Source organism: Microbacterium sp. JZ70, from assembly GCF_053903225.1.
Genome location: NZ_CP096405.1, coordinates 2,047,589 through 2,158,927, shown reverse-complemented (window position 1 = coordinate 2,158,927; position 111,339 = coordinate 2,047,589). Strand labels below are relative to the sequence as shown.

Genomic DNA, 111,339 nt, shown 5'->3' with positions numbered 1-111,339 from the left:
CGGCGCCGTGGAGGCCCTCGGGCGCGGACAGGCGGATGCCGCTGGGCTGCTTGTCGACGATCGCTCCGAAGGCGCGCAGGGCGTCGAGGTGGAAGTCGATGGGGCGGTCGCCGATGCGGCAGCCGCCGAGGTCGGGGATGAACGCCTGTCCGAGGAGGTGCAGGAGCGGGCCGCAGAAGAGGATCGGGATGCGCGACGAGCCCGCGTGCGCGTCGATCTCCTCGAAGTTCGCCGACTTCGCGGCGCTCGGGTCGAGGATGAGCGAACCCGGCTCCTCGCCCTCGGAGACGGCCACGCCGTGCACCTCGAGAAGCGAGCGGACGACCTCGACGTCGCGGATGTCGGGCACGTCGCGCAGGGTGCTCGGGGTCTCACCGAGGAGGGACGCGACCATGGCCTTGGTGGCGAGGTTCTTCGCGCCTCGCACGTCGACCTGCCCGCGCAGCGGACGTCCGCCGCGGATCTCGATCACTTCGCCGCTGCGGGATGCCGAAGCGCCCGCGACCTTCGTGTCGCCCAGGAGTGTCATGTGCTGGTGGCCTCACTACCGTTCTGGCGGGTTGTCCGCCGTGCTGACGGGGCCCCGAGCCCCGGGCTCACGGAACGGGGATCGTCCGTGGCCGCCACGCCTCGCGGCGGGCCTCGAACTCCGCGATCTTGTCTTCGTTGCGGAGGGTGAGCCCGATGTCATCGAGCCCCTCGAGGAGCCGCCACCTAGTGTAATCGTCGATCTCGAACCCGGCCGTGAAGTCGCCGAGTACGGCGGTTCGCTCGACGAGGTCGACCGTCATCCGCACGCCGGGCTGCGCCTCGATGGCCGCCCAGAAGCGCTCGAGGTCGGCCTCCGAGATGATGCCCGTCAGCAGGCCCTGCTTGCCCGAGTTGCCGCGGAAGATGTCGGCGAAGCGCGGGCTCAGCACGACCTTGAACCCGAAGTCGCGCAGCGCCCAGACGGCGTGCTCGCGGCTCGATCCGGTGCCGAAGTCGGGCCCCGCCACGAGGATGGATGCGCCCTGGTAGGGCTCCTGGTTCAGGACGAACTCGGGGTCCTGGCGCCAGCCGTGGAAGAGCGCGTCGTCGAAGCCCGTCTTCGTCACGCGCTTGAGGAACACCGCGGGGATGATCTGATCGGTGTCGACGTTCGAGCGCTTCAGCGGAGCGGCGATCCCGGTGTGGGTGGTGAACTTCTCCATGACGGTCTCCTTACGCTCCCGCGCCCGACAGGGCCGGCTGGTCGGCGGATGCGAGGTCGGACGGGCTCGACAGCGTGCCGCGCACGGCCGTCGCCGCCGCGACGAGCGGCGACACGAGGTGCGTGCGCCCGCCCTTGCCCTGGCGCCCCTCGAAGTTGCGGTTCGAGGTGGACGCGCAGCGCTCGCCCGGCGCGAGCTGGTCGGGGTTCATGCCCAGGCACATCGAGCAGCCGGCGAAGCGCCACTCGCCGCCGAACTCCTTGACGATCCGGTCGATGCCCTCGGCCTCGGCCTGCAGCCGCACGCGCGCCGAGCCCGGCACGACCATGACGCGCACGCCGTCGGCCTTCTTGCGGCCCTCGATGATCGACGCGAAGGCGCGCAGGTCCTCGATGCGGCTGTTCGTGCACGAGCCCATGAAGACCGCGTCGACCGGGATCTCCTTGAGCGGGGTCCCCGGGACGAGGTCCATGTACTCGAGCGCGCGCTCGGCGGCTGCGCGCTCGTTCGGGTCCTCGAAGTCGTCGGCGGCCGGCACGACGTCGCTGAGCGAGACGCCCTGACCGGGGTTCGTGCCCCACGTGACGAACGGCTCGAGCTCGTTCGCGTCGATGAAGACCTCGGCGTCGAACACCGCGCCCTCGTCGGTGGGCAGCGTCTTCCAGTACGCGACCGCGTCGTCCCAGTCCTTGCCTCGGGGTGCGTGCGGGCGGCCCTCGAGGTAGGCGAACGTCGTCTCGTCCGGCGCGACCATGCCGGCGCGCGCCCCGGCCTCGATGGACATGTTGCAGATGGTCATGCGCCCCTCCATCGAGAGGGAGCGGATGGCGCTGCCGCGGTACTCGAGGACGTAGCCCTGGCCGCCGCCCGTGCCGATCTTCGCGATCACCGCGAGGATGATGTCCTTCGCCGTGACGCCCGGCTTCAGCTCGCCCTCGACCGTGATCGCCATCGTCTTGAAGGGCTTGAGCGGGAGGGTCTGCGTGGCCATCACGTGCTCGACCTCGCTCGTGCCGATGCCGAACGCCATCGCGCCGAACGCGCCGTGCGTCGACGTGTGGCTGTCGCCGCACACGACCGTGATGCCCGGCATCGTGAGCCCGAGCTGCGGGCCGACGACGTGCACGATGCCCTGCTCGGCGTCGCCCAGCGAGTGCAGGCGCACGCCGAACTCCTCGGCGTTGCGACGCAGCGTCTCGATCTGGGTGCGGCTCGTGAGGTCGGCGATCGGCTTGTCGATGTCGATCGTCGGGGTGTTGTGGTCCTCCGTGGCGATCGTCAGATCCAGCCGGCGGAGACCGCGTCCCTCGGCGCGCAGGCCGTCGAACGCCTGCGGGCTCGTCACCTCGTGGACGAGGTGGAGATCGATGTAGATGAGGTCGGGCTGGCCGTCCTCGCCCTTCACGACGAGGTGGTCATCCCAGACCTTCTCGGCCAGCGTGCGGGGGCGATCCGGAACCCGGATGTCGTTGGTGCTCATGCTCTTCCTGCTCCTAGCGGTCGTCGGTGTCGGCCTACGACGGACTCCGCGACGGGGAGAGGCCTAGAGCGTGATCCCGTCGCGGCGCATAAGGAGAAGTCGGGCGCACCGCACCCCTTCAGGATAGCAGGGTGCTCACCGACCCCTGTCGATCTGCGAGATCTGCACAGTGCGACGCGGCGCGCCGACCCGCCGTGTGGGCAGATCGACGCGCCGCGTCGTCAGAGTGCTCAGCCGGTCAGCGTCCGGGCTCCGTCACGGCCTTCTCGCGGCGCGCCTCGCGCGAGGACGAGATGAGGCTCGCGATGGTGGCCACGGCCATCGAGCCGACGATGACGCCGAGCGACATCCAGTTGTTGATCTCGGGCACCCAGTCGATGTGGTGGCCGCCGTTGATGAACGGCAGCTCGTTGACGTGCAGCGCGTGCAGGATGAGCTTGACGCCGATGAACGCGAGGATGAACGCGACGCCGTAGTGCAGGTACTTGAGCTTCTCGAGCAGGTCGCCGAGGAGGAAGTACAGCTGCCGCAGGCCCATGAGCGCGAAGATGTTCGCCGCGAAGACGAGGAACGGCTCCTGCGTGATGCCGTAGATCGCGGGGATCGAGTCGATCGCGAACATGAGGTCGGTCACGCCGATCGAGACGAACACGATGATCATCGGGGTGAGCATCTTCTTGCCGTTGACGACGGTGCGGAGCTTCGCGCCGTCGTACTCGTCACTGATGTCGACGAATCGGCGGAGCGTCCGGACGATGAAGCTCTCGGTCTGCTCGTCGGCCTCGTGCTTCTCCGGCAGCGCCTGGCGCACGGCGGTGAAGATGAGGAACGCGCCGAAGATGTAGAAGATCCAGCTGAGGTTCTCGATGAGGGCGGCGCCGAGCAGGATGAACGCGGCGCGCAGCACGAGCGCGATGATGATGCCCACCATCAGCACCTCCTGCTGGTAGCGGCGGGGCACCGAGAACTGCGTCATGATCAGCACGAAGACGAACAGGTTGTCGATCGACAGGCTGTACTCCGTCAGCCAGCCCGCGACGAACTCGCCCGCGTGCTGCGCGTCGCCGAGGAACCAGAGGGCGCCGGCGAAGATGAGCGCGAGAGTGACGTAGAACACGACCCACAGCGTCGACTCGCGCGTCGACGGGATGTGCGGCCGCTTGAGGATGATGAGGAGGTCGGCGATGAGGATGAGGGTCAGGATCACGAGGGATCCGACCTGGAACCAGACAGGGATGTCCAAGCTCAGGGCCTTTCGGAGGGGACGGCGGTATGCGAAAGTCTCTCCCCCGTGCTGCGCACGGTGCCTGACCGGGACCCCTCCGTCGAGGTCCGTGATGACGAGCAGGCGTTGACGGGATACTCCCCTTCGACCATCAGGATACCCAAGCGGCCAGTGCGGATGGTTGCATGTGAGACGAACGCGCTCTCGCCGGACACCTGATCGATGAGAGACGACGTATCCGCATCGGGAGGCGCGATGGACGACGCACAGCGCGACGCCGAGCTCGTCGCCGCCGCGAGGGCGGGCGACGAGGTCGCGTTCCGCGCGCTCTACCGTCGGCACGCCCGGCCGGTGTACTGGATCGCGCACCGCCTCGTCGGATCCGATGCCGACGCGGAGGACGTCACGCAGGAGACGTTCGTCACGGCGTGGCGGAAGATCGCGGGGCTCGAGCTCGTCGGCGAATCGCTGCTGCCGTGGCTCGCCGCGATCTGCCGCCTCCAGGCCGCGAACCGGATCCGCGCGCGAAGGCGCGCTGCCGCCGACGAGGTCGACGAGGCGCTTCCGAGCCTCGTGAGCGTCGAGCAGCAGGTGCTCGACGCACGGCTCGCCGAGCGCATCGTCGAGGAGGTCGGCACGCTGAGCCCCCTGGACCAGCGGATCTTCCGGCTGTGCGCGGTCGACGGGTACGCCTATGCCGCGGCCGCCGAGGAGCTCGGCGTCGGCCACGGGGTCGTCCGCAATCGTCTCTCCCGCATCCGCACGCGCCTGCGTGCCGTCGTCGGAGAGGAGTCGTGATGGACGAGAGGGAGTACGCCGTGCTGCCCGAGGTGCCTGCCGAGGTCATCGACCGCATCGAGGAGCGGGTGTTCGCGGCGATCGACGACGAGCGGCACCGCGATCGCGCGCTGCGTCCGGCACCGCGACGGCGTCGGATGTGGCCGGGGATCGTCTCGGGAGCCGCGGTGCTCGTCCTCGCGCTCGCGATCGCCCCGACCGCCGTGTCCTGGTTCGATCAGCCGCGCGGCTCGGAAGCCGCCTACGACGGCTCGGCGAGCTCGAGCGAGGGCGGCGAGTCCGCTCCCCTCCAGGGCGAGAGCGTCACCGCGCCGGTCGAGGGCGACGACGCCGCAGCCGACAGGGAGGTGATCCGCACGGGATCCGCCTCGGTCGAGGTCGACGACGTCGATGACGCGATCGACGACATCCGCGCTCTCGTCGAGCGGCACGGAGGGCACATCGAGGGGCTCCGCGTGACGGAGGCGACCGCGGAGGACGCCGCGCTCCCCGGGGCGAGCTGGGTCACGGTGCGCGTGCCGGCCGACGACCTCGACGCCGTCGTCGACGCGCTCGGCGATGTCGGCGAGGTCCACGACACGGAGCTCTCGGCGCAGGACGTCACGACGCAGGCGGTGGATCTGCGCGCGCGCATCGCGGCGGCGCAGGCGTCGGTCGAACGGCTCACCGAGCTCATGGCGCAGGCCGGGACGGTCTCGGAGCTGCTCGAGGCGGAGCAGTCGCTCTCGGAGCGCCAGGCGCAGCTCGAGTCCTACCAGCAGGAGCTCGCGCTCCTCGAGGGCCAGGTCGCGATGTCGAGCCTCACGATCACCCTCACCACGGAGCCCCCCGTGACGGCACCCGACCCGGCCGGCTTCCAGGACGGACTCGTGGCGGGCTGGAACGGCCTCGTGGCGGCCGTGAGCGGCGCAGTCGTCGCGCTCGGCTTCCTCCTCCCGTGGCTGGGGGCGGCCGCGATCGTCGCAGGAGCGTGCTGGCTCGTGGTCCGCCTGCGCAGGCGGCGGCGCGCACGCGGGGAGGCCGTTCCGGAAAACCGGCGCTGATCGGCCAGACACGCGCGGGCGACCGCAGGAGGGGGCCTCGATTTGCCCGCCCCTGTCTCTCCGTGTCATACTCTTCTGGTGCCCGGGAACGGGAAGAACACGAAGAACTGAACACAGACTACGGCCCCATCGTATAGCGGCCTAGTACGCCGCCCTCTCACGGCGGTAACGCGGGTTCGAATCCCGCTGGGGTCACCGTAGAGAAGAAGCCCGGATCCGAGGATCCGGGCTTCTTCGCGTTCCCGGTGGTTGACTGATCCTCATGCGCGTCACGAAGCACGAACATGCCGCCCTCCGCATCGAGAAGGACGGGGCGACGCTCGTCGTCGACCCGGGATCGTTCACCGCCGCCCTGCCGGACATCTCCGATCTGGCGGGCATCGTCATCACCCACGAGCATCCGGATCACTGGACCCCCGAGCACATCGCGGCGCTCCGCGCGCGCCATCCGTCGGCTCCCGTCTTCACGACGCGCGCCGTCGCCGCGCAGCTCGACGGCGACGCGGTCGTCGTCGCATCGGGAGACAGCGCGACCGCCGGCCCCTTCCGCCTCTCGTTCCACGGCGGTGTGCACAACGAGATCCACTCCTCGATCCCGCTCGTCGAGAACATCGGCGTCTTCGTCGACGACCTCCTCTACTACCCGGGGGACTCGTACGCGCTCCCCGGGCGCGAGGTGCCGCTGCTCGCCGCGCCGATCGGCGCGCCCTGGCTCAAGATCGGCGAGGCGATGGACTTCGTCCTCGCGGTCGCGCCGCGCGCCGCGTTCGGCACCCACGACGTGCCGCTGTCCGCGCAGGGCCTCGCGATGCACCGCGGGCGCCTGCGCTGGGCCACCGAGCAGGGCGGCGGCGTGTTCCACGACCTCGACGCGGGCGACGCGATCGACGTCGGCTGATCGGGGGCCGAGGGGCGGCCCGGGCAGAATGGCGTCATGCCCATCCTCAACAAGGACATGTCGGTCTGCATCTCGCTCTCGGGCCGGCCCTCGAACATCGGCACGCGGTTCCACAACTACCTCTACGAGGAGCTGGGCCTGAACTTCGTGTACAAGGCGTTCACGACCGACGACATCGAGGGCGCCATCCGCGGCGTGCGGGCCCTCGGCTTCCGCGGCTGCTCGGTGTCGATGCCGTTCAAGGAGGCTGTCATCCCGCTCGTCGACGAGATCGAGCCCTCGGCCGAGGCGATCGCCTCGGTGAACACGATCGTCAACGACGGCGGCCGCCTCATCGCCTCGAACACCGACTACGAGGCCGTCGCCGAGCTGCTCGCGGCGCATGACGTGGACCCCGCGCTGCCGGTGGTCGTGCGGGGTTCGGGTGGGATGGCCAAGGCCGTGGTCGCGGCCTTCCGGGGCGCGGGATTCGACCGCGTGACCGTGGTCGCGCGCAACCCGCAGGCCGGACCGGCCCTCGCCGACGCCTACGGGTACCGGTGGACGCCGACCGACCCCGAGCCGGGCGAGGGCGTGATCGTCAACGTGACGCCGCTCGGCATGGACGGCCCCGACGCCGACGCGCTGGCCTTCTCGCCCGCGCACGTGGAGGCCGCCGACGTCGTCTTCGACGTCGTCGCCTTCCCCTCGGAGACGCCGCTCGTGCGGGCGGGACGCGACGCCGGCAAGCGGCTCATCACGGGCGCCGAGGTCATCGCCCTGCAGGCCGCCCGTCAGTTCGCCCGGTACACGGGCGTCACGCCGACGCCCGATCAGGTGCGCCGGGCCTCCGAGTTCTCGCGCGCCGGCTGACCACGGCGGAGCGCCTTCCCCGCGACGCGCGGCCGGGGAGTACCGTGCTGTGCACGACAGGCCCGCGCGGGCGGGGCCCCTCGACAGGAAAAGGCGGGAACGACGATGTCCGACCAGGTCTACCTCTACATCGCGCTCGGCATCTACTTCGCGGGCATGCTCGCGATCGGCTTCTTCGCCGCCCGCCGCACGAAGGACCACGAGGACTACATGCTCGCGGGGCGCAACCTGCCGCCCTGGGTCGCCGCTCTCTCGGCGGGCGCGTCGGACATGTCGGGATGGCTCGTGATGGGACTCCCGGGCGCGATCTACGCGACCGGCCTCATCGAGGCCTGGATCGCGATCGGGCTCACGATCGGCGCCTACCTGAACTGGCTCATCGTCGCGCCGCGGCTGCGCGCGTACACCGAGGTCAGCAACAACTCGATCACCGTGCCGAGCTTCTTCGAGAATCGGCTGAAGGACCGGTCGCGGCTGCTCCGGATCGTCTCGGCCCTCATCATCCTCGTCTTCTTCACGCTCTACATCTCATCGGGGATGGTCGCCGGCGGCGTGTTCTTCGAGAGCTCGTTCGACGGCGACTACCTCGTGGGCATGCTCCTCGTCACGGGCGTCACGCTCGCCTACACCCTGTTCGGCGGGTTCCTCGGCGCTTCTCTCACCGACGTCGCCCAGGGCCTGCTCATGATGGTCGCGCTCATCCTCGTGCCGGTCGTCGCCATCGCGAACGTCGGCGGGCTGGGCGCCGTCGGCGAGGCGATCGCCTCGGCGTCGCCCGACGCCCTCTCGTTCACGGGCGGCGAGGCGCTGTCCGGTGCCACGGTGCTCGCGATCGTGTCGGCCCTCGCGTGGGGTCTGGGCTACTTCGGCCAGCCGCACATCATCGTGCGCTTCATGGCGCTGCCGACGCCGGCGGGGGCGAAGCCCGCCCGGCGCATCGGGATCGGCTGGATGGTGATCTCGATGGGCGGCGCGGTCATCGCGGGCCTCGCAGGCATCGCCTACTTCGACCAGCCCGGCGTCGAGGAGCTCGCGAACCCGGAGACGGTCGTGCTGCGGATGTCGCAGATCCTGCTGCACCCGCTCATCGCCGGCTTCGTGCTCGCCGCCGTCCTCGCGGCCATCATGAGCACGATCTCGAGCCAGCTCATCGTGTGCTCCTCGGCACTCGTCGAGGACCTCTACAAGGTCGTGCGCAAGGCTCCGCCGCGTGACCGCACGCTGGTGATCCTGGGGCGCTCGTGCGTCCTCGCCGTCGCGATCGTCGCGGCACTCCTCGCCATCAGCCCCAACGACACGATCCTCGGGCTCGTGGCGTTCGCCTGGGCCGGGTTCGGTGCGTCCTTCGGGCCGCTCATCCTCCTCAGCCTGTTCTGGAAGCGCCTCACGGCGTGGGGCGCCCTCGCCGGCATGGTCTCCGGCTCCGTCATCGTCTTCACATGGCCGCTGCTCGGCACCGGCGTGTACGAGCTGCTCCCGGGCTTCATCGGCGCCCTCATCATCGCCGTGCTCGTCAGCCTCGCGACGTACCGCGCGAACGCGGACATCGAGCGGGAGTTCACGGACACGGCCGCTCTGACCATCGCGCGGCCCGGGGCGCCCGCGTGAGCATCGGCATCCGCCGCTGGTGGCAGGGCCCGCTCGACGTCGAGGGCCTCGCGATCACGGCGGTCTCCGCGGCCGCGGATGGCGCGCGTGCTGTCGCGCGCGCCCGCGGACTGTCCGTCTCGGTGGACACGTCCTCCGAGCTCATCCGATCGGCGTTCGAGACGGTCGAGCACGCCCGCGTCGACGGCCGGAGCGTGTCGCCGTGGGCTGAGCTCTCGGGCTTCGTCACCTGCGCCGACGGATTCGCGCGTCTGCATGGCAACTACCCGCACCATGCCGACGCCATCCGCCGCGCGCTGGGGGTCGAGACGCGGCGCGACCTCGACGCGCGCGCTGCCGGCATGCCCGCGCAGGAGCTCGAGGACACGGTCGTCGCGGCGGGCGGCATCGCGGCCCGCGTGCGCACGGCCGATGAGTGGAAGGACCATCCGCACGGACGCGTGACGCATGACGCGGCCTGGAGCGAGGTCGTCCCGGACGGGGAGAGCCGCATCGGGCCATCCGACACCGCCCCGCTCGCGGGCGTGCGGGTCCTCGATCTCACCCGGGTGCTCGCGGGACCGACGTGCACGCAGCTCCTCGCCTGCCTCGGCGCCGACGTGCTGCGGGTGGATCCGCCCGGCCGACTGGAGATCCTCGAGCAGCACCTCCTGACCGGGATGGGCAAGCGCTCGATCGAGCTCGATCTCGCGAGCCGCGCCGCCGACGCGCGGGCTCTCGTCGCCGACGCCGACGTCGTCGTGCTGGGCTACCGCCCCGGTTCCCTCGACCGCTTCGGACTGACGCCGACCGCCCTCGCGGCCGATCACCCGGGCCTCATCGTCGCGACCCTCTCGGCGTGGGGCGAGGACGGCCCCTGGGGTGCCCGTGCGGGATTCGACTCGATCGTCCAGGCGGCGACGGGGATCGCAGACCTGTGCGCCGACGCCGACGGACGACCGGGCGCGCTGCCCGTGCAGGCGCTCGACTTCGCGACCGGATACGTGCTGGCCGCGCGCGTGCTCGAGCTCCTCGCCTCGGGGCGCGGCGGTCTCGTGCGGGCGAGCCTCCTCGGCGCGGCGCGGGCGCTCCTCGCGTCCGCGCCGCCGCCCGAGACCGACGACGAGGTGTCGATGGGGACGACGATGGTGAATGTCAGCTCCCCGCACGGCACGCTCTTCCTGCCCCCTCCCCCGGTCCTCCTCGACCGCCGCACGATCGAGCGCGACGTCGGCGGGTACGGCGCGGCCGCACCCGCCTGGCGCTGACATCCGGCTCAGCGCGCGCCGCGAGCCCTGCGCTCTCCCTCGGCGAGACGCGCGAGCGCGACCGCGCCGACGAGGAGGCCGAAGTCGCGCAGCGCCACGTCGAAGTAGCCGGGCAGGGTGAGCAGATTCACGATGATCCCGAGCAGCCACGCCGCCACGACCCACGCGCCCCAGCGCGGGAGGATCGCGACGAGCACGCCGGCGGCGATCTCGACGACCCCGACGACGCGCATGGCGAACACGTCGTCGCCGGGGAGGATCGCGTCGATCCAGGGCGCGAGGTAGATCGTCCAGTCGACGAGGAGATTCGCGAACTTGTCGAGCCCGAAGAGGATCGGCGCGGCGGTGAACACGGTGCGGAGCAGCAGGAACGCCTGGTGCGTCGGAGAGCGGAGATCGCCGACCCCGGTGAGCGTCTCTGCTCGGGAACTGCGGAGTGTCGACATGAGCGTCGTCCTTTCTATCGGAAGTTACTCCGCACGTTAGAACGGGGGTAGTCTTTCGTCAAGAGGGTTCTCCGAAAGAAGGCGGACGAGATGACCGATGCCGATTCCGAGGCCACCCGCCGGATCCGCGGGCTCGCCGATCCGCTCCGCCGCGCCATCTACGCGTTCCTCAGCCGCCAGCGCCACGCGGTCACGCGCGACGAGGCCGCGAGCGCGCTCGACATCCCGCATCACCAGGCGAAGTTCCACCTCGACCGCCTCGAGCAGGACGGCCTCGTGACAGTCGACTACGCCCGCCCGCCCGGGCGCACGGGCCCGGGAGCGGGGCGACCCGCCAAGCGGTACCGCCCTGCCGAGAGCGAGATCGCCGTCTCGGTGCCGCCGCGTGGCTACGACGTCGCGGGTGATCTGCTCGCCCGCGCGATCACGCGCAGCGCGGCCGACGGCATCCCGGTGGCGGAGGCGGTCGCCGACGTCGCGCGAGCCAGGGGCCGTGCGATCGCCGCGGCGCGGGGCGCCGAGCCGCCCGTCTCCGCGTCCGCCGCGCGGGAAGCGGCCGAGGACATCCTGCGCGGCGAGGGATACGAGCCCGAGCGCGAGGGGCCCACCACGGTGCTGCGGAACTGCCCGTTCCATCGACTCGCCCAGGATCACCGCGACCTGGTGTGCGGCATGAACTGCGCGCTCATCGACGGAGTGGGCGACGCGCTCGCGCCGCACTCGCCCGCGGTCGCCCTCGAGCCGGAGGACGGCCGCTGCTGCGTCACCCTCCGAGACGGGGCGTAGCGGCCGCGCTCAGTGCGACGAGGCGATGCGCTGCCGCGATCGTCGCCGGCCGATGCGAGATGAGAAGAACCGCGCGTTCACTCTGACGGGCCAGGAGCTCCATGATCGCCGCGTCGGCCTCGGCGTCGAGCGAGGCCGTCGCCTCGTCGAGGACGAGGACGCGAGGATCGCGCAGGAGCGCCCGAGCGATCGCGACACGCGCGCGCTGACCGCCGGAGAGACCGGCCCCGTGCTCGCCGACGTCGGTGTCGAGGCCGCGTGGAAGCCCCGACCGCGCGTCGAGGAGTCCCGCCGAACGCGCGGCCGCCGTGATCCGCTCCTCGGGCGCGTGAGGATCGCCGAGGACGATATTCGAGCGAATCGTTCCGCGCAGGAGCGGCGACCCCTGCGGGACCACGGCGATCCGCGCGCGAAGTGCATCGTCCGCGAGAGCACGCAGGTCCACGCCGTCGATCCGCACCGCTCCCCTGTCCGGATCCCACTGCCGCGAGGCAAGCGCCGCCGCCGTCGACTTGCCTGAGCCGGATGCTCCGGTCAACGCGACGATCTCGCCGGGCCGGACGTGAAGGTGGAGGTCCTGCAGGACCGGAGCTCCCGCACGATACGCAAAGCAGACACCGTCGAAGCACAGCCCTCTCGCGTCTCGGAGCCTCGGGGTCGGCGAGAGCTCGTCGGTCACCGCAGGCGGTTCCGCGAGCAGGGAGTCGATGCGCGCCGCTGCGGCGGTCAAGGTCCCCGCCCCGCGCAGGAGGTCAGCGATCTGCGCGGCCGGTGCGACGCCCGCCGCGGCGAGCGTGACCGCGAGCGGGATGTCCGCGCGTGGGATTCCCGTGTCCGCGACCACGACCAGCACCGCAGAGACAACGGCGATGGCGATGGCGAGGTCCGCGATCGCGCGCTCCGCCCCGACGCGAGACGCCTCGCGAACCTGCGTACGGGTGTGCCGGAGCGTCCGCTCCGCGAGACGATCGAGCTGACGCTCGAGTGCCGCGGCCCCTGCGAGTTCGCGAAGGCCTCGGAGCGTGTCGACGAGCTCGGCGCGCAGTGCACCCGCATCTGCGGCCAGAGCGGCACCATCCCGCCCAGCCCGCCGACGGGTCGCCATCGGCACGACGACGCCGATGAGGAGCGGCGGCGTCCAGGCCAGCAGGAGCAGAGGGCTCACCGTGATCGAGACGGCAACGGCCGTCGAGAGCACGAGGACGGCCCCGAGCGCCTGTGCGATCGTGTGCGCGAAGAGCCACTCGAGCGTCTCGATGTCCGCGACCACCGCGGTCGCGAGGTCGCCCGTGCGACGCGGACGGATGCGCGACGGCAGGGCGCGACGGAGCACCCCGAAGACGCGGGAGCGGAGCTCTCCGATCACCCGATACGCGAGATCGTGAGACACCCAGGATTCGCGCCAGGCCGCGGCCGCCGCCAGCACCGCCAGCAGCACGGCGATCACGGGGGCAGACGACGGCAGCGGCGAACCGACCGCCGCGAGCCCGGCCATGCGTGCGAGAAGGATCGCGATCCCGAGCACTGCCGCCTGACAGACGACGCTCCACAGGATCGCCTCGACGAATCGCCCTCGCCGAACAGCCACCACCGGGAGAAGGCGCAGCAGCGGCCTCATCGAAGCACTGCTCCGCGCGAGGTCGGCACGGGACCGCGGCCGCGGGCGGCGACGCGCCCGTCCTCGATGGCGACCCAGTGGTCTGCACGTGCTCCCGTGCTCGCCCGGTGGGTGATGACGACCACCGTGCGCCAACCCGCTGCCGCGGTCGCCACGGCGTCGACGATCCGCCGCTCCGACTCCGCGTCGAGCGCCGAGGTCGCCTCGTCGAGGATGAGCACGGGCGCCGGCGACAGGAGCGCACGCGCGATCGCCAGCCGCTGCCGCTGGCCGCCCGACAGCTGTCCGCCGTTCTCGGAGAGGACGGTGTCGTAGCCCTCCGGCAGTCCGGCGATCACGTCGTGCACATCGGCGACCCGCGCGGCCTGCTCCACCTCGGCGTCGGCGGCCGACGGCCGGCAGAGCCGCAGATTGTCCTGTACCGACCATGCGAAGAGCACGGGGTCCTGCGGCACGACGGCGACGCTCGCGCTGAGTGCGACGCGGTCGAAGTCCCGGATATCGACGCCGCCGATCCTGATGATGCCGGCATCGGGGTCGATGTCGCGCTCCACGAGCCGAGCGAGCGTGCTCTTGCCCGCGCCGGACGGGCCGATCACGGCCAGCGTCTCCGCCGCTTCGACGCGGAGACGGACATCGCGGACGCCGCGACCGGTAGCCGGATAGGTGAAGGACACGCCTTCGAACTCGAGGAGCCCGGTCGGCGCCGGCCGGGGCCGTCCCCCCATGCGGGGCGCTGTCGAGGAGGACCGCTGCAGCTCATCGAGGCCGTCGACCGCGCTCAGGCCCAGATACCCGGCGTGCCAGCACGCCCCGAGATCCTGGACAGGACGGAAGCACTCCCGCGCCAGCAGCAGGACCGCGACCGCGGCTGCGCCATCGCCGTCTCCGCCGGACACCGCCAGGGTCGCGAAGATCACGGCTGCCGCCGCTCCGAGGTGCATCGCGAGCGCGCTGACGGCCGTCTCGACCAGCGACAGTCGCAGCTGACCCATCGTGTCGCGCCTCAGCGCATCGCCCTCCGCCGAGAGCCGGTCCGCCGCGCGCGCCGTCGCGCCGAAGATCCTCAGGAGCGGGATGTGCTCGAGGCTCTCGACGAAGTCCGACGAAAGACGGGTGAACCGCTCCCAGCGCTCCCGTCCCGTGCGCAGCAGGCGGGCGTCCCATGCGCGCGGCGCGATAACCGCAACCGCCGCGGCGATGCCGAGAGCGACGCCCGCGGTCGGAGCACGTCCGACGGTCAGCGCCACGACCGTCGCCGGTACCACGAGCACGACGATCAGCTGAGGGAGGTAGCGCGTGAAGTAGGCCTCGAGTCCATCGACGCCGTCGATCGCGATCGCGGCGATCCGACCAGAGTCCCGGTCCGTCGCGGAGATCCCGACGGCGCGAGTGAGAAGACGCGCACGCAGTCTGACCCGGACCGAGGCGCCGAGCCGAGCTGCCGTCGTGTCCCTCACCCAGACCACGAGCGCGCGAGCCGCAGCGACCGCCCCGAGCACAGCGACCGAGCCCACCACGCCTGGCCCGCCCGACACGATCGCGGCCACGGCCGCGGCGATCGCCATCGCGAAGGCGATATGGAGCCCGGAGAGGAGAAGGCCGAGCGCGGCCACGCCCGCGATCGCACCCGAGACCGCGCCGGCGAGCTCGAGAAGCCGCCGATGGATCATCGGCTCAGAAGGCTTCGGGGTAGAGCTGCTCGGCGATCTCGCGCACGAGCGCGACGTTCCCGAGGGTGCCGGGGAAGACGCCGGCGCTCGACACCGCGATCAGGCGCCCCTCGGCGACCGCGGGCATGTCGGGGAAGGTCTCCGACAGGTATTCGCGTGTCGCAGCCTCGTGCTCATCGTCGAAGACGGAGAACACCAGGGCGTCGGGTGCCTCCGCGGCGAGCGCCTCCGGGGTGATGGCGGCGGCGAAGAAGTCGGAGAACGCCGACTGCTCGGGCGTGAAGACGCTCTGCGCACCCGCGCGCTGGAGGATGTCGTACTCGACGCCGGCACCGATGCCCTGAAGGGTCGTGCCGTCGACGAACACCTGGGCGACCCTCAGGCGGTCGACGTCGGCGACGGCCGCCGCGACCTCCTCGAGGTCGCGCTCGCTGCCTCGGATGAGTGCCGCGGCTTGCTCCTCGACGCCGAAGATCTTCCCGAGGTTCTCGAGATCGATCAGCAGGTCGGCGACCTCGCCGGTCATCCGCCGCTCAGGGCAGCCTCCCGCCGCGACATACACGTCGGCCCCCGCCTGCTCGAGTTGCTCGATGCTCGCGAAGCCCTGTTCGGCGGTGAACTCGTAGGTCGTCGGCGCGTAGACGAAGTCCGGCTGCACGGAGAGCAGGTCCTCCCGGCTCGGGGGCATCACGTCCCCGATCGCGGGAACGTCCGCGGCGAGATCCGCGATGTCCGCCGGAAGCGCCTGGGCTGCTGCCTGGGCCTGGCCGACGAGGCGATCGGCCAGACCGAGTCGAAGGAGCAGCTCGGTCTGGGCGGGGTGCATGCCCACCACCGCCTCCGGAGCCTGCTCGACGACCAGCTCCCGGCCGCAGTTCTCGATCCTCACCTCCCCGACGGCATCCTCGGGGGCCGCGTCGACCGCGACGGATGTCCCGCACCCGGCGAGGACGACGGTGCTGGCGACGAGAAGGGCATAAGCGGGGCGGAGTCTGACGGTCATGCGATGAGCGTGCTCTCTGGATCGGCGGGAAGGGAGGATGAGGCGTCCGCACGGGCGAGACGCCGGAAGGCGAAGACGGGAGCGGACGGCTCGCCGAGGACACGTGCCTCGACGCCGAAGACGGAGCGGATGACCGCCGGCTCGAGCACGTCGACCGGCGTTCCCGACGCGACAACCCGGCCCTGATCGAGCAGGACGACGCGGTCGCAGTACTGCGCCGCGAGGTTGAGGTCGTGCAGCGCGGCGAGAACCGTCTGACCGAGGTCGCGCGCGGTGCTCATGAGCTCGTGCTGGTGGGCGATATCGAGATGATTGCTCGGCTCGTCGAGAACGAGGACCGGGCTCTGCTGCGCGAGCGCGCGGGCGAGCATGACGCGCTGCCGCTGGCCGCCTGAGAGCGTGGCGACCATCCGATCGCGCAGACGCTCGGTCTCGGTCCTGCGCATCGCATCCTCTGCGATTTGCAGATCCGCGGCGCCGTCCCGTCCGAATGACGCGCGGTGTGGAGCACGACCGAGCAGGACGGTCTCCTCCACCGTGAGATCGAAGTCCGTCGCCGGGTCCTGCAGCATGACGGCCACCGCCCTCGCGGCCTCGCGACCGCGCAGAGCCCGCACATCGCGATCTCCGATGCGCACGCTTCCGCTCACGGGTCGCACGGCCCGGTAGAGCGTCCGCAGCAGCGACGACTTGCCGCTGCCGTTGGGGCCGAGGAGCCCCACGACCTCTCCCTCCTCGGCAGCGAACGATGCGGCGTGCACGACCTCCCGTCCCCCCAGGGCGACGGTGACGCGTTCGAAGACCACTCTCACCGCGCGAAGCCCGCTCGATCGGCGCCACCGCGGCGCATGAGCCAGAGGAAGAAGGGCGCCCCGACGAATGCGGTGAGGATCCCGAGCGGGATCTCGGTCGGCGCAGCGACGGTGCGTGCGAGCAGATCGGCGCCCATGAGGAACACGGCGCCCCCGAGGACCGTCACCGGAAGCGCCCTGCGGTGATCCGCGCCCACAGCGATCCGCACCAGATGGGGGACGACGAGGCCCACGAACCCGATGCCTCCGGCGACCGACACGACGACGCCCGTCAGCAGAGAGGCGATGAGGAGGAGGAGACCGCGGAGCCGCGCGACGTCCACGCCGAGCGCGGTCGCCGACTCGTCGCCGGTCATGAGCGCGTTGAGCGAGCGAGCGAGGAAGAACGACGCGAACACTGCGACGAGAAGCGCCAGCGCGGGGGCGGTGAGGCTGGACATCGTCGCCGCGGACACACTGCCGAGGAGGAAGAAGAGCACGCTGACGACGTTCTGTGCGTCTGTGGAGATGGTGAGGTAGCTCGTCACCGCGCTGAGCAGGGTGCCGAGCGCCACTCCGGCGAGGATCATGCGGGTAGGTGACAGCATGCCGTCTCTCCGGGCGAGCGCCCACACGCACACGCATGCGCCGAGCGCGCCGACGAAGGCCGCAGCGTTCATGGACACTCCCCCCAGCGCCGCCGAGCCCGTGACGATCACGAGCACCGCGCCCACGCTGGCTCCGGAGGACACGCCCAGGATGTACGGCTCCGCCAGCGGATTCCGCACGGTCACCTGCATGAGCGCCCCCGCGAGCGCGAGGCCGCCGCCGGCGAGCGCCGAGAGGAGCGCGCGCGGCAGTCGGAACTGCCACACCGCCTGGTCCTGCAACGGGGCGAGCGTGCCATCCGTCATCCACGGCATACCGGGCAGCACGTGGCCGAGGACGATCTTCGCGGCTTCTGCGACAGTCACCGGAACGGACCCGACGGAACCGGAGACGATGACCAGGGCGACGGCGGCAGCGCCGAGCGCGAGACAGAGGAGCGTCGTGCGGCGCGCGAGCCGTGCGCGCGCGCCAGCGTCATGCGGCGCGTACGCCGGAGTGCGCCTGCGGTCGGCGCCGAGCGTCATCATGGACGCTAACGTTAGTGATAATCATTCTCAATGCAAAATCGGCCCGAGCGCAGACCTCGGGCGGCCGCGCTCAGTGCGAGGAGGTGGAGTGCGCCTCGTCGAAGGTCGGACGGCGGCCGAACAGGCGCGCGATGAGGAGCACGACCCCCACGATGACGAGCCCCTCGAGGAAGCCGAACACCGCGGAGATCGCCGTGTCGACGACCCAGACCACCACGCCGCCGAGCGGCTCGAGCGCGTGCTCGACCGCATGGAGCGCATCCGCGAAGACGTGCAGGCCGACCTCGCCGAGGTTCACGATCACGAGGTGACCGCCGACCCACAGCATCGCGACCGTGCCGATCACGCTGATGACGCGGAACACCGCGGGCATGGACGTCACGATGCGGGCGCCCGTGAGCCGCACGCCGCCGACCGGGCTCTCGGCCATCCGCATCCCGATGTCGTCGATCTTCACGAGCAGCGCGACCGCCCCGTAGACGAGCAGCGTCATGAGCAGCGCGATCACGGCGAGCACCGCGAGGGTCTGCCAGAACCCCATTCCCGCATCGAGGCTCGCGAGCGAGATGAGCATGATCTCGGTCGAGAGGATGAGGTCGGTGCGGATCGCGCCCCACACGAGGCGCTTCTCATCGCGCGCGCCCTCGTCCGCATGGCCGTGCCCGAACCCGAACCACTCGAGCACCTTCTCGGCGCCCTCGAAGCAGAGGTACGAACCGCCCAGGATGAGCAGGAACGGGAGCACCCACGGCGCGAAGGTCGTGAGCAGCATCGCCACGGGGATGATGATGAGGAACTTGTTCGCGAGCGAGCCGAGCGCGATGCGGCCCACGACCGGCAGCTCGCGCGCGGGCGTGATGCCCTGCACGTACTGCGGAGTCACGGCGGCATCGTCGATGACCACGCCGGCGGCCTTCGACGAGGCCTTCACAGCGGCGGTCAGGATGTCGTCCACGACGGCGAGCAGGCCGACAGACATGTGTTCTCCCACGGGTCCGAGCACGAGACGGGCAACGCAACGCTACCCGACGGGGATGGCCCTCCCCGCCGGGCAGCGCCGCGTCACCGCTGCGCGACGCCGCGGAAGCCGCGCAGGCGCAGGCTGTTGCCGACGACGAACACGCTCGAGAAGGCCATCGCGGCGCCCGCGAGCATGGGGTTCAGCATGCCGAGCGCGGCGATCGGGATGGCCGCGACGTTGTACGCGAACGCCCAGAACAGGTTGGACTTGATCGTCGAGAGCGTGCGCCGGGAGAGGCGGATGGCGTCGACCGCGGCTCGCAGGTCGCCCCGGACGAGCGTAATGTCGGACGCCTCGATGGCCACGTCGGTCCCCGTGCCCATCGCGAGCCCGAGATCGGCCTGAGCGAGTGCGGGGGCGTCGTTCACGCCGTCGCCCACCATCGCGACGACGCGGCCCTCGCGCTGCAGTCGCGCGACGACCTCGACCTTGTCCTGCGGCAGGACCTCGGCGTGGACGACCTCGATGCCGACCTCGGCGGCGATCCGCTCGGCCACCGCGCGGTTGTCGCCGGTCAGAAGGACGGGGGTGAGACCCAGCTCCTTCAGCTCGGCGACCGCCTGGGCGCTGGTCGGCTTGACGGTGTCGGCGACGACGAGGAGTCCTCGTGCGCGTCCGTCCCATCCGACCGCGACGACGGTGCGGCCATCCGCCTCCTCGCGCCGCTGCGCGTCCGCGACGTCGGCGGAGAGGTGCAGAGCCCAGTCGGACAGGAGAGACGCCCGGCCGACCACGACGGCCGCGCCGTCGACGACCCCCTGGACGCCCCTTCCCTCGAGGTTCTGGAACCCCTCCACGACGGGCAGGGCGCCGAGCTCCGCCGTCGCCGCGCGTGCGATCGCCTGGGCGATCGGGTGCTCAGATGCGCTCTCGAGCGCGCCTGCGAGCCGCAGGACGTCGGCCCGCTCGACGCCCGGCTCGGTCACGACGTCGACGAGCGTCATGCGTCCGCTGGTCACCGTGCCCGTCTTGTCGAGCACGACCGTGTCGACCCGGCGCGTCGACTCGAGCACCTCGGGCCCCTTGATGAGGATGCCCATCTGCGCTCCGCGGCCGGTTCCGACGAGAAGCGCCGTCGGCGTGGCGAGTCCCAGCGCGCACGGGCAGGCGATCACGAGGACCGCCACGGCTGCCGTGAAGGCCGCCGACGCCGGGAAGCCCGCGCCGAGCCACGCGCCGAGCGCGACCACCGCGATCGCGATGACGATCGGCACGAAGACCCCCGAGATGCGGTCCGCGAGCCGCTGGACCTCGGCCTTCCCGCTCTGGGCGTCCTCGACCATCCGCGCCATCTGGGCGAGCTGCGTGTCCGCCCCGACGCGCGTCGCGCGCACGACGAGCCGCCCGCCCTCGTTGACCGTCGCGCCCGTCACCGCGTCGCCCTCGCCGACCTCGACCGGCACGGACTCGCCCGTGAGCATCGAGGCGTCGACCGCCGAGGTGCCGGAGACCACGACGCCGTCGGTCGCGATCTTCTCCCCCGGGCGGACGACGAACTCGTCGCCGACGGCGAGCTGCGACGCGGGGATCCGGGTCTCGACGCCGTCGCGCAGCACCGAGACCTCCTTGGCGCCGAGCTCGAGGAGCGCCCGCAGAGCGGCGCCGGCCTGGCGCTTCGAGCGCTTCTCGAAGTAGCGGCCCGCGAGGATGAACATCGTCACGCCCGCGCCGACCTCGAGGTAGATGTTCGCCGCGCCGTCCGAGGGCGCGATGGAGAGCTCGAAGGCATGCGTCATGCCCGGCTCGCCCGCTGTGCCCAGGAAGAGCGCGTAGAGCGACCACAGGAATGCCGCCGAGGTGCCCATCGAGATGAGCGTGTCCATGGTCGCCGCCCCGTGCCGCAGGTTGAGCCACGCGGCGCGGTGGAACGGCCACGCGGCCCACACGATGACGGGTGCGGCAAGGGCGAGCGACGCCCACTGCCAGTACGGGAACTGCAGCGCGGGGATCATCGACATCGCGATGACGGGGAGCGTGAGCACGACCGACCCGATCAGCCGCTGCCGCAGCGAGCGCAGCTCCGGATCATCCGGCTCGCCGTCATCCGACGGCTCGTCGACGGGCGGCTTCGGAAGGGCGGCCGTGTACCCGGTCTTCTCCACCTCGGCGACGAGCAGCGCCGGGTCGTACCCCTCGGGCACGGTGACGCGCGCCTTCTCGGTCGCGTAGTTCACGGTCGCCGACACGCCCTCGAGCTTGTTGAGCTTCCGCTCGATCCGGTTCGCGCACGACGCGCAGGTCATGCCTCCGATCTCGAGCTCGATGTCGGCGCCCCCGACGGACGTGCTCATCAGTGGCCTCCCGAATGCGCATGCCCGTGCCCGGGTGCGGCCGCGCCGGCGTCGAGCACGAACTCCGCGGTGTGGACCTGCCCGCCGACCTGGAAGTCCAGGTAGAGCAGGTAGCGCCCGGCGGTCGGCGCCTCCGCCGCGAACGCGATCTCCGGACCGCCGAGGTCGTCCGCGCCGGGCTCCGCCCCCTCGGGATGCACATGGAGATACGCGAGGTCGCCCTGACGCAGCGCGACGAGGTGCCCGAATGCCCCGAGATACGGCTCGAGCGCGGTGACCGGCTCGCCGTCGCGGGTGATCGAGAGCGTGAGCTCCTGTGCGGCCCCCGGAGCGAGGTCGCCCGCGAGCTCGACGGTGTACCCGGCCACCTCGTCCACGCGCGACGGCTCGGCGCTGACGGGGGTGTAGTCGCCCGCGACCTCGACCGAGCGCGCGAGGGTGAGCCCCTGCGCGCCGTCGCCTGCCGGTGTGAAGTCGGCGTACACGCGGTACGTGCCGGCCGCGTCCCACGACCACGGGATGCTCCAGATTCCGGTGTGCGCGTCGAGCTCGGGATGGACGTGGCGGAAGTGCGCGCCATCGGAGCGCACCACGATGAGATGCAGCTCCTTCTCGTGCTCGTGCGCGTACGACGTGAGCGGCTCGCCCGCGCTGTCGAGGATCTGGAAGCTCAGCTCCCCCTGCTCCCCCACCCCGCTCGGAGCGCCGACCGCGGTGAGCGTGTAGTCGTCGGCGCTGAGCGAGACGCCCTGCGGGGCGTGCGCGCCGTGCGCGCCATCGCCAGGCGCGCCGTGCGCGCTCTCGCTCTGCGCACCATCCGATGCCGTGCCATCCGTCGGCGCGGTCGTGTGACCGCCTCCGTGACCATCCACCTTGTCCTCCTCGTTCCATGCGGTGACGACCGCGTCGGGGGCGACGGCCGCCGCGACCCCGAAGGCCGCGCCGAACGCCGCCACCAGTCCGGCGCCGTACAGAGCGAGCCGCGCCCCCGCGTTCATCAGACGCGCTCCGCCGAGTAGCCGGCCTCCTCGACGGCCGCGAGGATCTTCGCGTCGTCGATCTCGGCCGTGCCGCTCACGACGAGGCGGCCCGTCTGCGCGCTCACGTCGATGCCCTCGACGCCCGGCACCTCGCCGACCTCCTCGCGCACCGACGTCTCGCAGTGCCCGCAGGTCATGCCCGTCACGCGGTATTCGATCTCCGTCATCTTCGGTCCTCTCGTCAGGTTCGGAAGGGTGTCACCTGCGCCAACCGTATACCCCCCGGGGGTATTCCCGCAACGTGCCCCCTCTTGCCGACATGGCCTCGGCGGAGCACGCTGGAAGACACGTCGGCTTCGGCGGAACCGGAGGTGAGGACGATGCAGGTGAAGCCCGGCGATCGCCTCGTCGTGGAGGGCCACACAGACAGCGAGCCGCGCCGCGAGGCGGAGGTCCTGGAGGTGCGCGGACCGGACGGCGGCCCGCCGTTCCTCGTGCGCTGGAAGGACGGGCACGAGGGGCTTGTCTTCCCGGGAGCCGACGCGCACATCGTCGCGCGCGACGGAGCCTGACGCACCGTCACGCGCGACCCGGGTTCAATGCGGGCTGTTGTGCCCGGGCAGCCACAGAATGGAGGCATGAAACCGGAGGGGTGGGCGCTGATCGTCGTCGGCACGCTCGCCGCCGGGCTCATCTCGATCGCGTTCCTCGGCGCGCTGGGTCGGCTCGCCCCGGGACAGGCCGGCGCGATGACGCTCAGCCTGCTCGCCCTGGCCCTTTCGGGGTTCATCGCCCTGCTCTTCTCGCCGGAGGCACGCGAGCGGCGTGCCCGCAGGCGAGGAGCGCCGGGTGCGTCCGCACGGGTCAGCGCACTACCCGTCGCGACGGCGGAGATCGTGCCTGAATCGCGCACGGGACCCGTGCCGCAGCTCGACGACCGGCTCGGCGCCTGACCGGGCGGAGACCGCCTCAGGAGGAAGAGGAGCCGCCGGGCGCGTCCGCGATGACGCGGTCGATCCAGTCGCGACGCGGGAGCGATGGGATCGCGTCCCGCGGGAACCACCCCAGCTCGAGGAGCTCCTCGAGGTCGGGGGTCGCCGCGGAGAGCAGCTCGCAGTCGAACGCGGTCGTCACATAGCCGACCTGGTCGCCGTTCGGATAGGTGACCATCATGGGCTCGCCGCCGTAGACGCCGACGATGCCGCGGACGCGGACTCGCGCAGCGGTCTCCTCGAGGACCTCGCGCAGCAGCGCCGCAACCGGCTCCTCCCCCGGCTCGACACCGCCGCCGATCAGGCTCCAGAGCCCAGAGTGACGATGCCGCGCCAGCAGGAAGCGGTCATCGTCGCGGATCACCGCTGTGACGCCGGGAAGCAGCAGGAGATCGTTCCCGATGCGGGAGCGGATCGAGGCGACGTAGTCCGACATCGGCATGCACGGAGTCTAGGCACGACTGGCGACGAAGTCCGGGAAGTCGGCGGGTCCGATGCCGTCTTCCGCGAAGAACGCACGCACGAAGCGGGCGGCCTCCTCCTCGATCCGATCCAGCGGCAAGCCGGACACCGTGAAGCCATAGGTGCCGTCGGCAGGCCCAGTGAGCCACCTGAAATCAACGCAGCGCTGTCCGCCCGGCTGCTCTCGCGTGTCGACTTGGAACGTCTCTCCCTCGACCTCGATCACGGTGCTCATCGCTCCACCGTACGATGCCTAGATGATCTCCCTCGTCATCCGCCAGATCGAGCCCGGTCAGCGGGAGCGTCTCGCGGACTGGCTCCGAGAGGTCGACGGCCCCCGTCGTGCAGAGGCGCTGGCGACACTCGCCGCCGAAGGCATCACCCATGAGAAGGCCGTGATCCTGGACACGTCGGACGGGCCCCTTCTCGTCTACGCGATGGAAAGCGAGGACGCCGACCGCGCCAAGGCGGTCGCCGAGCGGTCGGAGCACGCCATCGATGCGGAGCATCGCGAGGTCATGCGGTCTGCGGTCGGCGGGAGACCGCCCTTCGAAGTCGTCCTCGACCTGCGTCTGCCGTAGCCCACCGAACTCCGCGCATGGACACTCGTGACACGTCCGAGCCCGCCGGCGGAGCGCCTCGATATCGTGAAGCGCATGGAGGAGCCGACGGAACCAGACACGCCGGAGACGGAGCCGTGGTCGCCGCGGCGTCGCCGACTCACGGGAACCCTCCTCGTCCTGATCCTCGTCGGGCTCGTCGCCTTCGCTCCGGGGCCGATTCTGCGGATCATCCACACGAATAACGCCCACCAACTCGTCGACAGCCTTCCCGCCGAGCGCGACACGCTGCTCGCGAAGCGGGAAGAGTTCCGTGCCCCGCTCGAACAGCTCGGCGCTCCCGTGCGCTCCTGGACCGAGGTGGCCTGCTCGCTCGCACCGCGATACAGCGACGGCGATGGCGAACAGGACATCGTGATGTTCTATTCGCAGCAGTGCACGCTGCGGAGCATCGAGCTCTACCCTGTGCCGGATGAGCTCACAGACGGCGCATCCGTCGCCGCATGGCTCGGAGGCCACACCGCGGGCGACCCGACGTGCAGCGAGCTCATCTTCGACGCCCTCACCCCTGACGCCGGTGCCGTGGGCCCCGACGCGTACACCCCGGACTTGTGGTGGATTGACCCAGACGGCACACCGCCCGAGGATGAGCCGGATCGGTGCATACTCGCCGCTCCTGGCGGGCCGCGCACGGCGCACACGACCGTCGACGTCGATGAGCCGCTGACCGCAAGCTCCTATCTCGTCTACACGGTCTGGACGCCTGTGGCCGCGACCGACGTCGGATGCGACTACGCGATGTCGTCCTGGCTCGGCGGATGCGTGGGAGAGCCGGACGGCTTCCCCGTGGTCTGAGCGGGGCGCGAGGGAGTGAGTTCCTGCGTGGCCTGCGGCTCAGATCGACGCCGCCGCGTACGAGAAAACCCCCGCCGGAGCGGGGGTTCTTCAGAGCTGACCTACTCGACGTCTGCTCGAACCATTGCATAATCGGTTTCACCCCTGATGAGCTGCGGAAACTGGCGGTTCCGGGCGACCGCAGCGAGGGTTTGAGTGAGCAGAAAACCTATCGAAGTCATGAGTTGTCAAAGCGGCTCGGCACCGCCAAAGTCGAGGAACTCGTCCGACGGGTGCAAGCGGGCGAGAGCGTGCGGTCACTCGCTCGCGAGCTCAGCGTGGCCAACTCGGCGCTCACGCGGATGCTGCGCGAGAAGGGTGTCGAAATCTCGAAGCGGAAGGTGAGTGACGAAGCAGCAGCGGCGATGGCGCAGGAGTACGAGGGCGGCGCCACGATGGCCGAATTAGAGAAGAAGTATGGGCTGTCGCACGGCGCCGTGTACCGAACGCTTCATCGAACTAACGCCGAGACACGCGCGAGCGCGTCGAGACGCCGATAAGCGTAGTGGCTGGGAGAGAGAAGGAAGCGAGCCCACGATTGGGGAGTTGCGGGCACGACATGGCCAACAGCCCCCGAGAAACGTCCGAACGCACCGACGACCATAATGTAGGGTCCATGGACACGCCCACGGGCCCGCGGACTACTGATCTGCAGCGATACGAGCCTCGGCCTTCGCAGAGATTGTCTCGGGATACCGCTGCTTCATGAACTCGAGGAAAATGGTGGTGCCAGCCTCCTGGCTGTAACCGTTGCCGTCGACAGTCGGCAAGTCGAGCAGGGCATCGATATCGACTTTGCTCAGCACATCAGCCACGACCTCCAGGCGCATCAACACGATATTGCTGTGGTCGAAGCTCCGTGTGAAATCGGCTTCACTGAGCCACTTGTCCTTCAGCACCCTGCGAACCGACGCCGAAGATAGTTCGTTCGGCAAGGTGACGCTGCTAAGCCACCGCCCAGCCTCGAACACCCGGTAGAACCGAGTCGCAGAATATGAACGCCGCTCGGCGGTGATCAACTCCTCGACCTGCGTGATCAGCTCCTCGCTGACATAGCGCGTAATCAGGTCGTAGGACAGGCTCGCTAGCGAGATGTAGTGAAGGGCGAGGTTCCGTTCCATAGAGGTCGCGAGCGTGTGCGACTTCTCGTTCCGGAGGAACTGGATCACCATATTTAGGTACTTCACACCATCGAAAAAGTCCTTCTCTGCCTGCCCCGATGGTTCGTGGCCGAAGAGAGCCGGGAAGTTGTCGGGCTTGAAAGCATCCGTCGCCTTCTCACTCCCTGTCTTCTCGCGCAGCGCTTCCCGCACAACTTTGTATGACTCCTCGACTGCGTGGAAGTAGTCCTCCGTCTCGAGGTATCGGTTGATATGGGCGTAGATGTCCTCGTGGATCTCGATCTGGATCTTGTTGTTGGTGACCGTCGCTTCCGTAGTGAAGCTCACGCTCGACGGCGGCATATCCGCAGGACGCTTCGCGGACTCTGCCAGACGTCCGGCGATAGCGCGCACCCGGTCCATGCTCTCGTCGTTGACCTCGTAGCTCAGAAACCCGGTGAGGCGCTTCGCTTCGATGTACTCGACGAGGGCTTGGAGCGACCTGGCAACCTCGTCCTCGGTGCCGCTGCGCCAGAGCGCCCGGAGGCGATTCGCCTTCGAATCACCAAACCCTGGGAATCGCTCGGCGTCGTAAACGTCAATCCCGAGATCGTCGAAGAACGCGCCGAACGACTCGTTGCTGAAGTCGAGCACATACCCGCCGGACATACCGAAGACTGCCTCTAGCACGACCTTGTCCGACACGCTAAGGCCGCTCACTCCGAAGCCTTCTTCTCCGGCGCTTCGCCCGGTTGGACGTCCTCTATCTTCGAGGCGGACAGCGGTCGACGCGCGTCGACCGCTGAGTAGTGCAGCGATGTGCTTGTAGCGTCAGCCACCGCGGCGACTTCGGCGGGAAGTGCTTTGAGGCGCAATACTGCAGCACGGTTGCTGCGGTATTGGACGGCGATGAGCCAGCCCTCGCTTGCTCCGTCGGAGTGCATGTAACTCGGGAGCTGACGCCGAAGCCCGTTCCAGAACTTGCCGTTGTGGAGCTTCTTGACCTCAATGAGCAGGCGCACCGACGTCCCAGATGACGCCTTGAAATCGACCGGGCCGCGGCCGAGCTCCACCTCCCGATCGAGCTCGACATTGAACTGACGGAGGTAGGGCTGCGCGAGGCCGAGGAGCAATAGCTGGATCGCTTCTTCGGGCTTCTCCGACCCATCGTCGTTCCAGAGCAGGCTCCATCCGCGCTGTTCCTCAATGAAGTGTCGGAATTGGTCAACGACCTCCGCCACAAGCTCTACGAGGTCCTTCGTGGTCGCTACGACGCGCGTCTGCAAGGGATGCTCGGCGGCGAAACGCGCAGGCTCGCGGTCCCACTGGACGACACCGAGTGGGTCACCGCCGAAGTCGTAACTCATCAGATCTTCCCGGCTGGTCTGGGTACGAGCCCACTCACGAACGCGTTCTGGTCTCTGGCGGGCGAACGCCACGATGCTCGACTTCGATACGGCCTGCCCGACCTTGAGGTTGAGCGAGAGACGGATGTCGTCGTTGAAGTGCGAATCGAACCAGTCTTCAGCGTTCAGCGTTGGGAGTCCACCGAGGATGTACTCGGGCACCAGGATGATTGGCCTTCCGGTCGCGGGGTTCGTCGGCAGTTCCACCTCCTCGTCGTGCCACCGGGCGGCATCGAGCGAGACTCGGGCATGCCGGACCTTCTGCATCTCCAGAGGAACATCATGTCGGCGTGCGACTTCCTGCGTGTACGCGATCAGGCGCCCCTTGATGACGTTGGCAGTCGCATCAGAGATTCGATCAGCACCGATACCTTCGTTCAGGATGCCAATCTCTTCGATGTGCTCTGGTTGGGTGAGTCCCGCGGCGATGGCAACCGCTATGCCGTCCGCCATCCGCGCAGCGAACCGATCTCCGGCCCCAGAGCCTCGGGTTCCGACAGCGGTGTAGCCCAGCCCCAACTCGAACGGTTCAGGAAACGTGAGCAGTCTGCGCGCGGCTTGTGCGGACACCGACTTGGAGCTCGTTGCCTTCGCGACGAGGCCGTAGCAGTGCACGAAATGCGCGATCAGCTCGTCGTGTGCCGCAGACCAGATACCGCCCGCCTCAAGGAGGAGAAGCGGGTCGATGAACAGCTTCGTGTCCACCGTCAGATGCGGGTCGAACCAGTCGTCCTCCGAAACGCGCGTAATGCCGAACGCTTCCGTGAACCTCACGACCTAACTCCCGCGACCGGCACTCGCGACGCCGCGATCCCATACAGCCCGACCGGCAGCCCCGAGCCAGCGAGAAAGGACTCCTCGTCAATGCCCGCTTCGCGCAGCACCTCGCGGGCGCGAGGCAACATCGACGGCATCTCAAGCGATGAGATCCGCCCCGGCTCCGACCGGCGCCAGCCGTTCTGCGACATGCGGATAACCGCGTTGCGATACGAAACGTCACTCATAATGCCAAGCGCCCGCGCGCGATAAAGAAGCGCGGCGAAGCTGACCCCCCAGTACTCCTTCAACTCGGCGAGATGCGCCCAAGCCTTACCCGCGGTGGACGCAGGCAAGGAAGGCGCAATCTCCTCGGCTGGCATCAAGAACTCGGATGCGAACCGGTTTGCCTGTTCCTCCGCGACCTTGCCACCAGGCTCGGCGTCGTGGTGCATGATCAAGTGGCCGAGCTCGTGAGCAGCATCGAAGCGCTGCCGGTAGTAGTCGTCTTTCACCGGGTTTAGCACGATGATCGGCCGCGTCGCCGAGTGTAGGGAGTAGGCGTCAATCGAGGCCACCCCTGGCTCGCTGAACACGACGACGACACCGTTGCGCTCGGCAAGGCGCACCACGTGCTGCACGGGACCGGGTGCGACCCCGAAGAACTCGCGCGCTTGCCGCGCAGCATCCTCTGGCGTCATCGAGCGCTCGTCGGGGTCAACAGGAAGATCCGGCAGCAAGGCTTCCGGGAACTCGACTGCGTTCTCGAGCATCCCGGAGATCTCAGCCACGAACCGGCCGTAGGCTTCCGCCTCGTCCTGCGCGATCTGCGGCGTTGAGCGCAAGGACCGGAAGTGCGGCTTGTTCGTCTTCGGTGGCGCTCCTCCCCCGAAGAACTGCGGCTCGACCTGAAGCGCAAGCGCCAGCTTCGCCACCGTCGCACGGTTGGGTTGCTTGACACCGCTCTCCCATGCCGTCACCGAGGCCGGCGACATCTCAATCCGGGCCGCCAGATGGGACTTCTTGAGCCCCTTCAGCTGACGGGCCATGGTGAGTCGCTCACCGTTAAAGAACGAAGCTGCGGCGGCGAGTGTCTGGGACGGCCGACGCACCTCAACCATTCGCGGCGCCTGACCCTTCGCCCGCAGCCGTCCCCTTGATCCGTACCGGCACATCCTCAACGTCCGTCGACGCGCCACCGCTCGGCATGTGCGGTGCGACCGGCAGACCAGTCCCGCCAATCGGGGTGCCACCGGAGAGCAGCAGCTTCTTCCAGTGCCAGCAGGAGTCCCCGGGATAGTCCGGGTTCTTGCTCTGGCCGATGTAAAGCTCGAACTGCTTCGTCGTGGGGTTGAAGGCGTGCGCCGCGATGAGCGTCACGCCCGCGAAGTCGTCGTCGTCTGGGATGCCGGGAATGGACTCCAGGCCGAACTCCTCGTCGTCGAAGAGTGTGTTGTCGCCGACGAATAGCTGGTCCGCGACGCGCTTCTTCGCGTCGCTGCGCTGGACCCACTTGATCTCGTCGATCTTGCCGGAGGGGAAGGACTGCAGCAGGACACGATAGCCGTCGATCGCCCAGCCGGGAGACTGCTTGTAGTCCCGGCGAGCTACCGCGTCCGCCGGGAGCGTCGGCATCGAGTCGAAGGCCTCCGGGGTGATCCCCCGCTTCAGCACATCCTCGCCGAGGCTCTCGAGGTCCTCGGCGAGCTTGAAACGGCCGTTCGCCGTGGCCCGGTCGAGCAGATCCCGGAGGTGCTTGAAGTTGAGATAGCCGACGACACCCTGATCGTGGCCCTGATCCTCGTCGTAGAGCTGATCAGTCGCCGCGAACGCCACTGGCGCGCTCCACTTCAGGACGTCGAGAAGTCCAGAAGCCTGGAGAGCGGAGAGTGCGTCATCTTCTGCGGTCATGAGCCAAAGATACACGCAGGTCAGTACATCACGTGCTCCTTTTCACTCTCGGCGTGTCGAATCGGAGCAAGTTTTCCACCCAGCTACTCCGCGAAGGGGTCTCGGCGAAGGGTGCCCGGGCGATCACCGGTCGGCTTATAGACGTCGACTACGAACGCGCTCCGCTCGTCGCCTGGGCCTTCGAGCAGTACGCCACAGGCAGGTACTCAATCCTGCAGATGACGCGCATGCTCGAAGAACGCGGCCTCACCACCCGTCCATCGCCATCGCGACCCGCGCAGCTAGTGAGCCGAAGTCGTCTCGCCCTGATCCTCCGCAACCCGTACTACACCGGCGTCATCCGCTACAAGGGCCAACTGTACGTCGGCCGGCACGAGCCGCTGGTGTCAAAGGAGACCTTCCTGAAGGTCCAAGAAGTCCTTGATCACCGTAACCGCAAGGGCGACCGCGACATCGTCCACTTCCACTACCTGAAGGGCGTGATCTTCTGCGGGGAATGCCTCGATGCCGGGCGCACCAGCCGCATGATTTACAGCCAGAACGCGGGCAACGGTGGCACTTACGAGTACCTCGTCTGCGCCGCCAAGCAGCGCGGCGAGTGCAGGACCCCTTGGCTCCGCGTCGAGCAGGTCGAAGCCGAGATCACGCCCGTCGTAGCCGGCGAACGCCTTGACCCCGACACCATCGACAGCATCCGCGGAGACCTGCAGGCCGCGATCAACAACCTCCTCGCGTCCGACCGCGACGCCAAAGCACAGCTCGCCAAGCAGCTGCGAAAGCTTGAGGCGCAGGAGGAACGCCTCATCGAGCTCGCGGCAACCGGCACACTTCCGATCGCGAAGATCCGCGAACGTATCGAGCGCACGACCCTCCAGACGGAAGCAATCAAGGAACAACTCGATGTCACGCTCGACCGCCTTCAGTACGGTGCCGACACGGCACTCGCGTACATCGACCTTCTCCGCGAGCCCGGTAGCCTCTACCAGCGCGCCTCCGATACGGTACGTCGAGACCTCATCACCGCGTACTTCAGCCGCCTGATCGTCCGGGTCGAAGACAATCAGGTGCAGATCATTGGCGAGCGCATCAGGCCAACCGCCAGATCCGCGAATTTCAGGGCCAGCGCGCGCTCGAAGAGCGGAAAGCAAGAACTCCCCGCCCGAAGGCAGGGAGTTCAGAGAAGTCAAAAGCTAGTTCATTTGACCATGGTTCGAGTAAGAACCGTGTGGCTGGGGTACCTGGACTCGAACCAAGAACAACTGAACCAGAATCAGCCGTGTTGCCAATTACACCATACCCCAAGAGGTTTCCGGCCTGGGCCGTACCGAGGGTCTACTCTACCCGAACCGGCGAGGGCGTCCAAACCGGGGCGTTCCCCATGGCGTGTCGCTCACGCGACGCGACGTGCGACCTCGAGGAACGCGTCGACCGAGGCCGAGACGCAGGTGGCCCGCCGGCTCGCGAGGATGGGCACGGGATCGATGTCGACGATCGGCACGCACACGATCCCCGGGCGCCGATAGTGCGTCGCGACGGACGCCGCCGCGATGTTCACGCCGATCCCCGCGGCGCACAATTCCAGCAGACCCTCGACGTCGTCGGCGACAGCGGTGACGCGCGGGCGCACGCCGCTCGGCCGCGGGTCGACCAGCCACCACGAGCGCACCGGCCCCTCTGCCGCTCCGACCACGACGAACGGGAGGTCGTCGGTCTCCGCGATGCGCACGCTGTCGCGTGCCGCGAGCGGATGGTCGTCGCGCAGCACGAGCACGCGCGGCTCGGTCGCGATCTGCTCGGACGAGACCCCGTCTTCCCTCGCGCCGGACGGTGGAGCGATCACGACGTCGACGACGCCGTCGCGCAGGGCCTGCGCCCCCGCGAAGAAGCCCAGGCGCACGAGCTCGACGTCGAGGTCGGCGTCCGCTGCCACGAGCTCGGCGAGCGCACGGCTCACGATCGGGCCCGCGCCAGCCGCGACGACGCCGACGCGCAGCGTGCCACCCCCTGCCGACTCCGACGCCCACGCCTCCACCGCACGATGCGCGCGATCCGCCTCCACCGCGAGCGGGAGGAACGCCCGACCGCGCTCGGTCAGCGCTACGGACCGCGGCGTCCGGTCGAACAGCCGCGCGCCGACCACGGACTCGAGGCGCGCGATCTGCTGACTGAGCGTGGGGCCCGAGATGTGGAGGGCCGCCGCGGCACGGCCGAAGTGCAGGTGCTCGGCGACCGTCACGAAGTAGCGCAGCTGCGTCGCCGACACGTTCATGGGTCGATGTTAGCCCGCGGCTAATGCGCGTGCGCCTCTTCCACGTGGACGCACGCCCGGGCTCCGCGCGAGGCTGAACCCGTTCCTTCCCCCTCGACAAGGAGGTCGTCCGTGTCCGACACCGCCCCCGCCATCCCGAGCGCCCTGCCCGGCGCGCCCGCCCCGTACTTCCTCGACGAGGTGCAGGGCGACAAGCTCGTCATGTTCGACCAGCTCTTCACGCTCCTCACGACGGGAACGCAGAACGAGGGGCAGTTCGACGCGTTCGTGACGGAGGGACGGCCCGGGCGTCCGGTGCCCGCGCACTACCACGCGCTCACGCACGAGACCTTCTTCGTGCTCGAGGGCGCCATCCGCCTCTGGATGGATGACCGCAACGGCTTCCGCGAGACCCGCATCCTCGAGGCGGGCGGCTTCGGGTTCGTTCCGAAGGGCACGGTCCACTCGTATCGCATCGAGCGCACGGGCAGGATCTTCGGCGTCACGAGCGCGCCCTTCACCGACTTCTTCCGCGCGGTCGGCGCCCCCACCGACGTCCCCGGGATCCCCGAGCCCGACCGCTTCCACATCCCGCCGTTCGAGCGGATGGCGGCCGCGGGCGCCGAGCACGACGTCAACTTCGTCGAGGGCTATGAGCTCTTCGACTGAGCGGACGCTGCGCGACGTCGTCTACGCGACGCGCCCCGGGTTCCGGCCGCTCTCCCTCGACCTGCATCGGCCCGAGGCCGACGGCGCCCCGCTGATCGTGTTCGTGCACGGCGGCGGCTGGCGCGTCGGAAGCCGCCGGGTCATGTGCCCGACGTTCACCCCCGAGCACGGGTTCCCTCGACTCGTCGCCGACGGGTTCGCCGTCGCCTCGATCGACTACCGTCTGAGCGGCGAGGCGGTGTTCCCCGCGCCGCTCGACGACGTCGCGGCAGCGCTCGCATGGCTCCGCGAGCACCAGGGCGCGCTCGCGGTCGACGCGACGCGCATCGTCCTGTGGGGCGAGTCGGCGGGCGCGCACCTCGCGGCGCTCGCGGGGCTCTCGGATGGCGCGGTGCGCGGGGTCGTGGACTGGTACGGCCCGAGCGACCTCGTCTCGTTCCCGGCACCTGCGGCGTCGGATGAGCGCCCGACGCGCGAGGAGGCGCTGCTGGGCGGCGCCGTGGCCGACCTCCCCGAGCGCGCGCGTGCTGCGAGCCCGGCGCGTCAGGTCGCGCCCGGCGCGCCGCCGTTCCACATCGCGCACGGGCTCGCCGACACGGCCGTGCCCGCCGCGCAGAGCGAGGCGCTGCACGCCGCGCTCGTGGCCGCGGGCGCCGATGCGACGCTGCAGCTCGTGCCGGGGGCGGGCCACCTGTGGCAGGGGCTCGACGACCCCGACGACGTCCTGTCCCCCGCGCTCGCCTTCGCGCGCCGCGTCACCGGGTGACGCGGCGCGCGTCCGCTCAGCCGAGCTTCTGGACGAGGGCGCTGAGGCGCCGGATCGACTCGGCCTTGCCGAGCAGCTCCATCGACTCGAACAGCGGCGGCGAGACCCGGCGCCCGGTGATCGCGACGCGCGGCGGGCCGTAGGCCACGCGCGGCTTGAGTCCGAGATTCTCGACGAGCGCGCCGCTCAGCGCGTCCTGGATGCCCTGCGCCGTGAACTCCGCCTCCGGCACGACCTCGAGGGCCCCGACGCACGCCGTGAGCACGACGCCCGCGTTCTCGGGAAGCCCCGCGAGCGCATCGTCGTCGTACGCGACCTCGTCCGAGAAGAGGAAGCCGAGGAGGCCGGGGGCGTCGCCGAGAAGCGGAAGGCGCTCCTGGATGAGCGGTGCGGCCTTCGCGAGCAGCGCGCGCTGGTCGTCGGTCGGGTTCGCGTCGACGAGGCCCGCCTGCGCGAGATACGGCACGATCCGCTCGGCGAAGTCGTCGGGCGCGAGCATCCGGATGTGGTCGCCGTTGATCGACTCGGCCTTCTTCTGGTCGAAGCGCGCGGGGTTCGGGTTGACGTCCTCGATGTCGAACGCGGCGACGAACTCCTCGAGCGAGAACACGTCGCGGTCGGGGCCGATGGACCAGCCGAGCAGCGCGAGGTAGTTGAGCAGCCCCTCGGGGATCATGCCCTTCTCGCGCTGCAGGAACAGGTCGGCGCGGGGGTCGCGCTTCGAGAGCTTCTTCGTGCCGTCGCCCAGGACGAGCGGCATGTGCCCGAAGCGCGGGATGAAGGTCGTGACGCCCGCGTCGATGAGCGCGCGGTAGAGCGAGAGCTGACGGGCCGTCGACGGCATGAGGTCCTCGCCGCGCAGCACGTGGGTGATCCCCATCAGCGCGTCGTCGACGGGGTTCACGAACGTGTACAGCGGGACGCCGTTCGGGCGCACGATGACGAAGTCGGGGAACGAGCCGGCCGGGAAGGTCACCTCGCCGCGGATGAGGTCGACGTACGTGAGGTCCTCGTCGGGAACGCGCAGCCGCAGCGCGGGCTGGCGCCCCTCGGCGCGGAAGGCGGCCTTCTGCTCGTCCGTGAGGTCGCGGTCGTGGTTGTCGTAGCCGAGCTGCTTGGCGCGGCCGGCAGCCTCGTTGCGGGCGTCGATCTCCTCGGCGGTCGAGAAGCTCTCGTAGACGAGCCCCGCGGCGATGAGCTTGTCGAGCACCTCGCGGTAGATGTCATGCCGCTGCGACTGCCGGTACGGCGCGTGCGGCCCGCCGGTCTCGACGCCCTCGTCCCAGTCGATGCGCAGCCAGCGCAGCGCGTCGAGGAGCTGCTGGTAGCTCTCCTCGCTGTCGCGGGCCGCGTCGGTGTCCTCGATGCGGAAGACGAGCTTGCCGCCGTGGTGACGGGCGTAGGCCCAGTTGAACAGGGCCGTGCGGACGAGGCCGACGTGAGGGAGGCCGGTGGGCGACGGGCAGAAGCGCACGCGCACGTCGGCGCCGGTGGCGGTCGTGGTGCGGGGATCGGGAGCAGACATCCCGTCCAGTCTAGTTCGCGACGCCCGGTGGCCCGTGAGCGCTCAGCGCCGCGCGAGGGGCGACAGCACGGTCGTGAGCGCGACGAGAACGAGGGCGACGAGCGCGAGCGCCCCGTAGCCCCACTGCCCGAGGACGACGCCGGCGAGAACAGCGCCGACCGCCGCGGACGAGGTCATCAGCGTGTCGCCGATCCCCTGCCGCCGCGGGCGGAGGTCGACCGGCGTGCTCTCGGTGAGGAGCGCCGCGCCCGCCACCGTGGCCGCGCTCCAGCCGAGCCCGAGCAGGAACAGCGCGACGATCACGATGCCCTGCACGTCAGACCCGAAGGTCGCCAGCAGCAGCGCGCACGCGAGGACCCCCTGGCCCAGGAGGACGACGGCGACGCGGCCCCAGCGGTCGGCCAGCCAGCCGAACACGGGCGACAGCCCGTACATGCCGAGGACGTGGAGCGCGATCGTCGTGCCGACGAGGAGGGTCACGGCCTCGTTCGCGCCCACGGCCCCGCCGTGCCCGGCGTGCGCGAGATGCTGGAGGTGCACGGGCGTCATCGCCATGACCGACGCCATCACGACATGCGACGCGGCCACGGCGAACATCGCATAGCGCGCCGCGAGGGGGCGGTCCGCGTCGACCGACGGCGCCGCGCCTCCCGCGGCGTCGCGCGAGATCCGCTGGGCGAGCAGAAGCGGATCAGGGCGCAGTGCGACGAGGTAGAGGATGAGCGCGGCCGCCTGCGCGACGATGGAAAAGAGGTACGCGCCGGTGAGCGGCGGCATGCCGACCAGCCGGCCGAGCGCCTCTCCCGGCGTCAGCAGCAGCGGCCCGAGCACGCCGCCGACCGTCGTCGCCCAGACGACCGTGCCGAGGTCGCGTCCGCGGCGCTCGCCCGCGGCGAGGTCGGTCGCCGCGAACCGGGACTGCAGATTGCCCGCGTTGCCCGCGCCGATGAGCACGACCCCCGCGAGGAGGAGCGGGAAGACGCGCAGGGCCGCCGCCGTCACGACGATCGCGATGCCGACGAGGGCGAAGAGGTTGCCCAGGGTCAGCGCCGTGCGGCGGCCGCGCGCGGCGGCGAGTCGAGCGAGCGGGATGGCGCACAGCGCGGCCCCGAGGGTGACGGACGCGGTCGCGAACCCCGACAGGGACTCCTGACCGGAGATGTCGGCGGCGAGGAGAGCCCCGAGCGAGACGGTGGCGCCGAAGGCGACGCCGCCGAGGACCTGGCCGAGCGCCAGCACGCGGACGACGCGGCCCTGGATCCGCGCGACCTCCTCGGGAGCCGTGACGGCGGTCATGTCACGCGTCGCGCACGGTGTTGCGCAGCAGCCCGATGCCCGGGATCTCGACCTCGACCGTGTCGCCGGCCTGGAAGGGGCCGACTCCCGCCGGCGTGCCGGTGAGGATGACGTCGCCAGGGAGGAGCGTGAACGCCGCCGACACGTGCGCGATGATCGTCGGCACGTCGAAGATCATGTCCGACAGCGGGGCCTCCTGCACGACCTCGCCGTTGAGGCGGGTCGTGAGGGAGCCCTGCGCGAGGTCGAACTCGGTCTCGATCGCGGGACCGATCGGGCAGAACGTGTCGAAGCCCTTGGCGCGCGCCCACTGCCCGTCGCTGCGCTGCAGGTCGCGTGCCGTCACGTCGTTCGCGATGGTGTATCCGAACACGACATCGAGGGCGTCCTCCGCTCGCACGTTCTTCGCGATGCGCCCGATCACGATCGCGAGCTCGCCCTCGTACTGCGTGTCGGAGCTCTGCGGCGGCCGGACGATCGCGTCGCCGGGCCCGATCACCGAGGTGTTCGGCTTGAGGAACAGCAGCGGCTCGGCGGGGACGTCGTTGCCGAGCTCCGCGGCGTGATCGCGGTAGTTGCGCCCGACCGCGACGACCTTCGAGCGCGGGATGACCGGCGCGAGCAGCGCGACGTCCGTGACCGGAACGCGCGCTCCCGTGGTCTCGAACCCCGCGAACAGCGGGTCTCCCGCGAGCACGACGAGCTCCGACCCGTCGACGATCCCGTAGGTGATGGCGTCGTTGTGGCTGAACCGCGCGATCTTCACCCTGCCAGCCTATCCACGACCGTCCACCGCGGAGTCGATCGCCTCGGCCAGGGCGCCGCCCATCGCCTCCGCGAAGGTCGCGGTGAGGTGGTGCGAGTCGCGGTAGACGAGCAGCCCGCCGAGGATGGGCGCGCAGGCGGGCTCCTCGGAGGGGGCGCCGTCGATGGGCGCGCAGAAGTACGGCAGGAGGTCGATCTCCTCCGCGCGCGTCTCGCGGGCGACCTCCCTCACCGCGTCGCGTCCCGCCCCGCGGACGGCCTCCGACTCGGGAACCGCGCACACGGCCGCGTGCTCGAGGTTCATCGCGAGGCAGTCGAGCGGGCTCGTGCCGAGATCCGGCGTGTCGGCGAGGAGGAGCACGCGCGTCTCGGGCAGCGCGTCGACGACCTCGCGGAGCCCGTCTCGCCACGCCTGCCCCGCGTCGACGCCGTCCGGCACCTCCTCGTCGGCGTAATTGGCGAGCACGAGGACCTCCGGCGGGTCCTCCCTGAGCTCGTCGAGCACCGCGCTGCGCCAGCGGTCGCATGCACCGAACGCGCTGCCGTCGAGCACGTGGCGCGCCAGCGCCGACGAGCAGCGGCTCTTGGTGTGCGTCGTGAGCGCCATCCCCCGCTCCTCCGCGGCGCGGAGCACCCCCGGAACCCAGTGCGCGGCGTGCGAGTCGCCCCAGAGGACCATCCGCTCGTCCCCTTCGCCGAAGGAGCACGGGCGCGGGCGCTCCTCCTGATAGCCGAGGTTGCATCCGTCGTCGTACACCTCCGACTCGTCGTCGGGAGCGTCCGCGAGCCCCGGTTCGAGGTTGGCCGGGACGACGGGCGTGACCTCCGGAGGGACGGCCGGCTCGGCGTGGGCGACCCGCGTCTGCGTCGCGAGCGTGGGCTCGGGCGCCACGGCCAGCGCGGTCCCTGCGGCCAGCGCGACGGCCGCCGTCGCGCCCGCCGCTGCGAGGAGCGTCCGGCGCGGCCGTGCATCGACGAGCACCCGCGCGCGGCGCGTCGGCTGCTCCACGAGCCGGAACAGGGCCCACGCGACGGGGATGCTCGCGACGCCGAGCGCCGCGGGAAGCCAGGGAAGGCCGGGCGCCAGCAGCGCGCCGGCCACGATCAGCGGCCAGTGCACGAGATAGAGCGAGAACGAGATCTCGCCGACGAAGACGAACGGCCGGTTGCCGATCACGGCACCCGCGCTCCCCCGCGGGGACGCGTCCTGCCCGATCCCCGCGAGGATGACCGCGCCGGTCGAGAGGACAGGCAGCAGCACGAGCACGCCCGGGAACGCGGAGGACTCTCCGATGAGCGCGATCGCCGCGAGGATGCCGGCGAGGCCCGCCCAGCCGAGCGCGGCGCGCACGAGTCCGGGGATGCGCGCGACAGCGGCGGCGGGCACGAGCGCGATGAGCGCGCCGACGGCGAACTCCCACATGCGCGTCCAGAGCGCGAAGAACGCCCACGGCTGCGACACGGGCGTGAGGGCGACGACCGCGGCGGGGGATCCCGCGAGGACGATCCCGAGCGCGACGGCGACCGCCCCGCACGCACCGCGCCGGCCCCCGAGTCGGCGGCCGACGGCCCACGCGGCGAGCAGCAGAGCGGGGCACACGAGGTACCACTGCTCCTCGACGCCGAGCGACCAGTAGTGCTGGAAGAGCGACGGCGTCTCGTCGCCGAAGTAGTCCGCGTCGCGCACGGCGAACGCGTAGTTCGGCACGAACAGGGCCGAGGCGACCGCGTCGGCGAGGAGCGTCTCCCGCCGGAGGGGCGAGACGATCCCGTACGCGCCGACGACCGTGAGCACGACCACGACGAGCGCCGCGGGGAGGATGCGGCGCGCCCGGCGCGCCGTGAACGCCGGCAGGTCGATGCGGCCGGTCTCCGCCAGCTCGCGCACGAGGAGGCCGGTGATGAGGAAGCCCGACACGACGAAGAACACGTCGACGCCGATGAACCCGCCCGGCGCCCAGGTCGCGCCCGCGTGCTGCGCCACGACGGCCAGCACGGCGATGGCCCTGAGCCCCTGGATGTCTCGACGGAACCCGGCGCGGCGCATCATCCCGACAGCGTGCCGTCCGCAGGTGAACGGACGGTGATGCGCGACGCCCGCCCGGGCATCCCGGGCGGGCGTCGCGGCGAGCGGGCGCTCAGGCGTCGAGGCGGTACAGCCACCCCTTCGTGTCCTCGCGGCGCCCGTACTGGATGTCGGTGAGCTCCTCGCGCAGCGAGAGGCCGAGCTCGCCGAGCGGCTGGGCGTCCTCGAAGCCCTCGCCCTTGAGCGCGCCGATCGGCGTGACCACCGCTGCCGTGCCGCACGCGAACACCTCGGTGATGTCGCCCGACGCGACGCCGTCGCGCCACTCCGCGAGCGAGACCGCGCGGCGCTCGACCGCGAGGCCGCGATCGGCCGCGAGCTCGAGGAGCGAGTTGCGGGTGATGCCGTCGAGGATGCTGTCCGACGCCGGCGTGACGAGCGTGCCGTCCTTCTTCACGAAGACGATGTTCATGCCGCCGAGCTCCTCGACGTTCCCGTCGGCGTCGAGGAAGACCACCTGGTCGCACCCCTTCTCGTACGCCTCGGCCTGAGGAAGGAGGCTCGAGGCGTAGTTGCCGCCGGTCTTCGCGGCGCCCGTGCCGCCCTTCGCGGCGCGCGCGTAGTTCTCGCTCAGCCAGATGCTGACCGGCTTCACACCGCCCGTGAAGTACGAGCCGGCGGGGCTCGCGATGAGGCAGTACGTGTACTTGTGCGCGGGGCGGACGCCGAGGAACGCCTCCTTCGCGAACATGAACGGGCGCAGGTAGAGCGTCTGGTCGGCCTTCTCGGGCACCCAGGCGCCGTCGACCGCGATGAGCTCGCGCAGAGACTGCAGGAAGTACTCCTCCGGAAGCTCGGGCATCGCGAGGCGGCGCGCGCTGCGCTGCATGCGGCGCGCGTTCTGATCGGGCCGGAACGTGTAGATCCCGCCGTCGGCGTGGCGGTAGGCCTTGAGGCCCTCGAAGATCTCCTGCGCGTAGTGGAGCACGGCGGCGGCGGGCGACAGGCTGATCGGACCGAAGGGCTGCACGCGCGGACGGTGCCAGCCGCCCTTGACCGACCAGCAGATGTCGACCATGTGGTCGGTGAAGATCGTGCCGAAGCCCGGGTCCTCGAGCAGCTCGGCGCGCTGGGCGGGCGAGACGGCGGCGAGGTTCTTCGTGACCGCGAAGTCGAGAGACGGGAGCGTGGTGTCGGTGGTCGTCATGTGCGGATTCCTGTCTGCGCGTCGGTGGGTGTCAGGCCTTCAGGCGAGACGCGATCGCGTCGCCGATCTCGGCGGTCGAGCGCTTCTCGCCCGTGCGGGCGGCGATGTCGTCCTCGATCGCGCGCGACACGCGATCGGCCGCGTCCTGCAGGCCGAGGTGGTCGAGCAGGAGGGCGATGGAGCCGATCGCCGCGGTGGGGTCGGCCTGCTGGGTGCCCGCGATGTCGGGGGCCGAGCCGTGCACGGGCTCGAACATCGAGGGGAAGTCGCCGTCGGGGTTGATGTTGCCCGAGGCTGCGAGTCCGATGCCACCGGTGACGGCGCCGGCCAGGTCTGTGAGGATGTCGCCGAAGAGGTTGTCGGTGACGATGACGTCGAAGCGACCCGGGTTCGTGACCAGGAAGATCGTCGCGGCGTCGACGTGCAGATAGTCTACGGCCACGTCCGGGTGCTCCCGCGCGACCTCGTCGACGATGCGCTGCCACAGGCGGCCCGCGTTGACGAGCACGTTCGTCTTGTGCACGAGCGTGAGGCGCCGGCTGCGGCGCTCGGCGAGCGCGAACGCGTAGCGCACGACGCGCTCGACGCCGAACGCGGTGTTCACGCTCGTCTCGTTCGCGACCTCGTGCGGGGTCCCCTGGCGGATCGAGCCGCCGTTGCCGACGTACGGACCCTCTGTGCCCTCGCGCACGACGACGAAGTCGATGTCGCCGGGCTCGGCGAGCGGGCCGTCCTGCCCGGGGTAGAGCTTGGACGGGCGGAGGTTCACGTAGTGGTCCAGCGCGAAGCGGAGCTTCAGGAGCAGGCCGCGCTCGATGTTCGCGCCCGCGAGCCGCGGGTCGCCGGGCGTGCCGCCCACCGCGCCGAGGAGGATCGCGTCGTGCGCCTTGATGGCGTCGAGGTCGTCGTCCGTGAGCGTGTCGCCGGTCTCGAGGTAGCGGCCCGCTCCGAGCGAGAAGCGGGTCTTCTCGAAGACGACGTCGCCGCCCGCGGTGACGGCGTCGAGCACCTTCTCGGCCTCGGCGATGACCTCGGGGCCGATCCCGTCACCGGGGATGACGGCCAGTTTCACGACGCGGGGCATTGCTCTCCTTCGGATGTCTCGGCATCCGCCGGGGCTCCGGTCAGTGCGACGCGTGCTCCCGGCGTCCTCCCAGGGTAGTCGCCGCGATCGCCATCGCGAGCACGACGAGCCCCGCGCCGATGAGCGACGTGATCGTCACGCCGCCGTCGAACGCGGTCGCCGCCGCGGACCGGAGCGCCTCTCCCGCCGCTCCCCCGACCGAGTCCGCGGCGTTCATCGCTCCGGCGAGCGTCTCCTCGGCATGCAGCGCGAGCTCCGCGGGGATCCCCTCCGGCACGACGAGGGTCGAGCGGTACCACCACGTGAGGATGCCGCCGAGGATGGATGTGCCGAGCACGGCGCCGAGCTCGTACGCGGTCTCCGAGACGGCGCTCGCGGCGCCCGCCTTCTCCGCGGGAGCGTTCGCGAGGATGAGCTCCCCCGACACGGTCTCGGCCGCGCCGATGCCCGCGCCGAGGAGCGCGAACCCGAGCACGAGCATCCCGACGTCGTGTGCGCCGACGAGCGCCACAATGAGGTACGCCGCGAGCGAGAGCAGGAGCGCCGACGGGATGACGATCGACGCGCGCACACGCCGCGCGATCGGCGTGACGATGAAGCCGCCGGCGATCGAGGTGAGGGCGCCGGGCAGGAGCGCGAGGCCCGCGATCATCGGGCTCAGGCCGACGATCATCTGCAGGTGCTGTGACACGAAGTAGAGGAAGCCCACCATCGCGATGACGCTGAAGAGGTTCACGAGCATCGAGCCGCTGAACCCGGCCCGCGCGAACAGCGACATGTCGAGCATCGGCTGCGTCATCCGCAGCTGCCGGCGCACGAAGAGCCATCCGAACAGGGCGCCGATGACGACGGGAGCGCCGCCGGCGAGACCGTGCACGGCGATCTCCTTGATGCCGTAGGCGAGGGGCGCGAGCGCGAGCATCGAGAGCAGGATGCTCGGGAGGTCGATCCGGCCGGGGTTCGGATCACGGCTCTCGCTCACGAAGAGCGGGGCGAGCACGAGCATGAGGACGAGCATGGGCACCGCGAGCAGGAACACGCTCTGCCACGGGAAGTGCTCGATGAGGAAGCCGCCGACGATCGGGCCGAGCGCCCCGCCCGCGGAGAACATGCCGGCCCACACGGCCACGGCGATGCGCCGCTGGTTGCGCTCGGGGAACAGCGAGCGCAGGAGCGACATGGTCGACGGCATGAGGGTCGCGCCGAACAGGCCCATGACGGCGCGCGCCGCGATGAGCCATCCGGCTGTCGGGGCGAAGGCCGCGAGGACGGAGACGACCGTGAACCCGATCGCGCCGGTGAGGAGCAGCAGGCGGCGCCCGAACCGGTCGCCGAGCGATCCCATCGTCACGAGGAGCCCCGCCAGCACGAGCGAGTACGCGTCGATGATCCAGAGCTGCTCGGCGCTCGTGGGCTCGAGCTCCTTCGCGATGGCGGGCAGCGCGAAGTTGAGGATCGTGTTGTCGATCGACACGAGGAGCACGGGGAGCATGAGCACCGCGAGCGCGGCCCATGCCCGCCATCCGGCGCGCTGCGTCGTCGTGGGCTGGGTCGTCGTGCCGGTCGTCATCTCATCCGCCTGTCTCAATTACTGTACCGTCCAGATGGTACAGTAACTGCCATGGCTGTGCACGCCCTGGGCAGCGCGCGCCGTGTGAGAGGCTCGTCTGCATGAGCCGCCCGCCCCGCGCCAGAGAGAAGGTCCTCGACGCCTTCGAGAGCATCCTCCTCGAGGAGGGCGAGAGGGCGGCGACCCTCGAGGCGGTCGCGCGCCGAGCGGGCGTGTCGAAGGGCGGTCTGCTCTACCACTTCGGCTCGCGGGACGCGCTCGATGCGGGCCTCGTCGACCGGCTCCGGCTGCTCGCGGCCGACGACATGGCGGCCCTGCACGACGCACCCGAGGGGCCGATCTGGTACTACATCGCGACCTCCGCGCACGTCGGCGGCCCGTTCGACCGGGCCATCTCCGCCGTCGGCCGCCTCGCGCACGGCGGCAATGCGCTCGCGCGCGGCGCGCTCGCCGAGCTCCGCGACGCGTGGGCGGCCGCCATCCGCCCGCACGTGCGCGACGAGGCCGCCCTCGAGCTCGTGCTCCTGCTGAGCGACGGCCTCTACGTGAACTCCGCTCTGCTCAACGACGTTCCGAGCCCGGTCCCCACCGGCGAGGCCCTGGAGGCGCTCATCCGCCTCGTCGAGGGGGCGACGCGCGCCTGAGCACGCGCGAACGCCCCCGCCCGATGGGCGGGGGCGTTCGGTGCGCCGGGGTCAGGCCTCGGCGATCTCGATCTGCCGGATGACCGACGCCTCGATCGCCTCGCCGACCTCGGCGAGCAGGTCCTCGGGGACGCGCGAGTCGACCGTGAGCACCGACAGGGCCTGGCCGCCGGCCGAGCGGCGCGCGATCTGCATGCCCGCGATGTTGATGCCGGCCTCGCCGAACTTCTGGCCGTAGACCGCGACGATGCCGGGGCGGTCGGTATAGAGCATGACGATGTGGTGCTTCTCGATCGGCACCTCGATCTCGTGGCCGTTGATGCCGACGATCTTCTGCACCATCCGCGTGCCGGCGAGCGTCCCCGCGACCGTGAGCACCGTGCCGTCCGACAGCGCACCGCGCAGCGTCGTGAGGTTGCGGTACTCGGGGCTCTCCTTCTCCACGATGAGGCGCGTCTCGATGCCGCGCTGCTCGGCGAAGACGGGGGCGTTCACGTACGAGACGTTCTCGCTCACGACGTTCGACAGGATGCCCTTGAGCGCGGCGAGGCGGTAGACGCTCACGTCGTAGTCGGCTAGCTCGCCGCGCACCTCGATGTCGAGGCTCGTGAGCGCCGACGTGGCGAGACCGCTGAAGACCTGGCCGAGCTTCTCGACGAGCGCGATCCCGGGGCGCACGAACGGGTCGATGACGCCGCCGGCGACGTTGACGGCGTCGGGCACGAGGTCGCCCTCGAGCGCGAGCTTGACCGACTTCGCGACCGAGATGCCGGCCTTCTCCTGCGCCTCCGACGTCGACGCCCCGAGGTGCGGCGTGACGACGACGTTCGGCAGGGCCGTGAGCTTCGTGTCGGTCGGCGGCTCGCTCGTGAAGACGTCGAGGCCGGCGCCCGCGATCTCGCCGTTGACGAGCGCGTCGTGCAGCGCGTCCTCGTCGATGAGGCCGCCGCGCGCGACGTTCACGACGTACGACGTCGGCTTCATCGCCTTGAGCTGCTCGGCGCCGATCATGCCCGTCGTCTCGGGCGTCTTCGGCATGTGGATCGTCAGGAAGTCGGCCTGCGCGACGAGCTCGTCGAGGCTGAGCAGCTCGACGCCCAGCTGCTGGGCGCGCGCGCTCGTGACGTACGGGTCGTATGCGACGACGCGCATCCCGAAGCCCTGCATCCGCGCGGCGACGAGGGCGCCGATCCGGCCGAGGCCGACGACGCCCAGCGTCTTCTCGAAGAGCTCGACGCCCGTGTACTTGCTGCGCTTCCACTCCCCGGCGCCCAGCGAGGCGCGCGCCGCCGGGATGTGGCGGGCGAGACTGAGGATGTGACCGCACGTGAGCTCGGCGGCCGAGATGATGTTCGACGTCGGCGCGTTCACGACCATGACGCCGGCGGTCGTGGCGGCCTTGATGTCGACGTTGTCGAGGCCGACGCCGGCGCGGGCGACGACCTTGAGCTTCTTCGCGTAGCCCAGGGCCTCCTCGTCGACCTTCGTGGCCGAGCGGATGAGGATGGCGTCGGCGTCCGCGAGCGCGTCGAAGAGCGCGGGGCGGTCGGTGCCGTCCACATTGCGGATGTCGAAGTCGGGGCCGAGCGCCTCGATCGTTGCGGGAGAGAGTTCTTCGGCGATGAGCACGACGGGCTTCGGCACGGATGGATCCTTCGATGCGGATGGGCGCGGGCGCGCGGGAGCGGGTTCGACGCGCCACACGCCGTGGGGGCGCGACGGCGACCACTCTATCGGAGCCGCGCGCCCTGCTCTCGCCGGGCGCGTCATCCGGCGACGCGGGGGCCGGTCAGAAGAGGTTCGAGGGGTTCGACGTGAAGGCCTGCATGTCGAGCCAGAACACGGCCGTGACCGCGAGACCCGCGAGCAGCGCGACGGCCAGCCATCCGATCCCCCGTGTGCGGCCCAGGCCGAAGGCGATCGCGAACGCGGCGATCGGCACGAGAACCGCGAGCAGCAGCACGACCCAGGCGACGGCCGACAGCGAGATGCCCTGCGCCGAGGTGGTCTGCACGAGCGTCACGAGGTAGGTGATCGCGCTCCACACGGCATAGGCGTAGAGGAGGGCGAACGCCCCGGCGACGACCGCGACGAGCCATCCCGGCGTCCTGCGCTCCTGCGTCGTCGAGGTCACTGTCCGACCACCCCCACCATCACGAACGGCCACGGCACGAGCAGCACGATTCCCGCGGCGAGCCACGCGAAGCGCCGCCAGAGCGGCGCGCGGCGTGTGCCGAGCCAGGTCACCGCGAACCACAGGAGGGGCGACGCGATCGCGAGCCACATGCTGCCCTGGAACATGAAGTCCGCCACCGCGTTCGTGCTCTGCTCGATGCGCTCGCGCAGGCGCGTCGCTCCGAGGAACCATCCGATCATCCACAGGAGGTAGACGCCGCCGATCACGCCGAGCGAGACGAGCGCGACGTTCCCGAGCGGGGCGGCCTCGTCTCCGGCGTCGGCCGTCGTGACGGCGTCCCGCCCCTTCCCGACGGCGCGCCATCCCGCCGGCAGGACAGACGGGTCATCCTTCTCGCCGGGTGCGTCCGGCGCGGCCTTCTCGCCGGGCTCGGCCGCGGTCTCGGAGCGCGCGTCGAGCGTGGGGTCGTCGTCGCCCTCCCAGCGGAGGGCGTCATCGTCGCGGGACGGCATGAGCCCAGGCTATCGGCTCACGGCGCCGCGATGCGGAGGCTGCTCGTGGCGAGCCCCTTCGGGTACTGCAGGCCGACGGACACGCGGAAGTCGTCGTCGGCGACGTCATAGCGCCCCTGGACGCCGGCCTCGACGATCCGCCACGGCCGATCGGTCGCGAGCGTGGTCTCGCGGCCGTCGTCGGCCACCGCCTGCGGGTAGTCGAACGGCGCGCTCGCGTGCTCCCCGAGGGTCACCGAGATCGTGTCGACGGCGATCTCTCCGGTCGCGAGCGACACCTGGAGGAGCCGCTGGAAGCCGGTCGCGCGCATCCCCGTCTCGGTGCGGAACTCCTGGTAGTCGCCCAGGATCTCCACGACGTCGTGGCCGGGGATGCCGCCCGCGTCATCCGTCTCGATGCGGGCGAGCCCGTGATAGTGGCCCGACAGCACGAGGACGACGCTGCGGTGCGGGGCGACGATGCGCTCCCACAGCTCGTCGGCGCGCGAGACCCACCTGTTCTCGGTCGCCCGCTCGGCCGAGCCGCTCGCGTCCTCAGGGAGCAGATGCTCGTGCGTCGCGACGATGATGTTCGCGCGCGGATGCTCCGCGATCACGTGCTCCGCCCACGCGAGCTCGCGCTCGGCGTACGCGTAGGGCAGAGACAGCACGATGAACTCGGCCCCCTCGCGTGTGAAGGAGGTCCAGTTCGCGCTGCCGTCATCGGGGGCGATGGACCCTCCGTACCAGGGGGCATCGGCGTAGCGGTGCGGGCCGAAGTGCTCGTTGAAGAGATCGTTCGTCGCTCCGCGCTTGTTGTCGTGGTTTCCCGGGAGGACGCTGTTCGGGATGCCCGCCGCGTCGAGCTCGCCCTGGGCCGCCGACGCGACGGCGAACTCGCGACGCGCACGCTCCTCGCCCTGGTCGGGGTCGACCCAGTTCTGGACGAGGTCGCCCGTGTGGACGGCGAACGCGATGTCGCGCGGCCCGGCGTTCGCCGCGATCCACGCCGTCTGCTCGCGGTACACCTCCGGGTGGGCCTCGCTGAGGTACTGCGTGTCGGTGAGGTGGCTCACGGCGAAGTCGTAGGTGCCGGGAGCGGCGAGACCGTCGGCGGCGTCCGCGATGGCGGGGCCGCTCGGCACGACCTGCACGAGCAGGCCGGTGGTCCCTTCGGGCAGCGTGCCGGAGAGCGTCACCGTGCCGTCGTCAGCGGCGGCCTCCTCGTCGATCGCGTGCCAGCGCCCGGCGGCCCATGCCGAGAGCCGCGCGGGGCCCGGACCGGCGACCTCGCCCGACCAGGTGGCCGTCCCGTCGGCAGCTCGCGCGAGCTCGAACCGCACGTAGGGGTGCGCCCATCCGTCGTCGCTCGCCGCGAGCCGCGCCGTCTCGAGCGCGGCGGGCCGCTCCCCCGCCGCCGCCTCGGCCGTGAGGGCCCCGCCCTCGCTCGCTCCGGTGAAGGCGCGGGCGACGACCGGATCGATGCCGTCGACGGCCTGCGGCTCATCCGCCGCTGCCGCGACCGCGCGAGCGGCCCGTGCGCCATCGGCCGGCGTGGCCGCGGCGATCCGGAGCGCAGCCTCGGCTGTGAGCTCTCCGACGGGCGTCTCGTCGTGGAGGTCGAGCGCGCCCGGGCTCGACGGCCCGCCTCGGAAGTCGTTCGCATCGTCGCCCGTGAAGCCCACGCGCTGCCAGGTCTCGCCGGCCAGGCGGTCGACTCCGAAGGTCGACAGGGCGAGACCCTTCGTGCACGGGCTCACGACGTCGTTCGACGCGTCCTGCTCGTTGCGGTGGAAGATGCCGACGCTGTCGACGCGCTCTCCGGCAGCGTCCTCGATCCACACGCCCGATCCCTGGTAGCCGAGGGCCGTCGCATACACCGCGTCGGCGCCCTGCGCGGCGCGGGTGCCCTCGAGCGCCGCGAGCCAGGTCTGCCCGGGCGCGAGCCGGATGCCGGCCGGCACCTCGACGAGCGGCGTCCGCTCGCGGAAGCCGTCCGGCGCGCACGCGCGGATGCGCCATCCGCTCAAGTCGACGACGGCGTCGCCGTAGTTCGCGAGCTCGACGAGGTTGTGCCGCTCGGCGCGCGGCAGCTCCGGGTCGGTCGCGACCTCGCTCAGCGCGACGCCGGGGTCGCCGTACGCGAAGGCGGTCTCGAGGCGGTCGTCGGCCGTCGCGTTCTCGCGCCCCGGCGTGCGCGGGGCGATGAGGAAGTCCCCCGTCTCCTCGTGCCGCTGCCAGCTCTCGCCGCGCAGGTGGTCGAGGACCGACGGCAGCTTCGCGTCGCCCGTCTGGCAGGCCGTGTCGGCGTGGTTCGAGACGCTCACGCCGTCGACGCGTGCGCCGTCGGCATCGACGAGGAGCACGCCCGACACGGTGTCGGCGAGCGAGGTCGTCGTCCGCACGTCGACGTCGCCGCGGAATCCCGGGCCGCCCACGACCAGGCGCTCGCCCTCCCGCAGCTCCGTCCCGTCCGCGAACCGCGCCTGCAGCGTCTCCGGAGTGAGCGCGCCCGTGCGCGTGCAGCGGTAGAGCGCCCAGCCCGAGAGGTCGACGTCGGCGACGGCGCGCAGCTCGACGAGGTCGTCGTCACGGCCGCCGGGGCCCGCGCTCGCGACCTCCGAGATGAGCGCCCGCGGCTCGGCCGGCTCGACGGCGGGCGCGGCGGCCTCACGCGGCGTCGCGCGAGTGCGCACGAAGTCGGCGGCCAGGTCGCCCGTGCGCGCGACCCGCTGCCAGCTCTCGTCGAGCGCGGCCCCGAGCGCATCCGGGACGTTGCCGGCCGCGCTGCACTCGCTCTGCGTCGGCCACGGCTCGGACGGATACGCCGCGAAGGCGTCGACGGCTCGCCGCCGCGCATCCTCGAGCACGAGCCCGTACCCCTCGCTCGAGAAGGGCCCGCGCATCGCGAGGTCGGCGTCGACGCCCGTCCCGACCGTGATCCGCTCGCCGGGCTCGAGGACGACGCCCGCGAGGTCGACCTCGTGGTCGGCCTCCGCGAGGCGCGTGCCGTCGCCCGTGCAGCGGTGCACCCGCCATCCGCTCAGGTCGACCGCGTGCGGCGACAGATTGCGCAGCTCGAAGAAGCTCGCTGCGGGGTCGTCCGGCGTCCCGGCGCCCACCTCGTCGATGACGATGTCGCCGTCGGTCGGCGCGGCGACGGCCCCGGATGGCGCGGGCGTCGCGCACGCGGGAACGAGGGCCGCGGCGAGCGCGAGGAGAGCGAGGGAGCGGTTCCGGCGGAGGGCACGAGAGCGCGTCACGCGATGAGCGTCGCCGCCCGCGGTGAACGGACGGCGACCGTCGTGCGCGCGGCGTGTGAACGCGCGGAGACCACGCGGGCGCGGGCGTCAGCCCGCGGCGATCAGTCCTCGATCTTGCGCTTGCGCCAGCGGATGGCCGCGTTGATGAGGCCGTCGATGTCGCCGTCGAAGACGGTCGCGGGGTTGCCGACCTCGAAGCCCGTGCGCAGATCCTTCACGAGCTGCTGCCCGTAGAGGAAGTACGAGCGCATCTGGTCGCCCCAGCTCGCCGTGATCGTTCCGGCGAGCTCCTTCTTCTTGGCGGCCTCCTCCTCGCGCTGCTGCAGCAGCAGTCGGGTCTGGAGCACGCGCATGGCCGCCGCGCGGTTCTGGATCTGCGACTTCTCGTTCTGCATCGACACGACGATCCCCGTCGGGATGTGCGTGATGCGGACGGCGGAGTCGGTCGTGTTGACCGACTGGCCGCCGGGGCCAGACGAGCGGAAGACGTCGACGCGGATGTCGTTCTCCGGGATCTCGACCTCGACGGCCTCCTCCATGACGGGGATGACCTCGACCGCGGCGAAGCTCGTCTGGCGCTTGTCGGCGGAGCCGAACGGGCTGATGCGCGCGAGGCGGTGCGTGCCGGCCTCGACCGAGAGGATGCCGTAGGCGTACGGCGCGTCGACCTCGAACGTGGCCGACTTGATCCCGGCGCCCTCGGCGTACGACGTGTCCATCACCTTGACGGGGTACTTGTGACGCTCGGCCCAGCGCAGGTACATGCGCATGAGCATCTCGGCGAAGTCGGTGGCGTCGTCGCCGCCCGCACCCGAGCGGATGGTCACGACCGCGGCGCGCTCGTCGTACTCCCCGTCGAGCAGGGTCTTCACCTCGAGGTCGCCGATGACGCGCTCGAGGTCGGTGATCTCCTTGCGCGCCTCCTCGACGGAGTCCTCGTCGCCCATCTCGTTGGCGAGCTCGACGAGCACCTCGAGGTCGTCGAGGCGACGCTCGACCGCCTCGATGCGCGCGAGCTCGGACTGGCGGTGGCTCAGCGCGCTCGTGACGCGCTGGGCGTTCGCGGTGTCGTCCCACAGGCCGGGCTCCGACGCCTCCTTCTCGAGACGCGCGATGTCCGCGCGCACGCTGTCGACGTCGACCACCTCTCGGATGTTCGCGAACGTGGAGCGCAGCGCCTGGATCTCGGCGGAAGGATCGAACTCAAGCATGACGCTTCAGCCTATCCTGCTCGGCGTAACGTGGAAGCCGATGCCCTCGACTGCCGACGCCCCGTTCGATCCGATCCGGCGGTATGCGCCCATGATCTACGGGCCGACGGCCCTCTACTCGCTCGGCCAGGGAGCCATCCTCCCGCTCCTCCCGGCGCTGGCCGCCGACCTGGGCGCCGATCTCGCGGTCGCCGCGCTCGTGTCGGCCGCGATCGTCGTGGGTCAGCTCGCCGGCAACATCCCCGCAGGATGGCTCGTGTCGAAGGCCGGGGAGCGGCGCACGATGCTCATCGCGTCGCTCGCGTCGCTCGTGGGCATCGCGGGGATGCTCCTCGCGCCTCACATCGCCCTGCTGGGGCTCTCGGTGCTGCTCATCGGGTTCTGCGCGTCGTCGTTCGCGGTGGCCCGCCACACATTCATGACGACGCGCGTGCCGTACGCGCACCGCGCCCGCGCGCTCGCCCTCGTCGGCGGCTCGTTCCGCCTCGGCGGATTCACGGGGCCGTTCGTCTCGGCGGGCCTGCTCGCCCTGTTCGGCGACGAGATCGCCTCGGTGTGGTTCTTCGCGGTCTGCCTGCTCGGCGTCGCGGCGCTCGTCGCCTTCGGGCCCGATCCCGAGGAGAAGGCGCTCATCGCCGATCGCCTCGCCGCGCGCGAGCGGGCCGACGCGCGCGCCGATCTCGACGAGGAGGACACGGGCGAGCCGGTGACCGGCTCCATCCCGGCGACCGAGCGGATCGGCGTGCTGCGGACCATGCACCGCCATCGCGGGGTGCTCGCCCGGCTGGGAGCCGCTGCCGCGTCGCTCGCGGCCGTGCGCTCGGCTCGCCAGGCCGTGCTGCCGCTGTGGGGCGTCTCGATCGGCCTGGACTCGCAGACGCTCGCCCTCGTCGTCGGCGTCGCGGGAGCGGTCGAGTTCTCCCTCTTCTACGTGAGCGGGCAGGTCATGGACCGGTTCGGCCGCCTCTGGGCCGCGGTGCCCGCGCTCCTGCTCATGGGCGCGGGCTTCGGCGCGCTCGCGTTCACCCACGACCTCGACAGCGCGGTGCTGTGGTTCGGCGTGCTCGCGCTCGTCATCGGCGTCGGCAACGGCCTGTCGTCGGGCATCCTGCTCACGCTCGGCGCCGACGTGGCCCCCGAGCGCGACCCTGCGCCGTTCCTCGGCGCGTGGCGCACGCTGACCGACGGCGGCGCGGCCCTGACGCCGCTCATCGTGTCGGCCGTGACGGCCGCCGCGTCGCTCTCGGTCGCGACCGGTCTCGTCGGCGTGGTGGGCCTCGTCGGCGCCGCGGCGTTCGTGCGCTACGTGCCGCGCTACGCCCCGCGGCGCGACTGATTCAGCGCAGCGCCGTGCGACTCGTCGCGGTCGCCTCGAGCGCGACCCCGGCCGGGACGAACGCGCTGAGCAGCGGCGTGTGCCACGTCGTCGCGACGGTCACCCGCGCCGAGAGGCCGTCGGGCGTTCCCGCCGCCACGAGGGTCTGGTCGCCGGGTGCGGCCGCCACGATCGCCTCGGCCTGCGCGCGCACGGCGCCGTCGTCGAGTCGCGCGAGAGGAGCATCGCCCTCGAGCGACAGCGTCAAGCCGTCCGCGCCCGCGAGCGCCGCCGCATCCGCGACCGCGTCGAGGGACTTCTGCGCGAGATACAGCGACGTCGCGTTCGCGCACACGATGATGAGCGCGAGCGCGAGGACGGCGTACCCGATCGTGAGCGGGAGGATGCTCCCGCTCTCGTCGCGCAGGAGGCCCCGGGCGCTCACGTGCCGCCCCAGAAGCGCGAGACCTTCTGCACGGATGTCGACTCGACGGGGATGCTCGTGAGGCGATCGAGCCCGAGGACGGGCGGCACGAGCGGCAGCGGGACCCTCGCGCCGATCGTCACGACGACCGTGGAGCCGGCCTCGGGGCACCCGACATGGGCGGGCACGCACGTCACGGAGACCTCGAGGGCGTCGGGCGCGATGCCGTACTCGGGCGGCACCGACGAGAGCACCTCGGGCAGCGCCGCGAACGTGTCGTCGATCCCGCCGGTCCGCGCGAGCGTGTGCGCCGCATGCCGTGCCGTCGCCTCGACGCCCAGGGCGTGCTCCTGGACGACGCCGAGCGCGACGACCAGGTAGGCCAGCGGGACGAGCAGCACGATCCCGCCCACGAGGAACTCGAGCGCGGCCGACCCCCGCTCGTCGTCCGGGGCCGCGTCAGCCCATCGACTCGACCGGCGCACGCGCCGTCACCTCCAGCGTCCCTGGCACGCCGATCAGCCCGACGACGGGCGTCGCGGAGCGGACCGTGACCCGGATGTCGCCGCCCGACACCGCGGCGCTCACATCCTGCGCGTAGGCCGATCCGATCGCGCGTGCGATCACGAGCCGGGTCCGCTCGGCCCCGCCTTCGGGCCCCACGTCGGCGAGCGCGGCGTGGTACGCGCCCTCGACGGCCGCATCGTGCAGGACGTTGCGGACGTACACCGCGAGCCCCAGCTGCAGGACGGCGAGGGTGAGGGCCGTGAGCAGGGCGCCCACGAGGACGAACTCGACCGAGCTCGAGCCGCGCTCGTCGCGGAGGCTCGGGCCGAGCACGGTCAGATCCCGTCGACGCTGCTGATCGCCCGCTGGAACAGCCCCTCGAGCGCAGGCCCGGCGAGGGCCCAGATGAGCACGACCAGACCGGCGGACATCAGCGTGATGAGCACCCACCCCGGCACGTCGCCGCGTTCGTCCTCGGCGAGGTCCTGCAGGGCGTCGCCCCACGCGGTGCGGAGGCGGATGGCGAGCTCGTCGATTCTGCTCATGTCGTTTCCTTTCTCGAGGGGTCAGCCGATCCCGAGGCGGAGCATGACGATGCCCGGGAAGACGGCGAAGAGGACGCTGAGGGGCAGCAGGCCGAACACGAGCGGGAGGAGCATGAGGATCTCCTTGCGGCCGGCCTGCTCGATGAGCGCGCGCTTGGCCTCCTCGCGCGCGTCCGCCGCCTGCGCCTGGAGCGCCTGGGCGAGCGGGGAGCCGCGGTCGAGCGCCGCGACGATGTGCTCGACGGAGCGGCTGAGCGCGGGCACCTGGAGGCGCCGCGCCATCGCGAGAAGCGCATCGGGCAGGGTCGAGCCCGTGCGCACGTCGAGGACGACCGCGCGCAGCTCGGCCGTGAGCTCGCCCGACCCCAGGCGCGCGACGCGGCCGACGCTGTCGTAGATGCCCTCCCCCGCTGCGAGGCAGAGCGCGAGGAACTCGAGCACGGTGGGGAGCTCCTCGCCGATCCGCGCCATCCGCGCCTTCGCGCGCCCGGTGAGGGCGAGGTCCGCGCCGACAGCCCCGACGGCGGCGCCCGCGACCGGCAGCACCAGCGTCGGGCCGGAGAGCGTGCCGCCGACGGCGAGCACGGCGACGACGAGTCCGCCAGCGACGAGCCCGATCAGGGTCGCGGCCAGCTGGCGGCCGCGGAACGCGGCGACGTCGACCGGGCGGCCCGCTTGCGCGAGTCGGCGCGCGATCCCGTCCGCACCCCCGAGCAGGGCCGTCAGCCGACGCTGCGCCGCCGCCCACAGGGCTCTGGCCCCACCCGCGATCGCCGCACCCGGGTCGGCGACGGCCGACCACGCCGTCGTCCCCGCCGGATCGGTGATGTCGCGCAGGTACGGCGCGATGCGCCGTGCGAGGCTCGGCGCGCTCCAGCGCGGAGCGAGCATCAGGAGTGACCAGATGCCAAGACCGAGGCACCCGCCCAGGAGGAGCGAGAGCGCCGCGTCGGTCGCCCAGCTCATGCGAACCACCGCCGGGGCTCGGGCAGCCGGCCGATCCGGAGCATGACCCGGAACGCCACGATCGACACGGCCGCTCCCGCGAGCAGGAGGGCCACGCCCTCGGGGCTCGAGTACGCCTCCGCCCCCTCGGGCCGCATGGCGAGCAGGGCGACGATCACCCACGGCGCGAGGACGCCGAGGACCGCGGCCCCGCGCGTCCACGACTGCCGGGACTCCACCTCGGAGCGCAGGGCGGCGTCCGCGCGCACCGACGCGGCGAGCGCCCGCAGCACAGGGGTGAGCTCGGTGCCGCCGACCTGCCGCGCCATGCGCAGGGTCTCCACGATGCGGTCGGCCATCGGATCCGCGAGTGCGGACTTCAGCCGATCGGCGCTCGAGTCGAAGTGCCCCGACGCCGCCATATCGCGTTCGAAGCCCGCGAACGCCGCGCGGAGGGCAGCAGGCGCGGATCGCGCGAGCGATGAGACCGCGTCGGGCAGCGACATCCCCGCGCGGACCGAGGCGATGAGCAGGTCGCAGACGTCGGGCCAGAGCGCACGGCGGGCGCGGACGAGTCGCGCGGCGCGCGAGCGCAGCCACAGGAGGGGCCACGCGGCTCCCGCGAGCCCCGCGAGGAGGGCGAGCACCCCCACGGTCGTCACGAGCCACGCGACGGACGCCGCGACGAGCGCCGCGCCTGCGCACACCGCGACGACCACGCGCGGGGCGACATGGGAGAAGCCCGCGGACTCGAGCAGGGCCGCGAGGGCCGACGGGCGCTCGCGCGCTGCGCGCTCCCGCGGCGGCCAGAGCCATGGTGACAGGGCCAGCAGGAGTCCCGCGGCGAGCGCAGCTCCGAGGACGAGGATCAGCGCCATCGCTCCCCCGTCCGGTAGAGGGTGCGCGTCTCGGGAGCGTCGTCGATGACGCGCCCCGTGGGAGCGATGATCTCCTGGACGCGGCGCCGCCCGTCCTCGGCCCGCTGACAGTGCACGACGAGGTCCACGCTCGTCGCGATCGCCGGGACGACGAACTCGCGACCGATGTTGCGGCCCGCGAGCAGCGGGAGCGCAGCGAGCTTGGCGAGGGCGTCGACCGCCGAGTTCGCGTGGATCGTCGCGGCGCCAGGGATGCCCGTGTTCAGCGCGAGCAGGAGGTCCAGCGCCTCTGCGTCGCGCACCTCCCCGATGACGATCCCGTCGGGCCGCATTCGCAGGGCCTCCTTGACGAGGCGCCGGAGGGTGATCTCGCCCGTGCCCTCGAGGCTCGGCTGCCGACCCTGCAGCGCGACGAGGTCGGGCGCGTCCACGCCCAGCTCGAAGGTCTCCTCGACCGTGACGATGCGGTGCGCAGGCGGACAAGCGGCGACGAGAGCACCCAGGAGGGTCGTCTTGCCCGCGTGCGTCGCTCCGGAGACGAGCACGCTGCGCCCCTGCCTCATGGCGTCGCGCAGGAGGTCGGCCGCCTCGGCAGCGAGCGATCCGATCTCCACGAGGCGATCGAGGCTCCGCACGTGCGGGAGGAACTTGCGGATGTTCACGGCCCAGTGCCTCCGCGCGATCCCGCCGAGGACGACGTGCAGGCGCGAGCCGTCCGGGAGGGCGGCGTCGACGAACGGCTGCGAGAGGTCGATGCGCCGCCCTGTCGCGTGGAGCATCCGCTCGACGAGGTCGCGGACCGCCGCGTCGGTGAGCGCGAGCGGGAGGCGCTCGGTCACGCCGTCCCTGGCCACGAAGATCCGATCGGGGGCGTTGATCCAGAGCTCCTCGACCGTCGGGTCGTCGAGATGCTCCTGCAGGGGGCCGTATCCGGTCACGGCGGCGAGCACCTCGCGCACGGCCGCCTGCTCGTCGTCGACGATCGCGAGACCGCGGGCGAGAGCGAAGTCGTTGTGCCGGCGCACCTCCGCCTGCGCGATGCGCAGCACCGCCTCGGGTGCACGCGAGGGATCGGTCTGGTCGGCGCGCAGCCGATCCCTGACTCGCTCCGCGACTGCGCTCATGAGGGGACCCACGCGGCCATCCTGGCCGAATCGCCGAGACGGCCTCGAAAGTTATCCACAGCGCAGCCGCGGTCCGCTACCGTGCCGACGCCGTTCGCGCAATGCCCTGTGTGCGCGGCCGCGCCGATGCCTTACTGGGGAGACCACGGACGAGCTCGAAAGGACCGCATCATGAGCACTCCCGAGAACTCATCGGAATCGCGCCGCGACCGGCGCGCCCCGGAGCACGCGGACTATCTCGCCGGCGACGGCGATGCCGGCCACGGCAGCGACGAGCCCACGCGCGCCTACGACGTGCGCGACGTCCGCGACGACACGACAGCGTCCCGCGCCGACACCACGGCCGTCCGCGCCGACCGCGAGGAGGTCGTGGCGCGCGAGAAGGAGGAGTTCGGCGGCTTCAAGTTCGGCTCGGCCTTCTTCGGATGGCTGTGCGCGATGGGCATGACGGCGCTGCTGACCGCCCTCGTCGCGGGAGCAGGGGCGGCTCTCGGCCTCGGCGAGCAGGTGACCGCCGACGAGGCGGCGCAGAACGCCGACACGATCGGCATCGCGGGCGCCGTCGCGGTGCTCGTGATCCTGCTCGTGTCGTACTACGCGGGCGGGTACGTCGCGGGGCGGATGGCGCGGTTCAGCGGCGCGAAGCAGGGCCTCGCGGTCTGGCTGTGGGCCGTCGTCATCGCGATCGCCGTCGCGATCGTCACGGCGGTCGCGGGCGCGCAGTGGAACATCCTCGCCGACGTCAACACGTTCCCCCGGCTCCCCTTCAACGAGGGCGAGCTCACGACGGTGGGCATCATCACCGCGGTGGGCGCGCTGCTGGTGAGCCTCGGCGGAGCGGTGCTCGGCGGGCTCGCGGGCATGCGCTACCACCGCAAGGTCGACCGCGCGGGTTTCCGCGCCTGATCGCTCTGGCACGCTGGTGAGGTGATCTCCGAAGTCGGTCTCGCGTTCGTCTCCGAGCGCCACCTCGCCACTCTGTCCACGATCGGCCGCGATGGCCGCATCCACGCCGTCCCGGTGGGCATGACCTACCGGGACGGCGTCGTGCGGATCATCGGCACGCGCGGCACGCAGAAGTTCGTCAACGCCGCGCGTGCAGGGCGCGCGACCGTGAGCAGCGTCGACGGCGCCCGCTGGATCAGCTTCGAGGGCCCCGCGCGCGTGCGGGATGAGCCCGATGCGGTCGCGGAGGCCGTGCGCCTCTACACGGAGCGCTACCGTCAGCCACGCGAGAACCCGCGCCGGGTCGTCCTCGAGATCGCCGTCGAGCGGGTGATGGGATCTGCCGGCATGAAGGCGTGATCGGCGTTCATGGTCGCGCTCCCTCCCGCGCCGTAGACTGATCGGACTCGCGGGAGTGGTGAAACTGGCAGACACGCAGGATTTAGGTTCCTGTGCCTCCGGGCGTGTGGGTTCAAGTCCCACCTTCCGCACGAGACGCGGTCCCGCGTCGCACCCCTCCCACCGACATCCGGAGCATCGTGCACCACATCGCTCTCATCCCGTGGCTCGACCCGCAGGCGATCATCGACGCGGCAGGGCCGTGGGCGCTGCTCGTCGTCTGCCTCATCGTGTTCTCCGAGACCGGCCTGCTCGTCGGCTTCCTCCTCCCCGGCGACACGCTCCTGCTCATCTCGGGGCTCCTCACCCACACGGTCGACGTCTTCGGCGTCAACATCTGGATCGTGAGCGGCCTCATCGCGCTCGCCGCGTTCGTCGGCGGCGAGGTCGGGTACCTCATCGGGCACAAGGGCGGGCCCGCGGTGTTCGAGCGCAAGGACTCCGGCGTCTTCAGCCGCCACAACGTCGAGCGGACCAACGCCTTCTTCGAGCGCTTCGGCGGCATCACGGTGGTGCTCGCGCGCTTCGTCCCGATCGTCCGCACCTTCGCGCCGGTCGCGGCGGGCATCGGTCATATGCCGTGGAAGCGATACTCGCTCTACAACCTCATCGGCGCGCTCCTGTGGGGCTTCGGCCTCACGATGTTCGGCTACGTGATCGCGTACATCCCGTGGGTCCGCGACATCGTCACGGAGTACATCGACGTGATCCTGCTGGCTGCCGTGGGCGGCACCGCGCTCATCGTGCTCTGGCACTACCTGCAGGAGCGCCGCCGCGCGCGCAAGGCCGCCGAAGCGGCGCCGGCCGACGATCTCGTGCTCGACGCCGAGGTGTTCGAGCGCGCGCCCGACATCGACGGAGACGGCAAGCCCGACTTCTGATCCGGTCAGGAGGCCTTCTTCGACCGCTTGCGCGGCTTGGCCTCCTTCTCGGGCTCCGCCTCCTCGGCCTCCTTCTTGCCGCCGCGCGCGGCGCGCGATCGCTCGACGCTCGCCCGCAGCGCCTCCATGAGGTCGATGACCTCGCCGCCCTTCTCCTCCTCGGCGCCGAAGGTCGCCTCGGTGTCGACCGCGTCGCCCTTCTCGAGCTTCGCCTCGATGAGGGTGCGGAGCTCCTTCTGGTACTCGTCGACGTACTCCTCCGGGTCGAAGTCGGACGAGTAGCTCTCCACGAGGCTCTCGGCGAGCTCGAGCTCCTTCTCGCTGACCTTGATCGGGTCCTCGAGGGCGGGGAACGACGCCTGCCGCACCTCGTCGGCCCACAGCAGCGTCTGCAGCATGAGCACCCCGTCCCGCACGCGCAGCGCCGCGAGCCGCGTCTTCTGCCGCAGCGAGAAGCGCACGATCGCCGTCCGGTCCGTCCGCTCGAGGGTCTCGCGCAGGAGGCCGTACGACTTGGGCGACGCCGAGTCGGGCTCGAGGTAGTACGCGCGGTCGAACGTGATCGGGTCGACCTGCTCGGTGGGCACGAACTCGACCACCTCGATCTCGCGGCTGCGCTCGGAGGGAAGCGACTTCAGGTCGTCGTCGGTGAGCACGACCGTGCGCTCGCCGTCGTCGAACGCCTTGTCGATGTCGCGGTACGCGACGACCTCGCCGCACACCTCGCACTTGCGCTGGTACCGGATGCGGCCGCCATCCGCCGCGTGGACCTGGTGGAGCGACACGTCGTGGTCCTCCGTGGCCGCGTAGACCTTGACCGGCACGTTGACGAGGCCGAACGTCAGCGCGCCCTTCCAGATCGATCTCATGGCACCAGTGAAGCGCTCCCACGCCCCGCCCGCCAGGGGTTGACGCGGATCGGCCCCGCGCGCATAGCCTGAACCATGCCCGTGCCCCAGCAGCAGACCGTCGAGGTCGCCGGGCGCCGCCTGCGGGTGTCGCACCTCGAGCGCGTCATGTATCCCGAGACGGGCACGACGAAGGCCGACGTGATCGCGTACTACACGCGCATCGCGCCGCTTCTCCTGCCGCACGTCGCCGGGCGACCCGTGACGCGCAAGCGCTGGGTCGAAGGCGTCGGGACGACGGAGGCGCCCGAGGAGGCGTTCTTCGCGAAGGCGCTCGAGCCGGGCGCGCCGTCCTGGGTGCCGCGCAGGACCATCCAGCACAGCTCGGGGCCGAAGGACTACCCGCTCGTCGACGAGGTCGCGACACTCGTCTACCTCGCGCAGGTGGCGAGCCTCGAGCTCCACGTGCCGCAGTGGCGGTTCGCGCCGGATGGATCGCCGGGGCCGGCGGACCGGCTCGTGCTCGACCTCGACCCCGGGCCCGGTGCGGGGCTCGCGGAGTGCGCCGAGGTCGCGCGGCTCGCGCGCGGGATCCTGCAGGGCATGGGACTCGAGCCCCAGCCGGTCACGAGCGGCAGCAAGGGCATCCACCTCTATGCCGCGCTCCCCCGCCCGCTCCCCTCCGATGACGCGTCGGCGCTGGCCCGCGAGCTCGCGCGCGCACTCGAGGCGGACCATCCCGACCTCGCGGTCAGCGCGATGCGCAAGGACCTGCGCGCGGGCCGCGTGTTCGTCGACTGGAGCCAGAACAACGGCAAGAAGACGACCGTCGCGCCCTACTCGCTCCGCGGACGCGCGCGGCCCTGGGTCGCCGCGCCGCGCACGTGGGACGAGCTCGACGACCCCGACCTGCGGCACCTCGAGCTCGACGAGGTGCTCGCGCGCGCCGACGCGATCGGCGACCCGCTCGCCGGGATCGACCCGCCCGCGGCCGCGACCGGCCCTCTCGGCTCCTACATCGCCAAGCGCACGGCGGGGCGCACGCCGGAGCCGGTCCCCGAGACGCCCCATCCCGAGCCCGACGACGGGGATCTCCCGCGCTTCGTCGTGCACGAGCACCACGCGAGCCGGCTCCACTGGGACCTCCGGCTCGAGCGCGCCGGCGTGCTCGCCTGCTGGGCCGTGCCGAAGGGCATTCCCGACACCCCCGACCGCAACCGCCTCGCGGTGCAGACCGAGGACCATCCGCTCGCGTACATCGACTTCCACGGGACGATCCCCAAGGGAGAGTACGGCGCCGGCACGATGACCATCTGGGACGAAGGCACGTACGAGACGGAGAAGTGGCGCGACGACGAGGTCATCGTGACGCTCCGCGGACGCGAGGACGGCCCGCTCCACGAGGTGCGGATCGCGCTCATCCGCACCCAGGGATCCGGCGAGAAGTCGTCGTGGCTCCTCCACCGCACGAAGCGGCAGCTGGGGGCGGCCGCGGAGCCCGCGCGCGACGAGGCGCCGCCCGCGCGGCCGGCGCCCATGCTCGCGGTGCACGGCACGCCGGGCCTCGCCCGGACGCTCTCGTCGCCGCCGTGGGTCGAGTTCAAGTGGGACGGCGTGCGCGCGCTCGGCGAGTGGCGCTCGGGGGCCCTGCGGCTCTTCGCGCGCTCGGGCGCGGAGATCACGCAGCGCTACCCCGAGCTGTCGGGAGCTGCCCGCACGCACCTCGACGCGTGGGACGCGCTCGTCGACGGCGAGATCGTCGCGCTCGACGAGCAGGGTCGGCCGAGCTTCTCGCTCCTCCAGAACCGCATGCACCTCGAGCGCGCCGACGACGTCGCCCGCGAGAGCACGCGGGCGCCCGTGCTTCTGTACCTCTTCGACATCCTGCGGCTCGACGGCCGCGACCTCACGCCGCTGCCGCTGGAGGAGCGCCGGCACCTGCTCGAGGAGACGGCGGCGACGGCCGGTCCGTCGGTGATCGTACCGCCGGTCTTCGACGACGTCGACATCGCCCTCGACGTCGCCCGCGAGCACGCCCTCGAGGGCATCGTCGCGAAGCGGCGCTCGTCGCCCTACCGGCCCGGCACGCGCAGCGAGGACTGGCTCAAGGTCAAGCTCACGCACACGCAGGAGGTCGTCATCGGCGGGTTCCGGCGCGGCAGGGGCGGCAGGGCCGGCTCGTTCGCCTCGCTCCTCCTCGGCGTGCCCGATGCGGATGGCCTGAGGTACGTCGGCAGGGTCGGCACGGGCTTCTCCGATCGGGAGCTGCGGCGTCTGCGCGATCTGCTCGCCCCGCTCGAGACCCGGGAGTGCCCGCTGCAGGACGTCCCCCGCGAGGACACGGGTGACGCCACCTGGGTGGAGCCCCGGCTCGTGGGCGAGGTCGAGTTCGCGGAGTGGACGCGCAGCGGCAGTCTCCGGCAGGCGCGCTGGCGCGGGCTCCGCCCCGACAAGGCCCCCGACGACGTCCGCACGGAGGCGTGACGCGACGGGTGTCGAGGAACCGCTATCGTGGGCGCTTGTGTGCCAGCGAGAGGAGCAACACGATGGCAGCACTCCATGACGCCCTGACGCCCGTATTCGACGAGGTCATCCGGCGCAATCCCGGCGAAGCCGAGTTCCACCAGGCGGTCCGAGAGGTCCTCGAGAGCCTCGGACCCGTGCTCGGCAAGCGGCCCGAGTACGCGGACGCCGAGATCATCCGCCGGCTGTGCGAGCCGGAACGCCAGATCATCTTCCGCGTGCCGTGGGTCGACGACGCCGGCCGCGTGCAGCTGAACCGCGGCTTCCGCGTCGAGTTCAACTCGGCGCTGGGCCCGTACAAGGGCGGAATCCGCTTCCATCCCTCGGTCTACCTCGGGATCGTCAAGTTCCTCGGCTTCGAGCAGATCTTCAAGAACGCGCTCACCGGCATGCCGATCGGCGGCGGCAAGGGCGGCTCGGACTTCGACCCCAAGGGCCGCTCCGACGCCGAGGTCATGCGCTTCTGCCAGTCGTTCATGACCGAGCTCTACCGTCACATCGGCGAGCACACCGACGTCCCCGCGGGCGACATCGGCGTCGGCGGCCGCGAGATTGGCTACCTCTTCGGCCAGTACAAGCGCATCACGAACCGCTACGAGTCGGGCGTCCTGACCGGCAAGGGCATCACCTGGGGCGGGTCGCAGGTGCGCACGGAGTCGACCGGCTACGGCACGGTCTTCTTCGTCAAGGAGGCGCTCGCGGCGCGCGGCATGGACCTCGAGGGCCGCCGCGTCGTCGTCTCGGGCTCGGGCAACGTCGCGATCTACGCGACCGAGAAGGCGCAGGCGCTCGGCGCGAAGGTCGTCGCCACGTCGGACTCGAGCGGCTACGTCGTCGACGAGGCCGGCATCGACCTCGACCTGCTCAAGGAGATCAAGAACGGCCACCGCGGGCGGGTCTCCGACTACGCCGCGCGCCGCGACAGCGCGCACTTCGTGGCGGGCGGATCGATCTGGGATGTGCCGTGCGACATCGCGCTGCCCTGCGCGACCCAGAACGAGCTCGACGCGGATGCCGCCGCGGCGCTCGTGCGGAACGGCTGCCTCATCGTGGCCGAGGGCGCGAACATGCCGACGACCCCCGAGGCGACGCGCGTGCTGCGCGAGGGCGGCGTCGTCTTCGCCCCCGGCAAGGCCGTGAACGCGGGCGGTGTCGCGACGAGCGCCCTCGAGATGCAGCAGAACGCCTCACGCGACTCGTGGTCGTTCGAGCACACCGAGCAGCGCCTGTCCGAGATCATGAGCTCGATCCACGCGCGGTGCCTCGAGACCGCCGACGAGTACGGGGCTCCCGGCGACTACGTCGCGGGCGCGAACATCGCGGGCTTCACGCACGTCGCCGACGCGATGCTCGCCCTCGGCGTCATCTGAGCGTCAGGCACCGGCCCCGGCGGTATCGCTCGTGGGCCGGTGCCCGTGCTCGCCGCCGATGCCGAAGTAGTGGCGGAAGCTGTAGATGGTCGGCTCCCAGAGCCGTGGGTCGATGTGATCCGTGCCGGGCGCGACGATCCGCGGGTCGGCGTGCACGGCCTGCACCTCCGCCTCCACGATCGCGTAGTCGCCGAGGCCGTCGGTGATCCGCGCGACGCGCGCCTCGAGCTGCAGGGCGCACTCCTCGACGCGCGGCGGCGCGACGTGCTGCGAGGGCTGCGGGGTCAGGCCGGCGGCGGCGAACTTGTCGGCGACGTGACGGTAGCGCGCCGCCTTCGCGGGCGGCACGTCGACGCGCCCCGTCGTGTCCGCGATCGCCTCGACGGCGTTCCAGAGCCCGGGCGACGGGAAGTTCACGGTCAGCTCGGGGCGCTCGCGCACGTTCCGCTGCGTCTGGCCGTCGTTCTCGAGCCCCAGCACGAGCATCCACCCGAGCGCCCAGTACGACGACGCGGGCGCCAGATTCGGCGTGCCGTCGGGGTTGACCGTGCCGATCAGCATCACGGGCGTCCCCACGTAGAGGACGGACGGGCGGATGTCGAGATGACGGACGGTCGTCATGGAGCTCCTCGGGTGGTGCGGGTGGGAGTAGCGTCGATCCCGTGTTCGAGCGTATCGAGGCGGACGGACCGGGATGGCCCGTGTGACGCGGCTGAAGCGCGTCTATGACGCGGCGGAGGCAGACGACGGATGGCGTGTGCTCGTGGACCGGCTGTGGCCCCGCGGCGTCTCCCGCGAGCGCGCGGCGTGGCATCGCGACCCCGAGCACAACCACGCCGTCGTCCTGCGCGACCATCTGGAGGAGCATCCGTGACCCGACGCCTCGAAGACCTGCTCGACATCGACCACCCCGTCGTCCTCGCGCCGTTCGGCGGCGTCTCATCCGTGTCGCTCACCGCTGCGGTGAGCGACGCGGGCGGGCTCGGCTCGTACGGGCTGTACGGCTACGCGCCCGACCGGATCCGCGACACGATCGCCGCTCTGCGCGCGGCGACCGCGCGCCCGGTCGCGGTGAACCTGTGGCTGCCGCGCGGCGACGAGGTCGCGCCCGACGAGGTCGATCTCACGGCCGCGGTCGCCGCCGTGAGCGGATTCTTCGACGAGCTCGGGATCGAGATCCCCGAGAAGCCGTCGTCGTTCCTCCCTCCCTTCGAGGACCAGCTCGACGCGGTCGTGGATGCCCGCCCCGATGTGCTGAGCGTCGTCTTCGGGGTCCCGTCGCCCGCTCACGTCGAGCGCCTGCGCGCCGCGGGCATCCGGATCTTCGGCACCGCGACGACCGTCGACGAAGCGCGCGCCCTCGCCGACGGCGGTGTCGACGCCGTCGTCGCGACGGGCGCCGAGGCGGGCGGCCACCGGGTGTCGTGGCTGCGGCCGCCCGAGGAGTCCCTCGTGGGCGGGCTCGCCCTCATCCCCCAGGTCGTCGACGCGGTCGATGTGCCCGTCGTTGCAGCGGGCGGCATCGTCGACCGTCGCGGCGTCGCCGCCGCGCGCGCCCTCGGCGCCGACGGCGTCCAGGTCGGCACAGCCTTCCTCCGCACATCGGTCTCGGCCGCGCCCGCGTCGCACCGCGCGGCGATCGCATCGGGAGCCGACACCGTGCTCACGCGCGCGATGAGCGGGCGCCTCGCCCGCGGCATCCCGAACCGCGCCGTGCGCGAGATCGAGCACGCGGGAGCGATCGCCCCCTTCCCGGCGCAGAACTGGCTCACCGGGCGCTTCCGGGCCGAGGCCGCCGTGCAGGACCAGGGCGACCTGCTGTCGCTGTGGGCGGGTCAGAGCGCGGGGCTCACCCGCCACGACGACGTCGCCGAGCTGTTCGCCGAGCTCGTCGCGGGCTGGAGCTGACGGTCAGGAGTGCGCGTCGTCGCGGTCGACGTGGCCCGACTGCTCCAGCTGGAACGTGGAGTGCGCGACGTCGAAGTGCTCGGCCAGGCACTCCTGCAGCCCGTTCAGGACCGCGCCGCTGCGCCCCTCGTCGATGACCGACTGCTCGACGACGACGTGCGCCGTGAAGACCGGCGCGCCGCGCGTGAGCTGCCACACATGGACGTCGTGCACATCGGCGACACCGGGGGCCGCGAGGATGTGCGCGCGGATGGCGGCGACGCTCGTCCCCGCCGGCGCCGACTCCGCGAGCACGCCGACGACCTCCCGCAGGAGCGAGATCGCGCGCGGCACGATGAGCACCGCGATCGCGAGCGACGCGAGCGCGTCGGCGGGCATCCATCCGGTGAGAAGGATGACGACGGCGGCCACGATGACGAGCGCCGATCCGACGAGGTCGCCCAGCACCTCGAGGTACGCGCCGCGCACGTTCATGCTGTGCCGCTGCGCGGCACTCAGCAGCCACAGCGACACCCCGTTCGCGACGAGACCCGCGAGGGCGACGACGAGCATCCATCCGCCGGTCACCTCGTGGGCGTCGGGCGAGAGGAGACGCCGCACGCCCTCGATCGCGACCGTGACGCAGAGCACGATGAGGATGACGGCGTTCACGAGCGCCCCGAGCACCTCGGCGCGCTGATATCCGTACGTCCGCCGGTCGTCCGCGGGCCGCGCGGCCACCGCGCTCGCGATGAGCGCGACGACGAGGGCCACGGCGTCGGTGAGCATGTGCACGGCGTCGGCGAGCAGCGCGAGCGATCCCGTCATGATCGCTCCGACGACCTGCACGACGAACACCGCGCCCGTGAGGGTCAGCGAGATCGTCAGCAGCCGCCGGCTGTCGGCGCCGCGGATGCCCGGTGCGTGGTCGTGCATGACTCCAGGCTAGGCGCGTCGGACGCCCGCTCGGGGGCTCTGCGCGCTGTCGGGAACGGGGATGATTCTCGTTACGTCAGAGCGACGCGAGAAGCGGCCCCAGCTGCGCGAACGCACGGGCCCGGTGCGACGCCGCGTTCTTCTCGTCGGCCGTCCACTCCGCGACCGTGCGCTCGTCGGCGCCCTGGCCATCCGGCACGAACACGGGGTCGTACCCGAAGCCGCCCGCACCGCGCGGTTCGCGGGCGATGCGCCCGGGCCAGATGCCCTCGACGACGTGCTCGCCGCCGTCGGGGGTGACGAGGGCGATCACCGACGTGTAGTGCGCGCCACGGTGCGGGTCGGAGATGTCGGAGATCTGATCCAGCAGGAGCGCGAGGTTCGCCGCGTCGTCCTTCGCGTGCCCGGCCCAGTACGCCGAGAACACGCCGGGCGAGCCGCCCAGCACGTCGACGCACACGCCGGAGTCGTCGGCGAGCGCGGGGAGCCCCGTGTGGGCGGCCGCCGCGCGGGCCTTGATGAGCGCGTTCTCGGCGAAGGTCGTGCCGTCCTCGACCGGCTCGGGTCCGTCATAGGAGACGACCTCGAAGTCGGGTCGCGTGCTGGCGACGATGCCCTGGAACTCCGCGACCTTGTGGGCGTTGTGCGTCGCGAGGACGATGCGCCGGCTCACGCCTCCTGCCCCAGCGCGGCGAGCTGGTGGCGGCGCAGCTCAGCGCACCCGTTCACGCCCAGCTCGAGAAGCGCGTCGAGCTCGCGCTTGTCGAACGGCGCGCCCTCGGCCGTGCCCTGCACCTCGACGAACAGACCGCGCCCGGTGACGACGACGTTCATGTCGGTCTCGGCGCGCGAGTCCTCGACGTACGGGAGGTCGAGCATGGGGACGCCGTCGATGATGCCGACCGAGACCGCCGCGACCGAGTCGAGCAGGACGCGCGACTTCTGCCCGACGAACCGCTTGTCGCGCCCCCACTCGATCGCGTCCGCGAGTGCGACGTACGCACCCGTGATCGCGGCCGTCCGGGTGCCGCCGTCGGCCTGGAGCACGTCGCAGTCGATGACGATCGTGTTCTCGCCGAGCGCCTTCGTGTCGACCACGGCGCGCAGCGCGCGGCCGATGAGGCGCGAGATCTCGTGCGTGCGCCCGCCGATCTTGCCCTTCACGCTCTCGCGCTGGTTCCGCTCGTTCGTGGCGCGCGGGAGCATCGCGTACTCGGCGGTGACCCAGCCGCGCCCCTGGCCGGTGAGCCACCGGGGCACGCCGTTCGTGAAGGAGGCCGTGCACAGGACCTTGGTGTCCCCGAAGCTGATGAGAGCCGATCCCTCGGCCTGGCTGCTCCAGCCCCGCTCGATCGTGATGGGACGCAGCTGGTCGGGGGTGCGGCCGTCGGCGCGCTGGGTCATGGTGTCCTCTTCTCTCATCGGGGGAGGTCGATCGCGCCCGTGCGCACGAGGCGCACATCGCGCACCTCGCGGCCGAGCAGGCGGTTGGCGAGCGCCGTGAACGTCTCGGTGTCGGCTCCGGTCGCCTCGTAGGTGTGGACGGGCGTCGCCGACGGGTCGGCGAGGAGGTCGCCCGACACGAGCTGGCGGTAGACGTCCTTTGCGGTCTCGGAGTCGCTCGACACGAGCGAGACGCCGTCGCCCATGAGGTAGCTGATCGCGCCCTTGAGGAACGGGTAGTGCGTGCAGCCGAGCACGAGGGTGTCGACGCCCGCACGCCGCAGCGGCGCGAGGTACTCCTCGGCAGCCGCGAGCAGCTCGGGCGAATCGGTCACGCCGGCCTCCACGAACTCCACGAAGCGCGGGCAGGCGGCGGTGAACACCTCGACCCCGGGGTTCACGCCGAGCATGTCCTGATACGCGCCGGAGCCGATCGTCCCCTCCGTGCCGATCACGCCGATCCGGCCGTTGCGGGTCGCCGCGATGGCCGTGCGCACGGCCGGCCCGATGACCTCGACGACGGGCACGTCGTACCGCTCTCGGGCGTCGCGCAGCATCGCGGCGGACGCCGTGTTGCAGGCGATCACGAGCATCTTCACGCCCTGGTCGACGAGGGTGTCGAGCACCTCGAGCGCATAGCGGCGGACGTCGGCGATCGGCTTCGGCCCGTACGGCGAGTGCAGCGTGTCGCCGATGTACAGCATCGACTCGCGCGGCAGCTGGTCGCCGATCGCACGGGCCACCGTGAGGCCGCCGACGCCCGAGTCGAAGATCCCGATCGGCGCGTTGTTCACGATGTCCCAGCGTACCCGCCGGGCCGGAGCAGCTCGCGCACGCCGGTAGGCTGACCGCCATGAGCGCCTCCACGGCCCTGTTGACGGACCGCTACGAACTGACCATGCTCGACGCCGCGCTGCGCGACGGCACCGCCGACCGCCACTGCGTCTTCGAGCTCTTCGCCCGGCGCCTCTCGGGCGGGCGCCGCTTCGGCGTCGTGGCGGGCACGGGTCGCCTCCTCTCCCTCCTGCGCGAGTTCCGCTTCGGCGAGGACGAGCTGCGCTTCCTGCGGGACGAGCACGTCGTGAGCGCGGAGACCGTGCGGTACCTCGAGAGCTACCGCTTCGGCGGGACCGTCACGGGCTACCGCGAGGGCGAGCTCTACTTCCCCGGCTCCCCCATCCTCACGATCGAGGGCTCGTTCGCCGACGCCGTCATCCTCGAGACGCTCGCTCTGAGTGTGATGAATCACGACGCGGCCGTCGCGACGGCCGCTGCGCGGATGAGCATCGCCGCCGGCGACCGGCCCCTCGCCGAGATGGGCTCGCGCCGGGCGGCCGAGCAGTCGGCGGTCGCTGCCGCGCGCGCGGCCTACATCGCCGGCTTCGGCGCGACGAGCAACCTCGAGGCCGGCCGCCAGTGGGGCATCCCGACGATGGGCACCGCCGCGCACTCGTGGACGCTCCTCCACGACACCGAGGAGGACGCCTTCCGCTCGCAGATCGCGGCCCTCGGCAGCGGCACGACCCTGCTCGTCGACACCTACGACATCCGCCGCGGCGTGGAGCGCGCGGTCGCGGTCGCCGGCACCGGGCTCGGCGGCGTGCGGATCGACTCGGGCGACCTCCCGATCGTCGCCGCCGAGGTGCGCGCCCAGCTCGACGCACTCGGCGCCACCGAGACGCGGATCACCGTCACGAGCGATCTCGACGAGTACGCCATCGCCGCTCTCGCCGCATCGCCCGTCGACGCGTACGGCGTGGGCACCTCGGTCGTCACGGGGTCGGGCTATCCGACCGCGGGGATGGTCTACAAGCTCGTCGCGCGTCAGGACGCGTCGGGCGGATGGGTCGCGGTCGCGAAGAAGGCGGAGGGCAAGGGCTCCCAGGGCGGTCGGAAGCGGGCGTTCCGCCGCCTCGAGGACGGCGTGGCGCGCGACGAGTACGTCGAGATCGCCGACGGGTTCGAGGAGCTGCCGACGGCGGCCGACGTCGAGGGCGGGCGCATGCTCCAGGTCACGCTCGTCGATCACGGCGCGTTCGACGCGGCACACGAGGGCCCCGAGGGCGTCCAGGCGGCGCGTGCGCATCACCTCGCCGTCCGGGAGGAGCTGCCCGTGCGCGCCCTCGCGCTCAGCAAGTCCGATCCCGCCATCCCCACGGTGTTCGCCGACGCCGGCGACCGCTGAGACGAGAAGAGCCGCCGGCCTCTGCGCCGGCGGCTCGTCTCACTTCTGCATGGACTCGTAGATCTCCTTGCACGTGGGGCACACGGGGAACTTCTCGGGGTCGCGCCCGGGAGTCCACTTCTTCCCGCACAGCGCGCGCACCGGCTTGCCGGTGATCGCCGACTCGAGGATCTTGTCCTTCTTGACGTAGTGCGAGAAGCGCTCGTGGTCTCCGGGCTCGATGGTCTCCTCGCGGAGGAGCTCCTCGAGCTCGCGGTCGAGGAGTGCCGTGCCGCCCTGGTCGGGACTGTCAAGCGGGGTGCTCATGACCTGCAGTCTAATCGCGCGGCGGATGCCCGTGGCGGGCTCCCGCGTCAGGTGGCGCCCGCGAACTCCATGATGCGGGTGCCGCGCACGTCGAACACCGCGGCGCCGATCCCAATGCCGATGAGGAGGACGGCGACCCCGGAGCCGAGTCCCGTCCAGAGCACGGCGACCGGCTCGACCTCACGGTCCGCGATCGCGAGCCACGCGAGCCAGACGGTCGGCGCGCTCGCGGCGAGCGCGCCGAGCAGCACGAGGGCCTGCGACCAGGCGCCCGTCGAGTCGGTGCGCTGCGGCTGCTGGAACGGTCCGTCGCCGGGCCGCGCCACGGCGTACGGCGCGACGACCGACGCGATGCTCGAGAGCCCGAAGCCCGACAGGAGGAGCGCTGCGGTGACCCCGACGACCGGCATCAGGGCGTCGCCGCGTCCGCTCACGAGGAGGGAGAGGGCGGTCGCGACCGCGAGGACGGGCACCGAGATGAGCACGACCGGCGCGAGCCGGCCGGCCCGGTCGGCGACGCCGCGCACGCCGCTCGCGATGTGGAGCCACACCGCGGAGGCGTCGTACGCGATGTCGTTGTGCGGCAGCCAGCCGTAGAAGAGAGCCATGAGCGGCACCGGGACGAGCGCGGCGACCTCGATCGGGACGCCCGCCACGAGCAGCGGGATGACCGGCAGGATGCCGGCGACCGGGATGACGAGGAGATTCGCGAGGTAGCGGCTGTCGCGCAGACCGTACACGAGGCTGCGCGCCGCGATCGCGCCGGTCGCCGTCCGAGGAAGCAGCGCGAACCATCCGAGTCCCGCACCTCCGCGGGCCACCACGGGATGCTCGATCGTCGTGAGGAGGCGGCGGACGAGCGCGACCCACGCGACCGCGAGCGCGGCGACGACCACGATCCCGATCGCGACGGCCAGGCCGACCGAGCCGCTGCCCGAGGCCTCGCCGGCAGGCAGCGCCGTCCCCGGCACGAGCGCCGCGATGAGCCCCGCGACGCGGCCGAGGGCCCGTGCGGCGCCGGGCGACCAGACCGCGGCGGAGGCGATCGTCGCCGGCACGCTCGCGACGACGAGTGCCACGACGAACACGCCCGCGGCGTCGGCCGGCCGTCCCTGTCCGCCGAGAGCGGCACGCAGCGCCATCACGACGCGCGCCACGAGCACGCACCCAAGGAGATGGAGGACTGCGCCCGCGATCGCGCTGCCGGCGGATGCGCCGAGCTGCGTCCAGACGATCGTCGCGACGACCTCGTAGACGAGCAGCAGCCACGTCGGCACGCTCACGAGCGACGCGAGGAGCAGGACGGCCGCCAGCGGGTCGGGCGCAGCGCCCAGCGTGCGGAACCGGCGCGGATCCAGCGGGTCGACGGTCGCCGTCAGCGCGGGAGCGATCGCGAAGGAGAGCACGAGCCCTGCCGCGGAGAGCACGAGCGCGGTCGCCGCGACGCCGTCGGGAAGCGACGGCAGCGCGAGCGCGCGCGAGGCCGTGACGGCGGTGCCGATGACGAGCGCGAGGAAGCCGATCGCCCGAGGGATCGTGCGCCCCGGCTCGCGGAATGCGCCGACGAGAAGCGCGGCCCTCAGTCGGAGAACGTGTGCAGCCACTCGAGCCCCTCCACCTCGCCGAGTCCGCCGGCGAGCTCGACGAAGCGCTGCTCGAGGGTGAGGTCGCCCTTGACCTCGTCGACCGTGCCCTCCTCGAGCACCTGTCCTGCGACGAGCACCGCCACGCGCGTGCACACCTTCTCGATGAGATCCATGCCGTGACTCGAGAGGAGCACGGTGCCCCCGCTCGCGACATACGCGTCGAGGATCTCGAGCACCTTCGCCGCAGACGCCGGGTCGACGGCCTCGAAGGGCTCGTCGAGCACGAGGAGCTGCGGCGAGTGGATCATCGCGGCCGCGAGCATCACCTTCTTCGTCATGCCGGCCGAGTAGTCGGAGACCACGCGGCCGAGCGCGTCGCCGAGGTCGAGCGCGCCCGCGAGGTCGGCCGTGCGGTCCGCGACCACCCCGGGCTTCATTCCCCGGAGCATGCCCGTGTAGTACAGCAGCTGCCGGCCCGTGAGCCGATCGAACGTCCGCAGACGGTCGGGGAGCACGCCCATCCGCTTCTTCGCGTCGCGCGGGTGCGTGCGCAGATCGACGCCGCACACCCGGATCTCGCCGCGGTCGGGGCGCAGCAGGCCGGAGATCATCGACAGCGTCGTCGTCTTCCCCGCGCCGTTCGGCCCCAGGAGACCGTAGTACATGCCTGCGGGGACCTCGAGGTCGATGCCGGCGACGGCATGCGTTCCGCCGTACGACTTGGACACGCCCTGGAGCGTCAGCGCAGGGCTCCCCGGCTCGGTTTCGCGGATCTCTGCCTCGGTCACCGCCCCACGGTATCAAGTCGCATCGGGAGCCCCCGGTCATCACGATCCGGTCACGACCTCCCGGAGGAGTCCTGGCAAAGTGCCGCCGATGGGGACCGCATTGTCGCTCATCCACAGCCTCTTCGCTACCCTGAAAGAGCCAGTTCGTCGTGAATCTTCGATGAACCCGGACTGAACCGATCAAGGGGAGTCACGCATGACCATCCAGACCGTCATCCTCGCCGCAGGCATGGGATCGCGCCTCGGCCGCGTCCTGCCCAAGTCCCTCACGGTTCTCAGCGACGGACGCTCGATCATGCAGCAGCAGCACGAGAACATCCGCGCGGCCTTCGGCGACGACGCCCGCATCACGACCGTGGTCGGCTACCGCGCGGAGGACATCGTCGAGCGCTTCCCCGACGCGAACTACGTCTACAACGAGCGGTACGACCAGACCAACACCTCGAAGAGCCTCCTCCGCGCCCTCTCGGCGACCGGCCGCGGCGGCGTGCTCTGGATGAACGGCGATGTCGTCTTCGACCCGCGCATCCTCGACCGCGCGATCGGCAACATCCAGGCCGACCAGTCCTTCGTGACCGTCAACACCGCCAAGGTGAGCGACGAGGAGGTCAAGTACACGGTCACGCCCGAGGGCTGGATCGACGAGCTCTCGAAGACCGTCGTCGGCGGCATCGGCGAGGCCGTGGGCATCAACTACATCTCGCAGCGGGACAAGCGCGCCTTCATGCGCCAGCTGTCGCGCGTCGACGACCAGGACTACTTCGAGCGCGGCCTCGAGCTCGCGATCGCCGAGGACGGGCTGCGCCTCCTCCCGATGGACGTGTCCGACCTGTACGCCGTCGAGGTGGACTTCGCCGAGGACCTCGAGCGGGCCAACGCGGCACTCCTCTGACCGCCGCCAGGAGGCGGCCGGGTAGCATCGGCGTGATGGCCGACAAGGTTCACCGCATCCACTCGCTTCCGGACGACGCGCCCTGGAGCGGCGGGCTTCCGCCCGTCGGCTCGGAGGAGCATCCGTTCGCGATCCGCGCGCTCGATCGGGTGCTCGGCGTGCAGCGTCCCCTCGTGCTCGCGCACCTGCGCTCCATCCGGCTGCGGCATCCGGAGGCGTCGCCCGCTCAGGTCGTGCGGATGCTCGAGCGCCGCTATCTCCTGGGTGTCACGTCGGGCGGGGCGGCCGTCGGGGCCGCCGCCGTCGTCCCGGGTGTCGGCACCGGCGTCACGCTCGCCCTGTCGGGCGTCGAGACGGTGGGATTCGTCGAGGCGACGGCCCTCTATGCCCAGTCGCTTGCCGAGCTGCACGGATTCGCCGTCGAGGATCCGAATCGCGCCCGCGCGCTCGTGCTCACCCTGATGATGGGCGAGGAGGGCGTCGATCTCGTGCGGCACCTCGCCGCGCAGGTCGTCGGCAAGGGCACGTCGCTGTCGGCGCACTGGGGCGACCTCATCACGAAGACGCTCCCCCGTGCGGCTCTCGCGCCGATCGTCGACCGTCTCAAGACCGCGTTCATCCACCAGTTCGCGGTGCGCGGGGGCGCGAGTGTCGTCGGCAAGGCGCTGCCGTTCGGCGTCGGCGCGGCCGTGGGCGGTGTCGGCAACCACCTCCTCGGTCGACGCGTCGTCGCCGCGTCGCGCAAGGCGTTCGGCCCGGCCCCGGAGCGGCTTCCGGACTGGCTCGCCCCCAAGCCGGGAGCGGAGCGGATCGAGAGCGTGGCCCTGCGAGGGATCCAGACGGCAGGCGCTTCGCTGCGCGCGGCGGCGGGCTCGATGGGCTCGGGCGTCGGAGCCGTCGGCCGCGGCGTCGCGCGACTCGGGCGCGATACGGTCGGACGTGCCCTGCCGCGCGGACGGCGAGACGATGCGGATGTCGCGGGCACTCCGGCCGCGGACGTCGACACGAGCGACGAGCGCGACGTGAGCGACGAGCGCGACGTGAGAGACGGGCGCCCGTAGCCGACGCCGCGTGCACAGCCGTCGATATGACGGCGTGCCCGCCTCCGGGTGTGGACAGGCCGCCGTCCCTCGCGCGTGCTCGTCCGAGGCCGCTCGTAGCGTCACGGCATGCTCACGCCGCTCCCCTCACGACGGTTCGATCCCCCGTATCGCGTGCCCTGGCGCGTAGACCGAGCGGACCCCGCCCATCCGCGCGTGCTCAATGCATCGCGCGAGCCGGCCGACTTCGTGCGGGCGTTCGTGCACGACGATGTGACGCCGCCATCCAGCGAGCACTGGGGACTCGTGCTGCCGGAGGAGATCTGCGAGCTCTGCCTGTGCGAGCGCGCCCTCGCGTCGACGCTCGTGACGCTCGCCTGGTTCCGTCCGGGTGAGGACGACGAATACCTGTGGCGGTTCTGTCTCTGACGCGCGCGGTCGGTCAGCCCCACGTTCGGGGCTGACGCCGGAACTCGTCACGGCGCGAGTATCCGTAGGGCCGCCGGCCCTGAGGCAGGTCTTCCGCGTCGAGGTCGACGAGGAGCTCTCCGACCTCCACTTCGAGCGCGACGGCGATCTGGAGCAGGGTGTAGAGCGTCGGGTTGCCCGCGCCCTTCTCGATCCGCTGCAGATGGGTGAGATCGAGGTCTGCGCACTCCGCCAGCTTCTTCGCGCTCAGGGTCGCCGCGTGTCGCAGCTGGGCGATGCGGCGCCCCACCTTCAACGACGCGTCGGAGTGCGGCTCTGGCATCCTTCCAGCTTGCTGACGGTGGCACGGAAAGCGTAGGTACTCATGCCCTGGCTTCTGCACTACCGCATATATACCTTGAACGACGCGGGCCGGGTGCCTCGTCCATAGGTCGAAGTCGTGCCCGCAGCAACCTAGGGACGAAACGAGGAAAGATGCCGCTCGCAGGTCTGACGCAGGTGATGCTCAAGCGGAGTGAATCTGCCTTCACTGCCCCTCCATATGTGTTCGCCAGAGCGAAGTACAGGACGAAGCATCTGACTCGACACGGCCGTCGAAGACATCGCGCCTGGCGTGTTGTCGTCGACGTGTTCATCTTGGCGCCATCCCGCCGCCATACGTCCGCATCCGCACCGGCGGGCGGCTGGCGGGCCGGGTTCAGTGTGCTGCTGTGGCGAGTTGCGGTCGCGGTTCGATGCGTGCGGGCGTGCCGGGGCCGTGGTCTTCGGGTTCGTGGTGGGCGATGTCGTCGGCATCGAGAAGGGCTTGGGCGAGGTATTCGGGGGTTGTCCAGTAGTGGCGGAACCATTCCTGGATGTCCTGTTCGATCTCGAGGTGCAGCCGCCGCTCCCGCTCCCGCTCCTCCTCCCGCTGGTGCTGTTCGCGTTCCCGCTGGCGCTGCTCGCGCTCGCGTTCGCGCTGGTGCTGTTCCTGCTCGCGCTCGCGTTCGCGCTGGCGGGCGCGGCGGCGCTGCTCAACCTGCTCGCGGTCGCGGTGGTGGCGGGCGAGGGCGTCGGTGATGAGCGGGTTCGGGGTGGCTTCCGCGCGGACCTGCGGGGGTGGTTTCTCGGTGTAGGTGTGTCCGGCGGGGCTGGTCCATTCCAGGACGCCGTCGCCGAGCTGTCGGACCTGCCAGGGCGTGTGGTGCTTGTCCTGGTGGCATCCCTCGCACAGGCAGGCGAGATTGCCCACGTCCGTGACACCGCCCTGGGCGTACGGGATGGTGTGATCCAGATCCGCGGTGAGGGCGAGGTTGCGGCACCCGGGGGTGCGGCAGCGTTCGTCGCGGGCGAGGAGGTACCGCTTCTGCGCCGCGGTGGGGGTGTACCGGTCGACGGTGAGCAGCGCCCCGGTGTCGGGATGGCAGAACACCCGCTCCCACCCCGCCGCGTTCCCCGCGAGCTTGCGGGCGGTGTCCGCGTCGATCGGCCCGTACCCGGCCAGGAACCCCGGCTCATCATCCAACCCCGCCAGCGTCGTCGCCGCGACCGTGACCTGCACCACCGCCCGCACCCGCGACAGCACCCGATCCACATCCCCCACCAAGCCCCGCGCCGGCGGCGGAGCGCCGCGTGCGGACGCCGTGTTCGAAGGGTCAGCGTCGCCAGTGCCGGGCGGATCAGCTCCCGTGTCGGTCCGGTCGGGCGATCCCGCAGCACCCGAGACACGGGAACCCACGTCCACGCCGAGGTCGTCCGCGTCGGGCCTCGCGTCGTCGTCCTCGGTGCCCGCATCGGGGGCCGCCGAGTCCGTGTCCGCGGTCGCATCCGCGGCGTCCACGTTCACGTCGTCCACATCCGGTGTCACCGCGTCCGGCGCAGGCTCCGTCGTGCCCGTTCCGGCGTCCGTGGTGTCCGTGGCGTCCGCGCCCGCCGCGTCGGGCTCCGTCGACCCCGTCGTGTCCGTGTCGGTGGTGGACCAGGGGGCGGGGGTGTCGTCCGGGTCGCCGCACAGGGCGGACAGGACCTCCACGGCGAGGTCCGACGCGATCTGCGTCGCCGTCCGCGCCCCCTCCCCACCCTCACCGACCCGCTCCGAATCCTCGAACCGCACACCCGACCCACCAGCCGCGCCCGCATCCGCGGCGCCCTCACCCGCACCCGCACCGCTGCCGGCGCCCGCGGCGGTGGTGGTTTCGGCGGCGCGGCGTTCCTGTCGGGCCAGGTCCCGTGCGTGCTGGCGCAGGGCCCGGGCGATCGCCTGGATCCGGGTCGCCTCGCCCACGATCTCCAGCGCCTGCGTCCCATCCGGGAGCACCTTCACCCACACACCCCGCCGCGCCATCGCCGACCGATGCCGATCCGAGAACGACCGCGGATCCAGCCTCTCCGCCAGAGCCTCCGCGAACATCCGCGTATCGAACGGCGTCGCACCCTCCGCGTACCCGACGGCCGCAGCCTCGAACACCTCCCGCAGCCCGTCCGGCAGCCGCATCCCGACCTGCCGGATCACGTCCGCGTGCCGGCCCGTGATCCGCGCGCCCTCCAGCGCCGCGAACGTCTCCGGGAACGACCCCACCAACACCATCGCATCCGAGATCCGGGTCCGCATCCGCCCCTTCGACTCCCCCAGAGCCGCCGCGAACTCCCCCGCCATCGCCCGGAACGGGAAGTCATACCGCGACGAGACCGCCCCCGACCTCGCCAACTGCGCCCGCGCGACCTCCCCCGCCTCAGCCAGCGCCCGCGCCTCCAGCGCATCCGCCTCCGCCCGCAAAGCCCGCGCCCGACGCGCCCGCTCCACCGCCGAACGCGTCACCGCGACCTCCGCCGGAGTGGGCTCCCAACCCACCCCCGCATCCTCCCGCGGCATCGTCCTCGACATACCCCCACACTACCCACCCCATCGGACATTCCACCGAACATTCCCAAACTGTGGATAACTCGCGATCGAAGCTAAATACGATGCAGCACGGCGCGCATCTGGATCCGCCGACCGAGCTGGTCCAGCCCGAGCCGCTGCTCCGTGGCCACGAGACCTCGTTCGAACGCCGTCGTCGGCTGCTCCTCGATGAACCCGCACCTCGCGTAGAACGGCGCGTTCCAGGGCACCTCCGCGAAGGTCCGCAGGGTCATGGATGCGTGTCCGCGCCGCCGCGCCTCATCCTTCACGGCATCGACGAGACGACGCCCGATCCCCTGTCGACCGAAGGCGGGCACCACCGACAGCTGCTCGAGATGCGCGGCTCCGTCCACCTCGAGCACATGCGCGAACCCGACGAGCGCGTCACCCTCCGCGACCAGGAGGAACCCGGGCTGCGCAGCCCGATCCGCGCCGGCTGGCGCCGGATCCCACCGCTCCGGGGCGAGCAGGTCGACGAGCAGGCGATCCGCCTCGTTCTCGATCCGCTCGACATCGGCGAGATCCTGCGGAGCGACGGGGCGGATGCGGATGGCCATGGCGTCGAGCCTACAAACCGGCTCGTAGACTCGCAGGGTGACCGTCCTCCTCGCCGTGCTGCTCCTCGTCAACGCCGTCTTCAACGTCGTGGTGTGGCCGCGCTTCTGGAAGCGGGTGACAGCGGACCCCCGTGCACGCGATGAGCAGGGCCGCAGGACGGCCTTCTACACCGTGCACGCCGTGCTCATCGGCGCCGCCCTCGTGCTCGCGGCCGCCTCCGCGGTCGCCGGCGTCTGGGCGCTCGTCGCCTGACTCCGGCGGGTGCGCGACCTCGCCGCCGCCCGACGGACCGCCTAGGGTGAGCCCATGGACGATGATCGCCTGCGTCGCAAGTACCCCGTCTCCGCCATCGCCGGCGGGTTCGACGCCCTCTGGCGCCCCAGCGCGCACGAAGCGGATCAGGCGTGGCACGCTCTCCAGATCGTGCCCGTCCCCGCGCCTTCTCCGGACAAGGGCCCGGGCGTCATCGACTTCGACGACGGCACCGTCACGATCGAGATCGACGAGTGACCGAGACAAGGAAAGGCCCCGCCGAAGCGGGGCCTTTCCTCGTGGACGAGACGACTTACTTGGAGCCGCCGAAGCCCTTGAAGCGCTGGTTGAACTTCTCGACGCGGCCGGCCGAGTCCATGATGCGCTGCTTGCCCGTGTAGAACGGGTGCGACGCCGACGAGATCTCCACGTCGATGACGGGGTACTCGACGCCGTCGAGCTCGATCGTCTTGTCGCTCGTGGCGGTCGAACGGGTGAGGAAGGTCTCGCCCGAGCCGAGGTCACGGAAAACGACCGGCTGGTACGTCGGGTGGATGTCAGTCTTCATGGTTGTCCTTGCGGGATCGATTCGATCGGATGAGAAAGTCTGCGGGCGCAGAAGCACCAAAGCCCAAGCTTATCAGACGTCGGACGCGGACACCGCGCGAGCGGCGTACCGTCCGTCCTGCTCGGCGACCGTGATGTCGAGACCGAACGTCGCGGTGAGGTTCTCGGCCGTGAGCGTGTCGCGGATCGGGCCCGCGGCCACCGCCTTGCCGTCGCGCAGCAGGAGCACGTGCGTGAAGCCGACGGGGATCTCCTCGACGTGGTGCGTCACCATGATCATCGCCGGCGTCCCGGGAGCGGCCGCGTAGCCGCTGAGGAGCTCGAGGAGGACCTCGCGCGCTCCGAGGTCGAGGCTCGCCGTGGGCTCATCCAGGAGGAGCAGCTCGGGGTCGGTCATGATCGCGCGGGCGATCTGCACGCGCTTCTGCTCCCCGTCGCTGAGCGTGCCGAACTCGCGGTCGGCGAGGTGGTCGAGTCGCCACTCGGCGAGCACGCGCAGGGCGCGGCGCTCGTCGATCCCCTCGTACTCCTCGTTCCACCGGCCGGTGACCGAGTACGCCGCCGTGAGCACCGTGTTCAGCACGGTCTCCTCCGCGGGGATCCGCTTGGCGAGCGCGCTCGAGGCGAAGCCGATGCGCGGACGCAGCTCGAAGACATCCGTGCGCCCGAGGCGCTCGTCGAGGATGTCGACGGTGCCGGAGGTCGGGTGCAGGTACGCGTCGGCCATCTGCAGGAGGGTGGTCTTTCCGGCGCCGTTGGGGCCGAGGACGACCCAGCGTTCGTCGTCGTTGACGGTCCAGCTGATGCCGTCGACGATGTTGCGACCACTGCGGCGCACCACGACGCCGTCGAACGAGAGCACGGGGAGCATGCCTCCAGCCTACCGAGGCGCTCGGGTCGGCTCGTCCGTGGCGCGCCCGCTACCCTCGTTGATCGTGACCCGCTTTCTCGTCGTCCTCGATGCCGATTCCACGCTCATCCGCAATGAGGTGATCGAGCTGATCGCCGACGAGGCCGGTCGCGGCCCCGAGGTCGCGGCGGCCACCGAGGCCGCGATGCGGGGCGAGGTCGACTTCTCCGAGAGCCTGCGGTCGCGCGTGAAGGCGCTCGCCGGCGTGCCGGTCGCATCCTTCGCGCGCGTGCTCGCGCGCATCGAGCCGACACCGGGAGTGCGCGAGCTCGTCGCCGCCGTGCATGAGCGGGGCGGGATGGTCGGGGTCGTCTCGGGCGGGTTCCACGAGATCCTCGACACCGTCGCACCCGACCTGGGCGTCGATGTCTGGCGCGCGAACCGGCTGCGAGCCGAGGACGGCGTGCTCACGGGCGAGGTGGACGGCGCGATCGTCGACGCCGACGCGAAGGCGGCGTCGCTGCGCGCCTGGGCGGAGGAGCACGACGTGCCCCTCCGCCGCACGATCGCGATCGGCGACGGCGCGAACGACCTCCGGATGATCGCGGCCGCCGGGCTCGGCATCGCCTTCAACGCCAAGCCGGCGGTGCGTCAGGCGGCGCCCCTCGCCATCGGTCCGGTCGACCTGCGCGAGGTCATCCCGCTGCTGCCGTGACGAGCGGGCTCAGTGCCCCATGCCGAGTCCGCCGTCGACCGGGATGACGGCGCCCGAGATGTACGACGCGGCGTCCGACGCGAGCCAGGCCGTGACGCCCGCGACCTCGTCGGCGCTTCCGTAGCGGCCGAGCGGGATGGCCTTGCGGTACTCGGCCTGCGTCTCCTCGGGGAGCTCGGCGGTCATGTCGGTCTCGATGAACCCCGGGGCGACGACGTTCGAGGTGATCCCGCGGGCGCCGAGCTCGCGCGTGAGCGAGCGCGCGAAGCCGACGAGGGCGCTCTTGGACGACGCGTAGTTCACCTGGCCGGCGGAGCCGTACAGCCCGACGACGCTCGAGATGAGGATGACGCGCCCGAAGCGAGCCCGGATCATCCCCTTGAGCGCGCGCTTGACGACCCGGAACGACCCGCCGAGGTTCGTGCCCACGACCGCGTCGAAGTCCTCCTCGCTCATCCGCAGCATGAGCGTGTCCTTCGTGATGCCCGCGTTCGCGACGAGGATCTCGACGTTGCCGAGCTTCTCCTCGACCTCGGTGAACGCGGCGTCGAGCGATGCGGAGTCGGTCACGTCGGCGCGGACCGTGAGCGCGCCCTCGGGCCCCTCGCCGCTGCGCGCCGTGACGGCGACCCGGTACCCCTCCGACACGAAGCGCTCGGCGATGGCGCGGCCGATGCCGCGGTTGCCGCCGGTGACGAGGACGACGCGATCAGTGGTCACAGCTGGACTCCCGGTGTTCTGGGCCGATGGAACCGGACCAGCTTATGCGGGCCGCGCTCCCGCCGTCTCACGGCCCGCGCGCGGCGGCGCGAAGTAGGCTGAGAGCACCGTGAAGATCCGCAAGCCGCAGCCGCAGTCGGCGACCTCCCTCGATCGCGCTCCCCGCGATGACGAGTCGCACCGCATGCGCACCTACCTCCTGACGATGGGCGTGCGCACGCTCTGCCTCGTCCTCATGGTGGTCGTCGTGCCCTACGGCTGGTACACGTTCCTCTTCGCCATCGGCGCCGTCGTGCTCCCCTACATCGCGGTCGTGATCGCGAACGCCGCTCAGGCCGGCCGCGTCGCGCATGCGCAGGCGCCCGAGCAGCAGGCGCTCCCCGCGACTTCGACGCCTTCCGAGGCGCCCGGGAGCCCCGGCGTCTTCCGGATCTCCGAGAGCGGCCGAGAGGATGGCCCGGCTCGCGCCGACGAGGACGAGGACGGGCGCGCGTGATCGGATTCGGCGGCGGGTTCGACGAGCCCGTGTGCTCGCGCGCGGGGTGCCGCGAGCGCGCGACGTGGAGCATCCTCTGGCGCAATCCGAAGATCCACGCGGCCGACCGCCGGAAGACCTGGCTCGCGTGCGACGCGCACGTCGACTTCCTGCGGAACTTCCTCGCGAGCCGTGACTTCCCCCTCGAGGTCGTCGAGGGCGTCGGGACGGGAGAGCCCTCGTGATCCGCTCGCGGCTCGGCCGGTGGGGCGTGTACGTCCTCATCGCCATCCTCTTCGCGGTCGCCTGCGCGTTCCTGTCGCAGTGGCAGTTCGACCGCAACGAGCAGCGGTCCGCGGCGAACGCGCTCATCGAGCGGAACTACGACGCGCCGACGGCCCCGCTCGACGAGGTCCTCCCGCCCGGCGAGGGCTTCGACCCGGCCGACGAGTGGCGGCCGGTCGTCCTCACGGGCGAGTACCTCGCCGACGAGCAGCTCCTCGTCCGCAACCGCGCCCAGGGCGGGACGAGTGCGTTCGAGGTGCTCGTGCCGTTCGCCGTGGACGACGGGCGGATCCTCGTCGTGGACCGGGGCTGGCTCCCGCCCGGAGAGGGGGCCCTGCCCGACGCCGTCCCGGCCCCGCCCGAGGGGCAGGTCGAGGTGACCGTGCGCCTCAAGCCGGGCGAGCCGCTCCCCTCCTCCGGCCGCAGCGCGCCCGAGGGGCAGCTCCCGACCATCCACCTCCCGTCCGTCGCGGAGCTCGCGGGCGACGCCACGATCGTCGACGCCTACGGGCTCATGGTCTCGGAGGATCCGGCGCCCGCGACGCGCCCGCACGCGCTCGAGGCACCCGAGATCGACCCGGGGCCGCACCTGTCGTACGCGATCCAGTGGATCCTCTTCGCGATCATGGGGTTCGTCTTCATCGGCTACATGATCCGCACCGAGGTCCGCGCACGGCGTGAAGACGCGCTCGGTGACGAGGACCACGACGATCCGTCGCCCCCTCGCCGCGCGCGACGACGCGATCGCGACGCCGACGAGGAGGACGCCCTCATCGACGGCCGCTGAACGGCCCGCTACGCGAGCGCCACTCCGGCCCCTACGCGAGGGTGATGAGGTCGAGGTAGCTCTTGTTCCAGATGTCCTCGACGCCATCGGGCAGCAGCAGGACGCGCTCGGGGTTCAGCGCCTCGACCGCGCCCTCGTCATGCGACACGAGCACGACGGCGCCCTCGTAGTGCGCGAGCGCTCCGAGGATCTCGTCGCGCGACGCGGGGTCGAGGTTGTTGGTGGGCTCGTCGAGAAGCAGCACGTTCGCAGACGACACGACGAGCGTCGCGAGCGAGAGCCGCGTCTTCTCGCCGCCCGAGAGCACTCCGGCGGGCTTGTGCACGTCATCGCCGGTGAACAGGAACGACCCGAGCACCTTGCGCGCCTCGGTCTCGTTGAGGTTCGGTGCCGCCGAGACCATGTTCTCGAGCACCGACCGCTTGACGTCGAGGTTCTCGTGCTCCTGCGCGTAGTAGCCGATCTTCAGGCCGTGTCCGGGCTCGATGCGTCCCGTGTCGCTCTTGTCGACACCCGCGAGGATGCGCAGGAGCGTCGTCTTGCCGGCGCCGTTGAGACCGAGCACGACGACCTTCGAACCGCGGTCGATCGCGAGGTCGACGCCCGCGAAGATCTCGAGTGCGCCGTACGACTTCGACAGGCTCGACGCCATGAGCGGCGTCTTGCCGCACGGCGCGGGCTTCGGGAAGCGGAGCTTGGCGACCCGGTCCTCCTGGCGCACCTCCTCGAGACCCGCGAGGAGCTTCTCGGCCCGTGCCACCATCTGGTGCGCCGCTGCGGCCTTCGACGCCTTCGCACCGAAGCGCGCTGCCTGCTGCTGCAGCACCGACGCCTTCTTCTCGGCGTTCGCGCGCTCCTTCTTGCGGCGCTCCTCGTCGGCGACCCGCTGGCGCTGGTAGTGCTTCCAGCCCATGTTGTAGATGTCGATGACCTGGCGGTTCGCGTCGAGGTAGAAGACCCGGTTGACGGTCTCCCCGACGAGCTCGACGTCGTGGCTGATGACGATCAGCCCGCCCTTGTAGGTCTTGAGGAACTCGCGCAGCCAGATGACGCTGTCGGCGTCGAGGTGGTTCGTCGGCTCGTCGAGGATCATCGTCTCGGCGTCGGAGAACAGGATGCGCGCGAGCTCGATGCGACGCCGCTGACCGCCTGACAGCGTCTTGAGGGGCTGATCGAGGATGCGGTCGGGAAGCGACAGGTTGTGCGCGATCGACGCGGCCTCCGCCTCGGCGGCGTAGCCGCCGAGCGCCTCGAACCGCTCCATGAGGCGCGCATAGCGCTTCATCGCCTTCTCGGCGACGGCGGCGTCGTCATCCGCCATCCGCTCCGACGACTCGCGGATGCCCGCGGCCAGGTCGCCGAGGTCGCGCGCGTTGAGGATCCGCGTGCGCGCGGTCTCCTCGGGGTCGCCGGAGCGCGGGTCCTGCGGCAGGTAGCCGATCTCGCCCGACTTCGTGACCGTGCCGTCGGAGGGGATGAGATCGCCGGCGAGCACCTTCGTCAGGGTCGTCTTGCCCGCCCCGTTGCGGCCGACGAGCCCGACCTTGTCGCCGGGGCCGACGCGGAAGTCCACTCCCGACATGAGGAGTCGGGCTCCGACGCGGATCTCGAGGTCGTGCACGGCGAGCACAGCGGCACCAGTTTCTCTCCGGGGGTTCTGCGGCCGAACGGCCAGCCTCCCAGTATAGGCGGGGGCGCCGCTCGGCCTCCTGGGAGAGGCGCCTACGCGAAGTAGAGGTCGTGGTGGAGGCGGCAGCGCTCGTTGAAGGCCCCGCCGCAGCGGGCGCACGTCGAGGACGAGAGGTACTCCGCGATGGTCGACGTCTCGCCGCAGCGGCCGCACAGGAGCGCGCGCTCACCCGCGGCATCCGCTGGCCACACCTCGCCCGGATGGTCGGCCGCCTCCTCATGGCAGGAGTGGCACGGATACCAGCGGCGGCAGCACGGGAAGCGGATGGCGAGGACGTCGCGCGGCCCGTGCCAGTGCGCGCACCGTGTCTGAGCGTCGACGACCGCGCCGTGGACGAGGTGCTCCCCCACGCGCACGGGCATCACGCGACCCCGCGGGCGGTCAGCGCGTCGGCCACGCCGTCGGCATGGCGCAGCGACATCACGAGCAGCGGCAGCACGGCCCGGAATCCGAGCCTCACGCCTCGCGCGCGCTGTGCCTCGCGGATGCGCCGTGCGAAGTCGGCCACGACGGGCACGAGCGCGATCGCGAGGGAGAGCGTGAACGCGATCCGCCACGGATCCGCGCCGAACCGCGAGAGCGGTCGCAGGAGGCGCTCGAGTGCGGCGAGGAGCTCGTCCGTGCGGGTCGTGAGCGTGAGGAGCGCCGCGAGGAGCACGACCGACGCGACGCGCACGGTGTTGACGAGCGCCGGCGTCGGCCCGAGGAACACGAGCTGCGTCACCGCCATGAAGGCGACGATCCACCGCAGCGCCCAGACCTGCCGCAGCCATTCGCGCGGCCCGAAGCCGCCGAGGGCGAAGAGCCCGATGACGAGGACCAGCGCGGCGACCGCGGTGAGGGGCGTGTGCGGCCACAGCGAGATCGCCAGCGCGAGCGCGGCCATGACCGCGAGCTTCGCGCCCGCGGGCATCCGATGGATGATGCTGCCGCCGGGCCGGTACAGCGAGATCACGCGCGCTCCCCCGCGAACTCCGCTCGGTAGCGTGCGATCACGCCGTCAGGCTCGCCGACCTCGATCAGGCGGCCGTGCGCGAACCGGAGCGCGATGTCGCACCGCGCAGCGAGCTCGAGGTCGTGCGTGACGATCACGGTCTGCGCGACGACCTCGTCGATGAGGATGTCCGCGATGCGACGCGCGTTGCCGAGGTCGAGCAGGGTCGTCGGCTCGTCGGCGATGATGAGGCGCGGGCGGCGGATGAGCACCGAGACGAGCGCGAGCAGCTGCTTCTGGCCGCCGGACAGGCTGTAGGCGGGCTGGTCGGCGTGCGCGTCGAGTCCGTGCCGCTCGAGCTCGCGGGCGACGGCCGCGGCGACCTCGCCGCGCGAGAGCCCGCTCCCCTTGAGCGAGAGGGCGACGTCCTCGGCCGGAGTGGGCATGAGGATCTGCGCGTCGGGGTCGGTGAACACGAATCCCACGGCCTCGCGCAGCCGCTTCGGCTCGCGCACGACGTCGATGCCGTGGACCGAGACGACGCCCGACGTCGGCGCGACGAGGCCGTCGAGCACCCGAGCGAACGTCGACTTGCCCGAGCCGTTCGCGCCGATCACCGCGATCCGGCGCTGCGGCAGCTCGACGGAGACGTCCTGCAGGATGCGCGCGCCGCCGACCTCGACCGACACGCGATCGAGGCGGATGACCCCGCGCGCGTCACTCACCGGCGGCCTGCAGGGTGGGCTGCGGCGTGCGCCGAGGGAACGCGACGGGATAGGCGCGGTGCAACGCGACCGCGAGCACCGTCGCGACGGCGGCCTTGATGAGATCGCCCGGCAGGAACACGGCGCTCGCGACGAGAGCATCGCCGAGGGGCAGGCCCATCACGAGGGCCTGCACCGGCACGCCGATCGCGTAGATCACGCCGATCCCGCCGACGACGGCGCCGACGGCCACCCGCCACCACGCGAAGCGACGGCCCGCGTGCGCGATGAGCCCGACGACCGCAGCGCCCGGGATCCAGCCGAGCAGATACCCCGCCGTGGGGCCGACGAAGACGCCGAGCCCGCCGCGCCCGCCGGCGAGGACCGGGAGCCCCACCGCCGTCAGCACGACGACCACGAGCACCGCGGCGGCCGCGTTCCGCCATCCGAGCACCGCGCCGGCGAGCATCACGCCCAGCGTCTGCGCCGTGATCGGCACGCCGACCGGGCCCGGGATCGGGCCGACCAGGCCGAGGGCGATGATGAGAGCGGCGAACACGGCGATGCGCGCGATGTCGCGGCCCTCGAAACGGCTCGTCACGGTCATGGGGGTCTCCTGTCGGCGGGGAACGCGTCCTGAACAGCGTTCACGTGAACGGCGTTCAGTATACTCATGGGCATGGCCGACGCGACGACAGCCCGCAACGATCGCGCCGGCATCGTCGAGGCCGCCCTGCGCATCCTCGACACCCACGGACTGGGCGATCTCACCATGCGGCGGCTCGCGGCCGAGCTCGACGTGCGCGCCAGCGCGCTTTACTGGCACTTCGACAGCAAGCAGGTGCTCCTCGCCGCGCTCGCGGATCGCATCGTGCGGGCGGCGGAGGTCGACGACGACGCCTCACCGGCCGAGGTCGCGCTCGCCCTGCGCGACGCGCTTCTCGCGCATCGCGACGGCGCCGAGGTCGTGCTGAGCACGCAGGCGCTCGCGCTCGGCGAGGACGCCCCCCGCCGACGGCTCGCCGAGGCGCTCGCCCGGACGCTCCCGCAGGACGACGCCGACCGCGGGGCCGCCATCCTGCTCCCGTTCGTCCTCGGGCACGCGTCGCTCGTGCAGCAGCGGCTGCAGGCCGCGGAGCTGGGTGTCGTGCCGGGTGACGGCGCCGACGCGGCGGATGCCGACTTCCGGCACGGCGTCGCGGTGATCCTCGCGGGTCTCGGCGCCGGCTGAGCGCGCTCAGACCTCGCGCGCGTGGCCCAGGCGCAGCCCGGGGACGAGCGCGGCCAGCGCAAGCAGGAGCCCGATGCCGAAGACCGCGGCGAACGCGCCCGACGCGCCCCCGAGGGCCGTGAACGCGAGCCCCATGACCGCCATCGTCGCCGACGCCCCCACCGAATCGCTGATCTGGAGCGCCGAGGAGTTGAACCCCTGGTTCCGAGCCGATGAGTAGGCGATCGTGAGCACGGTGAGCCGAGGGTAGACGAGGCCCATGCCGAGTCCCGCGAAGCCCCAGAAGCCGATCGGCACCCAGGCCGGCAGGCCGAGCGCGGCCGTGAGCATGCACGCGGTGAGGGCGACCGCGAGCAGGGCGGCGCCCAGCAACGCGATGCGGCGGTTCCCCATCCGATCTCCGAATCGCCCCGACAGCTCCGCCGACGCAGCCCAGGTGAGCGCCGCGACGGTGAGACCGGCCCCCGCCGTCGTCGGAGAGAACCCGAAGCGGTCGATGAGCAGGTACGGCACGTAGATCTCGGCGCCGAAGAGCGCACCCGCGATGAGCCCGCGCATCACGATGACGCTCGGCAGTCCGCGAGCGAGGCGGATCGTCCGCGCCGGCAGGAGCGGCAGGATGGCCGCCGCGACGACGAGGAGCGATGCGGCCGCCGCGAGCCAGCCGAGCGCCCCCTCGATCTCGCCGGAGAGGCTGAGCGCGAGGGCCCCGACCGCGACGACGACCGCGAACAGGAGGCGTCGCGCGATGCCGCCCATGTGCGGCTCCTCCGGCGACGTGCGAAGGCCCCGCAGGCTGGGCGCGATCATCGCGAAGGCCGCGACCGTGAGGATCGCGATCCCCGCGAAGACCCACCGCCAGTGGAGATACTGGGCAACGGCGCCCGCGAGCACCGGGCCGACGAGCGAGGGGACGATCCACGCGGCCGAGAACGCCGCCATGACCCGGCCCTGCACCTGCGCGGGGAAGACGCGTGCGACGACGACGTAGAGCGCCACGACCTGGCCGCCCGAGCCGAGCCCCATGATGAGCCGCCCGACGACGAGCGTCGTCATGTCGCCCGCGAGCGCGTCGATCGCAAGGCCCGCGACGAAGAACAGCGCGGCTGTGAAGAGCGGCGCGACGGGCCCCGTCCGATCCGACCACGCGCCAGCCGCGACCATCCCGATCACCGCGGTCGCGAACGTGCCCGAGAACGCGACGGCGTACAGCGCCTCGCCGTTCAGGTCGCTCGCCACGACCGGCATCACCGTCGTGACGGCGAGGGACTGGAGCGCGGCGAGGAAGATGAGCGCCACCGCGCCGAGCGTCGTGAGGAGGTACGGCCTCCGCCAGATGCTCGGCCCTGCGGTCGCGGGCACGACCGGCACCTGCCCCGATGCGGCGGCGCGGGGATCGACCCCGCTCACGACGCGATGAGCGCGCCGATGCGCCGGATGGCCGCCTCGAGGATCTCCGGTCCGGTGCCGTAGTTGATGCGCGCGAATCCCGCGCCCTCCGCGCCGAAGGACGGTCCGGGGTTGAGCGCGACCTTCGCGTCCTTGAGGATGCGCCGCGACGGGTCGTCGCCCCATCCGAGCGCGCCGAGGTCGACCCAGGCGAGGAAGCCGGCGTCGCCCGGCAGATAGCGCGCGCCGGGCACGTGCTCCGCGAGCAGGTCCGCGAGCAGGGCGCGGTTGGCGTCGAGTCGCGCGATCAGGGCGTCCAGCCATCCGTCGCCGTCCTCGAACGCCGCGATCCCCGCGAGGATGCCGAACAGCCCCGTGCGCCACTCGACCTCCATGGGGATCCGGCTCACGACGGCGTGCGCGGCGTCGGAGGCCGTGACGAAATGCGCGCATTTGAGCCCCGCGAGGTTGAACGCCTTGCTCGCGCTCGTGAGGGCGATGCCGACCTCGGCCGCCGTCTCGCTCGCCGCGAGGAACGGCGTGTACTCCGCGCCGGGCAGCACGAGCGGCGCGTGGATCTCATCGCTGATCACCCACGCGCCGTGGCGCGCGGCGATCTCGGCCAGCTCCGCGAGCGCCTCGCGCGCGTGCACCGTGCCGGTCGGATTGTGCGGGTTGCAGAGCAGGATGGCCTTCGCGCCGGCCGCGAACGCCGCGTCGATGCCGTCGAGGTCGAGCTGCCAGCCGGCGTCGGTGCGAACCAGGGGGACGCGGATGGCCTCGGTGGCCGACTCCTCGTGCACCGCGAAGAAGGGCGGGTAGACCGGCGGCGTGACGATGACGCCCTCGCCGGGGGCGGCCACCGCGCGGATGGCCTCGGCGACGCCCATCATGACGTCGCACGTCGTGCGCACGCGCGCGGGATCGACCTCCCAGCCGTAGCGGCGGCTCGCGAAGCCCGCGAACGCCTCCGGATAGCGCGTGCGCGGGGGCACGTACCCCGTGTCGCCGCGCTCGACCGCCGCGGTGAGCGCCTGCGAGATGGCCGGGGCGAGCGGGAAGTCCGTCTCGGCCACGAAGAGCGGCAGGACGTCGGCGGGGTACGTCGCCCACTTCGTGCTCGTTCGGGTGCGCAGGGTCTCCAGGGGCAGGGCGTCGAGGGGGGTGGTCACCCTTCGAGCCTAGACGCGGAACGACCCGGAGCCGCGGCTCCGGGTCGTTCCGTGTCGGTCGGTCTCAGATCGCGAATCCGAGGGCGCGCATCATGTCGCGCCCGTCGTCGGTGATCCGCTCGGGACCCCACGGCGGCATCCACACCCAGTTAATGCGGAAGCGGTCGACCACGCCGTCGAGGGCCTGGGCAGTCTGCTCCTCGAGCACGTCGGTCAGCGGGCACCCGGCGCTCGTGAGCGTCATGTGGATGACGAGCGCGTCGTTCTCGTCGTCCCACGCGAGGTCGTAGATGAGCCCGAGGTCGACGACGTTGACGCCGAGCTCGGGGTCCATGACCTCCTTGAGGGCCTCGATGACCTCGTCGTACTTCTCCGGGGTGAGGGTCGCGGACATGTCGCGAGCCTACGCCTCGATCGGCTCGCCGGGGGCGAAGTACCGGTCGTAGCCCTCGTTCTCGAGGCGCTCGGCGAGCTCCGGCCCGCCCTCCTCGACGACCTGGCCTTTGACCATGACGTGCACGAAGTCCGGCTTGATGTAGCGGAGGATGCGCGTGTAGTGCGTGATGAGGAGGACGCCGAGGCCGGTGTTCTCCTTGGCGCGGTTCACGCCCTCCGAGACGATCTTGAGCGCGTCGACGTCGAGCCCCGAGTCGGTCTCGTCGAGGATGGCCAGCTGCGGCTTGAGGAGCTCGAGCTGGAGGATCTCGTGGCGCTTCTTCTCGCCGCCCGAGAAGCCCTCGTTGACGTTGCGCTGCGCGAACCTGTCGTCCATCCGGAGGTTCTTCATGCCCTCCTTGACCTGCTTGGTCCACGTGCGGATCGCCGGCGCCTCGCCGTCGAGCGCGGTCTTGGCGGTGCGGAGGAAGTTCGTCACCGTCACGCCGGGGATCTCGACCGGGTACTGCATCGCGAGGAACAAGCCGGCGCGGGCGCGCTCGTCGACCGACATCTCGAGGACGTCCTCGCCGTCGAGCGTGATCGAGCCGGAGGTCACGGTGTACTTCGGGTGACCGGCGATGGTCGACGCGAGGGTCGACTTGCCCGAGCCGTTGGGGCCCATGATCGCGTGGGTCTCGCCCGTCTTCACGGTGAGGTTGACGCCGTTGAGGATGGGCGTCGTACCCTCATCGGTCTCGACCGTCACGTGCAGGTCGCGGATCTCGAGGACTGCCATTTCAGATTTCCTTCTTCACATTCGGGTCGATGAGCACGTCGTCGCCGTCGATCTGGACGACGTAGACCGGGACGGGCTCGTAAGCGGGGAGGTTCAGGGGCTTGCCCGTGCGGAGCGAGAAGGCCGAGCCGTGGGCCCAGCACTCGAGCGATTCGCCCTCGACGAAGCCCTCGGACAGCGAGATGTCGCCGTGCGTGCAGACATCGCCGATCGCGTGCACCTCGTCGTTCGAGTCGCGCACGACCGCGATCGGCACGCCGTCGACGACGACCCGCAGCGCGGTGTCCGGCTCGAGCTCGCTGAACGAGCACACACGGGACGCGGTCATGCCGCCGCCCCGTCTGCGAGCTCCTTCTCGATCGCGGCGACGAGCTCGTCCTGCAGGCCCGGCACGTCGATCTTCTGCGCGATCTCGTTCAGGAAGCCGAGGACGACGAGGCGGCGCGCCTCGGCCTCGGTGATGCCGCGCGCCTGGAGGTAGAACAGCTGCTCGTCATCGAATCGACCGGTCGCGGACGCGTGGCCGGCGCCCTTGATGTCGCCGGTCTGGATCTCGAGGTTCGGGATCGAGTCCGCGCGCGCGCCGTTCGTGAGGATGAGGTTGCGGTTCGCCTCGTAGGAGTCGGTCCCGGTCGCGTCGGGGCCGATGAGCACGTCGCCGATCCAGACCGAGCGGGCCGTGAGGCCCTGCAGCGCGCCCTTGTAGAGCACGTCGCCGGTCGTCTCCGGGCCCTTGTGGAAGAGGTAGACCTGGCTCTCGAGGTGCTGCCCGTCGTCGGCGAAGGCGAGGCCGTAGACCTCGCCGTTCGCGCCCTGGCCGGCGAGCTCGACGTTCGGGTTCACCCGGACGACGCCGCCGCCGAAGCTCACGACGACGTGGCGGAGCGTCGCATCGCGGTCGACGCGCGCCTGGTGGGCAGCGGCGTGCACGGCCGAGTCGTCCCACTGCTGCACCGAGACGACCGTGAGCTGGGCGCCGTCGCGCACGAGGATCTCGACGTTCTGCGCGTACTGGGCCGTGCCCGTGTGCCGCAGCACGACGGTGGCCTTCGACAGCTCGAGCGCCTCGATCACGATGTGCGCGTCAGCGCGGCGGTCAGCGCCCTGGCCGTCGACGAGGACGACGATCGGCTCGGCGACCTCCTCCTCGCGCGGAACGCGGATGTGCAGCGCCTCGGCGGCCCCCTGCCAGGCCACGGCGGCCGGCAGGTCCTCGGGCTCGAAGAACTCGCCGCGCGGCGCCGTGCCGGCGGCGAGGGGTGCCGCGGCGTACTGCCCGCCCGAGACGAAGGTCGTGGTCACGCCGTCGTTCGCGTCGGCGACCGCGAAGAGCGGCGCGATGCGGTCGACGGGCGTGTGCTTCCAGTTGACCTCGCGGCCCGTGGGCGTGCCGAAGTCGGCCGGCTCGTAGGAGCGGAGCCGCTCCGAGCGCGTCTGGACGGGGACGACGGCGTCGTCGCGGAGAGCCGCGGCCGGGTCCACGTGAGCGTGCGTGTCCTGCGCCGTCTGCTCCGGCGCCTGCGTCGGGGTCGTCATCTAGCCGACCGATCCTTCCATGCCCATCTCGATGAGCTTGTTGAGCTCCAGTGCGTACTCCATGGGCAGCTCGCGCGCGATCGGCTCGATGAACCCGCGCACGATCATGGCCATCGCCTCGTCCTCGGGGAGGCCGCGGCTCATGAGGTAGAACAGCTGCTCCTCGCTGACCTTCGAGACGGTCGCCTCGTGGCCGAGCTGCACGTCGTCGACGCGGATGTCGATCGCCGGATAGGTGTCGCTGCGCGAGATCGTGTCGACCAGGAGCGCGTCGCAGCGCACGGTGTTCGCCGAGTGGTGCGCGTTCGCGTCGACGCGCACCTCGCCGCGGTAGCCGGCGCGGCCGCCGCCGCGGGCGATCGACTTCGAGACGATCGACGACTGCGTGTACGGCGCCATGTGGATCATCTTCGCGCCGGCGTCCTGGTGCTGGCCGGGGCCCGCGAAGGCGACCGAGAGGGTCTCGCCCTTGGCGCGCTCGCCCATGAGGAAGATCGACGGGTACTTCATCGTCACCTTGGAGCCGATGTTGCCGTCGATCCACTCCATCGTCGCGCCCTCGTGCGCGATCGCGCGCTTGGTGACGAGGTTGTAGACGTTGTTCGACCAGTTCTGGATCGTCGTGTAGCGCACGCGGGCGTTCTTCTTCACGATGATCTCGACGACCGCCGAGTGCAGCGAGTCGCTCTTGTAGATGGGAGCGGTGCAGCCCTCGATGTAGTGGACGTACGAGTCCTCGTCGGCGATGATGAGCGTCCGCTCGAACTGGCCCATGTTCTCCGTGTTGATGCGGAAGTAGGCCTGGAGCGGGATCTCGACGTGGACGCCCTTGGGCACGTAGACGAACGAGCCGCCCGACCAGACGGCCGTGTTCAGCGCGGCGAACTTGTTGTCGCCGGCCGGGATGACCGTGCCGAAGTACTCCTCGAAGAACTCGGGGTGCTCGCGCAGTGCGGTGTCGGTGTCCATGAAGATGACGCCCTGCGCCTCCAGGTCCTCGCGGATCTGGTGGTACACGACCTCCGACTCGTACTGAGCCGCGACGCCCGCGACGAGGCGCTGGCGCTCGGCCTCGGGGATGCCGAGGCGCTCGTACGTGTTCTTGATGTCCTCGGGGAGGTCCTCCCAGGACTGCGCCTGCTTCTCGGTGGAGCGGACGAAGTACTTGATGTTGTCGAAGTCGATCTCGCTGAGGTCGGCGCCCCACGTCGGCATCGGCTTGCGTCCGAAGAGCTGCAGGCCCTTGAGACGGTTCTTGAGCATCCATTCCGGCTCGCTCTTGAGGGCCGAGATGTCGCGCACGACGGCCTCGCTGAGGCCGCGCCTGGCGCTCGCGCCAGCCGCGTCGGCATCGTGCCATCCGAACTCGTACACCCCCAGTCCTTCGAGCTCGGGGCGGTCGATCAGCACATCAGACATGACGCTTCACACTCTCCTCAGGGGTCTCGCAGCGGTGTCATCCGCCCCGGTCGCTCGGAGCGGAGCGGCCGTCTGTGGGACCCGGCTTCCGGCGCGATCGCTCGCGCCTACACTGTTAGTGGATGCGCTGAGCGCACGCGCCCGCATCCTCAGTCACCCACGATTCTACAGGTTCCGCCTCGTTCGGCGCCGTTCGCGCCGGACGCTCAGGCGAACCGCAGGAGGCGCCTCGCCATGCCCGCCGACACCGCACCATCCGCCGCCGCCGACCTGCGCACGCGGTTCGTCTCCTGGCTTCCGACCGCGGTCGACGCGCGCGTGCGCGTCGCGGCCTGGCTGTCGTTCATCGCCGAGACGGTCATCATCGGCACGGGCGGCGCCGTGCGCCTCACGGGGTCGGGCCTGGGCTGCTCGGAGTGGCCGCTGTGCACGCCGGAGTCACTCGTTCCGACCCCGGAGATGGGCGTGCACGGACTCATCGAGTTCGGCAACCGCACGATGACGGGCGTCGTCGGCCTCGTCGCCCTCGCCGTGCTCGTGCTCGTGTGGCGGATGCGCACCGAGCGCCGCGACCTGTTCGCGCTCGCGGCGATCGTGCTCGGCGGCATCGTCGCGCAGGCCGTGGTCGGCGGCATCACCGTGTGGACGGGGCTGAACCCCTTCATCGTCGGCTTCCACTACGCCGCGTCGCTCACCCTCGTGTGCCTGACCGCGGCGTTCCTCGTCCGCGCATACGACGCACCGGGACCGCGCAGCCTCGCGGTCCCCCGCTGGTACCTGATCCTCACGCACGTCACGTCCCTCGTGCTCGCGGTGACGATCCTCTTCGGCGTCCTGACGACCGGCTCCGGCCCGCACTCGGGCGACGCCGAGGTGATCCGCCGCGGGTTCGACGCGACGGTCCTCGCCCACGTGCACTCCTGGCCCGGCTACATCCTGCTCGGGCTCGTCGTCGTGCTCCTCGCGGCCGCCTGGACGCTCCGCCTGCCGACGCGCCGCTGGATGGCCGTGCTGCTGCTCGCGATCGGCGTGCAGATCCTCGTGGGCGTGATCCAGGCGAGGAACGGCCTGCCCGAGCTGCTCGTCGGCATCCACATGGTGCTCGCCGCGCTGTCGGCCGCGACGTTCACGGTGGTCGTGCTGCGGATGAAGACCCCTGCTGCGCTCCCCCGCGACTAGTCGCTCGTCGCCGTCGCGACGAGGATGCCGCGGGCCAGCGAGTGGAAATGACGCTGGAAGCCGAGGATCGACGGCGTCGCGTCCGACGTGATGTCGAGGTGCTCGACGTCGAGGGCGTCCACGACGAAGAAGTAGCGGTGGACCCCCGTGCCCGGAGGCGGCCCCGCGCCGATGTAGCCGGGGACCCCCGCCTCGTTGCGCAGGGTGATGCCGGGCGTGCGCCCCGCCTCGCCCGTCGCGAACGACGTCACGTCGGCGGGCACGTCGTAGACCGCCCAGTGCCAGTAGCCGGCGCCCGTGGGCGCATCCGGGTCGAAGCACGACACGGCGTACGACCGCGTTCCCTCCGGCGCGCCCGACCAGCTGAGCTGGGGCGACGTGTCGGAGCCGCCGCCGGCGGATCCCCACTGCGCGAGAGGCAGCGGCTGCCCCTCGGCGATGTCGGTGCTCGTGAGCGCGAGCGGCGCGAAGCTGCGCAGCGTCGCGAGCTCGGCGTACGGATCGTATGAGAACACAGGACTCCTTCCGATCGGCGTGGCGTCCAGACTAGCGAGAGCGCCGCTGCTCCTCCGCGAGCATCACGAGGATGCCGCTCGGGCCGCGCAGGTAGGTCAGGCGGTAGACCCCCTGGTAGTCCGCGACACCGCGCAGCGGGCGACAGCCGTGCCGGGCGGCGATCTCGAGCGCCGCATCGAGGTCGTCGACCGAGAACGCGACGCGGTGCATCCCGATCTCGTTCGGGAGGGTCGGCTCCGTCTCGAGCGCATCGGGGTGGAGGTACTCGAAGAGCTCGAGCCGTCCGCTCCCATCCGGCGTCTCGAGCATCGCGATCCGCGCGTGGTTGCCGTCGAGTCCCACCGCCGTGTCCGCCCATTCGCCGCTCACCTCGTCGCGCCCGATGACGGCGAGGCCGAGATCGCGGAAGAACGCGATCGCCTCCTCGAGGTCGCGGACGGCGATGCCGACGTTCTCCATCCTGATGCCCATGGGCGGCACGATAGGCCCGCGAGGGCGCCACCACCAGGGCCGCGGTTCACAGAGGACGCATAGCCCGCGCATCGGCCGCGCCCTGGCCAGGTCGCGAGGGTGGACCCCGCGCCGAGATGCGGCGCACAGAGGAGGATCATGACTCACCCCGCCCGTCTCACCCGCAGCGCCGCGTACTGGACGCTCGTGCTCGCATCCGTGCTCGCGATCGCGGGCGGCCTCGCGCTGTCCCTGCCCCGCATCGGCACCATGGAGGAGATGCTCCTGAACGGCACGGCGACCGGGGTGGAGGTGTACGTCGGCCAGGCCTGGATCACCCTCGCTGCGGGGCTCGTGGGCGCGGGCGCCGTCGGGCTGATCCTCGCGCTCGCCCTCGCCGCCGCGAAGGCCCTCGTCGCGCCGCGCGCCGCCGAAGCGCAGGCCCCGGCGGTGTCCGCCGAGGACGAGCCCATCGACGACGCGCCCGCCGCGCACGTGCACACCGCGCCGGCCGTCTCGGAGCCCGCCGAGATCCGCTGAGGGCGCAGGTCGGGTGCCGGGGCGGCTCAGGCCTCTCCGGCTCCCGACCGGTCGCGGCGCAACCGCGACCCCATGTCGATGAGGGCGACCGCGAACGCGACCGCGACGAAGAGCGCGACCGACATGAGCCCGATCGCGTAGGCGTCGTGGTACACCTCGAGCGCCGGCTTCTCGGCCGTCTCGCGGTAGATCGTCGCGTAGAAGAGCGAGAGACCGACCGCCGTGCCGATCGCGGTGCCGACGCGCTGTCCGAGCTGTCCGATCGATCCGGCGACGCCGCCCTGCACGGGCGGGATCTCGGCCAGAGTGAGCGTCTGGTTGGGCGAGATGACCATGCCGCCGCCGAGGCCGCCCACGACCATCACCGCGGCCATCGCCCAGGGCGTGGCGGCCGGCGGGATGAACAGCGCGGTCACGGCGAGCCCGACGACCGTCGCGAGCACGAGGACGAGGCCGACGACGACCACGGGGCGCCCGAAGCGCCCGACGAGCTGACCGCCGAACCACGACGAGACGGCGCTCGCGAGGGCGAACCCGATCGTGACCATGCCGGCGTGCAGCGCGGACACGCCGAGGCCGGTCTGCAGGAAGAGGGTCGTGAGCAGGAACAGGGCGGGCAGGCCCGTGAAGTACGCGGCCATGATGATCGTGCCGTTGCGGAACGACGACACGCGGAACAGGCGCAGCGTGATGAGGGGCGAGCCGCCCCTGCGCTCGTATCCGCGCTCCCACGCGACGAAGGCGGCCGCGAACAGCACGAAGACGACGAGCGTCCACCACCGCTCGGGGGCGTCGTCGGGCGAGCCCGTCGTGAAGAGGAAGGGCAGCATGAGCGCGACGACCGCGACGCCGAAGAGGAGCACGCCCACGGGGTCGAGCGAGACCGGGTCGCGGCTCGGCCTGCGCAGCTCCGGCAGCAGCCACAGGACGAGCCCGAAGGCGATCGCGAACAGGGGGACGTTCATCCAGAAGATCCATCGCCATCCGTCGGCCTCCCCGCCGACCGCGATGAGGAGGCCGCCGATCGTGGGGCCGAAGGCCGTGGCGAGGCCGATCATCGCGCCGAAGAGACCGAAGGCGGTGCCGCGCTCCCTGCCCGTGAACAGCTGCTGGATGGTGCCCATCACCTGCGGCATCTGGATGCCCGCTGCCACGCCCTGCAGGAGCCGCGCTGCCAGCAGCACCCAGATGTCGCCCGCGAGCGCGCACGCGGCGCTCGACAGCGTGAAGAGCACGAGGCCGATGAGCAGGAGCGACTTGCGGGACCGCTGGTCGCCGAGGCGACCCATCGGCACGAGCACGAGCCCGAACGCGAGGATGTATCCCGAGACGACGAGCTGGAGCTCGGTCGATCCGGCGCCGAAGGCCGTCTCGATCGCAGGGAGCGCGACGTTGACCTTCGAGATGTCGAGGATCGTGAAGCCCGACACGCTCACGCAGACCCAGAACGCCTCCCACCGGCGGCGGTCGGAGATCGGGATGGAGCGGGTCGGCGGCTGCGCGGGAGGGTTCGTCATCACTCAGAACGCTACCCCTGCGCGCGCCGGACGCGTCAGAACGGCAGCAGCGGGTCGACCGCGACGGCGACGAAGACGAGCGTGAGGTACGTGATCGACGCGTGGAAGACGCGCATCGGGCGCGGTCGGCTCTCGCCGTCCTGCTCGAGCACCGTGCGGTTGTAGAGCCGGTGCGACTCGTAGATGAACCAGCCGCCGAAGACGAGCGCCGACACCGAGTACACGAGGCCCATGCCGGCGACCGGGATCAGCAGGAGCGAGCACGCGACGGTCGCCCATGCGTAGAGGATGATCTGCAGGCCGACCTGGGATCCCGATCGCGTGGCCCCGAGCATCGGGACGTCGGTGTTCTCGTAGTCGACCGCGTACTTGATGGAGAGCGGCCAGTAGTGCGGCGGCGTCCACAGGAACACGAGCGCGAAGAGGATGAAGGGCGCCCAGTCCAGGCCGTTCGTGACGGCGGCCCAGCCGATGAGCACCGGGAAGCACCCGGCGATGCCGCCCCAGACGATGTTCTGCTCGGTGCGGCGCTTGAGGATCATCGTGTAGATCACGACGTAGAAGAAGATCGCGAACGCCGACAGCGACGCCGTCAGGAGATTCGTCGTCGCCAGGAACCAGACGGTCGAGACGATCGCGAGGGTCCACGCGAACACGAGCGCGCTGCGGGGCGAGATCTCCCCCGTCACGATCGGCCGGTTCTCGGTGCGCGCCATGTGCGCGTCGATGTCGCGGTCGATGTACATGTTGAACGCGGCCGCGGACCCGGCGCTCAGCGATCCGCCGATGACGGTCGCGAGCACGAGCCAGAGGTTCGGGACGCCGTTCGCGGCGAGGAACATGACCGGCACGGTCGACACGAGCAGCAGCTCGAGCACGCGCGGCTTCGTGAGCGCGACGTACGCGCGGATCTTCCGGCCGAGACGCTGACGCGAGGTCCGATCCGAATCGACGATCGTCGTGGACATGCGCTCACGTCTCCCCTCGGCTGGCACAGGCACATCCGATTCTAGGCCATCGGCGCGCCGCCCGGATCCTCCTCACACCCGTGCGGCCGGCGTCGTGAGATGCACGTCACCCGCGCGTCACAGCGCTCTGCCACACTCGGCGCAACCGGTCGTCACAGACCGGCACGCCCCATCCGCCGCGAGGCTATGCTGGGGCCAGAAACGCGCGCCCGAGTGCCGTCTGCTTCGCCTGTGTTACGGGATCCGCGGACCGAGAGCCGGGCGCACAAGCCCCACCACGAAAGGCGGTCCGGTGTCGGAACTGCGTTGGGATGAGATCGATCGGCGCGCTGTGGACACAGCACGCCTGCTGGCGGCAGACGCCGTGGAGAAGGTCGGCAACGGCCACCCGGGAACGGCGATGAGCCTCGCTCCCGCGGCGTACCTCCTGTACCAGCGGGTGCTGCGGCACGACCCTGCGGACACGCAGTGGCCCGGTCGCGACCGGTTCATCCTGTCCGCTGGCCACTCCTCGCTGACCCAGTACGTGCAGCTGTACCTCGGCGGCTTCGGGCTCGAGCTCGACGACCTCAAGGCGCTGCGCACGTGGGGCTCGCTGACCCCCGGCCACCCCGAGTACGGCCACACGAAGGGCGTCGAGATCACGACCGGCCCGCTCGGTCAGGGCCTGGCCTCGTCGGTCGGCTTCGCGTACGCGGCGCGCTACGAGCGCGGCCTGTTCGACCCCGAGGCGCCGGCGGGCGAGAGCCCGTTCGACCACCACATCTACGTGATCGCGGGCGACGGCGACCTGCAGGAGGGCGTCACGAGCGAGGCCGGCTCGCTCGCGGGCCACCAGCAGCTCGGCAACCTCATCGCGATCTACGACTCGAACCAGATCTCGATCGAGGACGACACGAACGTCGCCTTCACCGAGGATGTCGCCGCGCGCTACGAGGCGTACGGCTGGCAGGTGCTCACGGTCGACTGGAAGAAGTCGGGCGAGTACGTCGAGGACGTGCAGGAGCTGTTCGCGGCGATCGAGGCGGCCAAGGCCGAGACCTCGAAGCCGTCGCTCATCATCCTGAAGACGATCATCGGCTACCCCTCGCCGGGCAAGCAGAACTCCGGCAAGATCCACGGCGCGAAGCTCGGCGCCGAGGAGCTCGCCGCGACGAAGAAGGTCCTCGGGTTCGACCCCGAGGAGCACTTCGCGGTCGCCGACGACGTGATCGCGCACACGCGCCAGCTCGTCGAGCGCGGCGCCGCCGCGCACGCCGAGTGGCAGAAGGCGTTCGACGCGTGGGCCGAGGCGAACCCCGAGCGCAAGGCGCTGTGGGACCGCCTGCAGGCGGGCGAGCTGCCCGAGGGCATCGAGAGCGCGCTTCCCGTGTTCGAGGCGGGCAAGGACGTGTCCACGCGCGCCGCGTCGGGCCAGGTCATCAACGCCCTCGCGGCCGAACTGCCCGAGCTGTGGGGCGGCTCCGCCGACCTCGCCGAGTCGAACCTCACGACGATCAAGGACGCCGCGTCGTTCATCCCCGCCGAGTGGTCGACGCACGAGTGGTCGGGCAACCCCTACGGCCGCGTGCTGCACTTCGGCATCCGCGAGCACGCGATGGGCGCCATCCTCAACGGCATCGTCCTGCACGGCCCGACGCGCGCCTTCGGCGGCACGTTCCTCATCTTCAGCGACTACATGCGCCCCGCGGTCCGTCTCGCGGCGCTCATGAACGTGCCCAGCGTGTTCGTCTGGACGCACGACTCCGTCGCCCTCGGCGAGGACGGCCCGACGCACCAGCCCGTCGAGCAGCTCGCGACGCTCCGCTCGATCCCGAACCTCGCGGTCGTGCGTCCCGCGGACGCCAACGAGACGGGCGTCGTGTGGCTCGAGATCCTGCGTCGCCGTCAGGGCCCCGCGGGCATCGCGCTCACGCGTCAGAACATCCCCGTCTACGAGCGCGGCGACGGGGAGGCGCGCGGCGACGTGTTCGCCTCCGCGGCTCACGCCGTCAAGGGCGCCTACATCCTGGCCGAGGCGCCGAACGGCACGCCCGATGTCATCCTCATCGCGACGGGCTCCGAGGTGCAGCTCGCCGTCGAGGCGCGCGAGCGCCTCGCGGCCGACGGCGTGAACGCGCGCGTCGTGTCCGCGCCGTCGCTCGAGTGGTTCGCCGAGCAGAGCGAGGAGTACCGCGAGAGCGTGCTGCCCTCGTCCGTCACCGCGCGCGTCTCGGTCGAGGCGGGCGTCGCGCTCACGTGGCGCGGCATCGTCGGCGACAAGGGCCGCTCGGTCTCCATCGAGCACTTCGGCGCCTCCGCCGACTACAAGACGCTGTTCGAGAAGTTCGGCATCACCGCGGACGCCGTCGTGGCGGCCGCACGCGAGACCCTCAAGGAGAACGCATGACCTCCCCCACCGCAGACCTGTCCGCCGCCGGCGTCAGCATCTGGCTCGACGACCTGTCGCGCTCGCGCATCACGTCGGGCAACCTGCACGAGCTCATCGAGACGCGCGACGTCGTGGGCATCACGACGAACCCGACGATCTTCCAGGGCGCGATCTCGGCGCACGTGGGCTACGAGGACTCGATCGCGGCGCAGGCCGCGGCGGGCGCCTCGGCCGACGACGCGATCTTCGCGCTCACGACGACCGACGTGAGCGACGCCTGCGACATCTTCCGTCCGATCTACGACCGCACGAACGGCGTGGACGGGCGCGTGTCGATCGAGGTCTCCCCCGACCTGGCCCACGACACCGAGGGCACGATCGCGCAGGCGAAGCAGCTCCACGCGGCCGTCGACCGCGAGAACGTCCTCATCAAGATCCCCGCGACGAAGGCGGGCCTGCCCGCCATCACCGAGGTGATCGGCGCGGGCATCTCCGTCAACGTCACGCTGATCTTCAGCCTCGAGCGCTACGCCGAGGTCATCGACGCCTACCTCGCCGGCCTCGAGAAGGCGAAGGAGGCCGGGCACGACCTGTCGGGCATCCACTCCGTCGCGTCGTTCTTCGTGTCGCGCGTGGACACCGAGGTCGACAAGCGCCTCGCGGCGATCGGCACGGACGAGGCGCTCGCGCTCAAGTCGAAGGCCGGCCTCGCCAACGCGCGCCTGGCGTACGAGCTGTTCGAGCAGAAGTTCGCGGAGGACCGCGCGAAGGGCCTGCTCGCCGCCGGCGCGAACCTGCAGCGTCCGCTGTGGGCCTCGACCGGCGTCAAGGACCCGGCGCTTCCCGACACCCTCTACGTGACCGAGCTCGTCGCACCGGGCGTCGTCAACACGATGCCCGAGAAGACGCTCCAGGCCACGTTCGACCACGGCGTCGTCACGGGCGACACCGTGACGGGCGCGTACGAGGACGCGCGCGAGGTCTTCTCCGCGCTCGCGGGCGTGGGCGTCGACTTCGCCGACGTGACCCAGGTGCTCGAGGACGAGGGCGTCGAGAAGTTCATCGCGTCGTGGCACGACCTCCAGGAGACCGTGCGCACCGCGCTGGAGTCCGCCAAGTGACATTCGCCATCCGCGTGTCCGGTGCGGCGAGGACCGCCGCAGAGGAGGCCGTTCCCGGCCTCGTCGCGGACCTCGTCGCATCGGGCATCACCGCCGAGGACCCCACCCTGTGGGGCTCCTCGGCGGAGGGCGAGGCGGCGCGCCGGCTCGGCTGGGTCCAGGCCGTCGCGAACTCGCGCCCGCTCGTGGCGGAGATCGTCGCTCTGCGCGACGACCTCCGCGCGCGCGGCGTGGACCGCATCGTCCTCTCGGGGATGGGCGGCTCGTCGCTCGCCCCCGAGGTGATCGCGCGCTCGGCCGGCGTCGAGCTCGACATCCTCGACTCGACCTCCCCGGGCGACGTGCTGGCCGCTCTGGACGGCGGCCTCGAGCGCACGGCGCTCGTCGTCTCGTCGAAGTCCGGCTCGACCGTCGAGACCGACGCGCACCGCCGCGTCTTCGAGACCGCCTTCCGCGATCTCGGCATCGACCCCGCAGAGCGCATCGTCGTCGTGACCGACCCGGGCTCGCCGCTCGACACGGCTGCCCGAGAGGCCGGCTATCGCGTCTTCGCCGCCGACCCCGAGGTGGGCGGCCGCTACTCCGCCCTCACGGCGTTCGGCCTCGTGCCGAGCGGCCTCGCCGGCGCGGACATCGAGCGGCTGCTCGACGAAGCGGAGGCCGTGATGCTCGACGTCGCGATCGACTCGCCGTCGAACCCCGCTCTCGTGCTGGGAGCGGCGATCGCCGCGACCGAGCCGCGCCGCGACAAGCTCGGCCTCATCGCCGACGGCACGCGCCTCGAGGGACTCCCCGACTGGATCGAGCAGCTGCTCGCAGAGTCCACAGGCAAGGACGGCAAGGGCATCCTGCCGGTCGTCCTCCTCCCGGTCTCCCCCGAGGTCGAGCAGACGCCGTCCGACATGCAGCTCGTGCGCATCGTCGACGACGTCGACGATGCGCCGCACCACAACCCCGGCGAGGTGCTCGTGAGCGGAGCGCTCGGCGAGCAGTTCCTCGTGTGGGAGTACGCGGTCGCGGTCGCGTCGCGTCTCATCGGGGTGAACCCGTTCGATCAGCCCGACGTCGAGTCGGCGAAGGAGGCCGCGCGCGGACTTCTCGCGCAGCGTCCCGAGCCCGCCGCCCCCGCCTTCACGGAGGACGGCGTCGAGGTGCGCGTGAGCGACCCCGCACTCGCCGAGTCGGGGACGATCGCGGGCGTCCTGGACGCGCTGTGGGCGCGTCTGCCGGAGGACGGGTACGTCTCGATCCAGGCCTACGTCGCGCGCACCGAGGTGCCGCAGCTCGACGGCCTGCGCGAGATGGTCGCCGCCGACTCGGGTCGCCCCGCGACCTTCGGGTGGGGGCCGCGGTTCCTCCACTCGACCGGGCAGTATCACAAGGGCGGCCCCGCGCAGGGCGTCTTCGTGCAGATCACGGAGCGCACGCCGGTCGACCTCGAGATCCCCGGTCTCCCCTTCACGTTCGGGCAGCTCATCGAGGCGCAGGCCGACGGCGACGCGAAGGTCCTGGCCGCGCTCGGCCGGCCCGTCGTGACGCTCACTCTCACCGATCCCCAGACCGAGGTTCTCTCGCTGTTCGAAGCAGCGCAGTAAGGGCAAGAGGAGTCCCCCCTTTCATGACCGTTGACATCTCGCGCGGCGTCAATCCGCTGCGCGATCCCGATGACCGCCGCCTCAACCGCATCGCGGGGCCCAGTGCCCTCGTGATCTTCGGTGTCACCGGCGATCTCTCGCGCAAGAAGCTCATGCCCGCGGTGTACGACCTGGCCAACCGCGGCCTGCTGCCCCCCGGCTTCGCACTGGTCGGGTTCGCCCGCCGTGACTGGGAGGACGAGGACTTCGCCCAGGTGGTGCAGGAGGCCGTCAAGCAGCACGCGCGCACCGAGTACCGCGAGGAGACCTGGCAGCAGCTCGCGCAGGGCATCCGCTTCGTGCAGGGCGAGTTCGACGACCCCGCGGCATTCCGCCGTCTGCGCGAGACCGTCGACACCCTCGACGTCGAGCGCGGGACGATGGGCAACCACGCGTTCTACCTGTCGATCCCGCCGAAGTCGTTCCCCGTCGTCGCGCAGCAGCTGCTCGAGTCGGGGCTCGTCGACGACAAGCCCGACGACAACCGCTGGCGCCGCGTGGTCATCGAGAAGCCGTTCGGCCACGACCTCGAGTCCGCGCGCGAGCTCAACGACGCCCTCGAGGCCGCGTTCCCGGCCGACTCGATCTTCCGCATCGACCACTACCTCGGCAAGGAGACGGTCCAGAACATCCTGGCGCTGCGCTTCGCGAACGAGCTGTACGAGCCGATCTGGAACCGCAACTACGTCGACCACGTGCAGATCACGATGGCCGAGGACATCGGCGTGAGCGGTCGTGCGGGCTACTACGACGGCGTCGGCGCGGCGCGCGACGTCATCCAGAACCATCTGCTGCAGCTGCTCGCCCTCACCGCCATGGAGGAGCCGATCAGCCTCTCCGCCGAGCACCTGCGCGCGGAGAAGGAGAAGGTGCTCGCGGCCGTCACGCTGCCGGCCGACCTCTCCACGGCGACCGCGCGCGGGCAGTACGCGGGCGGATGGCAGGGCGGGAAGAAGGTGACCGGCTTCCTCGAGGAGGACGGGATGAGCCCGGAGTCGCGCACGGAGACGTACGCGGCCATCAAGCTCGACATCAACACCCGCCGCTGGGCCGGAGTGCCGTTCTACGTCCGCACGGGCAAGCGCCTCGGGCGTCGTGTGACCGAGATCGCGGTCGTGTTCAAGCGCGCCCCCGAGCACCTGTTCTCGCGCGGCCAGACGAGCGAGCTCGGCCAGAACGCGCTCGTCATCCGCGTGCAGCCGGACGAGGGCGTGACGCTGCGCTTCGGCTCGAAGGTCCCGGGCGCCGGCACGAACGTCCGCGACGTCACGATGGACTTCGGGTACGGCCACGCGTTCACCGAGGCCAGCCCCGAGGCGTATGAGCGGCTCATCCTCGACGTGCTGCTCGGCGACCCGCCCCTGTTCCCCCGCCACGAGGAGGTCGAGCTGTCCTGGCGCATCCTCGACCCCGTGGAGGAGTACTGGGCTTCGCTCGACGAGCCGCTCGAGCAGTACGACTCCGGGTCGTGGGGGCCGGCATCCGCCGACGCGCTCCTCGCCCGCGACGGCCGCGTTTGGAGGCGCCCGTGATCATCGACCTTCCCGACACCAGCGTCAGCGAGGTCGCCAAGCGCCTCGTCTCCGTGCGCGAGGAGGGCGGCGCGGTCGCTCTCGGCCGCGTGCTCACGCTCATCATCAAGTCGAAGCGGACGCTCGACGAGGCCGTCATCGACGCCGCGAACGACGCGTCGCGCGAGCACCCGATGCGCGTCATCGTGCTCGTGACCGACCCGCGCGGCGAGGCGAGGCTCGACGCCGAGATCCGCGTGGGCGGCGACGCGGGCGCGAGCGAGGTCATCGTGCTGCGCGCATTCGGCCCCGCGGCGAGCAACGAGGAGACCCTCATCACCGGCCTGCTGCTGCCCGACGCGCCCGTCGTCGTGTGGTGGCCCGACGAGCCGCCCGCACGCCCCGGCAAGGACGCGCTCGGCCGCATCGCCCAGCGGCGCATCACCGACACGTCCACCGCTCCGTACGCGCCAGACCGCCTGCGCCAGCTCGACCTCGTCTACACGCCCGGCGACACCGACCTCGCGTGGACCCGCCTCACGCGCTGGCGCGAGCAGCTCGCTGCGGTGCTCGACCAGCCGCCGTTCGAGCCCGTCACGGCCGTCGAGGTGCGCGGCGCCTCGACGTCTCCGTCGACCGCCCTCCTCGCCGCCTGGCTCGGGATGGCGCTCGACGTGCCCGTCGGGTGGTGCTACGAGGCGCCCGAGCGCTGGAACCACGGCATCCACTCCGTCGTGCTGCGCCGCGCGGGAGGCGACATCGTGCTCGAGCGCACGAGCGCGACGCACGCGCGCCTCACCCAGCCGGGCCAGCCCGACCACGTGCTCCTCCTCCCCCGCCGCTCGCTGCGCGAGTGCATCGCCGAGGAGCTGCGTCGCCTCGACCCCGACCTGCTGTACGGCCGCGTCCTCACGGACGGCTGGGAGCGCCTGGGGCCGCCCACGGAGGAGTTCTGATGGCCGACGCCGACACGCGGGTCGTCGTCCAGCCCGACAAGCCCGCGCTCGCGGAGCACGTCGCGAACCGCTTCGTGGGACTGCTGGCGCAGCTCACCCAGCTCTCGCGCCCCGTGCACGTGTCGCTCACGGGCGGCTCGATGGGCATCGCGGTCCTCGAGGCGACGGCCGCGCACCCCTGGCGGGACAACATCGACTGGTCGCTCGTCCACCTGTGGTGGAGCGACGAGCGGTTCGTGCCGCGCGGCGATGCCGAGCGCAACGCGGGTCAGGCCCGCGCGGCGCTCATCGACCGCATCGCCATCCCGGCCGAGAACGTCCACGCGCCGGCCGCAGCCGACGACGGGGTCACCCTCGACGAGGCGGCGACGGCCTACGCGGACGAGCTCGCGCGCTTCGCGTCGTCCGAGGAGCGCCGCTTCCCCGCGTTCGACGTGTGCTTCCTCGGCGTCGGCCCCGACGGCCACGTCGCCTCGCTCTTCCCCGATCGCGGTGAGGTCGCGGTGACCGACGCCGTGGTGCTGCCGGTGCGCGACTCCCCCAAGCCGCCGCCCGAGCGCGTCACGTTCACCCGCCCCGTCATCAACGGCTCCGCGCGGGTGTGGATGGTGCTGGCCGGCGCCGACAAGGCCTCGGCTCTCGGGCTCGTAATGGCGGGCGCGAGCTACGCCTCCGTTCCGGCGGCGGGCGCATACGGCACCGAGCAGACGATCGTGTTCACCGATGCGGCCGCGGCCGCCGAGGTGCCCGACGACCTCATCGACCCCGACTAGACATCGCGAGCGAAGCGAGCCGCCTCCGGTCGTTGAGCGAGCGCAGCGAGGCGAAACGCATCGCGAGCGCAGCGAGCCGCCTCCAGTCGTTGAGCGAGCGAAGCGAGGCGAAACGCATCGCGAGCGCAGCGAGAAGGCCCCCGATCCTCAGGATCGGGGGCCTTCTCGCGGATCGGCTACTGGCCGCGCTTCTCGCGGAGCTTCTGCAGCGCGTCGCCGAGGAGCTCTTCGGCCTCCTCGTCCGTGCGGCGCTCCTTCACGTACGCGAGGTGCGTCTTGTAGGGCTCGTTGCGCGAGGCCTCCGGCGGGTTCTCGCGGTCGCGCCCCGCAGGCAGCCCGGAGTGCGGATGGTCGATGACGTCGGGGATCTCCTCCTCGGCCACGCCCGCCGCGTAGTACCGCACGGTCTCGTTGCCGAGCGCATCCCAGTACGACACCGCCACGCGATCGGCGTGGTGGCCGTGGTCCTGCTCGCCCATAGGGCCCGATCCGACGCGCGTCCCGCGGATCGCGTTGCCGCCGACGGCCATCAGATCACCTGGAACTTGGTGATGAGGCCCAGGCCGACGATCGAGAGGAACCACACCAGCGCGAGGATGACGGTCAGGTAGTTCAGGTTGCGCTCGGCGAGGCCCGACGAGCCCACGGCCTGCGACATCCCGCCGCCGAACATGTCGGAGAGCCCGCCGCCGCGGCCCTTGTGCAGGAGGATGAGCAGCGTCAGCAGGAGGCTGGTGACGCCCAGGATGACCTGGAGGATGAACTCGAGAACTTCCACGGAGAGCCTTTCGTGAGTGCGCGCGTGCGCCGCGCACAGGAGTTCAGTATACGGCGAGGGGCATGCGGCCCGAGCGCACGCGCCCGGGCCGCATGCGCTCACACGCCGACGTGCTTCTCGAAGCGGATGATCGAGGCGAACTCGTCGACCTTGATGCTGGCTCCGCCGACGAGCGCACCGTCGACGTCGGGCTCGCGCATGAAGCTCGCGATGTTGGCCGCCTTGACCGAGCCGCCGTAGAGCACGCGCGTGCGCGCCGCGGTGTCGGCGCCGAGCCTGTCGGCGAGCACCTCGCGGAGCTTCGCGCACACCTCCTGCGCCTGCTGCGGCGTCGCGGCCTGGCCCGATCCGATCGCCCAGACCGGCTCGTAGGCGACGACGATCTCCGCGTCGGCGGGCACGCCCGCGATCGCCTTCTCGAGCTGCGCGACCGGCACGGCGCTCGCGCCGTGCTTCTCGAGGTCCTCGCTCGTCTCGCCCACGCAGATCACGGGGACGAGCTCGTGGCGCAGCGCGGCCTGGACCTTCGCGGCGACGACCTCGTCGGTCTCCGCGTGGTACTCGCGGCGCTCCGAGTGCCCGATGATGACCTGCGACACGGCGAGCTTCTTGAGGAACGCGCCCGAGATCTCGCCCGTGTAGGCGCCCTCGTCGTGCGTCGACAGGTCCTGCGCGCCCAGCGTGAACGCGATCTTGTCGGCGTCGAGGAGCGTCTGCACGCTGCGCAGGTCGGTGAACGGCGGGAAGACCGCCACCTCGACGCTGCCGTCCTCGTGCTTGGCGTCCTTGAGAGCCCAGTGCAGCTTCTGCACGAGCGCGACCGCCTGCAGGTGGTCGAGGTTCATCTTCCAGTTCCCCGCGATCAGCGGGGTCCTCTTCGTCACGCCCATCCGAGCACCTCCAGTCCGGGAAGCTTCTTGCCCTCGAGGAACTCGAGGCTGGCGCCGCCGCCGGTCGAGATGTGACCGAACGCCGAGTCGTCGAACCCGAGCTGGCGCACGGCGGCCGCGGAGTCTCCCCCGCCGACGACGCTGAGTCCGTCGACCTCGGTGAGCGCCTGCGCCACGGCCTTCGTGCCCGCCGCGAACGGCTCGAGCTCGAACACGCCCATCGGGCCGTTCCAGAACACGGTCTTCGAGCCGCGGATGGCCTCGGCGAACGCCGCCGAGGTCTCCGGTCCGATGTCGAGCCCGAGGCCCGAGGCGCCGAAGGGCGACTCCTCGATCGCGTCGGCCGCGGTCACGACGTGCTCCGCGTCGGCGCCGAACTTCGAGGCCACGACCACATCGGTCGGGAGGATCAGCTGCACGCCCTTCTCCTCCGCCGTGCGGATGTACCCCTGGGCGGTCTCGATCTGGTCGGCCTCGAGGAGGCTCGACGCGACCTTGTGGCCCTGCGCGGCGAGGAACGTGAAGAGCATGCCGCCGCCGATGAGGATGCGGTCGACACGCGGGAGCAGGTGGTCGATGACGCCGAGCTTGTCGGACACCTTCGATCCGCCGAGCACGACCGTGTACGGGCGCACCGGGCTCTCGGTCAGGGTGTCCAGCACCTCGAGCTCCTTGGCGATGAGCAGGCCGGCGGCGCTCGGGAGCTTCTGAGCGAGGTCGTAGACGCTCGCCTGCTTGCGGTGCACGACGCCGAACCCGTCGGACACCATCACGTCGGCGAGCTCGGCGAGCTGATCGGCGAAGGCGCCGCGCTCTGCGTCGTCCTTCGCGGTCTCGCCCGCGTTGAAGCGCAGGTTCTCGAGCACGGCGAGCTGGCCGTCCTCGAGTGCGCCGGCGGTCTCGCGCGCGGAGTCGCCGACCGTGTCCGTCGCGAAGGCGACAGGGCGGTCGAGCAGCTCGGCGAGACGGTCCGCGACCGGCTTGAGGCTGTACTGGGGGTCGGGCTCGCCCTTGGGGCGCCCGAGGTGCGAGACCGCCACGACGCGAGCGCCCGCGTCGAGCAGGGCGGTCAGCGTGGGCAGCGACGCGCGGAGGCGGCCGTCATCGGTGATGACGCCGTCCGCGAGCGGGACGTTGAAGTCGCATCGGATGATGACGCGCTTGCCGGCGAGATCGCCGAGGGTATCGAGTGTTCGCAGTGACATCGTTTCTCAATCTACAGGCGGGAAGCCCGCCGGCACGGGTGCACACCACATGCCGACGGGCTTCCCGGGAGCTGTCCGTCTGTCAGAACTTCGAGGCGACCAGCTCGGTGAGGTCGACGAGGCGGTTCGAGTAGCCCCACTCGTTGTCGTACCACGACGAGAGCTTGACCTGCGTGCCGAGCACGCGGAGCAGGCCGGCGTCGAAGATCGACGAGTGCGGGTCGTGCGTGATGTCGCTCGACACGATCTCGTCCTCGGTGTACTTGAGGATGCCCTTGAGCGGGCCCTCCGCGGCCTCCTTGTAGGCGGCCTTGATCTCGTCG

The 111,339-nt window shown here is 71.3% G+C and carries 117 protein-coding genes, 3 tRNA genes and 2 pseudogenes (2 of these 122 only partly in view); 44 read left to right on the top strand and 78 right to left on the bottom strand.

All coding sequences use genetic code 11. The features are described from left to right. From murA to M1D46_RS09830, 4 genes are all read right to left on the bottom strand, one after another. On the bottom strand, window positions 1-529 hold the start of the coding sequence (gene murA / locus M1D46_RS09845) for a UDP-N-acetylglucosamine 1-carboxyvinyltransferase (RefSeq protein WP_282977567.1). It extends 839 nt beyond the left edge of the window; the window shows 529 of its 1,368 coding nt (coding positions 1-529); it begins with the start codon at window positions 527-529; its stop codon lies off the left edge, out of view. Between the two features lie 67 nt (window positions 530-596). Beyond that, the gene (gene leuD / locus M1D46_RS09840; RefSeq protein WP_271171676.1) at window positions 597-1,193 is read right to left on the bottom strand and encodes a 3-isopropylmalate dehydratase small subunit; all 597 of its coding nucleotides are present in this window, start codon (window positions 1,191-1,193) and stop codon (window positions 597-599) included. 10 nt (window positions 1,194-1,203) lie between these two features. Continuing rightward, window positions 1,204-2,673: a 3-isopropylmalate dehydratase large subunit gene (gene leuC, locus M1D46_RS09835; protein ID WP_271171675.1), complete on the bottom strand. Its 1,470-nt coding sequence runs from the start codon at window positions 2,671-2,673 to the stop codon at window positions 1,204-1,206. Window positions 2,674-2,911: 238 nt separating this feature from the next. Then, window positions 2,912-3,916 carry a TerC family protein gene (locus tag M1D46_RS09830; protein ID WP_282977565.1) on the bottom strand — a complete coding sequence of 335 codons (1,005 nt, stop codon included), beginning with the start codon at window positions 3,914-3,916 and terminating at the stop codon, window positions 2,912-2,914. A 237-nt stretch (window positions 3,917-4,153) separates the two neighbouring features. Here M1D46_RS09830 and M1D46_RS09825 point away from each other — a divergent pair, with 237 nt between their 5' ends. The 7 genes from M1D46_RS09825 to M1D46_RS09795 all read left to right on the top strand — a co-directional run bounded on the left by M1D46_RS09825 (window position 4,154) and on the right by M1D46_RS09795 (window position 10,344). Continuing rightward, on the top strand, window positions 4,154-4,696 hold the full coding sequence (locus M1D46_RS09825; RefSeq protein ID WP_271171673.1) for an RNA polymerase sigma factor: 543 nt from the start codon (window positions 4,154-4,156) through the stop codon (window positions 4,694-4,696). Beyond that, window positions 4,696-5,739: a DUF4349 domain-containing protein gene (locus M1D46_RS09820; RefSeq protein ID WP_456285451.1), complete on the top strand. Its 1,044-nt coding sequence runs from the start codon at window positions 4,696-4,698 to the stop codon at window positions 5,737-5,739. Before M1D46_RS09825 ends, M1D46_RS09820 begins: the two co-directional genes overlap by 1 nt. Before the next feature lie 122 nt (window positions 5,740-5,861). Next, window positions 5,862-5,934, top strand: a tRNA-Glu gene (locus tag M1D46_RS09815). A gap of 67 nt (window positions 5,935-6,001) precedes the next feature. After that, entirely contained in the window at window positions 6,002-6,637 is a 636-nt protein-coding gene (locus tag M1D46_RS09810; protein ID WP_324011487.1) for an MBL fold metallo-hydrolase, read from the top strand. Between the two features lie 36 nt (window positions 6,638-6,673). Further along, window positions 6,674-7,489 carry a shikimate 5-dehydrogenase gene (locus tag M1D46_RS09805; protein ID WP_456285450.1) on the top strand — a complete coding sequence of 272 codons (816 nt, stop codon included), beginning with the start codon at window positions 6,674-6,676 and terminating at the stop codon, window positions 7,487-7,489. Between the two features lie 105 nt (window positions 7,490-7,594). Next, window positions 7,595-9,097: a sodium/proline symporter PutP gene (putP, locus tag M1D46_RS09800; RefSeq protein ID WP_456285449.1), complete on the top strand. Its 1,503-nt coding sequence runs from the start codon at window positions 7,595-7,597 to the stop codon at window positions 9,095-9,097. After that, entirely contained in the window at window positions 9,094-10,344 is a 1,251-nt protein-coding gene (locus M1D46_RS09795; RefSeq protein ID WP_456285448.1) for a CoA transferase, read from the top strand. Before putP ends, M1D46_RS09795 begins: the two co-directional genes overlap by 4 nt. An 8-nt stretch (window positions 10,345-10,352) precedes the next feature. Here the strand turns inward: M1D46_RS09795 and M1D46_RS09790 are convergent, their stop codons facing one another. Continuing rightward, the gene (locus tag M1D46_RS09790) at window positions 10,353-10,790 is read right to left on the bottom strand and encodes a hypothetical protein (protein WP_456285447.1); all 438 of its coding nucleotides are present in this window, start codon (window positions 10,788-10,790) and stop codon (window positions 10,353-10,355) included. Between the two features lie 90 nt (window positions 10,791-10,880). On the opposite strand from M1D46_RS09790, the gene M1D46_RS09785 reads away from it, so the two are divergent. Continuing rightward, window positions 10,881-11,576 (top strand): helix-turn-helix transcriptional regulator, encoded by a 696-nt coding sequence (locus M1D46_RS09785; RefSeq protein ID WP_456285446.1) that lies wholly within the window; start codon window positions 10,881-10,883, stop codon window positions 11,574-11,576. Here M1D46_RS09785 and M1D46_RS09780 read toward each other — a convergent pair. The 9 genes from M1D46_RS09780 to M1D46_RS09740 form a co-directional block, all read right to left on the bottom strand. Continuing rightward, the gene (locus tag M1D46_RS09780; protein ID WP_456285445.1) at window positions 11,554-13,194 is read right to left on the bottom strand and encodes an ABC transporter ATP-binding protein; all 1,641 of its coding nucleotides are present in this window, start codon (window positions 13,192-13,194) and stop codon (window positions 11,554-11,556) included. The two genes, M1D46_RS09785 and M1D46_RS09780, sit on opposite strands and share 23 nt — an antisense overlap. Then, window positions 13,191-14,867 (bottom strand): ABC transporter ATP-binding protein/permease, encoded by a 1,677-nt coding sequence (locus M1D46_RS09775; RefSeq protein ID WP_456285444.1) that lies wholly within the window; start codon window positions 14,865-14,867, stop codon window positions 13,191-13,193. The genes M1D46_RS09780 and M1D46_RS09775 overlap by 4 nt, the downstream gene beginning before the upstream one ends. Before the next feature lie 4 nt (window positions 14,868-14,871). Continuing rightward, window positions 14,872-15,870: an ABC transporter substrate-binding protein gene (locus M1D46_RS09770; protein WP_456285443.1), complete on the bottom strand. Its 999-nt coding sequence runs from the start codon at window positions 15,868-15,870 to the stop codon at window positions 14,872-14,874. Further along, on the bottom strand, window positions 15,867-16,631 hold the full coding sequence (locus M1D46_RS09765; RefSeq protein ID WP_456285442.1) for an ABC transporter ATP-binding protein: 765 nt from the start codon (window positions 16,629-16,631) through the stop codon (window positions 15,867-15,869). Before M1D46_RS09765 ends, M1D46_RS09770 begins: the two co-directional genes overlap by 4 nt. A gap of 47 nt (window positions 16,632-16,678) precedes the next feature. Next, on the bottom strand, window positions 16,679-17,797 hold the full coding sequence (locus M1D46_RS09760) for a FecCD family ABC transporter permease (protein ID WP_456285441.1): 1,119 nt from the start codon (window positions 17,795-17,797) through the stop codon (window positions 16,679-16,681). A 70-nt stretch (window positions 17,798-17,867) separates the two neighbouring features. Next, entirely contained in the window at window positions 17,868-18,776 is a 909-nt protein-coding gene (locus M1D46_RS09755; protein ID WP_456285440.1) for a DUF808 domain-containing protein, read from the bottom strand. A gap of 83 nt (window positions 18,777-18,859) precedes the next feature. Then, a complete protein-coding gene (locus tag M1D46_RS09750) occupies window positions 18,860-21,109 on the bottom strand; it encodes a heavy metal translocating P-type ATPase (RefSeq protein WP_456285439.1) in 2,250 nt (749 codons plus the stop codon). Next, window positions 21,109-22,107 carry a heavy-metal-associated domain-containing protein gene (locus M1D46_RS09745; protein ID WP_456285438.1) on the bottom strand — a complete coding sequence of 333 codons (999 nt, stop codon included), beginning with the start codon at window positions 22,105-22,107 and terminating at the stop codon, window positions 21,109-21,111. Before M1D46_RS09745 ends, M1D46_RS09750 begins: the two co-directional genes overlap by 1 nt. After that, entirely contained in the window at window positions 22,107-22,316 is a 210-nt protein-coding gene (locus M1D46_RS09740; RefSeq protein WP_456285437.1) for a heavy-metal-associated domain-containing protein, read from the bottom strand. The genes M1D46_RS09745 and M1D46_RS09740 overlap by 1 nt, the downstream gene beginning before the upstream one ends. A 153-nt stretch (window positions 22,317-22,469) precedes the next feature. Between M1D46_RS09740 and M1D46_RS09735 the strand changes: the two genes are divergently transcribed. Both M1D46_RS09735 and M1D46_RS09730 read left to right on the top strand, forming a co-directional pair. Next, window positions 22,470-22,661, top strand: a complete 192-nt coding sequence (locus M1D46_RS09735; RefSeq protein ID WP_271171661.1) for a DUF1918 domain-containing protein — start codon at window positions 22,470-22,472, stop codon at window positions 22,659-22,661. 66 nt (window positions 22,662-22,727) lie between these two features. Then, on the top strand, window positions 22,728-23,042 hold the full coding sequence (locus tag M1D46_RS09730) for a hypothetical protein (protein WP_456285436.1): 315 nt from the start codon (window positions 22,728-22,730) through the stop codon (window positions 23,040-23,042). A gap of 16 nt (window positions 23,043-23,058) precedes the next feature. Here M1D46_RS09730 and M1D46_RS09725 read toward each other — a convergent pair whose 3' ends face one another. Beyond that, entirely contained in the window at window positions 23,059-23,523 is a 465-nt protein-coding gene (locus tag M1D46_RS09725; RefSeq protein WP_456285435.1) for an NUDIX domain-containing protein, read from the bottom strand. 9 nt (window positions 23,524-23,532) lie between these two features. Further along, window positions 23,533-23,778 carry a hypothetical protein gene (locus tag M1D46_RS09720; RefSeq protein ID WP_456285434.1) on the bottom strand — a complete coding sequence of 82 codons (246 nt, stop codon included), beginning with the start codon at window positions 23,776-23,778 and terminating at the stop codon, window positions 23,533-23,535. 22 nt (window positions 23,779-23,800) lie between these two features. Here M1D46_RS09720 and M1D46_RS09715 point away from each other — a divergent pair, with 22 nt between their 5' ends. Together M1D46_RS09715 and M1D46_RS09710 are read left to right on the top strand one after the other, a co-directional pair. Continuing rightward, complete coding sequence (locus M1D46_RS09715; RefSeq protein ID WP_324011513.1) at window positions 23,801-24,124, top strand: DUF6176 family protein; 324 nt, start codon at window positions 23,801-23,803, stop codon at window positions 24,122-24,124. Window positions 24,125-24,199: 75 nt separating this feature from the next. Further along, window positions 24,200-24,958, top strand: coding sequence for a hypothetical protein (locus M1D46_RS09710; RefSeq protein ID WP_456285433.1), 759 nt, complete (start codon window positions 24,200-24,202; stop codon window positions 24,956-24,958). Between the two features lie 680 nt (window positions 24,959-25,638). On the opposite strand, the gene M1D46_RS09705 is transcribed toward M1D46_RS09710, so the two are convergent. From M1D46_RS09705 to M1D46_RS09690, 4 genes are all read right to left on the bottom strand, one after another. After that, window positions 25,639-26,802, bottom strand: coding sequence for a TIGR02391 family protein (locus tag M1D46_RS09705; RefSeq protein ID WP_456285431.1), 1,164 nt, complete (start codon window positions 26,800-26,802; stop codon window positions 25,639-25,641). An 11-nt stretch (window positions 26,803-26,813) separates the two neighbouring features. Beyond that, a complete protein-coding gene (locus M1D46_RS09700) occupies window positions 26,814-28,277 on the bottom strand; it encodes a hypothetical protein (protein WP_456285430.1) in 1,464 nt (487 codons plus the stop codon). Further along, window positions 28,274-29,308, bottom strand: coding sequence for an ImmA/IrrE family metallo-endopeptidase (locus M1D46_RS09695; protein WP_456285429.1), 1,035 nt, complete (start codon window positions 29,306-29,308; stop codon window positions 28,274-28,276). Before M1D46_RS09695 ends, M1D46_RS09700 begins: the two co-directional genes overlap by 4 nt. A 64-nt stretch (window positions 29,309-29,372) precedes the next feature. Continuing rightward, window positions 29,373-30,170, bottom strand: coding sequence for a hypothetical protein (locus M1D46_RS09690; protein ID WP_456285428.1), 798 nt, complete (start codon window positions 30,168-30,170; stop codon window positions 29,373-29,375). Window positions 30,171-30,202: 32 nt separating this feature from the next. On the opposite strand from M1D46_RS09690, the pseudogene M1D46_RS09685 reads away from it, so the two are divergent. Beyond that, window positions 30,203-30,538: pseudogene (locus M1D46_RS09685) on the top strand (recombinase family protein); the annotation flags it as partial. Between the two features lie 18 nt (window positions 30,539-30,556). On the opposite strand, the gene M1D46_RS09680 reads toward M1D46_RS09685, so the two are convergent. The 3 genes from M1D46_RS09680 to M1D46_RS09670 all read right to left on the bottom strand — a co-directional run bounded on the left by M1D46_RS09680 (window position 30,557) and on the right by M1D46_RS09670 (window position 32,439). Next, on the bottom strand, window positions 30,557-31,357 hold the full coding sequence (locus M1D46_RS09680) for a hypothetical protein (RefSeq protein WP_456285427.1): 801 nt from the start codon (window positions 31,355-31,357) through the stop codon (window positions 30,557-30,559). 39 nt (window positions 31,358-31,396) lie between these two features. Further along, window positions 31,397-31,471 (bottom strand) — tRNA-Gln (locus M1D46_RS09675). 89 nt (window positions 31,472-31,560) lie between these two features. Then, window positions 31,561-32,439, bottom strand: a complete 879-nt coding sequence (locus tag M1D46_RS09670; protein WP_421075710.1) for a LysR family transcriptional regulator — start codon at window positions 32,437-32,439, stop codon at window positions 31,561-31,563. A gap of 111 nt (window positions 32,440-32,550) precedes the next feature. On the opposite strand from M1D46_RS09670, the gene M1D46_RS09665 reads away from it, so the two are divergent. Both M1D46_RS09665 and M1D46_RS09660 read left to right on the top strand, forming a co-directional pair. After that, window positions 32,551-33,087: a quercetin 2,3-dioxygenase gene (locus M1D46_RS09665; RefSeq protein WP_456285426.1), complete on the top strand. Its 537-nt coding sequence runs from the start codon at window positions 32,551-32,553 to the stop codon at window positions 33,085-33,087. Then, on the top strand, window positions 33,071-33,853 hold the full coding sequence (locus M1D46_RS09660) for an alpha/beta hydrolase fold domain-containing protein (protein WP_456285425.1): 783 nt from the start codon (window positions 33,071-33,073) through the stop codon (window positions 33,851-33,853). The genes M1D46_RS09665 and M1D46_RS09660 overlap by 17 nt, the downstream gene beginning before the upstream one ends. A gap of 16 nt (window positions 33,854-33,869) precedes the next feature. Here M1D46_RS09660 and gltX read toward each other — a convergent pair whose 3' ends face one another. The 7 genes from gltX to M1D46_RS09625 form a co-directional block, all read right to left on the bottom strand. Further along, window positions 33,870-35,378: a glutamate--tRNA ligase gene (gene gltX, locus M1D46_RS09655; protein WP_456285424.1), complete on the bottom strand. Its 1,509-nt coding sequence runs from the start codon at window positions 35,376-35,378 to the stop codon at window positions 33,870-33,872. A gap of 42 nt (window positions 35,379-35,420) precedes the next feature. Next, complete coding sequence (locus M1D46_RS09650; RefSeq protein WP_456285423.1) at window positions 35,421-36,674, bottom strand: MFS transporter; 1,254 nt, start codon at window positions 36,672-36,674, stop codon at window positions 35,421-35,423. 1 nt (window position 36,675) lies between these two features. After that, window positions 36,676-37,440 carry a fumarylacetoacetate hydrolase family protein gene (locus M1D46_RS09645; RefSeq protein ID WP_271171650.1) on the bottom strand — a complete coding sequence of 255 codons (765 nt, stop codon included), beginning with the start codon at window positions 37,438-37,440 and terminating at the stop codon, window positions 36,676-36,678. Window positions 37,441-37,449: 9 nt separating this feature from the next. Next, entirely contained in the window at window positions 37,450-39,489 is a 2,040-nt protein-coding gene (locus tag M1D46_RS09640) for an acyltransferase family protein (RefSeq protein WP_456285422.1), read from the bottom strand. A gap of 88 nt (window positions 39,490-39,577) precedes the next feature. Next, a complete protein-coding gene (locus tag M1D46_RS09635; protein WP_456285421.1) occupies window positions 39,578-40,672 on the bottom strand; it encodes a branched-chain amino acid aminotransferase in 1,095 nt (364 codons plus the stop codon). Window positions 40,673-40,703: 31 nt separating this feature from the next. Next, a complete protein-coding gene (locus M1D46_RS09630; RefSeq protein WP_271171647.1) occupies window positions 40,704-41,756 on the bottom strand; it encodes a 3-isopropylmalate dehydrogenase in 1,053 nt (350 codons plus the stop codon). 40 nt (window positions 41,757-41,796) lie between these two features. After that, on the bottom strand, window positions 41,797-43,326 hold the full coding sequence (locus tag M1D46_RS09625) for an MFS transporter (RefSeq protein WP_324011530.1): 1,530 nt from the start codon (window positions 43,324-43,326) through the stop codon (window positions 41,797-41,799). A 101-nt stretch (window positions 43,327-43,427) separates the two neighbouring features. Between M1D46_RS09625 and M1D46_RS09620 the strand changes: the two genes are divergently transcribed. After that, window positions 43,428-43,970 (top strand): TetR/AcrR family transcriptional regulator, encoded by a 543-nt coding sequence (locus M1D46_RS09620; protein WP_324011532.1) that lies wholly within the window; start codon window positions 43,428-43,430, stop codon window positions 43,968-43,970. A gap of 51 nt (window positions 43,971-44,021) precedes the next feature. Here the strand turns inward: M1D46_RS09620 and serA are convergent, their stop codons facing one another. The 5 genes from serA to prfB form a co-directional block, all read right to left on the bottom strand. Continuing rightward, on the bottom strand, window positions 44,022-45,614 hold the full coding sequence (serA, locus tag M1D46_RS09615) for a phosphoglycerate dehydrogenase (protein ID WP_456285420.1): 1,593 nt from the start codon (window positions 45,612-45,614) through the stop codon (window positions 44,022-44,024). 145 nt (window positions 45,615-45,759) lie between these two features. Next, on the bottom strand, window positions 45,760-46,104 hold the full coding sequence (locus M1D46_RS09610) for a hypothetical protein (RefSeq protein WP_421075716.1): 345 nt from the start codon (window positions 46,102-46,104) through the stop codon (window positions 45,760-45,762). Then, window positions 46,101-46,619, bottom strand: coding sequence for a DNA polymerase III subunit gamma/tau (locus tag M1D46_RS09605; RefSeq protein ID WP_456285419.1), 519 nt, complete (start codon window positions 46,617-46,619; stop codon window positions 46,101-46,103). Before M1D46_RS09605 ends, M1D46_RS09610 begins: the two co-directional genes overlap by 4 nt. A 17-nt stretch (window positions 46,620-46,636) precedes the next feature. After that, entirely contained in the window at window positions 46,637-49,861 is a 3,225-nt protein-coding gene (locus M1D46_RS09600) for a metallophosphoesterase (protein ID WP_456285418.1), read from the bottom strand. Window positions 49,862-49,962: 101 nt separating this feature from the next. Continuing rightward, complete coding sequence (prfB, locus tag M1D46_RS09595) at window positions 49,963-51,072, bottom strand: peptide chain release factor 2 (RefSeq protein ID WP_456285417.1); 1,110 nt, start codon at window positions 51,070-51,072, stop codon at window positions 49,963-49,965. 40 nt (window positions 51,073-51,112) lie between these two features. Here prfB and M1D46_RS09590 point away from each other — a divergent pair, with 40 nt between their 5' ends. Beyond that, complete coding sequence (locus tag M1D46_RS09590) at window positions 51,113-52,408, top strand: MFS transporter (RefSeq protein WP_324014885.1); 1,296 nt, start codon at window positions 51,113-51,115, stop codon at window positions 52,406-52,408. Between the two features lies 1 nt (window position 52,409). On the opposite strand, the gene M1D46_RS09585 is transcribed toward M1D46_RS09590, so the two are convergent. The 7 genes from M1D46_RS09585 to M1D46_RS09555 are packed head-to-tail and all read right to left on the bottom strand — an operon-like array spanning window position 52,410 to window position 56,810. After that, window positions 52,410-52,832, bottom strand: a complete 423-nt coding sequence (locus M1D46_RS09585; RefSeq protein WP_456285416.1) for a pilus assembly protein TadG-related protein — start codon at window positions 52,830-52,832, stop codon at window positions 52,410-52,412. Then, window positions 52,829-53,296: a TadE family protein gene (locus M1D46_RS09580; protein ID WP_271171638.1), complete on the bottom strand. Its 468-nt coding sequence runs from the start codon at window positions 53,294-53,296 to the stop codon at window positions 52,829-52,831. The genes M1D46_RS09585 and M1D46_RS09580 overlap by 4 nt, the downstream gene beginning before the upstream one ends. Continuing rightward, window positions 53,271-53,651 (bottom strand): TadE/TadG family type IV pilus assembly protein, encoded by a 381-nt coding sequence (locus tag M1D46_RS09575; RefSeq protein WP_282977531.1) that lies wholly within the window; start codon window positions 53,649-53,651, stop codon window positions 53,271-53,273. The genes M1D46_RS09580 and M1D46_RS09575 overlap by 26 nt, the downstream gene beginning before the upstream one ends. 2 nt (window positions 53,652-53,653) lie before the next feature. Further along, complete coding sequence (locus M1D46_RS09570; RefSeq protein ID WP_456285415.1) at window positions 53,654-53,863, bottom strand: hypothetical protein; 210 nt, start codon at window positions 53,861-53,863, stop codon at window positions 53,654-53,656. A gap of 21 nt (window positions 53,864-53,884) precedes the next feature. Beyond that, window positions 53,885-54,829, bottom strand: a complete 945-nt coding sequence (locus M1D46_RS09565; RefSeq protein ID WP_456285414.1) for a type II secretion system F family protein — start codon at window positions 54,827-54,829, stop codon at window positions 53,885-53,887. Further along, complete coding sequence (locus M1D46_RS09560) at window positions 54,826-55,686, bottom strand: type II secretion system F family protein (RefSeq protein ID WP_456285413.1); 861 nt, start codon at window positions 55,684-55,686, stop codon at window positions 54,826-54,828. Before M1D46_RS09560 ends, M1D46_RS09565 begins: the two co-directional genes overlap by 4 nt. Beyond that, window positions 55,677-56,810 (bottom strand): CpaF family protein, encoded by a 1,134-nt coding sequence (locus M1D46_RS09555; RefSeq protein WP_456285412.1) that lies wholly within the window; start codon window positions 56,808-56,810, stop codon window positions 55,677-55,679. The genes M1D46_RS09560 and M1D46_RS09555 overlap by 10 nt, the downstream gene beginning before the upstream one ends. A gap of 171 nt (window positions 56,811-56,981) precedes the next feature. On the opposite strand from M1D46_RS09555, the gene M1D46_RS09550 reads away from it, so the two are divergent. The 4 genes from M1D46_RS09550 to M1D46_RS09535 all read left to right on the top strand — a co-directional run bounded on the left by M1D46_RS09550 (window position 56,982) and on the right by M1D46_RS09535 (window position 59,035). Continuing rightward, a complete protein-coding gene (locus M1D46_RS09550) occupies window positions 56,982-57,716 on the top strand; it encodes a hypothetical protein (protein ID WP_456285411.1) in 735 nt (244 codons plus the stop codon). Window positions 57,717-57,737: 21 nt separating this feature from the next. Further along, complete coding sequence (locus M1D46_RS09545) at window positions 57,738-58,115, top strand: PPOX class F420-dependent oxidoreductase (protein WP_456285410.1); 378 nt, start codon at window positions 57,738-57,740, stop codon at window positions 58,113-58,115. A 49-nt stretch (window positions 58,116-58,164) separates the two neighbouring features. Next, window positions 58,165-58,246 (top strand) — tRNA-Leu (locus M1D46_RS09540). Between the two features lie 48 nt (window positions 58,247-58,294). Continuing rightward, window positions 58,295-59,035, top strand: coding sequence for a DedA family protein (locus M1D46_RS09535; protein ID WP_282977525.1), 741 nt, complete (start codon window positions 58,295-58,297; stop codon window positions 59,033-59,035). Window positions 59,036-59,040: 5 nt separating this feature from the next. Here M1D46_RS09535 and ku read toward each other — a convergent pair whose 3' ends face one another. Further along, entirely contained in the window at window positions 59,041-59,904 is an 864-nt protein-coding gene (gene ku, locus M1D46_RS09530) for a non-homologous end joining protein Ku (protein WP_271171630.1), read from the bottom strand. 75 nt (window positions 59,905-59,979) lie between these two features. On the opposite strand from ku, the gene M1D46_RS09525 reads away from it, so the two are divergent. Both M1D46_RS09525 and gdhA read left to right on the top strand, forming a co-directional pair. Further along, window positions 59,980-62,367, top strand: a complete 2,388-nt coding sequence (locus tag M1D46_RS09525; RefSeq protein WP_456285409.1) for an ATP-dependent DNA ligase — start codon at window positions 59,980-59,982, stop codon at window positions 62,365-62,367. A 62-nt stretch (window positions 62,368-62,429) separates the two neighbouring features. Beyond that, window positions 62,430-63,776 (top strand): NADP-specific glutamate dehydrogenase, encoded by a 1,347-nt coding sequence (gene gdhA / locus M1D46_RS09520; RefSeq protein WP_271171628.1) that lies wholly within the window; start codon window positions 62,430-62,432, stop codon window positions 63,774-63,776. A 3-nt stretch (window positions 63,777-63,779) separates the two neighbouring features. Here gdhA and M1D46_RS09515 read toward each other — a convergent pair whose 3' ends face one another. Continuing rightward, entirely contained in the window at window positions 63,780-64,397 is a 618-nt protein-coding gene (locus M1D46_RS09515; protein WP_456285408.1) for a flavin reductase family protein, read from the bottom strand. Window positions 64,398-64,470: 73 nt separating this feature from the next. Between M1D46_RS09515 and M1D46_RS09510 the strand changes: the two are divergent. Beyond that, window positions 64,471-64,596: pseudogene (locus M1D46_RS09510) on the top strand (DUF488 family protein, N3 subclade); the annotation flags it as partial. A gap of 50 nt (window positions 64,597-64,646) precedes the next feature. Continuing rightward, window positions 64,647-65,684, top strand: coding sequence for an NAD(P)H-dependent flavin oxidoreductase (locus tag M1D46_RS09505; RefSeq protein ID WP_456285407.1), 1,038 nt, complete (start codon window positions 64,647-64,649; stop codon window positions 65,682-65,684). A gap of 3 nt (window positions 65,685-65,687) precedes the next feature. Here the strand turns inward: M1D46_RS09505 and M1D46_RS09500 are convergent, their stop codons facing one another. From M1D46_RS09500 to murI, 4 genes are all read right to left on the bottom strand, one after another. After that, a complete protein-coding gene (locus M1D46_RS09500; RefSeq protein ID WP_282977517.1) occupies window positions 65,688-66,599 on the bottom strand; it encodes a cation diffusion facilitator family transporter in 912 nt (303 codons plus the stop codon). A 76-nt stretch (window positions 66,600-66,675) separates the two neighbouring features. Then, entirely contained in the window at window positions 66,676-67,272 is a 597-nt protein-coding gene (rdgB, locus tag M1D46_RS09495; RefSeq protein ID WP_421075731.1) for an RdgB/HAM1 family non-canonical purine NTP pyrophosphatase, read from the bottom strand. Further along, window positions 67,269-68,003, bottom strand: coding sequence for a ribonuclease PH (gene rph, locus M1D46_RS09490; protein ID WP_271171622.1), 735 nt, complete (start codon window positions 68,001-68,003; stop codon window positions 67,269-67,271). The genes rdgB and rph overlap by 4 nt, the downstream gene beginning before the upstream one ends. Window positions 68,004-68,017: 14 nt before the next feature. Beyond that, window positions 68,018-68,836, bottom strand: coding sequence for a glutamate racemase (gene murI, locus M1D46_RS09485; protein ID WP_271171621.1), 819 nt, complete (start codon window positions 68,834-68,836; stop codon window positions 68,018-68,020). A 59-nt stretch (window positions 68,837-68,895) separates the two neighbouring features. On the opposite strand from murI, the gene M1D46_RS09480 reads away from it, so the two are divergent. Continuing rightward, window positions 68,896-70,227, top strand: coding sequence for a nicotinate phosphoribosyltransferase (locus tag M1D46_RS09480; RefSeq protein ID WP_456285406.1), 1,332 nt, complete (start codon window positions 68,896-68,898; stop codon window positions 70,225-70,227). Between the two features lie 39 nt (window positions 70,228-70,266). On the opposite strand, the gene M1D46_RS09475 is transcribed toward M1D46_RS09480, so the two are convergent. The 3 genes from M1D46_RS09475 to M1D46_RS09465 are packed head-to-tail and all read right to left on the bottom strand — an operon-like array spanning window position 70,267 to window position 72,907. After that, window positions 70,267-70,533, bottom strand: a complete 267-nt coding sequence (locus M1D46_RS09475) for a DUF3039 domain-containing protein (protein WP_271171619.1) — start codon at window positions 70,531-70,533, stop codon at window positions 70,267-70,269. A 47-nt stretch (window positions 70,534-70,580) separates the two neighbouring features. Continuing rightward, entirely contained in the window at window positions 70,581-72,137 is a 1,557-nt protein-coding gene (locus tag M1D46_RS09470) for a hypothetical protein (RefSeq protein WP_456285405.1), read from the bottom strand. After that, a complete protein-coding gene (locus M1D46_RS09465) occupies window positions 72,113-72,907 on the bottom strand; it encodes an ABC transporter ATP-binding protein (protein WP_271171617.1) in 795 nt (264 codons plus the stop codon). Before M1D46_RS09465 ends, M1D46_RS09470 begins: the two co-directional genes overlap by 25 nt. Before the next feature lie 196 nt (window positions 72,908-73,103). Between M1D46_RS09465 and M1D46_RS09460 the strand changes: the two genes are divergently transcribed. The 3 genes from M1D46_RS09460 (at window position 73,104) to M1D46_RS09450 (ending at window position 75,268) form a co-directional block, all read left to right on the top strand. Then, the gene (locus M1D46_RS09460; protein ID WP_324011572.1) at window positions 73,104-73,799 is read left to right on the top strand and encodes a phosphocholine cytidylyltransferase family protein; all 696 of its coding nucleotides are present in this window, start codon (window positions 73,104-73,106) and stop codon (window positions 73,797-73,799) included. Window positions 73,800-73,834: 35 nt separating this feature from the next. After that, a complete protein-coding gene (locus tag M1D46_RS09455; protein ID WP_456285404.1) occupies window positions 73,835-74,860 on the top strand; it encodes a hypothetical protein in 1,026 nt (341 codons plus the stop codon). Between the two features lie 108 nt (window positions 74,861-74,968). After that, a complete protein-coding gene (locus M1D46_RS09450; protein ID WP_324011576.1) occupies window positions 74,969-75,268 on the top strand; it encodes a hypothetical protein in 300 nt (99 codons plus the stop codon). Between the two features lie 13 nt (window positions 75,269-75,281). On the opposite strand, the gene M1D46_RS09445 is transcribed toward M1D46_RS09450, so the two are convergent. The 3 genes from M1D46_RS09445 to M1D46_RS09435 all read right to left on the bottom strand — a co-directional run bounded on the left by M1D46_RS09445 (window position 75,282) and on the right by M1D46_RS09435 (window position 78,706). After that, a complete protein-coding gene (locus M1D46_RS09445; RefSeq protein WP_271171613.1) occupies window positions 75,282-75,590 on the bottom strand; it encodes a helix-turn-helix domain-containing protein in 309 nt (102 codons plus the stop codon). Between the two features lie 375 nt (window positions 75,591-75,965). Then, complete coding sequence (locus M1D46_RS09440) at window positions 75,966-77,657, bottom strand: HNH endonuclease signature motif containing protein (RefSeq protein WP_456285403.1); 1,692 nt, start codon at window positions 77,655-77,657, stop codon at window positions 75,966-75,968. Window positions 77,658-78,202: 545 nt separating this feature from the next. Beyond that, entirely contained in the window at window positions 78,203-78,706 is a 504-nt protein-coding gene (locus M1D46_RS09435; RefSeq protein ID WP_456285402.1) for a GNAT family N-acetyltransferase, read from the bottom strand. Window positions 78,707-78,743: 37 nt separating this feature from the next. Between M1D46_RS09435 and M1D46_RS09430 the strand changes: the two genes are divergently transcribed. Together M1D46_RS09430 and M1D46_RS09425 are read left to right on the top strand one after the other, a co-directional pair. After that, window positions 78,744-78,959, top strand: a complete 216-nt coding sequence (locus M1D46_RS09430) for an SCO4848 family membrane protein (RefSeq protein ID WP_271174076.1) — start codon at window positions 78,744-78,746, stop codon at window positions 78,957-78,959. A gap of 54 nt (window positions 78,960-79,013) precedes the next feature. Beyond that, window positions 79,014-79,217: a hypothetical protein gene (locus M1D46_RS09425; RefSeq protein ID WP_456285401.1), complete on the top strand. Its 204-nt coding sequence runs from the start codon at window positions 79,014-79,016 to the stop codon at window positions 79,215-79,217. A 55-nt stretch (window positions 79,218-79,272) separates the two neighbouring features. On the opposite strand, the gene M1D46_RS09420 is transcribed toward M1D46_RS09425, so the two are convergent. After that, a complete protein-coding gene (locus M1D46_RS09420) occupies window positions 79,273-79,527 on the bottom strand; it encodes a type B 50S ribosomal protein L31 (protein WP_271174074.1) in 255 nt (84 codons plus the stop codon). Between the two features lie 72 nt (window positions 79,528-79,599). Further along, window positions 79,600-80,397: an ABC transporter ATP-binding protein gene (locus M1D46_RS09415; RefSeq protein WP_282979847.1), complete on the bottom strand. Its 798-nt coding sequence runs from the start codon at window positions 80,395-80,397 to the stop codon at window positions 79,600-79,602. Between the two features lie 58 nt (window positions 80,398-80,455). Here M1D46_RS09415 and serB point away from each other — a divergent pair, with 58 nt between their 5' ends. After that, a complete protein-coding gene (gene serB / locus M1D46_RS09410; protein WP_456285054.1) occupies window positions 80,456-81,091 on the top strand; it encodes a phosphoserine phosphatase SerB in 636 nt (211 codons plus the stop codon). Between the two features lie 9 nt (window positions 81,092-81,100). Here serB and fabG read toward each other — a convergent pair whose 3' ends face one another. Continuing rightward, window positions 81,101-81,811 (bottom strand): 3-oxoacyl-ACP reductase FabG, encoded by a 711-nt coding sequence (fabG, locus tag M1D46_RS09405; RefSeq protein WP_271174071.1) that lies wholly within the window; start codon window positions 81,809-81,811, stop codon window positions 81,101-81,103. Window positions 81,812-81,920: 109 nt separating this feature from the next. On the opposite strand from fabG, the gene M1D46_RS09400 reads away from it, so the two are divergent. From M1D46_RS09400 to M1D46_RS09390, 3 genes are read left to right on the top strand one after another with little or no spacing between them, the layout of a single operon-like run. Further along, on the top strand, window positions 81,921-82,307 hold the full coding sequence (locus M1D46_RS09400) for a DUF3099 domain-containing protein (RefSeq protein WP_456285053.1): 387 nt from the start codon (window positions 81,921-81,923) through the stop codon (window positions 82,305-82,307). Beyond that, window positions 82,304-82,531 (top strand): hypothetical protein, encoded by a 228-nt coding sequence (locus M1D46_RS09395; protein WP_456285052.1) that lies wholly within the window; start codon window positions 82,304-82,306, stop codon window positions 82,529-82,531. The genes M1D46_RS09400 and M1D46_RS09395 overlap by 4 nt, the downstream gene beginning before the upstream one ends. Beyond that, window positions 82,531-83,358, top strand: coding sequence for an SURF1 family cytochrome oxidase biogenesis protein (locus M1D46_RS09390; RefSeq protein ID WP_456287157.1), 828 nt, complete (start codon window positions 82,531-82,533; stop codon window positions 83,356-83,358). The genes M1D46_RS09395 and M1D46_RS09390 overlap by 1 nt, the downstream gene beginning before the upstream one ends. A gap of 31 nt (window positions 83,359-83,389) precedes the next feature. Here M1D46_RS09390 and M1D46_RS09385 read toward each other — a convergent pair whose 3' ends face one another. The 5 genes from M1D46_RS09385 to M1D46_RS09365 form a co-directional block, all read right to left on the bottom strand. Further along, complete coding sequence (locus tag M1D46_RS09385) at window positions 83,390-84,988, bottom strand: ABC-F family ATP-binding cassette domain-containing protein (protein ID WP_282979842.1); 1,599 nt, start codon at window positions 84,986-84,988, stop codon at window positions 83,390-83,392. 92 nt (window positions 84,989-85,080) lie between these two features. After that, entirely contained in the window at window positions 85,081-85,410 is a 330-nt protein-coding gene (locus M1D46_RS09380; RefSeq protein WP_456285400.1) for a CHY zinc finger protein, read from the bottom strand. After that, complete coding sequence (locus M1D46_RS09375; protein ID WP_456285399.1) at window positions 85,410-86,003, bottom strand: CbiQ family ECF transporter T component; 594 nt, start codon at window positions 86,001-86,003, stop codon at window positions 85,410-85,412. The genes M1D46_RS09380 and M1D46_RS09375 overlap by 1 nt, the downstream gene beginning before the upstream one ends. Further along, the gene (locus M1D46_RS09370; RefSeq protein ID WP_282979837.1) at window positions 86,000-86,707 is read right to left on the bottom strand and encodes an energy-coupling factor ABC transporter ATP-binding protein; all 708 of its coding nucleotides are present in this window, start codon (window positions 86,705-86,707) and stop codon (window positions 86,000-86,002) included. The genes M1D46_RS09375 and M1D46_RS09370 overlap by 4 nt, the downstream gene beginning before the upstream one ends. After that, window positions 86,700-87,293, bottom strand: a complete 594-nt coding sequence (locus tag M1D46_RS09365) for a biotin transporter BioY (protein ID WP_456285398.1) — start codon at window positions 87,291-87,293, stop codon at window positions 86,700-86,702. Before M1D46_RS09365 ends, M1D46_RS09370 begins: the two co-directional genes overlap by 8 nt. Before the next feature lie 72 nt (window positions 87,294-87,365). Here M1D46_RS09365 and M1D46_RS09360 point away from each other — a divergent pair, with 72 nt between their 5' ends. Beyond that, window positions 87,366-87,917 (top strand): TetR family transcriptional regulator, encoded by a 552-nt coding sequence (locus tag M1D46_RS09360; protein WP_282979835.1) that lies wholly within the window; start codon window positions 87,366-87,368, stop codon window positions 87,915-87,917. A gap of 6 nt (window positions 87,918-87,923) precedes the next feature. Here M1D46_RS09360 and M1D46_RS09355 read toward each other — a convergent pair whose 3' ends face one another. The 7 genes from M1D46_RS09355 to sufB all read right to left on the bottom strand — a co-directional run bounded on the left by M1D46_RS09355 (window position 87,924) and on the right by sufB (window position 94,607). Further along, complete coding sequence (locus tag M1D46_RS09355) at window positions 87,924-89,327, bottom strand: MFS transporter (RefSeq protein WP_456285397.1); 1,404 nt, start codon at window positions 89,325-89,327, stop codon at window positions 87,924-87,926. Further along, window positions 89,324-90,478: a MalY/PatB family protein gene (locus tag M1D46_RS09350; RefSeq protein WP_282979832.1), complete on the bottom strand. Its 1,155-nt coding sequence runs from the start codon at window positions 90,476-90,478 to the stop codon at window positions 89,324-89,326. Before M1D46_RS09350 ends, M1D46_RS09355 begins: the two co-directional genes overlap by 4 nt. Window positions 90,479-90,542: 64 nt before the next feature. Beyond that, window positions 90,543-90,872, bottom strand: coding sequence for a metal-sulfur cluster assembly factor (locus M1D46_RS09345; protein WP_271174059.1), 330 nt, complete (start codon window positions 90,870-90,872; stop codon window positions 90,543-90,545). A gap of 9 nt (window positions 90,873-90,881) precedes the next feature. After that, on the bottom strand, window positions 90,882-91,652 hold the full coding sequence (gene sufC / locus M1D46_RS09340; RefSeq protein ID WP_271174058.1) for a Fe-S cluster assembly ATPase SufC: 771 nt from the start codon (window positions 91,650-91,652) through the stop codon (window positions 90,882-90,884). 1 nt (window position 91,653) lies between these two features. Then, complete coding sequence (locus M1D46_RS09335; protein ID WP_271174057.1) at window positions 91,654-91,980, bottom strand: non-heme iron oxygenase ferredoxin subunit; 327 nt, start codon at window positions 91,978-91,980, stop codon at window positions 91,654-91,656. Beyond that, a complete protein-coding gene (gene sufD / locus M1D46_RS09330; RefSeq protein WP_271174056.1) occupies window positions 91,977-93,188 on the bottom strand; it encodes a Fe-S cluster assembly protein SufD in 1,212 nt (403 codons plus the stop codon). Before sufD ends, M1D46_RS09335 begins: the two co-directional genes overlap by 4 nt. Further along, complete coding sequence (gene sufB, locus M1D46_RS09325; protein WP_271174055.1) at window positions 93,189-94,607, bottom strand: Fe-S cluster assembly protein SufB; 1,419 nt, start codon at window positions 94,605-94,607, stop codon at window positions 93,189-93,191. Between the two features lie 234 nt (window positions 94,608-94,841). On the opposite strand from sufB, the gene M1D46_RS09320 reads away from it, so the two are divergent. Then, window positions 94,842-95,786 (top strand): COX15/CtaA family protein, encoded by a 945-nt coding sequence (locus tag M1D46_RS09320; RefSeq protein WP_421075748.1) that lies wholly within the window; start codon window positions 94,842-94,844, stop codon window positions 95,784-95,786. Here M1D46_RS09320 and M1D46_RS09315 read toward each other — a convergent pair. Both M1D46_RS09315 and M1D46_RS09310 read right to left on the bottom strand, forming a co-directional pair. Beyond that, window positions 95,783-96,301, bottom strand: coding sequence for a YbhB/YbcL family Raf kinase inhibitor-like protein (locus M1D46_RS09315; protein WP_456285396.1), 519 nt, complete (start codon window positions 96,299-96,301; stop codon window positions 95,783-95,785). The genes M1D46_RS09320 and M1D46_RS09315 overlap by 4 nt on opposite strands. Window positions 96,302-96,332: 31 nt before the next feature. Then, on the bottom strand, window positions 96,333-96,773 hold the full coding sequence (locus M1D46_RS09310) for a VOC family protein (protein ID WP_282979827.1): 441 nt from the start codon (window positions 96,771-96,773) through the stop codon (window positions 96,333-96,335). Window positions 96,774-96,911: 138 nt separating this feature from the next. On the opposite strand from M1D46_RS09310, the gene M1D46_RS09305 reads away from it, so the two are divergent. Further along, window positions 96,912-97,292: a dinucleotide-utilizing enzyme gene (locus tag M1D46_RS09305; protein ID WP_456285395.1), complete on the top strand. Its 381-nt coding sequence runs from the start codon at window positions 96,912-96,914 to the stop codon at window positions 97,290-97,292. Window positions 97,293-97,318: 26 nt separating this feature from the next. Here M1D46_RS09305 and M1D46_RS09300 read toward each other — a convergent pair whose 3' ends face one another. Beyond that, window positions 97,319-98,809, bottom strand: a complete 1,491-nt coding sequence (locus M1D46_RS09300; protein WP_456285044.1) for an MFS transporter — start codon at window positions 98,807-98,809, stop codon at window positions 97,319-97,321. A gap of 35 nt (window positions 98,810-98,844) precedes the next feature. Beyond that, entirely contained in the window at window positions 98,845-99,777 is a 933-nt protein-coding gene (locus M1D46_RS09295) for a heme o synthase (RefSeq protein ID WP_271174049.1), read from the bottom strand. Window positions 99,778-100,069: 292 nt separating this feature from the next. Between M1D46_RS09295 and tkt the strand changes: the two genes are divergently transcribed. Genes tkt through pgl form a run of 6 tightly spaced genes read left to right on the top strand, consistent with a single transcriptional unit; the run spans window position 100,070 to window position 108,143 of the window. Further along, entirely contained in the window at window positions 100,070-102,166 is a 2,097-nt protein-coding gene (gene tkt / locus M1D46_RS09290) for a transketolase (RefSeq protein WP_456285394.1), read from the top strand. Further along, complete coding sequence (tal, locus tag M1D46_RS09285; RefSeq protein ID WP_271174047.1) at window positions 102,163-103,269, top strand: transaldolase; 1,107 nt, start codon at window positions 102,163-102,165, stop codon at window positions 103,267-103,269. The genes tkt and tal overlap by 4 nt, the downstream gene beginning before the upstream one ends. Beyond that, window positions 103,266-104,864, top strand: coding sequence for a glucose-6-phosphate isomerase (locus tag M1D46_RS09280; protein ID WP_271174046.1), 1,599 nt, complete (start codon window positions 103,266-103,268; stop codon window positions 104,862-104,864). The genes tal and M1D46_RS09280 overlap by 4 nt, the downstream gene beginning before the upstream one ends. Window positions 104,865-104,887: 23 nt before the next feature. Further along, window positions 104,888-106,435, top strand: a complete 1,548-nt coding sequence (gene zwf / locus M1D46_RS09275) for a glucose-6-phosphate dehydrogenase (RefSeq protein WP_271174045.1) — start codon at window positions 104,888-104,890, stop codon at window positions 106,433-106,435. Then, window positions 106,432-107,370: a glucose-6-phosphate dehydrogenase assembly protein OpcA gene (locus tag M1D46_RS09270; protein ID WP_456285393.1), complete on the top strand. Its 939-nt coding sequence runs from the start codon at window positions 106,432-106,434 to the stop codon at window positions 107,368-107,370. The genes zwf and M1D46_RS09270 overlap by 4 nt, the downstream gene beginning before the upstream one ends. Further along, window positions 107,370-108,143 carry a 6-phosphogluconolactonase gene (gene pgl / locus M1D46_RS09265; RefSeq protein WP_456285392.1) on the top strand — a complete coding sequence of 258 codons (774 nt, stop codon included), beginning with the start codon at window positions 107,370-107,372 and terminating at the stop codon, window positions 108,141-108,143. The genes M1D46_RS09270 and pgl overlap by 1 nt, the downstream gene beginning before the upstream one ends. A gap of 176 nt (window positions 108,144-108,319) precedes the next feature. On the opposite strand, the gene M1D46_RS09260 is transcribed toward pgl, so the two are convergent. The 5 genes from M1D46_RS09260 to gap all read right to left on the bottom strand — a co-directional run. After that, window positions 108,320-108,673 carry an RNA polymerase-binding protein RbpA gene (locus tag M1D46_RS09260; protein WP_271174041.1) on the bottom strand — a complete coding sequence of 118 codons (354 nt, stop codon included), beginning with the start codon at window positions 108,671-108,673 and terminating at the stop codon, window positions 108,320-108,322. Continuing rightward, window positions 108,673-108,921 (bottom strand): preprotein translocase subunit SecG, encoded by a 249-nt coding sequence (gene secG, locus M1D46_RS09255; RefSeq protein WP_271174040.1) that lies wholly within the window; start codon window positions 108,919-108,921, stop codon window positions 108,673-108,675. Before secG ends, M1D46_RS09260 begins: the two co-directional genes overlap by 1 nt. A 98-nt stretch (window positions 108,922-109,019) precedes the next feature. Beyond that, window positions 109,020-109,811, bottom strand: coding sequence for a triose-phosphate isomerase (tpiA, locus tag M1D46_RS09250; protein ID WP_271174039.1), 792 nt, complete (start codon window positions 109,809-109,811; stop codon window positions 109,020-109,022). Further along, entirely contained in the window at window positions 109,802-111,016 is a 1,215-nt protein-coding gene (locus tag M1D46_RS09245; RefSeq protein ID WP_271174038.1) for a phosphoglycerate kinase, read from the bottom strand. Before M1D46_RS09245 ends, tpiA begins: the two co-directional genes overlap by 10 nt. A gap of 82 nt (window positions 111,017-111,098) precedes the next feature. Beyond that, window positions 111,099-111,339, bottom strand: the 3' portion of a protein-coding gene (gap, locus tag M1D46_RS09240) for a type I glyceraldehyde-3-phosphate dehydrogenase (RefSeq protein WP_271174037.1). 764 nt of this gene lie beyond the right edge of the window; the window shows 241 of its 1,005 coding nt (coding positions 765-1,005); its start codon lies off the right edge, out of view; it ends in the stop codon at window positions 111,099-111,101.

Coding starts and splice junctions, on each gene's coding strand:
- M1D46_RS09560 (WP_456285413.1), bottom strand. CDS start 55,686: ATGGCGCTGATCCTCGTCCTCGGAGCTGCGCTCGCCGCGGGACTCCTG.
- M1D46_RS09425 (WP_456285401.1), top strand. CDS start 79,014: ATGGACGATGATCGCCTGCGTCGCAAGTACCCCGTCTCCGCCATCGCC.
- M1D46_RS09780 (WP_456285445.1), bottom strand. CDS start 13,194: ATGAGGCCGCTGCTGCGCCTTCTCCCGGTGGTGGCTGTTCGGCGAGGG.
- M1D46_RS09730 (WP_456285436.1), top strand. CDS start 22,728: ATGAAACCGGAGGGGTGGGCGCTGATCGTCGTCGGCACGCTCGCCGCC.
- M1D46_RS09735 (WP_271171661.1), top strand. CDS start 22,470: ATGCAGGTGAAGCCCGGCGATCGCCTCGTCGTGGAGGGCCACACAGAC.
- M1D46_RS09650 (WP_456285423.1), bottom strand. CDS start 36,674: ATGACCGCCGTCACGGCTCCCGAGGAGGTCGCGCGGATCCAGGGCCGC.
- M1D46_RS09515 (WP_456285408.1), bottom strand. CDS start 64,397: ATGACGACCGTCCGTCATCTCGACATCCGCCCGTCCGTCCTCTACGTG.
- M1D46_RS09640 (WP_456285422.1), bottom strand. CDS start 39,489: ATGATGCGCCGCGCCGGGTTCCGTCGAGACATCCAGGGGCTCAGGGCC.
- M1D46_RS09555 (WP_456285412.1), bottom strand. CDS start 56,810: ATGAGCGCAGTCGCGGAGCGAGTCAGGGATCGGCTGCGCGCCGACCAG.
- M1D46_RS09805 (WP_456285450.1), top strand. CDS start 6,674: ATGCCCATCCTCAACAAGGACATGTCGGTCTGCATCTCGCTCTCGGGC.
- sufB (WP_271174055.1), bottom strand. CDS start 94,607: ATGTCTGATGTGCTGATCGACCGCCCCGAGCTCGAAGGACTGGGGGTG.
- ku (WP_271171630.1), bottom strand. CDS start 59,904: ATGAGATCGATCTGGAAGGGCGCGCTGACGTTCGGCCTCGTCAACGTG.
- M1D46_RS09450 (WP_324011576.1), top strand. CDS start 74,969: ATGCTCACGCCGCTCCCCTCACGACGGTTCGATCCCCCGTATCGCGTG.
- M1D46_RS09720 (WP_456285434.1), bottom strand. CDS start 23,778: ATGAGCACCGTGATCGAGGTCGAGGGAGAGACGTTCCAAGTCGACACG.
- M1D46_RS09605 (WP_456285419.1), bottom strand. CDS start 46,619: ATGCCGTCCCGCGACGATGACGCCCTCCGCTGGGAGGGCGACGACGAC.
- gltX (WP_456285424.1), bottom strand. CDS start 35,378: ATGTCTGCTCCCGATCCCCGCACCACGACCGCCACCGGCGCCGACGTG.
- M1D46_RS09320 (WP_421075748.1), top strand. CDS start 94,842: ATGCCCGCCGACACCGCACCATCCGCCGCCGCCGACCTGCGCACGCGG.
- M1D46_RS09785 (WP_456285446.1), top strand. CDS start 10,881: ATGACCGATGCCGATTCCGAGGCCACCCGCCGGATCCGCGGGCTCGCC.
- M1D46_RS09360 (WP_282979835.1), top strand. CDS start 87,366: ATGGCCGACGCGACGACAGCCCGCAACGATCGCGCCGGCATCGTCGAG.
- M1D46_RS09310 (WP_282979827.1), bottom strand. CDS start 96,773: ATGGGCATCAGGATGGAGAACGTCGGCATCGCCGTCCGCGACCTCGAG.
- M1D46_RS09825 (WP_271171673.1), top strand. CDS start 4,154: ATGGACGACGCACAGCGCGACGCCGAGCTCGTCGCCGCCGCGAGGGCG.
- M1D46_RS09660 (WP_456285425.1), top strand. CDS start 33,071: ATGAGCTCTTCGACTGAGCGGACGCTGCGCGACGTCGTCTACGCGACG.
- M1D46_RS09480 (WP_456285406.1), top strand. CDS start 68,896: ATGAGCGCCTCCACGGCCCTGTTGACGGACCGCTACGAACTGACCATG.
- M1D46_RS09435 (WP_456285402.1), bottom strand. CDS start 78,706: ATGGCCATCCGCATCCGCCCCGTCGCTCCGCAGGATCTCGCCGATGTC.
- M1D46_RS09775 (WP_456285444.1), bottom strand. CDS start 14,867: ATGATCCATCGGCGGCTTCTCGAGCTCGCCGGCGCGGTCTCGGGTGCG.
- sufC (WP_271174058.1), bottom strand. CDS start 91,652: ATGGCAGTCCTCGAGATCCGCGACCTGCACGTGACGGTCGAGACCGAT.
- M1D46_RS09455 (WP_456285404.1), top strand. CDS start 73,835: ATGGCCGACAAGGTTCACCGCATCCACTCGCTTCCGGACGACGCGCCC.
- M1D46_RS09420 (WP_271174074.1), bottom strand. CDS start 79,527: ATGAAGACTGACATCCACCCGACGTACCAGCCGGTCGTTTTCCGTGAC.
- M1D46_RS09790 (WP_456285447.1), bottom strand. CDS start 10,790: ATGTCGACACTCCGCAGTTCCCGAGCAGAGACGCTCACCGGGGTCGGC.
- M1D46_RS09810 (WP_324011487.1), top strand. CDS start 6,002: ATGCGCGTCACGAAGCACGAACATGCCGCCCTCCGCATCGAGAAGGAC.
- M1D46_RS09245 (WP_271174038.1), bottom strand. CDS start 111,016: ATGTCACTGCGAACACTCGATACCCTCGGCGATCTCGCCGGCAAGCGC.
- M1D46_RS09475 (WP_271171619.1), bottom strand. CDS start 70,533: ATGAGCACCCCGCTTGACAGTCCCGACCAGGGCGGCACGGCACTCCTC.
- M1D46_RS09335 (WP_271174057.1), bottom strand. CDS start 91,980: ATGACCGCGTCCCGTGTGTGCTCGTTCAGCGAGCTCGAGCCGGACACC.
- M1D46_RS09590 (WP_324014885.1), top strand. CDS start 51,113: ATGCCCTCGACTGCCGACGCCCCGTTCGATCCGATCCGGCGGTATGCG.
- M1D46_RS09500 (WP_282977517.1), bottom strand. CDS start 66,599: ATGCACGACCACGCACCGGGCATCCGCGGCGCCGACAGCCGGCGGCTG.
- sufD (WP_271174056.1), bottom strand. CDS start 93,188: ATGACGACCCCGACGCAGGCGCCGGAGCAGACGGCGCAGGACACGCAC.
- M1D46_RS09305 (WP_456285395.1), top strand. CDS start 96,912: ATGACTCACCCCGCCCGTCTCACCCGCAGCGCCGCGTACTGGACGCTC.
- M1D46_RS09380 (WP_456285400.1), bottom strand. CDS start 85,410: ATGCCCGTGCGCGTGGGGGAGCACCTCGTCCACGGCGCGGTCGTCGAC.
- M1D46_RS09365 (WP_456285398.1), bottom strand. CDS start 87,293: ATGACCGTGACGAGCCGTTTCGAGGGCCGCGACATCGCGCGCATCGCC.
- M1D46_RS09345 (WP_271174059.1), bottom strand. CDS start 90,872: ATGTCCGCGACCCTCACCCCGGAGAAGTACGACGAGGTCATCGAGGCC.
- M1D46_RS09715 (WP_324011513.1), top strand. CDS start 23,801: ATGATCTCCCTCGTCATCCGCCAGATCGAGCCCGGTCAGCGGGAGCGT.
- M1D46_RS09295 (WP_271174049.1), bottom strand. CDS start 99,777: ATGTCCACGACGATCGTCGATTCGGATCGGACCTCGCGTCAGCGTCTC.
- M1D46_RS09740 (WP_456285437.1), bottom strand. CDS start 22,316: ATGACGGAGATCGAATACCGCGTGACGGGCATGACCTGCGGGCACTGC.
- prfB (WP_456285417.1), bottom strand. CDS start 51,072: ATGCTTGAGTTCGATCCTTCCGCCGAGATCCAGGCGCTGCGCTCCACG.
- leuC (WP_271171675.1), bottom strand. CDS start 2,673: ATGAGCACCAACGACATCCGGGTTCCGGATCGCCCCCGCACGCTGGCC.
- leuD (WP_271171676.1), bottom strand. CDS start 1,193: ATGGAGAAGTTCACCACCCACACCGGGATCGCCGCTCCGCTGAAGCGC.
- M1D46_RS09440 (WP_456285403.1), bottom strand. CDS start 77,657: ATGTTCGCGGAGGCTCTGGCGGAGAGGCTGGATCCGCGGTCGTTCTCG.
- tal (WP_271174047.1), top strand. CDS start 102,163: ATGACCTCCCCCACCGCAGACCTGTCCGCCGCCGGCGTCAGCATCTGG.
- M1D46_RS09300 (WP_456285044.1), bottom strand. CDS start 98,809: ATGACGAACCCTCCCGCGCAGCCGCCGACCCGCTCCATCCCGATCTCC.
- M1D46_RS09570 (WP_456285415.1), bottom strand. CDS start 53,863: ATGAGCAGAATCGACGAGCTCGCCATCCGCCTCCGCACCGCGTGGGGC.
- M1D46_RS09565 (WP_456285414.1), bottom strand. CDS start 54,829: ATGAGCTGGGCGACCGACGCGGCGCTCTCGCTCCTCCTGGGCGGGTGC.
- M1D46_RS09670 (WP_421075710.1), bottom strand. CDS start 32,439: ATGAACGTGTCGGCGACGCAGCTGCGCTACTTCGTGACGGTCGCCGAG.
- M1D46_RS09415 (WP_282979847.1), bottom strand. CDS start 80,397: ATGCTCCCCGTGCTCTCGTTCGACGGCGTCGTGGTGCGCCGCAGTGGT.
- M1D46_RS09550 (WP_456285411.1), top strand. CDS start 56,982: ATGAGCACTCCCGAGAACTCATCGGAATCGCGCCGCGACCGGCGCGCC.
- M1D46_RS09630 (WP_271171647.1), bottom strand. CDS start 41,756: ATGCCCCGCGTCGTGAAACTGGCCGTCATCCCCGGTGACGGGATCGGC.
- M1D46_RS09260 (WP_271174041.1), bottom strand. CDS start 108,673: ATGGCCGTCGGCGGCAACGCGATCCGCGGGACGCGCGTCGGATCGGGC.
- pgl (WP_456285392.1), top strand. CDS start 107,370: ATGGCCGACGCCGACACGCGGGTCGTCGTCCAGCCCGACAAGCCCGCG.
- M1D46_RS09725 (WP_456285435.1), bottom strand. CDS start 23,523: ATGCCGATGTCGGACTACGTCGCCTCGATCCGCTCCCGCATCGGGAAC.
- gdhA (WP_271171628.1), top strand. CDS start 62,430: ATGGCAGCACTCCATGACGCCCTGACGCCCGTATTCGACGAGGTCATC.
- M1D46_RS09635 (WP_456285421.1), bottom strand. CDS start 40,672: ATGACGACCACCGACACCACGCTCCCGTCTCTCGACTTCGCGGTCACG.
- putP (WP_456285449.1), top strand. CDS start 7,595: ATGTCCGACCAGGTCTACCTCTACATCGCGCTCGGCATCTACTTCGCG.
- M1D46_RS09695 (WP_456285429.1), bottom strand. CDS start 29,308: ATGGCCCGTCAGCTGAAGGGGCTCAAGAAGTCCCATCTGGCGGCCCGG.
- M1D46_RS09625 (WP_324011530.1), bottom strand. CDS start 43,326: ATGACGACCGGCACGACGACCCAGCCCACGACGACGCAGCGCGCCGGA.
- zwf (WP_271174045.1), top strand. CDS start 104,888: ATGACCGTTGACATCTCGCGCGGCGTCAATCCGCTGCGCGATCCCGAT.
- M1D46_RS09745 (WP_456285438.1), bottom strand. CDS start 22,107: ATGAACGCGGGGGCGCGGCTCGCTCTGTACGGCGCCGGACTGGTGGCG.
- M1D46_RS09820 (WP_456285451.1), top strand. CDS start 4,696: ATGGACGAGAGGGAGTACGCCGTGCTGCCCGAGGTGCCTGCCGAGGTC.
- tpiA (WP_271174039.1), bottom strand. CDS start 109,811: ATGGGCGTGACGAAGAGGACCCCGCTGATCGCGGGGAACTGGAAGATG.
- M1D46_RS09525 (WP_456285409.1), top strand. CDS start 59,980: ATGCCCGTGCCCCAGCAGCAGACCGTCGAGGTCGCCGGGCGCCGCCTG.
- M1D46_RS09760 (WP_456285441.1), bottom strand. CDS start 17,797: ATGATGACGCTCGGCGCCGACCGCAGGCGCACTCCGGCGTACGCGCCG.
- M1D46_RS09460 (WP_324011572.1), top strand. CDS start 73,104: ATGACCATCCAGACCGTCATCCTCGCCGCAGGCATGGGATCGCGCCTC.
- M1D46_RS09710 (WP_456285433.1), top strand. CDS start 24,200: ATGGAGGAGCCGACGGAACCAGACACGCCGGAGACGGAGCCGTGGTCG.
- M1D46_RS09690 (WP_456285428.1), bottom strand. CDS start 30,170: ATGACCGCAGAAGATGACGCACTCTCCGCTCTCCAGGCTTCTGGACTT.
- rph (WP_271171622.1), bottom strand. CDS start 68,003: ATGACCCAGCGCGCCGACGGCCGCACCCCCGACCAGCTGCGTCCCATC.
- M1D46_RS09755 (WP_456285440.1), bottom strand. CDS start 18,776: ATGTCTGTCGGCCTGCTCGCCGTCGTGGACGACATCCTGACCGCCGCT.
- M1D46_RS09445 (WP_271171613.1), bottom strand. CDS start 75,590: ATGCCAGAGCCGCACTCCGACGCGTCGTTGAAGGTGGGGCGCCGCATC.
- M1D46_RS09620 (WP_324011532.1), top strand. CDS start 43,428: ATGAGCCGCCCGCCCCGCGCCAGAGAGAAGGTCCTCGACGCCTTCGAG.
- M1D46_RS09770 (WP_456285443.1), bottom strand. CDS start 15,870: ATGACCGTCAGACTCCGCCCCGCTTATGCCCTTCTCGTCGCCAGCACC.
- M1D46_RS09750 (WP_456285439.1), bottom strand. CDS start 21,109: ATGAGCACGTCCGTCGGGGGCGCCGACATCGAGCTCGAGATCGGAGGC.